General features: G+C 67.1%; 116 protein-coding genes and 2 pseudogenes (1 of these 118 cut by a window edge). 69 read left to right on the top strand and 49 right to left on the bottom strand.

The window, feature by feature from the left end:
- From ASE02_RS01215 to ASE02_RS01200, 4 genes are all read left to right on the top strand, one after another.
- Positions 1–1,318 carry the 3' portion of a TonB-dependent receptor gene (locus tag ASE02_RS01215; RefSeq protein WP_056730345.1) on the top strand. The gene continues 1,103 nt to the left of window position 1, outside the view, so 1,318 of the gene's 2,421 nt are visible here — the last part of the coding sequence; its start codon lies beyond the left edge, outside the window; the stop codon is at positions 1,316–1,318.
- A gap of 4 nt (positions 1,319–1,322) precedes the next feature.
- Complete coding sequence (locus tag ASE02_RS01210; protein WP_056730343.1) at positions 1,323–2,354, top strand: hypothetical protein; 1,032 nt, start codon at positions 1,323–1,325, stop codon at positions 2,352–2,354.
- A 3-nt stretch (positions 2,355–2,357) separates the two neighbouring features.
- The gene (locus ASE02_RS01205) at positions 2,358–3,839 is read left to right on the top strand and encodes a sulfatase-like hydrolase/transferase (RefSeq protein ID WP_056730342.1); all 1,482 of its coding nucleotides are present in this window, start codon (positions 2,358–2,360) and stop codon (positions 3,837–3,839) included.
- Between the two features lie 202 nt (positions 3,840–4,041).
- Complete coding sequence (locus ASE02_RS01200) at positions 4,042–5,277, top strand: hypothetical protein (protein WP_235536555.1); 1,236 nt, start codon at positions 4,042–4,044, stop codon at positions 5,275–5,277.
- Between the two features lie 344 nt (positions 5,278–5,621).
- Here the strand turns inward: ASE02_RS01200 and ASE02_RS01195 are convergent, their stop codons facing one another.
- From ASE02_RS01195 to ASE02_RS01170, 6 genes are all read right to left on the bottom strand, one after another.
- Positions 5,622–6,269: a YoaK family protein gene (locus tag ASE02_RS01195; RefSeq protein ID WP_369818505.1), complete on the bottom strand. Its 648-nt coding sequence runs from the start codon at positions 6,267–6,269 to the stop codon at positions 5,622–5,624.
- Between the two features lie 100 nt (positions 6,270–6,369).
- Entirely contained in the window at positions 6,370–6,582 is a 213-nt protein-coding gene (locus ASE02_RS01190) for an alkylphosphonate utilization protein (protein WP_235536559.1), read from the bottom strand.
- Between the two features lie 228 nt (positions 6,583–6,810).
- Positions 6,811–7,488, bottom strand: coding sequence for a spermidine synthase (locus ASE02_RS01185; RefSeq protein WP_056730334.1), 678 nt, complete (start codon positions 7,486–7,488; stop codon positions 6,811–6,813).
- 57 nt (positions 7,489–7,545) lie between these two features.
- Positions 7,546–8,064, bottom strand: a complete 519-nt coding sequence (locus tag ASE02_RS01180; RefSeq protein WP_056730332.1) for a hypothetical protein — start codon at positions 8,062–8,064, stop codon at positions 7,546–7,548.
- A gap of 188 nt (positions 8,065–8,252) precedes the next feature.
- Positions 8,253–8,504, bottom strand: coding sequence for a DUF3853 family protein (locus tag ASE02_RS01175; RefSeq protein ID WP_056730330.1), 252 nt, complete (start codon positions 8,502–8,504; stop codon positions 8,253–8,255).
- A gap of 31 nt (positions 8,505–8,535) precedes the next feature.
- Positions 8,536–8,943 carry a hypothetical protein gene (locus ASE02_RS01170; RefSeq protein ID WP_056730328.1) on the bottom strand — a complete coding sequence of 136 codons (408 nt, stop codon included), beginning with the start codon at positions 8,941–8,943 and terminating at the stop codon, positions 8,536–8,538.
- A 255-nt stretch (positions 8,944–9,198) separates the two neighbouring features.
- Between ASE02_RS01170 and ASE02_RS01165 the strand changes: the two genes are divergently transcribed.
- The 9 genes from ASE02_RS01165 (at position 9,199) to ASE02_RS01125 (ending at position 16,942) form a co-directional block, all read left to right on the top strand.
- Entirely contained in the window at positions 9,199–9,645 is a 447-nt protein-coding gene (locus tag ASE02_RS01165; protein WP_056730326.1) for a response regulator transcription factor, read from the top strand.
- A 2-nt stretch (positions 9,646–9,647) separates the two neighbouring features.
- Entirely contained in the window at positions 9,648–10,001 is a 354-nt protein-coding gene (locus ASE02_RS01160; protein WP_235536554.1) for a DUF983 domain-containing protein, read from the top strand.
- Between the two features lie 120 nt (positions 10,002–10,121).
- Positions 10,122–10,778, top strand: a complete 657-nt coding sequence (locus tag ASE02_RS01155; protein WP_056730322.1) for a methyltransferase domain-containing protein — start codon at positions 10,122–10,124, stop codon at positions 10,776–10,778.
- Positions 10,775–11,143 carry a DUF983 domain-containing protein gene (locus ASE02_RS01150; RefSeq protein WP_056730320.1) on the top strand — a complete coding sequence of 123 codons (369 nt, stop codon included), beginning with the start codon at positions 10,775–10,777 and terminating at the stop codon, positions 11,141–11,143. Before ASE02_RS01155 ends, ASE02_RS01150 begins: the two co-directional genes overlap by 4 nt.
- 11 nt (positions 11,144–11,154) lie before the next feature.
- Positions 11,155–13,440, top strand: a complete 2,286-nt coding sequence (locus ASE02_RS01145; RefSeq protein ID WP_056730318.1) for an NADP-dependent malic enzyme — start codon at positions 11,155–11,157, stop codon at positions 13,438–13,440.
- Between the two features lie 48 nt (positions 13,441–13,488).
- Complete coding sequence (locus tag ASE02_RS23125) at positions 13,489–13,617, top strand: hypothetical protein (RefSeq protein WP_255354001.1); 129 nt, start codon at positions 13,489–13,491, stop codon at positions 13,615–13,617.
- 476 nt (positions 13,618–14,093) lie between these two features.
- Positions 14,094–15,038, top strand: a complete 945-nt coding sequence (locus ASE02_RS01135; RefSeq protein ID WP_056730315.1) for a CHAD domain-containing protein — start codon at positions 14,094–14,096, stop codon at positions 15,036–15,038.
- 150 nt (positions 15,039–15,188) lie between these two features.
- Entirely contained in the window at positions 15,189–15,632 is a 444-nt protein-coding gene (locus ASE02_RS01130) for a DUF2267 domain-containing protein (protein ID WP_056730464.1), read from the top strand.
- 77 nt (positions 15,633–15,709) lie between these two features.
- Positions 15,710–16,942, top strand: coding sequence for a DUF4010 domain-containing protein (locus tag ASE02_RS01125; RefSeq protein ID WP_200957579.1), 1,233 nt, complete (start codon positions 15,710–15,712; stop codon positions 16,940–16,942).
- A gap of 6 nt (positions 16,943–16,948) precedes the next feature.
- On the opposite strand, the gene ASE02_RS21890 is transcribed toward ASE02_RS01125, so the two are convergent.
- The 3 genes from ASE02_RS21890 to ASE02_RS01110 all read right to left on the bottom strand — a co-directional run bounded on the left by ASE02_RS21890 (position 16,949) and on the right by ASE02_RS01110 (position 18,960).
- Entirely contained in the window at positions 16,949–17,422 is a 474-nt protein-coding gene (locus ASE02_RS21890) for an NUDIX domain-containing protein (protein ID WP_082601791.1), read from the bottom strand.
- Between the two features lie 60 nt (positions 17,423–17,482).
- Positions 17,483–18,250 (bottom strand): SDR family NAD(P)-dependent oxidoreductase, encoded by a 768-nt coding sequence (locus ASE02_RS01115; protein ID WP_056730310.1) that lies wholly within the window; start codon positions 18,248–18,250, stop codon positions 17,483–17,485.
- A gap of 62 nt (positions 18,251–18,312) precedes the next feature.
- The gene (locus ASE02_RS01110) at positions 18,313–18,960 is read right to left on the bottom strand and encodes a BON domain-containing protein (RefSeq protein WP_056730309.1); all 648 of its coding nucleotides are present in this window, start codon (positions 18,958–18,960) and stop codon (positions 18,313–18,315) included.
- Between the two features lie 173 nt (positions 18,961–19,133).
- Between ASE02_RS01110 and ASE02_RS01105 the strand changes: the two genes are divergently transcribed.
- Together ASE02_RS01105 and ASE02_RS01100 are read left to right on the top strand one after the other, a co-directional pair.
- Positions 19,134–19,970: a universal stress protein gene (locus tag ASE02_RS01105; RefSeq protein ID WP_056730307.1), complete on the top strand. Its 837-nt coding sequence runs from the start codon at positions 19,134–19,136 to the stop codon at positions 19,968–19,970.
- A 70-nt stretch (positions 19,971–20,040) separates the two neighbouring features.
- Positions 20,041–20,802: a universal stress protein gene (locus ASE02_RS01100; RefSeq protein WP_156405870.1), complete on the top strand. Its 762-nt coding sequence runs from the start codon at positions 20,041–20,043 to the stop codon at positions 20,800–20,802.
- 9 nt (positions 20,803–20,811) lie between these two features.
- Here the strand turns inward: ASE02_RS01100 and ASE02_RS01095 are convergent, their stop codons facing one another.
- The 6 genes from ASE02_RS01095 to ASE02_RS01070 form a co-directional block, all read right to left on the bottom strand.
- Positions 20,812–21,195 carry a response regulator gene (locus tag ASE02_RS01095; protein WP_056730304.1) on the bottom strand — a complete coding sequence of 128 codons (384 nt, stop codon included), beginning with the start codon at positions 21,193–21,195 and terminating at the stop codon, positions 20,812–20,814.
- A 68-nt stretch (positions 21,196–21,263) separates the two neighbouring features.
- Positions 21,264–21,863, bottom strand: coding sequence for a response regulator FixJ (gene fixJ, locus ASE02_RS01090; protein ID WP_056730302.1), 600 nt, complete (start codon positions 21,861–21,863; stop codon positions 21,264–21,266).
- Positions 21,853–23,337, bottom strand: coding sequence for a PAS domain S-box protein (locus tag ASE02_RS01085; protein ID WP_156405869.1), 1,485 nt, complete (start codon positions 23,335–23,337; stop codon positions 21,853–21,855). Before ASE02_RS01085 ends, fixJ begins: the two co-directional genes overlap by 11 nt.
- A 525-nt stretch (positions 23,338–23,862) precedes the next feature.
- Positions 23,863–24,690, bottom strand: coding sequence for a universal stress protein (locus ASE02_RS01080; protein ID WP_056730298.1), 828 nt, complete (start codon positions 24,688–24,690; stop codon positions 23,863–23,865).
- 31 nt (positions 24,691–24,721) lie between these two features.
- Positions 24,722–25,372, bottom strand: coding sequence for a helix-turn-helix domain-containing protein (locus ASE02_RS01075; RefSeq protein ID WP_056730296.1), 651 nt, complete (start codon positions 25,370–25,372; stop codon positions 24,722–24,724).
- An 83-nt stretch (positions 25,373–25,455) separates the two neighbouring features.
- Positions 25,456–26,073: an NAD(P)H-dependent oxidoreductase gene (locus tag ASE02_RS01070; RefSeq protein ID WP_056730462.1), complete on the bottom strand. Its 618-nt coding sequence runs from the start codon at positions 26,071–26,073 to the stop codon at positions 25,456–25,458.
- Positions 26,074–26,239: 166 nt separating this feature from the next.
- Between ASE02_RS01070 and ASE02_RS01065 the strand changes: the two genes are divergently transcribed.
- The 3 genes from ASE02_RS01065 (at position 26,240) to ASE02_RS01050 (ending at position 29,162) form a co-directional block, all read left to right on the top strand.
- Positions 26,240–26,545, top strand: coding sequence for a hypothetical protein (locus ASE02_RS01065; RefSeq protein WP_056730294.1), 306 nt, complete (start codon positions 26,240–26,242; stop codon positions 26,543–26,545).
- 509 nt (positions 26,546–27,054) lie between these two features.
- The gene (locus tag ASE02_RS23250) at positions 27,055–27,492 is read left to right on the top strand and encodes a host attachment protein (RefSeq protein ID WP_082601790.1); all 438 of its coding nucleotides are present in this window, start codon (positions 27,055–27,057) and stop codon (positions 27,490–27,492) included.
- Positions 27,489–29,162, top strand: coding sequence for an MBL fold metallo-hydrolase RNA specificity domain-containing protein (locus ASE02_RS01050; protein ID WP_369818501.1), 1,674 nt, complete (start codon positions 27,489–27,491; stop codon positions 29,160–29,162). Before ASE02_RS23250 ends, ASE02_RS01050 begins: the two co-directional genes overlap by 4 nt.
- A gap of 131 nt (positions 29,163–29,293) precedes the next feature.
- Here ASE02_RS01050 and ASE02_RS01045 read toward each other — a convergent pair whose 3' ends face one another.
- On the bottom strand, positions 29,294–29,617 hold the full coding sequence (locus ASE02_RS01045; RefSeq protein WP_156405868.1) for a hypothetical protein: 324 nt from the start codon (positions 29,615–29,617) through the stop codon (positions 29,294–29,296).
- A gap of 186 nt (positions 29,618–29,803) precedes the next feature.
- Between ASE02_RS01045 and ASE02_RS01040 the strand changes: the two genes are divergently transcribed.
- Positions 29,804–29,989 (top strand): hypothetical protein, encoded by a 186-nt coding sequence (locus ASE02_RS01040; RefSeq protein WP_056730287.1) that lies wholly within the window; start codon positions 29,804–29,806, stop codon positions 29,987–29,989.
- 58 nt (positions 29,990–30,047) lie between these two features.
- Here ASE02_RS01040 and ASE02_RS01035 read toward each other — a convergent pair whose 3' ends face one another.
- Positions 30,048–30,581 (bottom strand): pyridoxamine 5'-phosphate oxidase family protein, encoded by a 534-nt coding sequence (locus ASE02_RS01035; RefSeq protein ID WP_056730285.1) that lies wholly within the window; start codon positions 30,579–30,581, stop codon positions 30,048–30,050.
- 120 nt (positions 30,582–30,701) lie between these two features.
- The gene (locus tag ASE02_RS01030) at positions 30,702–31,253 is read right to left on the bottom strand and encodes a hypothetical protein (protein ID WP_056730283.1); all 552 of its coding nucleotides are present in this window, start codon (positions 31,251–31,253) and stop codon (positions 30,702–30,704) included.
- A 124-nt stretch (positions 31,254–31,377) separates the two neighbouring features.
- Here ASE02_RS01030 and ASE02_RS01025 point away from each other — a divergent pair, with 124 nt between their 5' ends.
- The gene (locus ASE02_RS01025; RefSeq protein ID WP_156405867.1) at positions 31,378–31,665 is read left to right on the top strand and encodes a hypothetical protein; all 288 of its coding nucleotides are present in this window, start codon (positions 31,378–31,380) and stop codon (positions 31,663–31,665) included.
- Positions 31,666–31,711: 46 nt separating this feature from the next.
- On the opposite strand, the gene ASE02_RS23245 is transcribed toward ASE02_RS01025, so the two are convergent.
- Positions 31,712–32,047 carry a c-type cytochrome gene (locus ASE02_RS23245; protein ID WP_369818504.1) on the bottom strand — a complete coding sequence of 112 codons (336 nt, stop codon included), beginning with the start codon at positions 32,045–32,047 and terminating at the stop codon, positions 31,712–31,714.
- Positions 32,048–32,459: 412 nt separating this feature from the next.
- On the opposite strand from ASE02_RS23245, the gene ASE02_RS01015 reads away from it, so the two are divergent.
- Positions 32,460–33,161 (top strand): VIT family protein, encoded by a 702-nt coding sequence (locus ASE02_RS01015; RefSeq protein WP_056730278.1) that lies wholly within the window; start codon positions 32,460–32,462, stop codon positions 33,159–33,161.
- A 37-nt stretch (positions 33,162–33,198) separates the two neighbouring features.
- Here the strand turns inward: ASE02_RS01015 and ASE02_RS01010 are convergent, their stop codons facing one another.
- A complete protein-coding gene (locus ASE02_RS01010) occupies positions 33,199–33,786 on the bottom strand; it encodes a response regulator transcription factor (protein WP_156405866.1) in 588 nt (195 codons plus the stop codon).
- Between the two features lie 264 nt (positions 33,787–34,050).
- On the opposite strand from ASE02_RS01010, the gene ASE02_RS01005 reads away from it, so the two are divergent.
- Complete coding sequence (locus tag ASE02_RS01005) at positions 34,051–36,087, top strand: PAS domain-containing hybrid sensor histidine kinase/response regulator (protein WP_056730274.1); 2,037 nt, start codon at positions 34,051–34,053, stop codon at positions 36,085–36,087.
- Positions 36,088–36,134: 47 nt separating this feature from the next.
- The gene (locus tag ASE02_RS01000; protein ID WP_056730272.1) at positions 36,135–37,637 is read left to right on the top strand and encodes a globin-coupled sensor protein; all 1,503 of its coding nucleotides are present in this window, start codon (positions 36,135–36,137) and stop codon (positions 37,635–37,637) included.
- Between the two features lie 11 nt (positions 37,638–37,648).
- Here the strand turns inward: ASE02_RS01000 and ASE02_RS00995 are convergent, their stop codons facing one another.
- A complete protein-coding gene (locus ASE02_RS00995) occupies positions 37,649–37,861 on the bottom strand; it encodes a hypothetical protein (protein WP_056730270.1) in 213 nt (70 codons plus the stop codon).
- Positions 37,862–38,141: 280 nt separating this feature from the next.
- Between ASE02_RS00995 and ccoN the strand changes: the two genes are divergently transcribed.
- From ccoN to hemN, 9 genes are all read left to right on the top strand, one after another.
- Positions 38,142–39,662: a cytochrome-c oxidase, cbb3-type subunit I gene (gene ccoN, locus ASE02_RS00990; protein WP_369818503.1), complete on the top strand. Its 1,521-nt coding sequence runs from the start codon at positions 38,142–38,144 to the stop codon at positions 39,660–39,662.
- Between the two features lie 16 nt (positions 39,663–39,678).
- A complete protein-coding gene (ccoO, locus tag ASE02_RS00985) occupies positions 39,679–40,413 on the top strand; it encodes a cytochrome-c oxidase, cbb3-type subunit II (RefSeq protein WP_056730267.1) in 735 nt (244 codons plus the stop codon).
- On the top strand, positions 40,410–40,589 hold the full coding sequence (locus ASE02_RS00980) for a cbb3-type cytochrome c oxidase subunit 3 (RefSeq protein ID WP_056730265.1): 180 nt from the start codon (positions 40,410–40,412) through the stop codon (positions 40,587–40,589). The genes ccoO and ASE02_RS00980 overlap by 4 nt, the downstream gene beginning before the upstream one ends.
- Positions 40,576–41,442, top strand: coding sequence for a cytochrome-c oxidase, cbb3-type subunit III (gene ccoP / locus ASE02_RS00975; RefSeq protein ID WP_056730264.1), 867 nt, complete (start codon positions 40,576–40,578; stop codon positions 41,440–41,442). Before ASE02_RS00980 ends, ccoP begins: the two co-directional genes overlap by 14 nt.
- A 6-nt stretch (positions 41,443–41,448) precedes the next feature.
- Positions 41,449–42,957 carry a cytochrome c oxidase accessory protein CcoG gene (ccoG, locus tag ASE02_RS00970; RefSeq protein ID WP_056730263.1) on the top strand — a complete coding sequence of 503 codons (1,509 nt, stop codon included), beginning with the start codon at positions 41,449–41,451 and terminating at the stop codon, positions 42,955–42,957.
- Positions 42,954–43,439 (top strand): FixH family protein, encoded by a 486-nt coding sequence (locus ASE02_RS00965; RefSeq protein ID WP_056730261.1) that lies wholly within the window; start codon positions 42,954–42,956, stop codon positions 43,437–43,439. Before ccoG ends, ASE02_RS00965 begins: the two co-directional genes overlap by 4 nt.
- Positions 43,436–45,610: a heavy metal translocating P-type ATPase gene (locus tag ASE02_RS00960; protein WP_056730460.1), complete on the top strand. Its 2,175-nt coding sequence runs from the start codon at positions 43,436–43,438 to the stop codon at positions 45,608–45,610. Before ASE02_RS00965 ends, ASE02_RS00960 begins: the two co-directional genes overlap by 4 nt.
- Positions 45,607–45,765, top strand: coding sequence for a cbb3-type cytochrome oxidase assembly protein CcoS (gene ccoS / locus ASE02_RS00955; RefSeq protein ID WP_056730259.1), 159 nt, complete (start codon positions 45,607–45,609; stop codon positions 45,763–45,765). Before ASE02_RS00960 ends, ccoS begins: the two co-directional genes overlap by 4 nt.
- Before the next feature lie 65 nt (positions 45,766–45,830).
- Positions 45,831–47,213, top strand: coding sequence for an oxygen-independent coproporphyrinogen III oxidase (gene hemN, locus ASE02_RS00950; protein ID WP_056730257.1), 1,383 nt, complete (start codon positions 45,831–45,833; stop codon positions 47,211–47,213).
- An 18-nt stretch (positions 47,214–47,231) separates the two neighbouring features.
- Here hemN and ASE02_RS00945 read toward each other — a convergent pair whose 3' ends face one another.
- Positions 47,232–47,801, bottom strand: coding sequence for a helix-turn-helix domain-containing protein (locus ASE02_RS00945; RefSeq protein ID WP_162257119.1), 570 nt, complete (start codon positions 47,799–47,801; stop codon positions 47,232–47,234).
- A 261-nt stretch (positions 47,802–48,062) separates the two neighbouring features.
- Between ASE02_RS00945 and ASE02_RS22765 the strand changes: the two are divergent.
- Positions 48,063–48,146: pseudogene (locus ASE02_RS22765) on the top strand (hypothetical protein); the annotation flags it as partial.
- A 471-nt stretch (positions 48,147–48,617) separates the two neighbouring features.
- On the opposite strand, the gene ASE02_RS00940 reads toward ASE02_RS22765, so the two are convergent.
- Both ASE02_RS00940 and ASE02_RS00935 read right to left on the bottom strand, forming a co-directional pair.
- The gene (locus tag ASE02_RS00940) at positions 48,618–49,448 is read right to left on the bottom strand and encodes an enoyl-CoA hydratase/isomerase family protein (protein WP_056730253.1); all 831 of its coding nucleotides are present in this window, start codon (positions 49,446–49,448) and stop codon (positions 48,618–48,620) included.
- A gap of 362 nt (positions 49,449–49,810) precedes the next feature.
- Positions 49,811–50,032, bottom strand: a complete 222-nt coding sequence (locus ASE02_RS00935) for a hypothetical protein (RefSeq protein WP_156405864.1) — start codon at positions 50,030–50,032, stop codon at positions 49,811–49,813.
- Positions 50,033–50,257: 225 nt separating this feature from the next.
- Here ASE02_RS00935 and ASE02_RS00930 point away from each other — a divergent pair, with 225 nt between their 5' ends.
- The 7 genes from ASE02_RS00930 to ASE02_RS00900 all read left to right on the top strand — a co-directional run bounded on the left by ASE02_RS00930 (position 50,258) and on the right by ASE02_RS00900 (position 58,959).
- Positions 50,258–51,946 (top strand): class I adenylate-forming enzyme family protein, encoded by a 1,689-nt coding sequence (locus ASE02_RS00930; protein WP_056730250.1) that lies wholly within the window; start codon positions 50,258–50,260, stop codon positions 51,944–51,946.
- A 101-nt stretch (positions 51,947–52,047) separates the two neighbouring features.
- Positions 52,048–52,995 (top strand): helix-turn-helix domain-containing protein, encoded by a 948-nt coding sequence (locus ASE02_RS00925; protein ID WP_056730248.1) that lies wholly within the window; start codon positions 52,048–52,050, stop codon positions 52,993–52,995.
- Positions 52,996–53,069: 74 nt separating this feature from the next.
- Positions 53,070–54,134: a hypothetical protein gene (locus ASE02_RS00920; protein WP_056730246.1), complete on the top strand. Its 1,065-nt coding sequence runs from the start codon at positions 53,070–53,072 to the stop codon at positions 54,132–54,134.
- A 69-nt stretch (positions 54,135–54,203) separates the two neighbouring features.
- Positions 54,204–55,124 carry an SDR family NAD(P)-dependent oxidoreductase gene (locus ASE02_RS00915; RefSeq protein ID WP_056730244.1) on the top strand — a complete coding sequence of 307 codons (921 nt, stop codon included), beginning with the start codon at positions 54,204–54,206 and terminating at the stop codon, positions 55,122–55,124.
- Between the two features lie 24 nt (positions 55,125–55,148).
- Complete coding sequence (locus ASE02_RS00910) at positions 55,149–56,948, top strand: AMP-binding protein (RefSeq protein ID WP_056730242.1); 1,800 nt, start codon at positions 55,149–55,151, stop codon at positions 56,946–56,948.
- Positions 56,949–57,049: 101 nt separating this feature from the next.
- Positions 57,050–57,859 (top strand): DUF1295 domain-containing protein, encoded by an 810-nt coding sequence (locus ASE02_RS00905; RefSeq protein WP_056730240.1) that lies wholly within the window; start codon positions 57,050–57,052, stop codon positions 57,857–57,859.
- Positions 57,860–57,987: 128 nt separating this feature from the next.
- Entirely contained in the window at positions 57,988–58,959 is a 972-nt protein-coding gene (locus ASE02_RS00900; protein ID WP_056730238.1) for a helix-turn-helix domain-containing protein, read from the top strand.
- A 1-nt stretch (position 58,960) separates the two neighbouring features.
- On the opposite strand, the gene ASE02_RS00895 is transcribed toward ASE02_RS00900, so the two are convergent.
- The 3 genes from ASE02_RS00895 to ASE02_RS00885 are packed head-to-tail and all read right to left on the bottom strand — an operon-like array spanning position 58,961 to position 62,238.
- Positions 58,961–59,470, bottom strand: a complete 510-nt coding sequence (locus ASE02_RS00895; RefSeq protein ID WP_056730236.1) for a nuclear transport factor 2 family protein — start codon at positions 59,468–59,470, stop codon at positions 58,961–58,963.
- A gap of 11 nt (positions 59,471–59,481) precedes the next feature.
- Positions 59,482–59,913, bottom strand: coding sequence for a limonene-1,2-epoxide hydrolase family protein (locus ASE02_RS00890; protein WP_056730234.1), 432 nt, complete (start codon positions 59,911–59,913; stop codon positions 59,482–59,484).
- Positions 59,914–59,970: 57 nt separating this feature from the next.
- Positions 59,971–62,238: a TonB-dependent receptor gene (locus tag ASE02_RS00885; protein ID WP_235536551.1), complete on the bottom strand. Its 2,268-nt coding sequence runs from the start codon at positions 62,236–62,238 to the stop codon at positions 59,971–59,973.
- 454 nt (positions 62,239–62,692) lie between these two features.
- On the opposite strand from ASE02_RS00885, the gene ASE02_RS00880 reads away from it, so the two are divergent.
- Positions 62,693–63,109: a limonene-1,2-epoxide hydrolase family protein gene (locus ASE02_RS00880; RefSeq protein WP_056730232.1), complete on the top strand. Its 417-nt coding sequence runs from the start codon at positions 62,693–62,695 to the stop codon at positions 63,107–63,109.
- 44 nt (positions 63,110–63,153) lie between these two features.
- Here the strand turns inward: ASE02_RS00880 and ASE02_RS00875 are convergent, their stop codons facing one another.
- Positions 63,154–63,540, bottom strand: coding sequence for a nuclear transport factor 2 family protein (locus ASE02_RS00875; RefSeq protein WP_056730231.1), 387 nt, complete (start codon positions 63,538–63,540; stop codon positions 63,154–63,156).
- 12 nt (positions 63,541–63,552) lie between these two features.
- Positions 63,553–65,034, bottom strand: coding sequence for a carotenoid oxygenase family protein (locus tag ASE02_RS00870; protein WP_056730229.1), 1,482 nt, complete (start codon positions 65,032–65,034; stop codon positions 63,553–63,555).
- A gap of 163 nt (positions 65,035–65,197) precedes the next feature.
- Between ASE02_RS00870 and ASE02_RS00865 the strand changes: the two genes are divergently transcribed.
- Entirely contained in the window at positions 65,198–65,680 is a 483-nt protein-coding gene (locus ASE02_RS00865; RefSeq protein WP_082601787.1) for a nuclear transport factor 2 family protein, read from the top strand.
- Between the two features lie 124 nt (positions 65,681–65,804).
- Positions 65,805–66,497, top strand: a complete 693-nt coding sequence (locus ASE02_RS00860; protein ID WP_200957578.1) for a hypothetical protein — start codon at positions 65,805–65,807, stop codon at positions 66,495–66,497.
- Between the two features lie 7 nt (positions 66,498–66,504).
- On the opposite strand, the gene ASE02_RS00855 is transcribed toward ASE02_RS00860, so the two are convergent.
- Complete coding sequence (locus ASE02_RS00855; RefSeq protein ID WP_056730225.1) at positions 66,505–67,356, bottom strand: lipopolysaccharide assembly protein LapB; 852 nt, start codon at positions 67,354–67,356, stop codon at positions 66,505–66,507.
- Positions 67,357–67,621: 265 nt separating this feature from the next.
- Here ASE02_RS00855 and ASE02_RS00850 point away from each other — a divergent pair, with 265 nt between their 5' ends.
- Both ASE02_RS00850 and ASE02_RS00845 read left to right on the top strand, forming a co-directional pair.
- On the top strand, positions 67,622–68,092 hold the full coding sequence (locus ASE02_RS00850; protein WP_056730222.1) for a hypothetical protein: 471 nt from the start codon (positions 67,622–67,624) through the stop codon (positions 68,090–68,092).
- A 45-nt stretch (positions 68,093–68,137) separates the two neighbouring features.
- Positions 68,138–68,956, top strand: a complete 819-nt coding sequence (locus ASE02_RS00845) for an acyl-CoA thioesterase II (RefSeq protein WP_056730221.1) — start codon at positions 68,138–68,140, stop codon at positions 68,954–68,956.
- On the opposite strand, the gene ASE02_RS00840 is transcribed toward ASE02_RS00845, so the two are convergent.
- Positions 68,953–69,423, bottom strand: coding sequence for a hypothetical protein (locus ASE02_RS00840; RefSeq protein WP_056730219.1), 471 nt, complete (start codon positions 69,421–69,423; stop codon positions 68,953–68,955). The genes ASE02_RS00845 and ASE02_RS00840 overlap by 4 nt on opposite strands.
- Before the next feature lie 95 nt (positions 69,424–69,518).
- On the opposite strand from ASE02_RS00840, the gene ASE02_RS00835 reads away from it, so the two are divergent.
- Positions 69,519–71,576: a carbon starvation CstA family protein gene (locus tag ASE02_RS00835; protein WP_056730217.1), complete on the top strand. Its 2,058-nt coding sequence runs from the start codon at positions 69,519–69,521 to the stop codon at positions 71,574–71,576.
- Positions 71,577–71,581: 5 nt separating this feature from the next.
- Positions 71,582–71,788: a YbdD/YjiX family protein gene (locus ASE02_RS00830; protein WP_056730215.1), complete on the top strand. Its 207-nt coding sequence runs from the start codon at positions 71,582–71,584 to the stop codon at positions 71,786–71,788.
- A gap of 61 nt (positions 71,789–71,849) precedes the next feature.
- Here the strand turns inward: ASE02_RS00830 and ASE02_RS00825 are convergent, their stop codons facing one another.
- Positions 71,850–72,125, bottom strand: a complete 276-nt coding sequence (locus ASE02_RS00825) for a hypothetical protein (protein WP_056730212.1) — start codon at positions 72,123–72,125, stop codon at positions 71,850–71,852.
- A gap of 336 nt (positions 72,126–72,461) precedes the next feature.
- Here ASE02_RS00825 and ASE02_RS00820 point away from each other — a divergent pair, with 336 nt between their 5' ends.
- Together ASE02_RS00820 and ASE02_RS00815 are read left to right on the top strand one after the other, a co-directional pair.
- Complete coding sequence (locus ASE02_RS00820) at positions 72,462–72,731, top strand: hypothetical protein (protein ID WP_056730211.1); 270 nt, start codon at positions 72,462–72,464, stop codon at positions 72,729–72,731.
- A 70-nt stretch (positions 72,732–72,801) separates the two neighbouring features.
- Positions 72,802–73,782: an aldo/keto reductase gene (locus ASE02_RS00815; protein WP_056730209.1), complete on the top strand. Its 981-nt coding sequence runs from the start codon at positions 72,802–72,804 to the stop codon at positions 73,780–73,782.
- Between the two features lie 2 nt (positions 73,783–73,784).
- On the opposite strand, the gene ASE02_RS00810 is transcribed toward ASE02_RS00815, so the two are convergent.
- The 3 genes from ASE02_RS00810 to ASE02_RS00800 all read right to left on the bottom strand — a co-directional run bounded on the left by ASE02_RS00810 (position 73,785) and on the right by ASE02_RS00800 (position 76,204).
- Entirely contained in the window at positions 73,785–73,994 is a 210-nt protein-coding gene (locus ASE02_RS00810; protein ID WP_056730207.1) for a hypothetical protein, read from the bottom strand.
- 101 nt (positions 73,995–74,095) lie between these two features.
- The gene (locus ASE02_RS00805; RefSeq protein ID WP_056730205.1) at positions 74,096–74,911 is read right to left on the bottom strand and encodes an arylamine N-acetyltransferase; all 816 of its coding nucleotides are present in this window, start codon (positions 74,909–74,911) and stop codon (positions 74,096–74,098) included.
- A gap of 72 nt (positions 74,912–74,983) precedes the next feature.
- On the bottom strand, positions 74,984–76,204 hold the full coding sequence (locus tag ASE02_RS00800; protein WP_056730204.1) for an LLM class flavin-dependent oxidoreductase: 1,221 nt from the start codon (positions 76,202–76,204) through the stop codon (positions 74,984–74,986).
- 228 nt (positions 76,205–76,432) lie between these two features.
- Between ASE02_RS00800 and rlmJ the strand changes: the two genes are divergently transcribed.
- The 5 genes from rlmJ (at position 76,433) to ASE02_RS00775 (ending at position 79,621) form a co-directional block, all read left to right on the top strand.
- Entirely contained in the window at positions 76,433–77,257 is an 825-nt protein-coding gene (gene rlmJ, locus ASE02_RS00795) for a 23S rRNA (adenine(2030)-N(6))-methyltransferase RlmJ (protein ID WP_056730201.1), read from the top strand.
- Between the two features lie 78 nt (positions 77,258–77,335).
- Positions 77,336–77,749 (top strand): hypothetical protein, encoded by a 414-nt coding sequence (locus ASE02_RS00790; RefSeq protein WP_056730199.1) that lies wholly within the window; start codon positions 77,336–77,338, stop codon positions 77,747–77,749.
- 70 nt (positions 77,750–77,819) lie between these two features.
- Positions 77,820–78,380 (top strand): sugar transferase, encoded by a 561-nt coding sequence (locus ASE02_RS00785; RefSeq protein WP_056730453.1) that lies wholly within the window; start codon positions 77,820–77,822, stop codon positions 78,378–78,380.
- 94 nt (positions 78,381–78,474) lie between these two features.
- Complete coding sequence (locus ASE02_RS00780; protein ID WP_056730197.1) at positions 78,475–78,945, top strand: cytochrome c; 471 nt, start codon at positions 78,475–78,477, stop codon at positions 78,943–78,945.
- Position 78,946: 1 nt separating this feature from the next.
- Positions 78,947–79,621, top strand: coding sequence for a cytochrome b/b6 domain-containing protein (locus tag ASE02_RS00775; RefSeq protein WP_056730195.1), 675 nt, complete (start codon positions 78,947–78,949; stop codon positions 79,619–79,621).
- Between the two features lie 7 nt (positions 79,622–79,628).
- Here the strand turns inward: ASE02_RS00775 and ASE02_RS00770 are convergent, their stop codons facing one another.
- The 5 genes from ASE02_RS00770 to ASE02_RS00750 form a co-directional block, all read right to left on the bottom strand.
- Positions 79,629–80,312, bottom strand: coding sequence for a DsbA family protein (locus ASE02_RS00770; protein WP_056730193.1), 684 nt, complete (start codon positions 80,310–80,312; stop codon positions 79,629–79,631).
- Complete coding sequence (locus ASE02_RS22185) at positions 80,309–80,641, bottom strand: hypothetical protein (RefSeq protein ID WP_056730191.1); 333 nt, start codon at positions 80,639–80,641, stop codon at positions 80,309–80,311. Before ASE02_RS22185 ends, ASE02_RS00770 begins: the two co-directional genes overlap by 4 nt.
- A gap of 101 nt (positions 80,642–80,742) precedes the next feature.
- Positions 80,743–82,173, bottom strand: coding sequence for an amidase (locus ASE02_RS00760; RefSeq protein WP_056730189.1), 1,431 nt, complete (start codon positions 82,171–82,173; stop codon positions 80,743–80,745).
- 7 nt (positions 82,174–82,180) lie between these two features.
- On the bottom strand, positions 82,181–83,458 hold the full coding sequence (locus ASE02_RS00755; protein WP_056730187.1) for an aminotransferase class III-fold pyridoxal phosphate-dependent enzyme: 1,278 nt from the start codon (positions 83,456–83,458) through the stop codon (positions 82,181–82,183).
- Positions 83,459–83,539: 81 nt separating this feature from the next.
- Positions 83,540–84,163, bottom strand: coding sequence for an exopolysaccharide biosynthesis protein (locus ASE02_RS00750; RefSeq protein WP_056730185.1), 624 nt, complete (start codon positions 84,161–84,163; stop codon positions 83,540–83,542).
- 112 nt (positions 84,164–84,275) lie between these two features.
- Here ASE02_RS00750 and ASE02_RS00745 point away from each other — a divergent pair, with 112 nt between their 5' ends.
- The 4 genes from ASE02_RS00745 (at position 84,276) to ASE02_RS00730 (ending at position 88,032) form a co-directional block, all read left to right on the top strand.
- Positions 84,276–85,436, top strand: a complete 1,161-nt coding sequence (locus tag ASE02_RS00745) for an MFS transporter (RefSeq protein WP_056730184.1) — start codon at positions 84,276–84,278, stop codon at positions 85,434–85,436.
- 78 nt (positions 85,437–85,514) lie between these two features.
- Entirely contained in the window at positions 85,515–86,531 is a 1,017-nt protein-coding gene (locus ASE02_RS00740; protein WP_056730182.1) for an NAD(P)-dependent alcohol dehydrogenase, read from the top strand.
- A gap of 111 nt (positions 86,532–86,642) precedes the next feature.
- The gene (locus tag ASE02_RS00735; protein WP_056730180.1) at positions 86,643–87,287 is read left to right on the top strand and encodes a carboxymuconolactone decarboxylase family protein; all 645 of its coding nucleotides are present in this window, start codon (positions 86,643–86,645) and stop codon (positions 87,285–87,287) included.
- Positions 87,288–87,366: 79 nt separating this feature from the next.
- Positions 87,367–88,032, top strand: a complete 666-nt coding sequence (locus ASE02_RS00730) for a glutathione S-transferase family protein (RefSeq protein WP_056730178.1) — start codon at positions 87,367–87,369, stop codon at positions 88,030–88,032.
- Here the strand turns inward: ASE02_RS00730 and ASE02_RS00725 are convergent.
- Positions 88,029–89,579, bottom strand: coding sequence for a DUF389 domain-containing protein (locus tag ASE02_RS00725; protein WP_156405863.1), 1,551 nt, complete (start codon positions 89,577–89,579; stop codon positions 88,029–88,031). The genes ASE02_RS00730 and ASE02_RS00725 overlap by 4 nt on opposite strands.
- A 221-nt stretch (positions 89,580–89,800) precedes the next feature.
- Between ASE02_RS00725 and gdhA the strand changes: the two genes are divergently transcribed.
- Positions 89,801–91,144: an NADP-specific glutamate dehydrogenase gene (gene gdhA, locus ASE02_RS00720; protein ID WP_056730175.1), complete on the top strand. Its 1,344-nt coding sequence runs from the start codon at positions 89,801–89,803 to the stop codon at positions 91,142–91,144.
- 38 nt (positions 91,145–91,182) lie between these two features.
- On the opposite strand, the gene cysN is transcribed toward gdhA, so the two are convergent.
- Together cysN and cysD are read right to left on the bottom strand one after the other, a co-directional pair.
- Entirely contained in the window at positions 91,183–93,087 is a 1,905-nt protein-coding gene (gene cysN / locus ASE02_RS00715) for a sulfate adenylyltransferase subunit CysN (RefSeq protein WP_056730173.1), read from the bottom strand.
- Positions 93,087–94,016 carry a sulfate adenylyltransferase subunit CysD gene (gene cysD, locus ASE02_RS00710; RefSeq protein WP_056730172.1) on the bottom strand — a complete coding sequence of 310 codons (930 nt, stop codon included), beginning with the start codon at positions 94,014–94,016 and terminating at the stop codon, positions 93,087–93,089. Before cysD ends, cysN begins: the two co-directional genes overlap by 1 nt.
- Before the next feature lie 288 nt (positions 94,017–94,304).
- Here cysD and ASE02_RS00705 point away from each other — a divergent pair, with 288 nt between their 5' ends.
- From ASE02_RS00705 to ASE02_RS00680, 6 genes are all read left to right on the top strand, one after another.
- Entirely contained in the window at positions 94,305–95,801 is a 1,497-nt protein-coding gene (locus tag ASE02_RS00705; protein ID WP_056730170.1) for an AlkA N-terminal domain-containing protein, read from the top strand.
- The gene (locus ASE02_RS00700) at positions 95,785–96,315 is read left to right on the top strand and encodes a methylated-DNA--[protein]-cysteine S-methyltransferase (RefSeq protein ID WP_056730168.1); all 531 of its coding nucleotides are present in this window, start codon (positions 95,785–95,787) and stop codon (positions 96,313–96,315) included. Before ASE02_RS00705 ends, ASE02_RS00700 begins: the two co-directional genes overlap by 17 nt.
- Positions 96,316–96,439: 124 nt before the next feature.
- Positions 96,440–96,691, top strand: coding sequence for a hypothetical protein (locus ASE02_RS00695; RefSeq protein ID WP_056730167.1), 252 nt, complete (start codon positions 96,440–96,442; stop codon positions 96,689–96,691).
- 164 nt (positions 96,692–96,855) lie between these two features.
- Positions 96,856–99,456 carry a methyl-accepting chemotaxis protein gene (locus ASE02_RS00690; RefSeq protein ID WP_056730165.1) on the top strand — a complete coding sequence of 867 codons (2,601 nt, stop codon included), beginning with the start codon at positions 96,856–96,858 and terminating at the stop codon, positions 99,454–99,456.
- Positions 99,453–100,436 carry an N-acetyl-D-Glu racemase DgcA gene (dgcA, locus tag ASE02_RS00685; RefSeq protein ID WP_056730163.1) on the top strand — a complete coding sequence of 328 codons (984 nt, stop codon included), beginning with the start codon at positions 99,453–99,455 and terminating at the stop codon, positions 100,434–100,436. Before ASE02_RS00690 ends, dgcA begins: the two co-directional genes overlap by 4 nt.
- Before the next feature lie 36 nt (positions 100,437–100,472).
- Positions 100,473–100,892 carry a DUF4112 domain-containing protein gene (locus ASE02_RS00680; RefSeq protein WP_056730161.1) on the top strand — a complete coding sequence of 140 codons (420 nt, stop codon included), beginning with the start codon at positions 100,473–100,475 and terminating at the stop codon, positions 100,890–100,892.
- Here the strand turns inward: ASE02_RS00680 and ASE02_RS00675 are convergent.
- The 3 genes from ASE02_RS00675 to ASE02_RS00665 are packed head-to-tail and all read right to left on the bottom strand — an operon-like array spanning position 100,889 to position 102,369.
- Positions 100,889–101,539 carry a glutathione S-transferase family protein gene (locus tag ASE02_RS00675; RefSeq protein ID WP_056730159.1) on the bottom strand — a complete coding sequence of 217 codons (651 nt, stop codon included), beginning with the start codon at positions 101,537–101,539 and terminating at the stop codon, positions 100,889–100,891. The genes ASE02_RS00680 and ASE02_RS00675 overlap by 4 nt on opposite strands.
- A 33-nt stretch (positions 101,540–101,572) precedes the next feature.
- On the bottom strand, positions 101,573–102,046 hold the full coding sequence (locus tag ASE02_RS00670; protein WP_056730157.1) for an SRPBCC family protein: 474 nt from the start codon (positions 102,044–102,046) through the stop codon (positions 101,573–101,575).
- Positions 102,046–102,369, bottom strand: a complete 324-nt coding sequence (locus ASE02_RS00665; protein ID WP_056730155.1) for a helix-turn-helix transcriptional regulator — start codon at positions 102,367–102,369, stop codon at positions 102,046–102,048. The genes ASE02_RS00670 and ASE02_RS00665 overlap by 1 nt, the downstream gene beginning before the upstream one ends.
- Positions 102,370–102,514: 145 nt before the next feature.
- On the opposite strand from ASE02_RS00665, the gene ASE02_RS00660 reads away from it, so the two are divergent.
- A complete protein-coding gene (locus tag ASE02_RS00660) occupies positions 102,515–102,883 on the top strand; it encodes a VOC family protein (RefSeq protein ID WP_056730153.1) in 369 nt (122 codons plus the stop codon).
- Between the two features lie 4 nt (positions 102,884–102,887).
- On the opposite strand, the gene scpA is transcribed toward ASE02_RS00660, so the two are convergent.
- Positions 102,888–105,044 (bottom strand): methylmalonyl-CoA mutase, encoded by a 2,157-nt coding sequence (scpA, locus tag ASE02_RS00655; protein ID WP_056730151.1) that lies wholly within the window; start codon positions 105,042–105,044, stop codon positions 102,888–102,890.
- Positions 105,041–106,471, bottom strand: coding sequence for a methylmalonyl-CoA mutase family protein (locus tag ASE02_RS00650; protein ID WP_056730149.1), 1,431 nt, complete (start codon positions 106,469–106,471; stop codon positions 105,041–105,043). Before ASE02_RS00650 ends, scpA begins: the two co-directional genes overlap by 4 nt.
- Before the next feature lie 134 nt (positions 106,472–106,605).
- Here ASE02_RS00650 and ASE02_RS00645 point away from each other — a divergent pair, with 134 nt between their 5' ends.
- The 3 genes from ASE02_RS00645 (at position 106,606) to ASE02_RS00635 (ending at position 109,309) form a co-directional block, all read left to right on the top strand.
- Entirely contained in the window at positions 106,606–107,613 is a 1,008-nt protein-coding gene (locus tag ASE02_RS00645; RefSeq protein WP_056730147.1) for a nitronate monooxygenase family protein, read from the top strand.
- A gap of 75 nt (positions 107,614–107,688) precedes the next feature.
- Positions 107,689–108,708 (top strand): alpha/beta hydrolase, encoded by a 1,020-nt coding sequence (locus ASE02_RS00640; protein WP_056730145.1) that lies wholly within the window; start codon positions 107,689–107,691, stop codon positions 108,706–108,708.
- Between the two features lie 178 nt (positions 108,709–108,886).
- Positions 108,887–109,309, top strand: coding sequence for a hypothetical protein (locus ASE02_RS00635; protein ID WP_235536549.1), 423 nt, complete (start codon positions 108,887–108,889; stop codon positions 109,307–109,309).
- A gap of 77 nt (positions 109,310–109,386) precedes the next feature.
- Here ASE02_RS00635 and ASE02_RS22180 read toward each other — a convergent pair.
- Positions 109,387–109,480: pseudogene (locus ASE02_RS22180) on the bottom strand (flagellin); the annotation flags it as partial.

The following is a 109,480-nucleotide window of genomic DNA, read 5'->3' as shown; positions in this document are numbered from 1 at the left end:
CGGTGGACCGCTGACCTGGCTGATCGGCGCTGAATACCTCGCCAGCGACAACGAGATCACGGTCGATCCCTATCTGTGCCCGACCTATACGGGCGCGGCGCAACCCGTGACCGCGGGCTGTTTCGTCGGGCAGGCCGGGACGCTGACCGGCGCGGCGCAAAGCGTGCGCGCGGCGGCCCGGCTGGGCCTCAACCACGACGCCTTCACCGAAGAACTCCGCTCGCCGTCGCTGTTCGGCAGCCTAGAATACAAGATCACCGACAAGACCACGATCGGCGTCGAGGCGCGGATCCAGCGCGACACCAAGAACTTCACCTTCGAGCGCTACTCTAAGGACCCGTTGTCGTTCTTCGGCGCCGGCCCGCTGCCGCCCGGGATGATGGCGGTCACGACGTCGGACCCCGACGGCGCGGGCCCGTTGCCCGCCGGCCCGGTGATCTTCTGCCCGCCGAGCCTGGCGGCGCCCGCCTGCGCGCCGGGCAACGAGGCCGTGCAAGCCGACGCTCGTCGTCAGTGGACGTTCTTCACGCCGACCGTGACCTTGCGCCATCGCTTCGACAACGGCGCCAACGTCTATGGCCGCTTCGCCACCGGCTATCGCCCCGGCGGCTTCAACACCAACCTGCCGCCGACGACGGTGCGCTCGCAGATCAGCCAGCAGCTGCTCTATGATCCGGAATACGCCTACTCTTACGAGGTGGGGGCCAAGGGGCGCTGGATGGGCGTCCAGCTCGCGGGCGCGCTCTATTACACCTGGACCAACAACGTTCAGGTGGTCAGCGCGCCCTCGTCGCTGTCGCGCGGCTTCATCCTGCAAAACGCGGGCGACGCCCACGTCGCCGGCTACGAACTGGAAGCGCGCAAGGTGTTCCGCTTCGGCGAATCCGACCTGTCCGTCACCGCCGCCCTGAGCGGTCAGATGGGCGAGTTCGAGAGCGGCGCCAGGGCCAAGCTCGACATCAACGGCGACGGTCTGCCCGACGACGCTGACCTGGGCGGCCGCGAAGTGCCGCGTCTGCGCGACTATCAGGTGAGCGTCAACGCGACCTACAACTTCCCGATCAACGGGTCGCTGCGCGGGTTCGTGTCGGGCGGGTTGCAGACGGCGGACGGCGGGTTCGAGAACCCCGACAACGTGCGTCCCTATGCCGGCTACACCCAGCTCGACGCCCGGGTGGGGATCCGCAACGACCGGATGCGCCTGTCAGTCTATGGCCGCAACCTGACCGACAAGACCTATGTCACCAACCTGGTGAACACCAACGAGTTCTATAGCGACCCACGCGTGGTCGGGGTGGAACTGGGCCTGGAGTTCTAAGGGCATGGCGAATGTCAGACCCATCGCGGCTCTGCTGATCGCGGCGGGTCTGACACTTTCGAGCGCCGGTGCGGCCGGAGCCGGCGGCGCGCCGCCGGTTCCAGTCGCCGCCGTCGACAGCGTGGTCTACGGCGACTGGATCGATCCAGCGCGCGAAGGCCGCAAAGTTCCCTACAAGCTCTACCTGCCGCAGGGCGCCGGGCCGTTCCCGGTGATCGTCCATTCCCACGGGTTGGGCGGATCGCGGGAGGGTTCGAGCTATATCCTCGACGCCGTGGCCAAGGCGGGGTTCGTGGTGGTGGCCGTGCAACATGGCGGCTCCGACACCTCGATCCTCAGCGGCCCCGAACGGGGGCGGGAGGGGCTGCTGCTCGGCAAGATGGGGCCGGACGCGGCGGTGAAGCGCTTCGGCGATGTTCCCTTCACGCTGGATCAGCTGGCCGTCATGAACGCGCCGGGCGCGAGCCTGGCCGGCAAACTGGATCTGAGCCGTGTCGGCATGTCCGGTCACTCGTTCGGGGCGCTGACCACGCTGGCGGCCGTGGGCCAGGTCTTGCCGGGCGCGCCGGCCGAAGCCTTCCGCGAGCCGCGTATCAAGGCCGCTGTCGTCTATAGCCCCAACAAGGCTCGTCAGGGCGGTTCGGAGACCGCTTTCTCGGCCATTCGAACGCCGATGCTGCACTTCACCGGCACCGAAGACAGCACGCCGCTCGATCTGGAGGAAACGCCCTGGGAACGGACCATTCCGTTCCAGCGTATCGACGGCGCAGATCAGTTCCTGATCGTCCTGCACGGTGGCGACCACAGCATTTTCGCCGGGCGGCGACAGACGGCGGGCATGCCCAGGCCAAACGATGCGAAGCTGACGCCGCTGATCGTCGATGAGACCGTGATCTTCTGGCGCGCCTATCTCGGCGGCGACGCACAGGCGGCGAGGGCGCTGTGCCGGATTCCCGTCGCTGTCCAGCCGCTCGCCGACGGCTATACAAAGGCCGCGCGCTGCGGCCATCCCACCCCGATCAAGCCTGCGGAGTAGAACATGAAACGCTGGATCGCCGCCGTCGCCACCGGCTTCCTCGGTGTCGCCTGCATGGGGTTCGCAGCCCCGGCCAAGCGAACCGACACCCGGCCCAATGTCATCGTCATTCTGGCGGACGACCTGGGCTACGGAGACTTGGGCGCCTATGGCGGCAAGGTCATTCCGACGCCGAACATCGATGCTCTGGCGCGATCGGGTGTCCGCTATACCGACGCCTACGCGACCGCCGCCGTCTGCGCGCCGTCTCGCGCCGGCCTGTTGACCGGGCGTCATCAGTCGCGGTTCGGCTTTGAGTTCAATCCGGTCGGACGCGATGAGCAGACCGGCGTGCCGGTCAACGAAACCAGCATCGCCCAGGTCATGAAGTCCGCGGGCTACACCACCAGCATGATCGGCAAGTGGCACACCGGACAGGCGCCGGGCTTCCATCCGCTGGATCGCGGCTTCGACAGTTTCTTCGGCTTCCTCGGCGGCGCGGCCAGCTACTACGCCGACCCGGCCGAGAGCGCGATGCAGGCGGACACCGGCGCCGACGGGGCCATGAACCGTACGCGCTTCCCGGTCATTCGCGATCACCAGATCATCGACCAGAAGGGCTATTTGACCGACGTGTTCACCGATGAGGCGGGCAAGTTCATCGCCGCCAATCGCGACAAGCCCTTCTTCCTCTACCTGGCCTACAACGCGCCGCACACGCCGCTGCAGGCGCCCAAGGCCTACACCGATCGCTTCGCCAACATCGCCTCGCCGCACCAGCGGCTCTACGCCGCCATGGTCTCGTCGCTCGACGACAACATCGGCCGCCTGCGCCAGACCCTGCGCGACGAGGGGCTGGAGCGCGACACGGTGGTCATTCTGCTCAGCGACAACGGCTGCCCCAACTACATTCGGGGCGCTTGCTCGAACGCCCCGCTGGCGGGCTACAAGGCCTTTCCGTGGGAGGGCGGCGTGCGGGTGCCGTTCATGATCTCCGCGCCTGGACGTCTGCCGGCCGGGGTGGTCAGCAACCGCGAGGTTTCGACCCTGGACATCATGCCGACCCTGGCGCGGTTGTCCGACGCCCCCAAGCCGGTCGGCGCCGAAGGCCAGGATCTGTTGGGCAAGCCTGCGCCGAAGGGCAAGGCGGCCGAACGCGCGCTGTTCTGGCGCATGGGCCCCAACTACGCCGTGCGCGACGGTCGCTGGAAGCTGCTGGTGGTGAACAAATCCGACACCGTCCAGGACATGGACAACATCCTTGGCGCGCCGGTGCCGGACGGGATCAAGGCCGAGGTCTCGCCGCTGGGGCAGTGGGTGCTGTTGTTCGATGTCGCTGCCGACCCCGGCGAGAAGCACGACCTGGCCGCGCGCCACCCTAAGGTCGTGGCGCGGTTGTCGAAGGCGTTCTCGACCTGGGACAAGGCCAATATCGATCCGATGTTCACCAGCCGCCGGCAGTTCCGCTCCGAGGTCGATGGACGCAAGGTTCAGCTCTTCAACTGATCCGGCTTGGGCGCGCGGCGGCTCCGTCCGCTCGCGCCCTATCGGACGTGTCCGGCGCGGTCTGGGCGTGGGCCGCGCTCCGGCGTCGATTTCGGCCGAGCAGTTAGCGGCGCGCGGCTTGTACGATCACATCCATGATGGAGCGCCCTCGATGCGTCCAACCCGCCGCACGCTATTGGCAGCGCCTTTTGCGTCGTCCGTGATGACGACGAACGCCGCCGCCGCGCCGCCGCCTGGAGAGCATCAGGCGGCCGCCGATGCTCTGGGCTACTTTGTCGGCCAGGGGTCGAAGGCGTCCGGCGGTCCTGGCGACATCGCGGTCGGCCAGTGGATGGAGGCGGGCCTGCGCGCGGCGGGCTTCCGCACCGAACGGCAGGTGTTCGAGGCCCCTTATTTCGATGTGGCCGAAGCTACTCTCGTCACAGGCTCGATGACGACATGGGTGATCCCGCAGGCCATCGTCACGCCGACAGCTTCCGAAGGCGTCGCTGGGCCTTTGCGACTGCGATCGGTGCTGAACGCCGCTGAGCCCGCAGACGGCGCCATCGTCGTTCTGCAACTGCCCTACGCACGCTGGTCGAGCGCGGCGAGCGAAGCGGTGCGCAACCCCGTCAACGCGGCGATCGCCGCCGGGGCGCAGGCGGTGGTGCTGGTGACGACCGGGCCGACGGGCGAGGCCTTGGCGCTCAATGCGGACGGCGACAAGCCGATGTTCGCCAAGCCGGTGGCGATTGTTGGTTCGCGCGAGGGCGGCGCGCTATTGCGCGCCGCAACGGCCGGGACTGAGGCTCGGCTGACACTCACCGGGGCGGGCGGCCGGCGCGAGGCCTTCAATGTGATCGGCCGGCTGGATCGCGGTCACCGGCGCTGGCTGGTGGTCTCCACGCCGCGCTCGGGATGGTTCACCTGCGCGGGCGAGCGCGGTCCGGGCGTTGCGGTCTGGACGCTGCTGGCGCGCTGGGCGGCCAAGGCCGAGCTGCCGGTCAATGTCGTCTTCGTCTGCAACAGCGGCCATGAGTACGAAAATTTCGGCGCGGCCCGGCTCCTTGACGGCGCGGCGCCGGCCCCATCCGACACCGCGTTCTGGCTGCACCTGGGCGCAAACGTCGCGGCCCGCGATTGGCATGAGGCCGGCTCGCAGCTGTCGCCGTTGCCCAGCGCCGATCCCCAGCGGTTCCTGCTGACCACGCAGGGCCTTCTGCCTGCCGCCCGGCAGGCCTTTAGCGGCCTGCCGGGCCTGGAGACGCCTTATCCGCTCAGTGACGGCGCGGCCGGTGAACTGACCCACATCGCCGCAGCCGGCTATCCTCGCTTGGCCGGGATTTTCGGCGCGCACCGCTTCCATCATGCGCGAGCTGACGACGCGCGCTGTGTCTCGGCTGATCTGATCCTGCCCGCGGCGCAAGCCTGCCGCGCGCTGATCCTGGCGGCCATCTAGCTGGCGAGCTCGCACGGCGCCGAGGCCAGGGCCGGCTCCCAATCATGGCCGGGCCGCGGTAGGGAATGACGCGGCGAGGTCCCTGCTGCTGACAGAGTGACACTCTAGCGGCGTGTCTGGACTGCGGACGGGCGCGCCTGCATCGTCTCGAACTGGGCGGGCAAACGTCGAAGTCCTGTCAGGATCGGCTTCTTCACCTGCGTGGCGTTGAAGTCCAGGAAGCGGCGATGCAGGTCGCGGCTCGTTCCCGTCGCTCGCCCTGCCTTTCATCGAGGCCACATTCGAGGGCGTCGAGCAGTCGTCGCTGGGCCAAGGGGATCGGTCGAGCTGTAGCGCGCGCGGGCTCAAACCTCTTCTCGCGCCGCCTGCAAATCGTGCGCTGGGGCGAAGCTGGCGGGCAGCTTTGCTGCGGTCAAGGCCAGCAAGGCCATGGCGCCGGCAGCCCCCCAGAGGGCCCTCGGCCCGACATGCAGGTAAGCCGTAGCTCCGAGCGCAGCTCCGCCGACCAGCCCGAGCCATAGAAGGAAGTAGGGAACCCAGCCGAAACGGTCCCCGCCGAGTAGGGCCGCGGTGATATGCTTGCCCAACTTGACCAGCGTGCCGGTCATGTAGGTCAGACCGATCCGGACCTCGCCATCTTGCGCAAAGACCGTGTTCTCGGCGCCCATGGCCAGGGCCAGCATCAGAATCGCCGGCCGGTCTGCGCCGAGCGAGGCCAGCGTGGCCGCCGCTGTGAGCAGTAGCGACACGAGGATGAGCACGGCGACGCCGCGGTGCGTCTTCGCCGTGCGGCCGACAAACGCGCCAACCGAAACACCGGCTACGAAGGCGCAGATCAGGCTCAAGGCCAGGGCGGCGTAGGCGGCCTCGTGGACCAGGCCCACGGCGAGCCGGGTGGAGTTACCGCTCATGAACGACACGAAGAAGCCGCCGGTCATCATGAAGCCGACCGCGTCGACATAGCCTGCGGTCATGGAGAGGGCCGAGGCCAGAAGCCTGACCCGGCGATCATAGCGTCTCAGCTCATGTCCTCCTCAACCGCCTCGCCGAACTGGGGTCGGCTGACCGCTCTTAAGTCCTGGTGGAGGAACCCTAGAGCTTCCTCACAAACTCAGCGCGTAAGACCAGGCCCTTGATGGCCTCAAAGCGGCAGTCGATCTCCTGGTCGTCTCCAGTCAGCCGGATCGATTTGATCACCGTGCCGCGTTTCAGCGTCTGGCCGGCCCCCTTGACCTTCAGGTCCTTGACGAGCGAGACGCTGTCGCCGTCGGCAAGCAGGTTTCCGACGGCGTCTCGCACCTCGATTTTGCCCGCGTCGGCGGCTTTCGCCGCCAGTTCACCCGCGCTGATCCACTCGCCGGTAGCCTCGTCGTAGACGAACTCAGAATCTGCTTGGTCGCTCATTTCACTCTCAAGGATGCGCCGCGTTCGGGGCGGACTGGGGGGCCGTAGGGGGCGCCGACTATGGCTGCAGTTCCATAGGTATTGATATCCTAAGCATCAATGAGCAATTTGAAAGCGTCATGAGTGAAGCTAGGTCTTCCCGTTGACGGAGGGCTGGCGAGCGGCGCCGACGCCAGGATCTGTCTGCTGGGCCAGGTGACAGATCACCACCGTGTTGCTCCATTCGTCGTCCGCTGTCTGGATGAGGTGCGGGACGAGGCCGATCTGTCTCATCGCGCGCGCCACCCGAGCCACCGTCCAGGAGGCTGGGCCGTCAGCGACATTCCAGGCGATGACGCCTCCAGGCTCAAGGGCGCGAAGCAGCGACGCGCCAAATTCCGGCGTCATGAATTGATCGGGGATCTCGACGCCGCGAAACACGTCGACGGCGATGCCGCTCCACCGGCGCGTCGTGGCCCCCAGATAGGCCAGAGCGTCGGCGTGAACGCACTCAACCTGGTCCGGGAGCTGGAACCAACGCCGGGCGGCGACGAAGGCCCAGGCCAGGTCATCGACGGCCGTCACCTCTGTTCCTCGACGACTTAACGCCGTCGCCAGCGCGCCGCCGGCCGTTCCCAGCAGCAGCACCTTGGGGGCGTTCGCAAGAGCGCCCTGCATGGTCTCGACATAGGCCAGGAGATTCTCGCCGGCTCCTGTGACGTGAGTGTAGAGCGCGTCGCCTTCGATATAGGCGCGGGACCCGTCGTCCTGGAGCTCGACGATGCGAAAGCGGCGGTCACCTTCACGGTGAAGAGCAAGCAAGATCATAGGCCGGTTACGCCAAGGGGGAGGGGGTGGTGCAGGTTGGCGGCGCGCGCCGCCAACCTAGGCGCGGCCAGCCGATGTGAGGAACACGCCCAAAGCCCTGATCCTGGTCGCAAGTCCGTCGCGGATCTCCCGCAAGGCGGGCAGGGCCGGCCGGTGCGTTGCAGGCTCGAGGTCGGAGACCTCCCAGGAGAGGGCCGTTTGGCTACGGTTCACGCCGAGCTTATGGACGCCCAGCGAGACCACGATCTCGAACGTCTCCAGCTTGAGATCGCGGACCGCCGTCGAGGGGATTTGACTAATGTCGATATCGACCTCCGCCATGGCCGTGATCGCCCGCGGATCGACGGCGCCAGGCGTCAGGCCGGCGCTCTCGACGCAGATGTCGAGACCACTATAGGCCGCGTGGGCCAGTCCCGCGGCCATCGGCGCCAGGGCGGTATGCGTGCGGCAGACAAAGAGAAGATTGATCTTGGCGGCGGGACGAAACGCCTGGTCCCAATCCGTCGTCTGGAACGGAGCCGTCTCGCAGGGCTGAAGACCAGGAACGGCGCGGCCAAACGACAGCGCCGTCCTCATGTCGCCCTGGTCAGATCGTCGGCCGCGGCCGGCGAATATCAACCGGGCCTCACCACGTCCCATGGTCGATGCCGGTTGCACAATTTCAGGGTTCCGCATGTCACGCTCATATCACGGCGAACACATGCGAGTCGACATGTTGCATAGCGACCATGATGTTCTAAACATCATGGTCGCGTTCTGAGGCGCTATTTTCGTTCGAGCAGTCTCACGCCGCGGCCGGCGCCCTCGCTGCGGGCCCCGCTTGCGATCAGTTCGACGCCCGCCTCATTGAGGGCGTTGACCACTTTTTCCAGGCTATCTACAACCGCCCGAACAATCCCGTCGCTGGCTTCCATCCGTTGGACGGTCGGCAACGAGACGCCAGACAGGCGCGCCAGTTCCTTCTGGTCGATGCCAAGAAGCGCCCGAGCGGCTTTCATCTGCGATCCCGTGATCATTTGGCTATCTATAATGATGTCTTGAGCATCATCAAGGCGTGATCGTTGATAGCGTGCGTCGACCTTCGCAGGCGGCGCCGGCGGTTTCACGCGCCAGGTCGAGTTCCGCAGCCGCCCAGCGGGAATCTTGCCGCAGCAGGTTCAGGGCGGCCCCCAGCGCGGCTTGATTGTCGAAGGCGAGTTGCATGCGGTCATACCACGTTGAAAGCGCCAGGCAGGTTGGGGAACGGCGTTCGACATAGTCGATCTTGAAGATCGGGAAGGCCGAAAGCCCTTCCCTGGGATCGACGAAAATGAAGCGCCAGTTGCTGACCAGCACCAAGCCGCAGACGCGCTCGTCGCCGCGCGCACGTTCGGCGGCCCATCCCTCGATCATGACCTCGCCCTCGAGCGGACGGACGGCTTGCCGTAACACGGCCAGATTTTCGGTCACGCCCATTGGGGTCTCCCTTGGATCATCCCGCCGCCGCGCGGGAAAACATCACTGGTCATGTGCTGAACATCCCAGCCCACGCGGCGATCGCGGCCTGGTTTACCCTGGGCCGACGGCCTTCTGGCCCAGCCGCGCGCCATGCGGCTCATCGACCTCAAGCTAATCTAAACCAACCTAATGACTTTCATTATGGGCTTTCTGATGCTTTATACATCAATTGACCCATCTGGAAATGATCGACTACGCCTTGGTTGCGCCCAATTGACCCATGTCGCCGATATCCCGACCGTTTTTCTCGTGGAGCATGACCTCGACCTTCGCGGTGTCGTGGCTGAGGGGCTGCGTGTCGACGGGATGAACATCGTCGAGTTTCACCGGAGCGCTCAGGCCCTCGCGGCGATCGCCGAGGGCGCGCGCCCCGCGGTTCTGGTGATTGCGCCGGAAGGCGACGGCCTGATCACGTGCAAGCATATAGTCCAGGCCAAGGCCATGTCGCCGCGAACCCAGATCGTCCTTGTGCTCGAGCCTGGCGGCGATCCCGAGATCCCCCCGGGCTCCCATGTGCTGGTCAAGCCGTTCAAGCCCAGCAAGCTCTCGCGCTTCATTCGCCTCGCCGTCGCCAAGCCCGCGCTGCGAAGCACGCTGCAGGCGTCTTACCGGCGCGCGCATTCAGCGCCGGCCGGCGCCACACCTGGCGCCAACCTATGAACATGACCCACGCCATCCTCGCGGGTCTCCGCTGCCGCTGCCCAAACTGCGGAGAGGCGCCGTTGTTCGCGGGATACCTGAAGGTGCGAGCGATGTGCGAGCGCTGTGGCGCGGACCTTTCGCGAGCCGATTCCGGCGACGGGCCGGTGGTGTTCATCCTGCTGATCGTGGGAGCCATTGGCTGCTTTGGAATGTTGTTCGCCGAGATGCGCTTCCATCCGCCGATCTGGCTGCAACTGCTGATCTGGTTGCCTGGAATGGGATTGCTGACCTTGGCGCTGCTTCGTCCCTTCAAGGCGATCCTGATCGCCCTGCAATTTCACAATCGAGCGTCGGAGGCGCGCCATGACGACTAGCTTGCCTGCGCAAGCGACGCCGCTGGCCGGTGCAGCCTCCCCAAGGATTGCGGGCGGAGCGAGGAAACTCGCGGCGGGGCTGCAGGCCGTTGCGACGCTCAGAGCCGCGGATCAGATGTCGTGATCAAGCTCCTGGACGCTCCGACTTCGACCGGCGAGGTCTCTGTGACGATGCGGCGGTCCGACGGCGCCGTGGGCTATCTCAAGGGCGAGGTTCTTCAGACCATGGTCGATGCGCGCGGCCGAAACCTCGCTGCGCATGTGGACGCCGCGGTCGACGTCCTGCTCCAGGAAGCCGCAAGCAGGATCTTGGTGCTGGGGTTTGGCGGCGGGGCGGCCTCGACCCTGCTGCACCAGGCCGGGGCGAGCGTGGTCTCTGTCGATCGCGACCCCTGCGCAAAGCCGCTGGCCGAGCTTTTCTTTCGCGCGCCCCCCTGCCTGGAGGTCGTCGTCAGCGACGCAGCGGCCTATGTGGCGCGGGCGATGGCGGCCTCGTTCGACGGGATGTTCATCGACTTCCAGGAGTCCAGCGCGACGCCGGAGGCCTATCTCTCGGCGTCCTTCTGGCGCGCCGTCAGCCGGGTGTTGAAGCCGGGTTGCATGATGGTCGTCAACCTGACCGACTGGCTCTATGAGGGCCGCGACTGGGCGGACTTTCGACGGGCGCTGGGCCAGGGCGGCTTCGACGCCGTCGCGCTGAGCCACGAATATGGCGACGGCAACCGGATCTTGGTGTCGTCGACCTTGTCGCAATCGGTCAGCGAACTGGTGTCATGAGCTCGACCAAGGCGCGTTCTGCGTGGCTTGGTCTGAAGCGCGGGGCGCGGGGGCGTTGTCCCAACTGCGGCGAGGGAAGCCTCTTTCGCGCCTACCTGAAGATCCGCCCGTTCTGCGACATCTGTCGGCATGAGAACGGGCGCTATCCGGCCGACGACGCGCCGCCTTATTTCACCATCCTCATCGTCGGCCACCTCGTCGTCGCGCCGCTGCTGGCCTTCCGGGTGATCTGGACCCTGCCGACAGGACTGCTCTTGGCGATCCTGCTCCCGGCGCTGACCGCCCTCATCTTGCTCTTCCTGCCCATCGTCAAGGGCGCGGTGGTGGGCGTGCTTTGGGCGCTTGGCGCCCAACCAACATCCTGAGGACTTTGGCCATGCCCCTCCAAGATCGGCGCGCGCGCGACGAGCAGGAAGCCCTGGATTTCCACCGCTATCCGCAACCCGGCAAGATCGCGATCGCGGCGACCAAGCCCATGGCGACGCAACGTGATCTCAGTCTCGCCTATTCGCCGGGCGTCGCCGCGCCGGTGCGCAAGATCGCCGATAACCCGGACGCCGCCTACGACTACACCTCCAAGGGCAACCTGGTCGGCGTGATCTCCAACGGCACGGCGATCTTGGGTCTCGGCAACCTGGGCTCCCTGGCCTCGAAGCCGGTCATGGAGGGCAAGTCCGTTCTCTTCAAACGGTTCGCCGACCTCGACTCCTTCGACATCGAGGTCGCCACCAGCGACGCCGACGCGTTCATCGAGGTCGTGCGCCACATCGGCGCGACGTTCGGCGGCGTCAATCTCGAAGACATCTCGAGCCCAGACTGCTTCCGGATCGAGGCGGCGCTGCAGGACCTGCTCGACGTTCCAGTCTTCCACGACGACCAGCACGGGACCGCCATCATCTGCTCGGCCGGCTTGATCAACGCCTGCGAGGTCACCGGCCGCAAGATCGAGGATGTGCGTCTGGTTCTGTGCGGCGCGGGCGCGGCGGGCTTGGGGTCCATCACGCTGATGAAGGCGCTCGGCGTCCGAGCCGAGAACACCATCCTCGTCGACATCGATGGCGTCGTTTATCGCGGCCGACCGGTGGGAATGGACCAGTGGAAGGCGGTCCATGCGACCGACACGCCGCATCGAACCTTGGCGCAGGCGCTGGTGAACGCCGACGTCTTCATCGGCGTGTCGGCCAGGGGCGTGCTGACGAAGGACATGGTGGCGACGATGGCGCCCAATCCCATCATTTTCGCCATGGCCAATCCGGATCCGGAAATTACGCCCGAAGAGGTTCTGGAGGTGCGCCAGGACGCCATCATCGCCACCGGGCGGTCGGACTATCCGAACCAGGTGAACAACATCCTGGGGTTCCCCTACATCTTCCGCGGCGCGCTGGATGTTCAGGCCAGGTCGATCAATCACGAGATGAAGGTCGCCGCGGCCCAGGCGCTGGCCATGCTGGCCCGCGAAGATGTGCCCGACGAGGTGGCGATCGCCTGCCAGGGGCGTCAGCTCAAGTTTGGGCGCGACTACATCATTCCCTCGCCGTTCGATCCGCGCCTGATCTGGTTCGTTCCGCCGTTTGTGGCCGAAGCGGCGATGCGCAGCGGCGTGGCGCGTCGTCCGATCGCCGATATGAACGCCTATCGGGCTCAGCTTCGCCGCCGCCTCGACCCATCGGCGGGCTTCCTGCAGACCATCACGGACGCTGTCCGCTCAGCGCCAGGCAAGCGCGTCGTTTTCGCCGAGGGCGAGGAGCCGTCGGTCATTCGCGCAGCCTACGCTTTCGGCAGCCAGGGCCTTGGCGTTCCTGTCCTGCTCGGTCGTGAAAACCTGGTCCGGGCCAATGCGGAGGAGGCGGGGCTGGATGTCTCGGAGTTCGGGATCGAGATCGTCAACGCCCGGCTGTCGGATCGCAACGGCGCCTATGTGGATCACCTCTATGGGCGTCTCCAACGCAAGGGCTATCTCAAGCGCGACATCCAACGCCTGATCAATCTTGATCGAAACAGCTTCGCTGGCGCCATGGTCGCCTTGGGCGACGCTGATGCGATGGTCACCGGCGTCACCCGCAATTTTGACCAATGCCTCGAAGAGGTGTCGCGCGTCATGGACCCTGTTCGCGGCGGGCGGGTCTTGGGCCTTTCGGTGTTGCTGGCCAGGGGGCGAACCATCTTCGTCGCCGACACCTCCGTCAGTGAAACCCCCAGCGCCGAGGACCTGGTCGAAATCGCCTGCGAGGCGGCCGCGGCGGTGCGCAGGTTGGGGCACACGCCGCGGGTCGCATTTCTATCAAACGCCAGCTTCGGTCATCCCCATGGCGAGCAGCCGCAGAGTGCGCGAAGGGCGGTCGCACTTCTGGACGAACGCGGCGCGGACTTTGAATATGAGGGCGAAATGCCGCCGGACGTCGCGCTCGATCGGGCGCTATGGGAGAGCTATCGGTTTCAGCGTCTCAGTGAGCCGGCCAATGTGCTGATCATGCCCGCTGTCCACTCCGCCGCCGTTTCGACAAAGCTGGTTCAGGCGCTGGGCGAGGTTGCGGTTGTGGGGCCGATCCTCGTGGGGCTCTGCTGCCCCGTGCAGATCTGCGGGCTGGGAGACTCCGTTTCGCGCATCCTCACCATGGCGACCCTCGCGGCGTTCGAAGCCCAGTTCGTTGGCGCGCCGTAGGCACGCAGACAAATTTCGAACGCCCCCTTGCTGATGAACGATAGGTCGATGCGTATCTTCAAGCGCCGCTCATGGCGTCGCCGGCGATTGAACATGCTGACGATCCGCGGTTGGGTGGTCGTTGCAGCCATGTGCGGTCTGGCCGCCGCCGCTTTTCTGAGGCTGGGCGTACTGTAAATGGCCGCCCAGCAGGAGTGCGGGATGCTGCGGGGGGCCATCTTGCCGCTCGCTGGCACGCGGTTCAGGGGCTGGGAGCCGCGCATGCTTGGGCGTCTTGGCCGAGTGGTGTCGACGTCGCCGAGCTATGCGAACGTGACTGGTAGCCTCAGAAATATGAGGCCGGACGCTGTGGGCTCCGGCAAAGCGCCGCTACGTCGGCCTGGGCGCCCAACCGCCATGCCGCCCGTGCTCCAGGAGCGGGACGAGGGCGTGAAGCCGCCCATCCAAGGTCTCGGACACCGCCGGCTCACCGGTCGCTAGGCCTCGAGCGGTCTGTTGTCTTGCGCCGTCATTCTGATCGTTCCTTTGAAGGCCTCTCAGACAAACGCGGTCAAGGGCGGAGGGACTTGATCAATGTCATGACCGAGCAGCGTCTCGCGCCTCACTCTGCTCGACGAGACGAAGGCTCCGTCTTCTGGGCGGAGCCATGAGCGATGGAGATCTGCGTCATGACGTCAACAAGCCAGGCCTCGCACGCGCCCCGCCCGAGTGAGGCTCGGGCAATCCTGCTTCAGCTCAGCGGTCAGGTCCGGCACGCCCGCGAGGCGTTTTTCGCCTCGGCGACTCCAGAGACTGTCCATGCGTTGCGCGGGGCCTTGCGGCGCGCCGCCGACGGTGTCTGGCTTCTGCAGGCCGTGCTTCCTGCGCCGGATGTCGCCTGGCTTCGTCGCGAGCTGCGCTGGCAAGCGCGACGTCTCGGGAAGGTTCGTGATCTCGACGTCCTCTCGGAACGCCTCGTGGCCAAGCACCCCTATACGGGTGAGTTTCGGCCAGCCGACCTGTTGATCGCCAGCGCCCGGACGAGGCGCGATGCGACGGTCGAAATGGCGAAGGCCGAGCTCCTGTCGGCGAGAGCCGCGACGCTTGCTGACGGCCTCGAGCATGTGCTGCTGCGGGCGCTTGAGGCCGGGGAGGGGCGCCTCCCCTTCGACACTGTGATTGCGAACTGGTTGAGCCGGGCCGACGCGGCAATACGGGTTGGTGAGAAGCAGGTCATGGCGCTGGGGCGGCGAGGGCGTCACAAGCTGCGCGGCCACGTCAGAACGCTGCGATACAATTGCGAGGTCTGCAGCAGGGGCTCGCCCGCTGAGACCCAATACATCGCCGCGGTGATCGCGCTCCAAACCGCCCTGGGCGAGATGAATGACGACGCGGTCTGCGCCGGGCTCCGTAAGAACCTCACCCATTGTGGGGATCTGGACAAGGTTCCCGGCTTGCAGCCAAGCCTGCATCGGATTCATCGCCGCGAACTGAAGAGGGCTTGGCGCGCCCTTGACGCGCTGGCGCTTCCCGATTTCGCGCAAGCGCAACCTTCTGAGCCGCCGGGTAGTTCGCCGGCCTTGGTATCGGCAGCCCAGGCCTTGGCGTCAGAGCCCTGAAGTCGGCGGACTTGAGATCGAGCAGGACGCCCCGGTAAACGGCTTGCGGCGGCAGGGAGCGAGCCCCGGATTCGTCCGGAGGTGTTGATCTGCATCAAGACCGTCTGGTTCGCGAGCGCGCAGTCTTCTTGGCAGCATGGGAGCACGCTGATGAGCACCGGCCTCGCTGTCTTTGACACGACCGTCCAGGAGACCAACACCTGGCTGAAACTCATCGAACAGCGCTTGCCGCCCTGCGATCGAGGCGACGCCTATTCGGCCCTTCGGGGCGTGCTGCACGTGCTTCGCGATCACCTTCCGCAAGAGGCCGTTCTTAGCCTTTCGGCGCAGCTTCCAATGTTGGTGCGGGGTTTCGTCTTGGAAGGCTGGCGGCCCGCCGACAACGCACCCCGCATCCGCGACCCTGAAGCATTCATCGAGGCCGTTGGGCGGAAACTGCCCGATAGGTTCCCCCGCGAACCGATGGGGGCGGTCGAGGCGGTTTTTCAGGTGCTCGCTGAGCAGGTGGACCGTGACGAGGTCGACAAGATCGCCGGCCATCTGCCAGCGCCGCTTCGAACCTTGTGGCCTGCCCCCGGCGCGGCGAGCGCCTAGTCTGTTAGGCTCCGAGGCTCGCCTCGAGCGAGGATCATTGGAAGGGCCGTCAAATTCTCAGCGAGTCGATCCTAAGTTTGGCTGTCGCCCTGGGCGTAGGGCTCCTGATCGGCGCTGAGCGCGAGCGGCGCAAGCAGGGGAGGCCCTCGCCGACGGCTGCGGGCATTCGCACCTTCACTGTCGCGACCTTGGCCGGGGCGGTCGGTTTCATGACCGGCGGGGTCACCCTGCTGGCGATTGCGACGGCCGCCGTCGCGCTCCTTGCGACGCTAAGTTATTGGCGGACTCGAGGTGACGGAGACCCTGGCGTGACCACCGAGATCGCGCTGGTCTTGGCGGTGCTGGTCGGGGGCCTAGCCATCGCCCAGCCGATGGTGGCCGCCGCTGTGGGCGTGGTCGTCGCGGTCTTGCTGGCCGCGCGCACGCCTCTGCATCACTTCGTGAGCAACACGCTAACCGACGGTGAAGTTCGTGACGGGCTCATCCTCGCCGGCGCGAGCCTGGTGGTTCTGCCCTTGCTGCCGGATCGGGCCATGGGGCCCTATGATGCTTTGAACCCGCGCGCGATATGGCTGGTCGTTATTCTACTGCTTGGGATCAGCGCCGCTGGTCATGTGGCTATACGCACATTGGGGGTCCGCTTCGGTCTGCCGGTCGCAGGCTTGGCGGCCGGCTTCGTGTCGAGCAGCGCAGCCATAGGCGCCATGTCGGCGCGAGCCGCCAAGACACCAGGCGTTCTGCCGGGCGCCGTCGCCGGCGCTGTGCTCTCCACCATCGCGTCGATCGCGCTGATGGGGGTGGTGATCGCCGCCATCAGTATTCCCACGCTCCACGCTATGGCCTTGCCCCTGGTTTGCGCGGGACTTGCAGCCTTGGCCTACGGCGCGGCCTTCACAATTTTTGCGCTGCGTCAGCCACCTTCGGAGGAAAGCGTGGAGGCCGGGGAGGCCTTCAGCATCTCAAGCGCGCTGTTCTTCGCGCTACTCTTGTCGGGCATTCTGGTCGCGTCAGCGGCTCTGGCCGCGCTATTCGGCGAGGCGGGCGTCGTTGCTGGAGCGGCTGCAGCGGGCCTTGTCGACACCCATGCCGCGGCGGTCTCGATCGCTTCACTCGCGGCGTCGGGTCACCTTGAGCCGCGCAATGCGGTCATGCCAATCCTCGCGGGGCTCACCACCAACACCCTGACCAAGATCATCCTTGCGCTATCTGGCGGCCAGGCGGCGTTCGTTTGGCGGGTCGTTCCGGGTCTCGTGCTGGTCGTCGCCGCCGCCTGGCTTGGCGCGCTTCTTCAGGCCGCGACGGGAGGATAGGCGCCGCTAGGCCGGTCCTGACCAGCCAAGGCGATGCAGAGCTTCTCCGAGGACCGGGCGCAGGCTCGTATGTATGCGTTTCAACGCGAGTGCAGGCGCACTGTACGCAAAGGTGTCGATCTCAGGGAACGCCCTGCTCTTGTTGCTACGGCCTTTCAGCTCGAAGCTGTTGCTGTGCGCCGCCCCCAGGTCGAGATCGGCCTCCACCAGCCAGCAAAAGACGTGGCCGCGCCCTGGACGCTTGACGGGGGTGAGTTCGATCAGGTCGCCTTTGACCGAGAGGCCTGTCTCCTCTTGGAACTCACGTCTGGCGGCGGCCAAGGGCGCTTCGCCCGCTTCGATCCGCCCCTTGGGAAACGACCAAGCCTGCTCGTCCTTGCCACGCCAAAACGGGCCGCCAGGATGGACGAGCAGGAGTTCAAGGCCAGCGCCGCGGCGTCGGAAGACCAGAAGCCCGGCGCTGTCGGATGACGCGGTCATGATCGAGCCTTGCCTGCGCCGATCCTCATGTCCGCCCTCTGGGTGAGAGCGTGGCTGGGGTCAACGGGCGGTATAGCCGCCGTCGATCACCAGCTCCGAACCGGTTACGAACCTCGCCTCGTCCGACGCTAGGTATACGGCGCCCCAGGCGATGTCGTCCGGCTCGCCCATCCTGCCGAGCGGATGCAGAGCCGCGGTCGCCGCCCTGGCCGCGGCGAGGTCCCCTTGTGCGGCGAGGTGATGCTCGACCATCGGGGTCCAGATGAAGCCGGGATGAATCGAGTTCACGCGGATCTGGTCGGGGGCGTAGATGAGCGCGTCCGTCTTGGTCATCAAGCGCACAGCGCCCTTCGAGGCGTGATAGGGCGGTACATCCGGCGCGCTGACCAGTCCATAGATCGACGACAGATTGATGATGGCGCCGCCGCCCGCTCGGCGCAGGTGCGCGATGGCGTGTTTCGTCCCGAAGAAGACCCCCTTCACATTGATCGCCTGCACCCAGTCCCATTCGGCCTCGGTGATTTCATGGGTGGGTTTGTTGGCGCCGGCGACGCCGGCGTTGTTCACGACGATATCGACCCGGCCGAACGTCGCGGCGACCTCGGCCATGACCTTCTCGACCTCCCGCTCGACGGAGACGTCGCATCGCCAGTACGCCGCCCTCTGGTCGCCACCTGCCAGTTCGTTGGCGAGCGCGGCGCCCTCGCTGTCCAGAAGGTCGAGCAGCGCGATCTTCGCGCCTTCTTGGACCATTCTCCGGCAGATCGCTTGTCCGATCCCCAGCGCCGCGCCTGTGACGACAGCCACCTTGTCCGCAAGTCGTGGCATGATGTTCTCCGGTGATGTTGACGCCGTAGGCGCCGCAGGTCGGCGGGGCCTACGAACGAGAGCTAGAGGCCGATCGCGATGTGATCGTCGACCTTGGCCACTCCAGGAGCAGCCCAGGCTGCATGTTCAATGACGTCGCGCTCGAACCAGGCGCGGACCTTTCCGTCGAGCCTGACTGTGTCCCCCACCACGGTGACGACGATCTGGTTGGCTTCGATATCGGCTCGGCGCTCCAACGCCGCTTGGATCCGCTGCTTGATGTCGGAGGCTTGGGCATGAGGCTTCACCTGGATTTCGTTGAGCACGCCGCGAACGCCCTGTTGCGGACGCACGGCATGCTCGGCGGCGGCTCTTTGGAACTGCCAGTCGACCTTGCCCAGAAGGGTCACAAACCCGTTCTCGACCTTCACCTTGACCTGATCGGCGGGCACCTCGACGGTCCAGTCGAGGATGCTCGCCAGCCGGCTGGCGACGGCGTCGTCGCTATGAGCCGAAGGCGTAGGCTGCACCTGCAGATGCTCCACGAAGCCCCGCACGCCCTTCACCCGCTTGACCGCAGCCTCGGCGGCGACCTTCTGAGCGTAGTTTGGAACGTGGCCATTTAGCCCCACGATCCCGTCCTCGACGGTTATTCCGATGTCCGCGGCGTCGACGCTCGGCTCCCACTCGAGTTCGGCCTCGACCCGCGCCTTGAGTGCTTTGTCGTCCATGGCTTTCTCCAGAATGGGCGTGACAATCACGCCAAGGCGACCGTCTCAGACTTCGCGGTGGTCGGCTTTGACCCGGGTCAATTAGCGCTGGCCTGCCCACGCGATGGGTTGATTACGATCAAGGCCGCCCTGCCTGGAACGAGCAGACTGCCGACCGATCGAAGGAGTGTTTCATGAGCTTTCGCGACATCATCCTGGCGGTCGACGAGACCGATGCGTCGCGTGGGCGCTGCGCCTTGGCCGTCGATCTGGCGACGCGGTGGGAGTCGACCCTGACCGGCGTCTTCCTGCGTTCGCACTTCACCTATGATCTGTTCGCCGCCGAGGGGCTGGCCTATCTGCCTCGGCATGAAATCGAGGCGGTCATGACCGAGAGCGCCGCGGCGGTGAAGTTGGCGGCCGATGTCGCCGAGGAAACGCTGCGGCGCGCCGCTGAGCGGGCCGGGGCCTCATTCGAATGGCGGGTGATCGACGGCGACAGCGACGCAGCCCTTATCGCGGCGGCTCGCCGGGCTGATCTCTGCATCCTCCCGCCGCGCGTCGAGACCAGCCGGGGAGGGCGCAGCGTTTCGGCGGCCACACTCGGCTTGGCCAGCGGCGGGCCGACGCTGATTGTACCTGAGGAAGGCGAATGGCGCGGGATGCCCAAACGGGTGTTGATCGCTTGGAAGAACACGCGCGAGTCGGCCCGCGCCCTTCATGACGCCTGGCCGTTCTTGGATGCGGCCGAAGAGGTGACCGTGATGGTCGTTTCGCCCTCGGGCATGCACGGCGCGGACGGCTTCCTGGAGCGCCATATGGAGCGGCACGGCTGCAAGACCCAGGTCATTGTCGATCACAGCGATGATGTGTCGGTCGGCAAGGTGTTGCGTCGGCAGATCAAGGCGCTGAACGCCGATCTCCTGGTCATGGGCCTCTATGGACGATCCAGACTACGCGAAATGGTTCTGGGCGGGGTGAGCCGCGAGATGCTGGGCGAGCCGCCCGTTCCCCTGCTGACATCCCATTAGCGTCATGGCTGTTCGAGATATCTTGGTGGTGGTGGGCGGCGAACCGGCCTCAATGCGGCGGGTCCACCAGGTGATCGACCTGGCGGGCCGCCTGGGCGCTGGTGTTACAGGCGCTTTCCTGCGTCCGATGTTCCCGCTTTCGGATTACGGGGCGGGTGGCGCCTGGATGTCCCAGGGGCTGCTGCAGGAAGCCGTCGAGGCTCATGCGCTGGTGGTGGATCGCACCGAGGCCCGAGCCCAACGGGCGTTTCTGGCTGCGGCCGAGCTACAACATCTCGCCGCCGATTGGATCGTGTTGGACACCGTCCAACAGTTGGTCGAGCGCGCACGTCTCAGCGATCTGGTGGTCGTCCCGCCCGGCCCCTTGCCAGAGGGCGGGGAGGTGACGATCTCGGCAGGTCAACTTGGCCTAGCCTGCGGTGGGCCGCTCCTTGTCATACCCGACCACCTGGGCGAGATGAGCATCGGGCGCCGGGTCCTGGCCTGTTGGAATGGAAGCCGCGAGAGCGCGCGAGCCTGGCGCGACGCCTGGCCGTTCATCTTGGCGGCCGACCATGTCGCGGTGGCCGCGGTTCGATCGCGCCCGGATTTCGACGATGACGCGGCCCTGCGATTTCGGTTGTCGCGATGGGATCGCGAGGTTGAGGTGCTCTCTGAGCCCGCGCCCGGCGACCTGGCCTCCGACGTGCTGCGGCGCAAGGCGCGCGGTTGGGGCAGTGACCTGTTGGTCATGGGCCTCTATGGCCGCCCGCGGATATCCGAAACGGTCCTTGGCGGCGTCAGCCACGAGTTCCTGGCCGATCCGCCCTGCCCGCTGTTGATCTCACATTAGCGTTTAGGCCTAGGCCTGGCCGATTAAAGACCTGACCGTCGCAAAAAGGGTGTCGGACAGCAGGGGCTTCTCCACGACGGGAACGGCCATGGCCGCAGCTTGGGCCTGCAAGGCTGGCGATAGGTACGTGGTGATCAACACGGCCGGCGTCGTGATGTCCCGTCGGCGCAGCCGGGTGATCAGTTCCAGGCCTGTCTCGTCCGGCAGGCCCTGATCGACGATCAGACACGCTGCGCCGGAGTCTCCTGCTGCGTGCGCCAGGGCGCCGGCCGTGCTGAAAATTTGGACGTCGTAGCCTTCGATCTCGAGCGCAAAGCGCAGCGCGTTGAGAACGTCGCCGTCATCCTCAACAATGAGGAGGGGGCCAGTGATCGGCCTTGCAGGCATGAACATCCTCAATCGCCCAGAAGATGCCTACCTTTCGCGAGAAGCCGGACTGGCGCCTTGATCTGCCGCAAAAGTCAGAGGCCGGCCGCCAAGGCGATCCGCATCAGTTCGGAGAAGTTTCGCGCGCCGGTCTTTGACATGAGGTTGGCGCGATAGATCTCGACGGTGCGCGGACTGATCTCCAGGTCATGGGCGATGACCTTGTTCACCTTGCCCGCCACCACCCCCGCCAGGACGTCTCGTTCGCGCGGGGACAGGTTTTCCAGGCGTCGTTCAGCGTCCAGATGGGCGTCGCGTGGCTGACCGCGGCTCTGCAGGGCTTCGCCGATAGCGGCGATCAAAATCTCGTTGGCGAAGGGCTTTTCGATGAAATCTATGACGCCCGCCTTCATCGCCTCGACGGCCAAGGCGATGTCGCCATGCCCTGTCATGATGATCACTGGCGAGGTCACGCCGTCGGCCTTGAGCCTACGAACCAGATCGAGACCGGTCATGTCGGGCATCCGCACATCGGTGACAATGCAGTCCGCCGCACGGTCACCGATCGACGCCAGGAATGCGCCTGCAGACTCGTGCAGGCACGGCTCGAACCCTTGAACATCCAGCAGGAAGGCCAGGGAGTCCCTCATGGCCTCATCGTCATCGATGACGTGAATGATCGGTCTAGCGACCATCGGTCATCTCCAGGTCGGCGAGGGGAAGGGTGAAATGAAACGTGGCGCCGTCGTCGCGATTACGCTCGCCCCAGATCCGGCCACCATGCGCTTCTATGATGGTTCGGCAGATTGATAGTCCCACGCCCATGCCCTTCAGCTTGGTGCTGACGAACGGCTGAAACAGCCGATCCAGGATCTCGGGGGCGACGCCGGTCCCAGTATCGGCGACCGACACCAATATGAAGCCCTTTTCGCTCTCATCTGCGGCGACGGAGATCGCCAGTTCACGCCTCGGCCGCCCCTCCATGGCGTCGATCGCATTGCGGATCAAGTTGAGCGCCACCTGCTGCACTTGGATCTTGTCGACGATGACGGGCCCAACGTCGCGAGAGAAGCGAAGCGCCACCCGCACCCCTTGTTCCCGAGCTCCGACCAGGGCCAGCGCGCTGGCTTCCTCCATCAATCGAGCTGGGTTCTCCAGCGTGTGTTCGGTCTCGCCCTTGGCGACGAACTCACGCAACCGCTTGATGATGTCGCCGGCGCGCAGGGCCTGTTCGTACGCACGTTCGAGCGCGTCCCTCAACCGCGCCGCGTCCACATCAGCGGCGTCCAGCAACGTGACCGATCCCTTCATGTAGTTGGCGATGGCCGAGAGCGGTTGATTGAGTTCGTGAGCCAATGAGGACGCCATTTCGCCCATGGCCGTCAGCCGCGAGACGTGAACGAGCTCCGACTGCAGTTCCTGCATGCGACGTTCCTGGGCGCGGCGCTCGGTCAGGTCGCGGACGAAGCCGGTGAAAAAGCGGTCTTGGCCCACCCGCGCCTCGCCGACCGTCAGTTCCATCGGGAAGGTGGACCCGTCCTTGCGTTCACCCACGACGATGCGCCCGATGCCGATGATCCGGCGCTCGCCAGTGGTCTCATAGCGATGAAGATAGTCGTCGTGCTCCTCCCGGAACGGGGGCGGCATGAGCATGTTCACATTTCGCCCTACCGCTTCGGACGGCTCCCAACCGAACAACCGCACGGCCGCCGCGCTGAATGAGCGAATGAGGCCGCGATCATTGATGACGACCATGGCCTCGGGGACGGTGTCGAGAATGGACTGCAAATGGACCTCGCGAGTCCGCGCGTCCTGGCCTTGACGGCGCAGGCGATCGCCCACGAGGCCGATGATCGGCCCAAGCACCACGAAGATGGCCAGATCGATGGCGTTGTCCGGATTCCAGATGTCCTGGCTTAGGAAAGCGCCGCTGATCCCAAGGCAAAGCAGGGTGGCCAGCATGGCCGGCCGGGCGCCGCCGACCAACGCCGCGGCCAGGACCGCCGGCACATAGATGATCACCAGCGCGCGGTGCTCGAAATACGGCTCGAGGAGCAGCCTGACGACCAGGGCGATGGTCGCCCCGCCCAAGGCCGCAAGATATCCGAGCCTGACTGACCCGTCGCCGGTTTGTGGGCGCCATCGCGAGATCTGACGCCCAACCGGCACAGCAAAGCCTCTCTGTTTTTACAGTCGATTTGCGACCAGGGCGACGCGCCGATAGTGACGCAGCCGGAATGCAAAGAGAACTGTCGAATGTCGCCGTAGAAGACACCTGGCTGTCTCCTCTCGGCACCACCAGGATGAACGAACGGGACCTGGGTCGGTGTGAAGCCGCGCTGGTGCGGGCGAAGAGCGCCTCAAGGTCGGGGCGTCCCTGGATCGGCTATCGGGCCTGACGCAAGGCCTGCGAGCCGCGACCGGTCCGGCGGCTCGGCCTCTGCGGGTTTGGAGCCGCCGTGCACCTGCTCGCGCAATTGGCGATCGCCGAGGGGCAGGAGGTGTTCGCCTTCCCGCGCCCGGGCGATCGATCAGCTCAAGATCCGGCGCGGGGGGGCGGGATGCGTATGGGCCGGGAATTCCGGCGACCTTCGCCGGTCCCTCTGGACGGCGCGATGGGGGAGGGGACAGGAGGCGGACCGCCTTCAGCGTGTTGGGGCGCCGATCTTCATGACCGACGCCCATGGCGGCCTGTCAGTGGCTCAGCAGAATAAAGTAGCGCTCCTGCTCAAGAAGACTGCGCGTCACCCCGCCGAACGCCCACTCGCCGAGCCGGGTGTGGCCATAGCCCCCAGCCACGATGAGCTCGGCCCCGAGTTGGCCAGCCCGCGTCATGATCGCCTCATCGGCGCGGCCGGACGACTCCAGAACCTCGCCGCGGGCTCGCACGCCATGGCGGGCGAGGGCGGCCGCCACCTCCTCGATCCGGGCGGCCGCGGGGCTGGTGTCGGCGTCCTGCGAGACCTCTACGATGAGAACATCTTCCGAGCGCTGCAACAGGGGCAGGGCGTCGGTGATCGCGCGGCGGGATTCGCGACTGTCCTTCCACGCCACCAGGACCGGGCCCTTGCCGAGGTAGTCGTGGCCGGGCGGGCAAATCAGCACCGGACGTCCGGCGCTGACGACGAGTTGGCCGACCTCGACATCGCTATAGGGGATGGGGCGACCAGGGCCGCCGTGCCGCACGATGATCAGGTCCGCGCTACGCGCCGCCTGGGCCAAGGCCGGCGTGGGCTCCAGCCATTGGGTGCGCCATTCGTGGCTCCGTGCGCCTATCGCCTCCTCGAAGACTTTTTGGGAGCCGGCGAGGTTCAATCTGATCTGCTCGCCCATCAGGGCCAGCCATTCTCCGTCGAGGCCGGCATAGGCCCCTCCCGCGCTGACGGCGAGGGGCGGGATCGCCGCGGCGCCCAGGCCAATGACCATGGCGTTCAGATCGTCGGAAAGGCTCGCAGCGCACCGGACGTGTTCGGCGTGATCGGCATCGGGCTGCACGTGGCAGAGCAGGCTCTTGTAGGTCATGATTGACCTCCATCTTGAGGAAGACGTGTCCCTAGGCGGTGACCAGACGAGCCAGACCCGAGGGCTGAATCACGCGGAAGGACCGGCAGCCGACGAACTCCACGATGCCGCCGGACTGGAGTTGGCTGAGCATGCGGGAGACGGTTTCGATGGTCAGGCCGAGATAGTCGGCCATGTCCTGGCGGCTCATGACCAGGGTGGTGAGGTCGCCCCGGACCCGTTCAGCGGCGAGCATCAGGAAGCTGGCCACCTTTTCGCAGGCGCTCTTACGCCCAAGCATGAAGAGGTGCTCTTGAGTGCGTGCGAGTTCGTGCGTTGTCGCCGCCCAGATGAGCTTCTCAAGCCGCTCGCGTTCGTCGCCGCAGTGACGGACGGCCGAGCGCTTGGCCACGAGGATCGTGCAGTCGCTGAGCGCCTCCGCCGAGAAGCGATGTTCGTCGCCGGCTTCCATCCCGAACAGCTCCTCGGGGTAATAGAAGTCGCCGATCTGGCGGCGACCGTCGCTCAGCAGCCGGCTGGTGCGCACCGAACCTTCGATCACCTGGTAGATGAGGTCGGCCTCTTCTTCCTGGGCGTAGATCTCTTCCCCGGCGGCGAACTGCATGCGCACGCCGATCGCACCGAACGCACCTGTCGGGTTCATCCGAGACGCGGTGGTCTCACTGAGGACTTGGGCGGTCATCGGTCGTCTCCTGTCGATGACCGGAAGTGTTAAGCAGCGTTAGCGACCGCCGATATTCGTGATCGGTGCTTAAGGCGGTTTACTTAAGTAGGTTTACGGAGGCCGGGCCGCATGTTGGCGAAAGCATGGGTGAGCGTCGCCTCGACCTGGCTCAGCATGTCGGCGCCAGCTTCTTCAGTCAGGTTGGAGAGGATCGACCCGAAATGTCGGTGGCCCTGAACCGAGAGGCCGCAGACTCCTGCCAGATGGAGATCGAAGACCGCCATCAACGCCTTCAAGGCGCCGGTCGAGTTGACCCAGTGTTCCGGCGCGCCCGAGGTGGAGAAGCTGGTCAGGCGCTTGCCCACGAGGAGGGGCTCAGTTCCGCCAAAGGCCGGCCCATACCCGAACCCCATGCCGAAGACCCGATCGACATAGCCTTTCAAGATCGCTGGCGGGGCGTTGAACCAAAATGGGTAGACGAAGATGAAGCTGTCGATGTCGGCCAGGAGCGCGCGTTCGGCGACGACATCCGGCTCGGGGGCGAAGCCAAGATCGTTCGGCAGTTCACCAGCCTTCAGGCAGGGATCGAACCCCAGCTCATAGAGATTTCGCAGGAGGACCTGATCACCCAGCGAGGTGAGATTTTCGACGCAGGTCTTGGCTATGGAAGCGCAGAAACTCGCCGGCTTGGGATGAGCCAGAATGACAGCGTGTCTCATGATGAGCACCTTGAGTTTGCCGAGGTTCGGGGCTCACAAGGCTAGGCGTAGGCGCGGCGGCCCGCTTTGACGTGGATCATCGCCGCCGGGGTGTGAGAATTGATCGGGGTCAAGATGACCGCTCGTTGATCGTGGTTCTTGGATCGTGAATTCACGGAGCAGTCAGATGCGCAAAGCCATCACCCAGCAAATCTCCCATGACGCTGAAGACATCTATGAGGACGTCGCGCGGGGCCTGAAGAGAATGGCCGAGCATCTGTCACAGGATCCAGGCGACGCCTTGTCCGCGAGTGCGATCGCGCTTGTCCACTCGGCGAGCGATCTGGCTGACCAGGCAAGGACGCGGTCGCGGCGCCTGGCGGGGAAGGCCGGCGAGGAAATCAAGGATCACCCCGCCGCCGTCGCCGCGATCATCGCAGCCGCGGTCGCGCTCATTGGCTTTGGGCTCGCCCGGCGCACCGGCCAATCCTAGTTCGCGAGCGCGTTGCGCTCTCGAAAGGCGTTTCCAATGCGGAAAGCTCCCTATCCAATCGCCGTTCCCTACTGGCCGTTCGCCCCTGTGTGGTGGACGGATCACTGCGCGCGCGACAGGGCGGCGTTCTGGAGCAGCGTGGCGATCGCCAGCGATCCGATGGAGGTCGCGCAGGCGCAGCGCGGACTAGCCCGCGATCTGCGGCGCCATAGCCTGACGATATGGGCCGAGTTCGCCCTGGCCCCCATGCGGGTCTGGGGCCAGGTGGCCGATGACCAATCTACAAGGAGCTCGTCATGAAAATGCGTGCGAGGCGCGTGGCGCTGGGGGCGGTTGGCGTTGCGGTTCTTGCCGCCATCCTCTTGGCGGGAGCTAGCGGATGTCAGGCGCCGGGCTGGCTGAAACCCCCCTTCCATGAGCCGTCCATGGCGCCGCCCTAGCCTAGATCAACGTCAGGACGCGGCGTGACTGCGCAGGACAAATTCCTCTTAAGTCAGGAGGTTGGGGCCATGAATGAAGTCACTTGGATTGTCACGGCCGATGGTCGCCAAGCCCATGTTCACGAAGAGCGGCGGCGGGGCGGGCCCCTGCAGCGCCTCGGTGAGCGAGGGCTTCAAGCTGAAGACAGCGAGCAACCCAACAACCGTCAGCGCGCCACTGTCCACAATCGGTTCGGGTTCGGTCGTCATGGCGCTGGTGATGAAGATGTCGCCGAGCTCGCAGAAGCGCGGTTCCTTGAACGCGTCTCGGAGGCGCTGGAGCTCTGGGCCAAGGCCGGACTCTTCGATCGGCTGGTCGTCATGGCGCCGCCGCGCGCCTTGGGCCTGTTGCGCGGCGCGTTGAAGTCGCCCGCAGTCGAATGTCTTGAACTGACCGAAAATCATGATCGCGTGACGCTCGAAGGTGAAGCTCTGCGCCGTCATCTGCGGACCCTTCGCGGTCAATGACGCAGCAACAAACCTACGACGATGGAGAGAGCTGGATGGGGCCCAAGCTGACCTTTCATGGCGCGGCCGGCTGCGTAACGGGATTCTGCGCCCGGCTCGACACCGGCTCGGCGAGCCTGCTGATCGATTGCGGAATGTTCCAAGGTTCCAAGACGCTGAAGGCCTTGAACTACGATCCGCTCCCCTTCGAAGCCGCCGACATCGACGCCGTGCTCCTGACCCATGCGCATATCGACCACTCGGGCCTGCTGCCAAAGCTGATGAAGGCCGGGTACGAGGGGCCGATCTATGCGACCGCGGGCACGCGCGACCTCTGCGCGGTGATGCTGCCGGACGCGGGCGGCATCCAGGAAAGCGAGGTGCGCCATCTCAACCGGCGCAATCAACGGCGTGGCCGGCCCCCGGTCGAACCGATCTATACGGCCCGAGACGCGGTCCGGACCCTCGAGCTCTTCGAACGGGTCAAGCTGTCGGAGCCTACCCCGATCGTTCCGGGCGTCAGCGCGACCTACTGGGAGGCCGGACACATCCTGGGTTCGGCCTCCATCGAGCTACGGGTCGAGACCCCCGAAGGGCCGGTCACCCTGCTGTTCTCAGGCGACCTTGGTCCCGGCGGGCGCGACTATTCCCCAGATCCTGAGGGTCCGCAGGGCGTCGATCACCTCATCGTTGAGTCGACCTATGGGGATCGCCGACGTCCGATGATCGAGCCGGTCACCCGGCGGCGGATCCTCGCCGAGGAGATGACCGCAGCGCACGCCGCCGGTGGTCCGCTGCTTATCCCGGCTTTCGCGGTGGAGCGTTCCCAGGAATTGCTCGCCGACATCCTCACCATCATGGCCGACGGTCAGGCCCCGGAGGCCGACATCTTCCTGGACTCGCCTCTGGCGATCGAGGCGACGGAGGTCTTTCGCCATCGCGGCTGGAATCGGGCGACCGGGGTCAATCCTTTCGAAGGCCTGTACGCTCGAGATCGGCTCAAATTTCTCCGCGCTCCGGGAGAAAGCGACGCGCTGGAACGCCTCTCTGGGTGGCATATCATCCTGGCGGGAAGCGGCATGTGCGACGCCGGCCGGGTGCGCAAACATCTGAAGCGGCTTTTGTGGCGCAAGCAGGCCACCGTGCTGCTGGCCGGGTATCAGGCGGTCGGGACGCTCGGGCGGTTCCTGCAGGACGGCGCGGCGCGCGTCCGTATTCAGGGTGACGACGTCCGGGTCCAGGCCCGAATCCGTTCGCTGGACGTCTACTCCGGACACGCTGACGCAGACGGGCTGGTCGACTGGGTCAAGGCGCGCCAGCCGGTGCGCGGGGGCACCTTCCTCGCCCATGGCGAGCCGGAAGCGTTGCAAGGCCTCCAGGAGCGTCTGGTCGCCGCGGGCCTAGATGCGGCGAGCCTCAACATACCTGCGCTCGACCAGGCCTTTGAACTACGCGGAACTGCGATCAGTCGCGACGCGAACGTCGCCCCGCGCCTCCCGGCGCAGGCCGTGGCCTCGCTCGACTGGCACAATGAACGCGCAGCGCTCCTGCTCGAGCTCGATACCCTGCTGGAAGGCGCCCGGTCTGACGCCGCCCGCACCGCGATCCTCAAACGCGCGCGCACCGCGATGGAGGAGATCGAGGCGAGGCACCATCCCGCCCGCCGGCTACGCCGCTCCGGCTCGCGGTGAGGGCGGCCGCAAACGGCCGACTTGAGCCTGATCAAGGCGAGGACGACGCCTGAGGTCATGATTTGGGCGTCGGCCCACCCTCGGCGGGTCGTTCTCTGGAGGCGTCGAGCATGCCACGGGTTCGCAAGCTGCTATTCCTGATCACCTCCAAAGGCCGCGCGCGCCTCGTTCAATACCGCGCCGGCGAAGACCGGTTCGTGACGACGTGGCGGTGCGGGGAGCGCGCAAACGGACGCAACGCCCCCCACGTCCAGAATGACCTCGTCCACGAAATCATCCGCCAAGCAGACAGGGAGATCGCCGACGATGATCTCGAAGGCCTCTTCATTATTGCGCCGGCCAGCGAGATTGAGGAGCTTCGTGAGCATCTGGAACGCGGCCTGATCGTGGTCGGCGGCGTTGCCGATGATCGCATCGATCCATCCGACGGCGAGCTTGGTGATATCCTTGTTCAAGCCCTTCAAGCGCCAACGCCCGAACGATGATTGCGGCGGACACCGCCTGAGATCTCCTCAGAACCACCCGGCCGAATCGAGGTCATGCCCATGAAGGCCAAGTCAAACGCCAGCGTTCGCACCAAGCCCGGCCCGCGACATCCATCGCCCCGGCGGGCTTCAGCCCTTCGGGCGTGGTCGGGGGCGATGATGGTGATCGCCGGATCTGCGGCGATCTGCGGCCTGGTGTGGATCGGCGACAGCCATGATCGGCTCGCGCAGCGCTTGATGTTCGATCTGGGGCTCGCGGTGACAGGGCTGATCTCTGCAGGCGCGCAGGTGATCATTCTGATTGGGGCTTGGTTGATGTGGCGGTCCTGGCACCCGCGGTGATCGGCAAGCCAATCGGTCGGGCGAACCACCGCGCGACGAGCCGGCTTAGGGGGTTCGATCAAGATTGAATGGGCTGGACGTGTTCGATCCGCCAATCCTCGACGGCCCGCACCAGGTCGCGCCGACCAGGTGGGACGGCGTAGTCGATGACGGAGATGAGCGATGGCCGCACTTCCATCACCGCGACCAGCACTGAACTCGGGTGAGGTCGAAAGCCCGCCACTTTCGACAGGCGGAAGATCGCCTGATTGATCTCCTTGATATGGGCGGGATCGCTGACCTCAATGGCCCGCGCCGCCATGGACAATCCGCGCACGCCTCCGTCCGCGCCTAACCCGCCGCCAAGCGCTACTGAGACCCGCGAGTCCTGAGTGATGTTGGCGAATTTCTGGCTTTCGCGCGCGACGATGAAATAGAGCGCCCGGCCAAGGCGAAGGTAGTTGACCAGTGTCGCGTGCGGCCACCCGTCGCTTCGGACGGTGGCGACGCACATGACGTGGTTCTCATCAATGATCTCAAGAATGAGGTCGCGTAGGCCCGCCTCGTCAAGTGGGGCGGCGCTGGCGGGATGCTCTCGCTTCGTCGTGGGCATTCCATTCTCCATCAGACAGGCCGGCTGATCCTTTGGGCCATAACCCCCACCGACTTGGCCTACTTATCAACGACTGACGGGCGCCGACGGTTCGCCGACGCCGCGGATTCGATCGACGTGCTACTTCTTCTCGGCCTGTTGTTTCGTCGGTTTTGCTTCGAGCGCGGCGAGGGCCCGTTTAGCGGCGGCGGCGGCATCTTGAGCGGCGGTTCGAGTCGCTTGCAGCGCCTTCTGGGTGGCGGCGCGGTCGTTCGCCGCCGCGGCTGCGGCGGCCTCGCCGGCGTCTCGCGCGGCTGCTCGGGCGGCCTCGGCGGAGCGTTCAAACAGCGCGCGGTTTTCCGACGACGCCTCGCGAAAAGCGATTTGGACGTCCCCTGCCGCAGTCCTCGCCGCCTCGGAGGCGTGTTGCGCCGCTTCACGGGAGGTCTCGGCGGTCTTGCGTGAGCGGTCACGTAACGCCGCCTCGGCCTTCGCAACGGCTGCATCGGCGGCGCGCACGGAGGCGCGTGCGCTTTCAAGCGCGCGCGCGCCCTGCGCTCGGGCTTGATCATCCAGAGAGAACGCGTTGCCCGCAGCGTGATCGGCAGGCTTGGTCGGCGGAACTTCAGCCGCAGCTGTCGTCGCTATCGCGAAGGTTAGGGCTGAGCTTATCAGGACCTGGCGCAGGGTCATCGGTCGTCTCCCTTGGGATTGAGCCGCCATCTTCGAAGACGTTGGGCGGCCCGCCTTGCGCGCGATCAAATTCAATCGGCGGGCGAGCCATCGGCGCAGCTCACATTCCGTGCGGGATGGCCGCATGGAGCAAGCGCCGGACAGGGCCTTGATGGCGATCCAGATCGACCGCGTCGCCTATCGCGCAGGATCATACGGCAAGATCTTGGTTCGAAGCCGTGGCGACGAAACGCGCGGCTTGACGGTCGAGATCGCCGATGACCGACCTGGCCTGCCGCCTGGATTCGATCCTGAAGGCGAGGGCGGACTGCGATTGCGGTTGATGCGGGCGCTGAGCCAGCAACTTGGAGCCCGACTGGAAAGAAATCCTGGCGCGCTCATTCGGCTGACGCTTCGGCTGGGAATGGCGTAGGGCGTCCAAACAGATGGCCGAGCCGCATTGCAGGACGCGCAAAAACTCAGGGCGCCAGGGACGGGGCTTGGCTTCTCGTCGCCGCCGCATTTGACGTGCGGGCGACCGGGGCGAGTTGGCCGGGCAGTCGGGCCTGTCTCGGCGGTCCGCGGCCATCAACCCCGTGCCAGATCTGGGCGCGAATGGCGCTCGGCGTGGGGCCATAGATCCAGACTTCGTCGGTCAGATCGGGAACGCCAAGCCTGGGGGCCCCTTCGCCGCCCATCCCATGACAGCTGGCGCATTGCTGCGAGAAAAGGGGAATGGCGCGTATGACGGCGGCCTCATCGGTTTCACGCCTTGAGAGCGCCAGGACATACTGGGTGAGGTCCTCGATTTGCATCGAGTTCAGAACCTGCGCATCTCCGAAGTTCGGCATTCGGGCGGGCCAAGACCATGAACTGCGCGCCCCGACGAGGGCGGCCGAAGCGCCGTAGGCGAAGGCGCCGGACAGGAGCCCTATCATCAGGCCAAAGAAGATACGTCTCAGGGCCAGCCTCCCAGGTATTTTTCAACCTGCCACGACATTCATCATCTGCATTGATCGGCATCAAGGCGAGCGCTGAAGTTCAGGCTATCGCTGCAGTTGGACGCGTTCCGGCTCGCGATGATAGGGCTGTTTTCCGGGGGGGCCTGGATCACAACCGCGTCCAGGGCGCGGTTGTCGCCTTCGGAGCCGTCGCGCGCGATCTTGAGGGCCTGAAGATGGGCCCTGCGCGTGCAGTGGCGGGGGGAACTATGGCAGGAACGATCGTATGAGCCGCCTGGGCCGACATACTGAACGCCATCTCGTTTCGCGTATCGGCTGGCTGAGGGCCGCGGTGCTTGGCGCCAATGACGGTTTGGTCTCGACCGCCAGCTTGATCGTCGGTGTGGCGGCGGCGGCGGCGAAGCCGAGCGACATCCTGGTGGCCGGCGTTGCGGGGTTGGTGGCCGGCGCCATGTCCATGGCGGCGGGCGAGTATGTCTCCGTCAGCTCACAGGCGGACACAGAGCAGGCCGATCTCGCGCGCGAGACCGCCGAGTTGCAGGCAGATGACCGAGCCGAACACCGCGAGCTCGCGGGCATCTATGTTCAACGCGGGGTCGACGCCGAGACGGCCGCCAAGGTGGCGACCCAGCTCATGATCAAGGACGCGCTAGGCGCCCATGCCCGCGACGAACTTGGCATTTCGACGACCACCGCGGCCCGGCCGATCCAGGCCGCGCTGACCTCAGCGCTGACCTTCACCACGGGAGCGGTCATGCCCCTGGCGGTGGCGGCGATCACGCCCTCTCGATGGACGGTCCCAGCTGTCGCGGCGGCCTCGCTGATCTTCCTCGCGAGTCTTGGTCTCATAGGCGCCAAGGCCGGCGGCGCCGGCGTCTGGCGCGCCGCGGCGCGGGTGACGTTCTGGGGGGCGTTGGCCATGGTCGTAACCGCCGGGATCGGCCGTCTCGTCGGCGTGGCGGTCTAGGTTCGAGCTGAGGCCTGCCCGGTCCTCGCGGGCGCCGCTAAAGGCGGGACTGGCCCAGACGGCTGACGACTTCGGTGCGGTTGCGCGCGCCAGTGGCGCTGAGGATCGCTTGCACGTGGAGTTTCACCGTGGCGATGGAGATACCGAGCATCTTGGCTATCTCCTTGTTTGTTTGCCCCTGAGTCAGGTGGCTCAGAACCTCCCGTTGTCGCTGGGAGAGTTGGCGGAACAGGATTGGTGCGCCCTCCGCCGAAGCCTCCTCAAAACAGGGGAAATACTCGCCGCCCGCCAAGACGAGTTTCAGGATCGCGATCATCAGCGGTCGCTCGGACGTTTCGGGCAATAGGCCGTTGAAGCCGGCGGCATAGGCCAGGCGAGCCAAGCTCAGGTCACGCTCGGGAACCACCAGGACGCGGTGGCGCGCTTTCGGAGCCCCGTCGATCCAGGTCTTGGGATTTTCCGACGGCGGCAAATCAAGCAGCAGCAAGTCCGGCGTCTGGGCGGCGAGCTCGGGGATACTGGAGGCGACGTCGATGGTGTCCGCTTGCAGTTCCTCCGCCACCAGGGCGGCCAGGGCGGCCCTGTTGAGGGGCTGCCGACAGACAATCGCGACACGCAAAGGCAAGGGGTCCCCACTCAACCGTTAAAGGCCGCATGGCTCGTAGGGTCTTTCGGTCGCTCCGTCATCTAGCCAACCGGCTAACTGACTACCGAAGTTATCCAGAAAGGTCCTGCCAGGCCGATGGCCGGATGGCTCAGCGAGCAGGGCGTTATCTAGCCATCAGTACGATTTTAATCGCCGCCGCCGGCCCCAAGCTCCTTGGGAGGAATGATTCGGGGAGCCGCAATGAAAGAACAGTCTCGTTCGGGCGAAGCGGCCGCTGCATTGTTGGCGCAGCTGCTGGCCGACGCTCCGGCCGGCGACCTCTTGGGACTAAGCTTCTCGTTGCTGGTTCTCGACTTCGACGCCGACCTGCGTTGCGTTTCCTGGGGAGGCGTCGCGCGGGAGGGTCGCGGTGCAAACACATACGAGCATGCCCGGCCTCATCTTCTGGACCTCTTCAGCCGGGCCGACCGGGAAGTCGTTCGACCGCTTGTCGATGACGCGCTCGCCGGGCGTCCGGGCATGATCAAGCTGGAGGCTGCGAACGCACGGCTGGTCCGGATTTCGCTGCTGCCCAGATGGATCGGGGCGGGTCGGGTCGGGGTCGTCCTGACATTGCAGGACGTCACCACCCGGCGCGACGGGTTAGAGCGCCTCAGGACGCTGGAAGATCGCCTGCGGGCCATTCTGGCTCACGCTGCCGACGCCATCATCGTAATCGACGTCGAAGGCGTCATGGAAGGCGCGAACGCGGCCGCCGAGAGCCTGACCGGGTGGACGGAGGCCGAGTTGGTCGGACGCCCGATCCAGACCCTGATGGACGAGCCGTATCGCAGCTCTCACCAGGGACAGATCGAGCGCTATCTGAGCCACGGCGTGAGCGGCATCCTCAACGTGGGACCGCGCCCGCTGCCGCTGCTGCACCGGGATGGGGGGACGGTGCCCATCGAGCTCTCGGTGGGCGAGGCGGTCATCGCCGGCGAACGGAAATTCATCGGCGTATGTCGCGATATCTCGGTGCGGCTTCAGAAAGACGAGGCCTTGCGCGCCGCCAACGCCGAGCTGCGAGGCAAGATCGCCGAACTCGAGGCGCTCCACGATGGACTGGAGCGGCAAGCGCAGGCGCTCCAGGACCTGGCCCTCGTCGCTCAGAGCGCACGGGCGATCGCCGAGACGGCCAATCTCGCCAAGTCCCGATTCCTGGCCACCATGAGCCATGAATTGCGGACGCCGCTGAACGGCGTGCTCGCGGTGGCCGACGCGTTGTCACGGCGCAATCTCGCCGACGACAATCTGGAGCTGGTGAAAATCATTCAGTCATCCGGCCAGGGCCTGCTCTCGATCCTGAACGAGGTGCTGGATCTGGCCAGAGTGGAGGCTGGCGCGCTGTTACTGGATCCACGCCCGTTCTCACCCGCCCAGACCGCGGCCGACGTCGCCGATGTCTGGCGCTTTGCGGCGCAAGCCAAGGGGGTGCGCCTCAAGGTGCGGGTCTCGCGCCTCCCGACCGCCCTGGTCGGCGACGCCCAGCGGTTGCGGCAAATCCTGTCGAACCTTCTGAGCAACGCTCTCAAGTTCACCGATCAAGGGGCGGTCGCGCTCACCCTGCGGTGGAAGCCTACGAGCGGAGAACTTAGGTTCGAGGTGATCGACAGCGGTCCGGGCATTGACGAGGCGTTGCGGGAGCGGCTGTTCGATCCGTTCGTCCAGGCTGATGTTGGAACGACGCGGCGGTACGGCGGAACTGGGCTTGGCCTGACGATCTGCCGCGAACTGGTCACGCTGATGGGCGGCCGTATCTGGGTGGAGAACGCCAAGCCTGGCGGAGCCCAGATCGTCTGCGAGCTGCCGTTCGAGATCGCAGACGTCGATGGCCTGCAGTCTCCGGCGAGCGCAACTGAAATGCCGCCTCGCCACGAGGGGGCACCGCTCATCCTGGTGGCCGAGGATCATCCGCTCAACCGAACGGTGGCCGCGATCGTGCTGGATGAAGCTGGATTGGCCCATGAGTTCGCCGAGGACGGGGAGGCGGCTCTGGAAGCCGTGCGGACCGGACGTTTCGATCTGGTCCTAATGGATGTCCACATGCCGAAGATGGACGGCCTGGCGGCCTCTCGTGCGATTCGGGCGCTGCCCGGACGGGCGGGCGCGGTGGCGATCATCGCCGTCACAGCCAACGCCGCGGCCGAAGAGATCACCGCCTGCCGGGCGGCCGGCATGGACGATTTCGTGCCCAAGCCGATCCGCGCCTCAGAGCTGCTGCAAAAGATAGCTCAGCACTTGGAGCTGGGAGCACCGCCTTCGGGGGAAGCCGCCGCCTGAAGCGGCGACAGCTCCGGTGCGGACTTAAATCGGGAGAGAAGAGTTCGATGTCCGACCATCAGTTGGAAGAACGCCTGGCCTTTATGGGCATGGACGACGAGGCGCGCGCCGCGCTCCGTTCGTTGGAGGGGTTCCTCGCCGCGGAACTCCCGAATGCGCTGGACGGGCTTTATGTTCGTATCCGTGAGACGCCGGAAACCCAGCGTCAGTTCACTAGCGAGCGTCAGATCGGCGCCGCCCACGCCGCGCAGATTAGGCACTGGCGGCTGATCGCCACCGCCGACTACGACCATGACTATGTCCAGGCGGTCCGTCTGGTCGGTGAAACCCACGCTCGGATCGGACTGGCGCCGCGGTGGTACATCGGCGGCTACGCCCTGGTCGCTGAGAGCTTGGTGCGCGCCCTGTTGCGCCGCGCCTGGCCGGCCGGATTTCTGCAACGACGGTCCGGCGACGGAGGCCAGGCGGCCGACGAATTGGCGGCGCTGATCAAGGCCATCATGCTCGACATGGACTACGCCATCTCAGTCTATCTCGAGGCGGCCGAGCGCGAGCGTAAACGCGCCGAAATCGAAGCGGTGGCCCAACAGCAGGCCCTCGTCCGGGACTCCTTTGGCAAGGCCCTGAAGCGGCTGGCCGAGGGCGATTTCGTCTACCGGCTCCAGGCCGAGCTGCCGCCTGAGTACGAGGGGCTGAGGTCAGACTTCAACACCGCGGTCGAGGCGCTGGCTGGCGCGTTCCGGACCCTGACCGAGGTGTCCCAGGTCATTGACAGCAGCTCCTCGGAGATCAGCGCGGCGGCCGATGACCTGTCGCGCCGAACCGAGCAGCAGGCTGCGAGCTTGGAAGAGACCGCCGCGACCCTGGACGAGATCACCGCCACCGTGCGTCAGACCGCGGAGGGGGCGAAGCGGCTGAACACCCTGGTCGGCGACGCCCGCGCCGAGGCCGAGCGGGGCGGAGTGGTGGTGGCCAAGGCGGTGGCGGCCATGGAGAAGATCACCCAGTCTTCGGATGAGGTCGGTCAGATCATCAGCGTGATCGACGAGATCGCCTTCCAGACCAACCTGCTGGCGCTGAACGCCGGGGTGGAGGCGGCGCGGGCCGGCGAGGCGGGCCGGGGGTTCGCCGTGGTCGCCTCGGAGGTCCGGGGGTTGGCGTTGCGCTCGGCTGAAGCGGCCAAGGAGATCAAGGTGTTGATCGGGGCCTCGGCTCAACAGGTCCAGGAGGGCGTCGCCCTGGTCGGGCGTACGGGGGAGGCGCTGCAATCCATCGGCGGGCAGGTGGCTGAAATGAACACGCTGTTTGGTCACGTCGCGGCATCGGCGCAGGAGCAGTCGGTCGGGCTCGCCCAGGTCAACGCCGCGGTCAACCAGATGGATCAGGTCACTCAGCAGAACGCCGCGATGGTCGAGCAATCGACGGCCGCCAGCCACGCCCTGGCCGGCGAGGCCAGAAGGCTCGGGCAGGCGGTCGCGCGTTTTCGCATCGAGGACCCGTCGCGCGCGGTCGCCAGGAGGCCCATCCGCGCGACGGCCGCCCACTCATGAGGAGGCGCAGCCTAGGCGTCGGCCGGCCGCCGCTGCACGAGCAACGACAGGCCGGTCGCCGCGGCGACCAGGCCGACGGCGCACCACGCACAATGGGGCGAGGCGCCTTGGCCGCAAATCGCTCCCATGGCCTCGACGGCCTTCTGGTGGGCGAGGGCCTGGGCGGCGCTCCCCGCGGCGACGGCCAGGGCGACGCCAGCGCCCCAGGCGCGTAAGGGTTGCATGCGATGCACGGCGGGCTCCTGGTCGGCTCTGGTTCTGCGGCACGATCCGACGCCGGCATGGGCGCCGCATTGATCGAAATCAAGGCGCGCGCACACCATCCGCGCGAAGTGGCCCCGGGCGTTTCAACGGCTGGCGGGGACCATGTCTACTCAATCGGCAACATCAAAGGCGGCGCCCCTCGACGCGGTGCTGCTCTTCGTGACCACGGGGCTGCTCGCCTTCGGCGCCCTGCTGGCCACCGCCCTGTCGGACGACAGGCTCTTCCGGTTCCAGGGCTGGATGTTCCTGGGCGCGTTCGTGATCGCGCTCTTGGTCATGACCGTCGCCATCACCTCGGGCCGTCTCCGGTCCCCGGAAAATGCGTATGCCGACGGCGTCGTCCGGGCCGGCGTGATCGCCACGATGTTCTGGGCGATCGTGGGCCTGCTGGCCGGGGTGGTGATCGCCGCCCAGCTGTCCTGGCCTGCGGTGTTCTATTTTCCTGAGCACGGCTGGCTGAACTTCGGCCGGCTGCGGCCGTTGCACACCTCGGGCGTGGTCTTCGCCTTTGGCGGCAACGCTCTGATCGCGACGTCCTTCTATGTCGTCCAGCGCACCTGCAGGGCCCGGCTCGCGGGCGGCGTCTGGCCCTGGTTCGTGTTCTGGGGCTACCAACTCTTCATCGTGCTCGCGGCCACGGGTTACCTGGCCGGCATCACCCAATCGCGCGAGTACGCCGAGCCCGAGTGGGTTGTCGATCTGTGGCTGACGGCCGTCTGGGTCGCCTATCTGTTCATCTTCCTGGGCACGCTTTGGAAGCGCAAGGAGCCGCACATCTATGTGGCGAACTGGTTCTACCTCGCCTTCATCGTCACCATCGCCCTGCTGCACATCGTCAACAATCTGGCGGTTCCGATCAACGGCCTCAGCAGCCGCAGCGTCTCGCTGTTCGCGGGGGTTCAGGACGCCCTGATCCAGTGGTGGTACGGCCACAACGCCGTGGGCTTCCTGCTGACCGCCGGCTTCCTGGCGATGATGTACTACTTCGTGCCCAAGCGCGCGGAGCGGCCGGTCTATTCGTACCGCCTGTCCATCGTCCACTTCTGGTCGCTGATCTTCATCTACATCTGGGCGGGCCCGCACCATCTGCACTACACGGCCCTGCCGCAGTGGGCGCAGACCCTGGGCATGACCTTCTCGATCATGCTGTGGATGCCGTCCTGGGGCGGGATGATCAACGGCCTGATGACCCTGTCGGGCGCCTGGGACAAGCTGCGCACCGATCCGGTGATCCGGATGATGGCGGTGTCTATCGCCTTCTACGGCATGTCGACCTTCGAAGGTCCGCTGATGTCGATCCGCGAGGTCAATTCGCTCAGCCACTACACCGACTGGACCATCGGCCACGTGCATTCCGGGGCGCTGGGCTGGGTCGGCTTCATCTCCTTCGGGGCGATGTACTGCCTGGTTCCGTGGCTGTGGAAGAAGGAAAAGCTCTACTCCAACCGCTTGGCCGAGTGGCACTTCTGGATCGCGACGCTGGGGATCCTTCTCTACATCTGCGCGATGTGGGTCTCGGGCGTCATGGAAGGCCTGATGTGGCGCGAATACACGCCCCAAGGCTTCCTCGCGAACTCCTTCGTCGAGACCGTCGCCGCCAAGCACATCGAGAACGTCATCCGCACCATCGGGGGGCTCATGTACCTCTCCGGCGCGGTGATCATGTCCTACAACCTGTGGCGCACCGTCCGCATGCCCAGCTCCGCGCCTAGCGCGCAGAGTCTGACCGCGCCCGCGCCCGCGCTCATCGCGGCCGAGTAGGGGCCTTAAGCAGATCATGTGGAAGCATCACACCAAGCTGGAGCGGCACTCGTTGCCGCTCGTCATCGCCATCCTGATCGTCGTCTCGATCGGCGGCATCGTGGAAATCGCGCCGCTCTTCTATCTGGAGAGCACCATCGAGAAGGTGGAGGGCGTGCGGCCCTACACCCCGCTCGAACTCGAAGGCCGCGACATCTACATCCGCGAGGGCTGCTACACCTGCCACTCGCAGATGATCCGTCCGCTGCGCGACGAGGTCGAACGCTACGGCCACTACAGCCTGGCGGCCGAGAGCATGTACGACCATCCGTTCCAGTGGGGGTCGAAGCGCACCGGGCCAGACCTGGCGCGCGTCGGGGGCAAGTACTCCGACAGTTGGCACACCGACCACCTGATCGATCCGCGCTCGGTGGTGCCGGAATCGGTCATGCCGCCCTACGCCTTCCTGGCCAAGAAGACGCTCGACTACGGGGCGATCGAAGACAAGATCCGCGCCATGACCCGGGTGGGCGTGCCCTACACCCAGGACATGATCGACAACGCCAAGGAAGATCTGGAGACCCAGGCCGATCCCTTCGCGGCCCCGACCAAGCTCCAGAACCGCTATGGCGGCAAGGTCCTGCAACGCGACTTCGACGGCGATCCAGATCGCCTGACCGAGATGGACGCCCTGGTCGCCTATCTCCAGATGCTCGGCGGCCTGGTCGATTTCTCGACCTACCAGGCCGAGGCGCCGGAGAACCGGCGATGAGCGAGCTAACCTACGAAACCGTGGCCCGGTTCGCCCAACAGGGCGGGCTGATCTACTTCAGCGCGATCTTCGCCTGCGGCGTCGCCTACGCCCTGTGGCCCCGCAATCGCGCGGCGTTCAAGCGCCTCGCCAGCCTTCCCCTGCAAGACCATGAGGCCCCCGATGTCGAAGCGTGAGACCGACGAGGTCACGGGCGTCGAGACCACGGGTCACGAGTGGGACGGCATCCGTGAATTGGATAATCCGCTGCCGCGCTGGTGGCTCTACGTCTTCTATGCCGGCATCGCGGTGGCGGCCGTCTATTGGGTGCTGATGCCAGCCTGGCCGGGCGTTAGCGGCTACACCAAGGGCATGCTCGGCCAATCAGACCGCGCCGACGTGGTGCGCGAACTGCAGGGCCTGAAGCAGCTGCGCGGCGCCCAGGCCGCCAAGCTGCAGAAGGCGTCGCTCGAGGAGATCGAGGCCGATCCGGAACTCCAAGCCTACGCCCAGGCGATCGGCCAGTCGGTGTTCGGCGACAACTGCGCGACCTGCCATGGCACCGGCGGCGTGGGGACCAAGGGCTACGCCAACCTGCGCGACGACGTCTGGCTGTGGGGCGGCTCGCTGAGCGACATCCACCGGACCATCGAGGTGGGCATCCGCTCGGACCATCCGCAGACGCGGTTCTCGCAGATGCCGGCGTTCGGCCGCGACCAGATGCTGACCTCGGCGCAGATCTCGGACCTGACCGAGTACGTGGTGATGCTCTCACGGCGTAAGGCCGACGCCGCGGCGGTCGCGCGCGCCGCGCCGACCTACGCCGAGCAGTGCGCCGCGTGCCACGGCGTTGAGGGGCTTGGCGACCAGACCAAGGGCGCGCCGAACCTGACCGACCAGGAGTGGCTCTACGGCTCTTCGCGCGACGACATCCGCGGCCAAATCTGGGCTGGCAAGGGCGGGGTCATGCCGTCCTGGAAGACCCGCTTTGATCCTGAAACCCTTAAGGCGCTGGCCGTCTACATCCACGCCAACGCCGGGGGGCAATAGAGCGCCATGACGGTCGTCATAGACCGGACCCAGCCCCCCAAGCCGGCCCCCGCCGGCAAGGGTCCTGTCTCGGCCGCCGCTCGGGTCCGCGCCGCCGGCGGGCCGGGCGGTGGCTTGTACAAGCCGCGCACGCCGATCTATCCGAAGTTGGTTCATGGCCGGTGGCGGGCGATCAAGTGGGCGGTGCTGATCGCCACCTTGGTGATCTATTACGTGACGCCGTGGATCCGCTGGTCGCGGCCGGGGAACCTACCCGACCAAGCGGTGCTGGTCGATTTCGCCGGCCGGCGGTTCTACGTCTTCGACATCCAGCTCTGGCCGCAGGAGGTGCACTTCATCACCGGCCTGCTGGTGATCGCCGCGCTGGCCCTATTCCTGGTCACGGCGCTGTTTGGCCGGCTGTGGTGCGGTTATTCCTGCCCGCAGACAGTCTGGACCGACCTCTTCATCTATGTCGAGCGGCTGTTCGAGGGCGATCGCAACGCCCGCATGCGGCTCGACACGGCGCCGTGGTCGCTTAGCAAGGCGTGGCGGAAGGTCGGCAAGCACGCGGTGTGGCTGGGAATCGCCTTCGCCACCGGCGGCGCCTGGATCTTCTACTTCCACGACGCTCCGAGCCTGCTGCGCGACTTCTGGAGCGGGCAGGGGCCGACCACCGGCTACGTCTTCTGCGCCCTCCTGACTTTCACGACCTATGTCTTCGCCGGCATGATGCGCGAGCAGGTCTGCGTCTACATGTGCCCCTGGCCGCGCATCCAGGGCGCGATGCTCGACACCCACTCTTTGCAGGTCACCTATCGCCATGATCGCGGCGAGCCGCGCGGGGCGCACAAGAAGGGCGCGGACTGGGCTGGTCGCGGCGACTGCGTCGACTGCAACCAGTGTGTCACCGCTTGCCCTATGGGCATCGACATCCGCGACGGCTCACAGCTCGAGTGCATCAACTGCGGTCTCTGTATCGACGCTTGCGACGAGGTGATGATCAAGGTCGGCCGCCCGGCGGGGCTCATCGCCTATGACACCGACGCCGCGGTCGAGGCGAGGGCGGCGGGACGCCCAGCGCTCTATCGCTTGGTGCGGCCGCGGACGGTGTTCTATGCGCTCGCTCTGGGGGCGGTGTCGGCGTTGATGATCTGGGGCCTGTCCACCCGGACGACGCTGGACCTGCACGTGACGCGCGACCGCAACCCGGTGTTCGTGCGGCTGCACGATGGCGCGGTCCGCAACGGCTACACCCTGAAGGTCGCCAACCGCAGCTTCCAGTCCGAGCAGATGACGATCGCCCTGAAGGGCCAGCCTGCCGCGGTGCTGAAAATGCCCGGATCGTCGGAGACCGCCAAGGCGATCACCGTTGAGGTTCCGGCCAACGAGGTGCGCGCCGTCCGGGTGTTCGTCACCCTGCCGCCGCAGGTGTTGAGCGCCCCGAACCTGCCCGCGACCTTCGTCGTGCGCTCGTCCCGGGAGGAGGCGCGGACCGCCACAACCTTCCTGTCTGGAGCTGCGAACAGCCAATGACCCCCACACCCGAACAGCCGGGCTTCCGGATCGAAGGACGTCACGTCCTGTTCACCGTCATCGCCTTTTTTGGGGTGATCATCGCGGTGAATGGATACTTCCTGACCGCCGCCTATCGCTCCTTCCCAGGACAGGTGTCGGAGACGCCTTATGAGGACGGGGTGGGGTTCAACCGCACCGTGGCCCAGCGGCGGGCGCAGGCCGAACTCGGTTGGCGCGCGAGCGCCGCGGCCGCCGGCCCGGGGGTCGAGATCGACATGCGCGATCGCGCCTACCAGCCGCTGCGGGGGCTGAGAATCGAGGGTGTATTGCGGCGCCCGGCCACTCAGGCCGGGCAGATCAGCTTGAAATTCACCGAGGCTTCGCCGGGACGCTATCTCGCCAAGGTGGGGCCCGGATCCGGCGCCTGGGATCTGCACTTCGCGGCTGCGGGCTCTGGCGCGGAGGTCTTTGAAGGGGAGCGTCGACTGATATGGCCATGACCTCGCACGTCCTGGAGCATCAGGACTTCTCAGCCTTCCTGCGGGACGGCGAGGATGGGCGCCCGTCGATCGACCTGCTGGTCAAGGGCGCGCGCTGCACGGCGTGCCTCTCCAAGATCGAGCGCGAGATCAGCGCCATGCCGACGGTGACTTCGGCGCGGCTGAACCTGACGACCGGCAAGCTATCGGTGGCCTTCGAGCGCGGACGAGACGACGCCGGGGCGGTGCTGGAACGGCTCGAGGGTCTGGGCTATCCGGCCACGCCGTTCGACCCGGCCAAGGCGATGGCCGCTCATGACGCCGAGGGACGGCGTCTGAGCATGGCGCTGGGCGTGGCCGCCTTCGGGGCTGGCAACGCGATGATGTTCTCAGTGCCCATCTGGGCCGGGCTGTTTGGCCAGGAGCTGGGGCCGGCGACGCGGACCCTGATGCAGTGGATGAGCGCCGTGATTGCGGCGCCCTGCGCGGTCTATGCAGGCATGCCGTTCTTCACCTCGGCTTGGCGCTCGCTGCGCAAGAGGCGGGCCAATATGGACGTGCCGATCTCCATCGGCGTGATCTTGACCCTGGTCATCAGTTTCGTGGAGACGGTGCTTGGCGGGGCCGACACCTATTTCGACGCCGCCATCTCGCTGCTCTTCCTGCTGCTGATCGGCCGTTGGCTGGATCATCAGTTGCGAGCTAGCGCCCGCAGCGCTGCGGGCGACCTGCTGGCCATGCAGGCGTCGGCCGCCGTGGTGGTCGGGGAGGGGGGCGTGGAACATCGCACGCCGCTCGACGATATCCGCGCCGGCGACCTGCTGCTGGTGCGTCCGGGCGAACGCATCCCGGTCGATGGCGTGGTCGAAGGCGGCGCATCGGACCTCGACAACGCCCTGCTGACTGGCGAGACGGCCCCGGTTCGTGTCGGGACGAACGATATCTGCCGCGCCGGCGCGCTGAATCTGACCGGCACGATGCGGCTGCGCGCGACAGCGCGCTCAGAGGACTCGGCCGTCGCGGCCATCGCACGACTGGTCGAGGCCGGGGCGCAATCGCGCTCGCTCTATGTGCGCCTGGCCGACAAGGCCGCCGCCCTCTACGTGCCGGTGGTCCATAGCGCCGCGATGATCACGTTCCTGGGCGGCTTGGCGCTGGGGCTCGGGCCGCGCGAGGCGCTGCTGCGGGCGGTGGCGGTGTTGATCATCACCTGTCCCTGCGCGCTGGGCTTGGCGGTCCCGGCGGTGCAGATCACCGCCTCTGCGCGGCTGTTCCGGCGCGGCGTGCTGGTCAAGTCCGGTGCGGCGCTGGAGCGGTTGGCTGAGGTCGACCACGTGGTGTTCGACAAGACCGGGGTCCTGACCGAGGGGCGTCCGCGCCTGCTCGATCCGGTCCCCGCCGCCATCGCCATGGCCGCCCCCCTGGCGCGGGCCTCGGCGCATCCTCTGTCTAAGGCGTTATCGGCCCAGACGGGCGTGTCGTCGCTGGCCGAGGATGTGGTCGAAACGCCCGGCCAGGGTGTCGAAGGCTGGATCGGTGGACGACACGCTCGGCTCGGACGGGCGGCCTTCGTCGGCGTACCGGGCGCGGCGCCCAGCGAGACCGAGCTGTGGTTCGGCTTCGACGGCGACACCAAGATACGTTTCGCCTTCGCCGACGCCATCCGGCCTGACGCCGTGGAGACTATCGCCGCCCTGCGCAAACGCGGCCTGACTATCGAAATCCTCTCGGGCGACCTCGCCGCGCCAGTCGCCAAGGCCGCGCAGGCGTTGGGGATCGAGACCTGGCGCGCCGGGCTGACGCCGGCCGAGAAGTCCGAGGCCGTCGCCGCGCGGGGCCGGGAAGGTCGCCGGGTGTTGATGGTCGGCGACGGCCTCAACGACGCGCCGGCGCTCGCCAACGCCCATGCCGCGATGGCCCCCGGCTCAGCGCTGGACGCCAGCCAGAACGCCGCCGACCTGGTGTTCTCGGGCGAGGGGTTGGAGGCGGTGGTGGCGGCGCTAGATGTCGCGCGTTCGGCGCGTCGCCGGGCGCTGGAGAACTTCGCCTTCGCCGCGCTCTACAACCTGATCGCCGCGCCGGCGGCGATGTTCGGGTTCATCAACCCGCTGGTCGCCGCCTTGGCCATGTCGGGGTCGTCGCTGACCGTGACGCTCAACGCCCTGCGGACCGGCGTGAAGGCGCGCAGATGAGCATCCTGATCTTCCTGGCGACGGTCTCGATCCTGCTGGCGCTCACCGGACTGGCGGCCTTCTGGTGGACGGTGCGGAGCGGCCAGTACGACGACCCGCTCGGCGACGCCTCGCGCATACTGCTCGAAGATCCAGTCGATCGGCCGCTGGATTGACCGATGTCACGGCGCGCTATTACGGGCCAGGCAAGGTGAAGGCGTCGCCTTCTGGAGCTTGCCCCGTGACCGCCGCCGCCGCCTTTGTCCCGCCGCCCTCGCACGCCTCGCTGGTCTCAAAGTACGATGGGCGGGCGCCCCGCTACACCAGCTACCCGACGGCCGTTCAGTTCACGCCAGCCGTCAATGCGGCGACCTATCGGCGCTGGCTGGGCGACCTGCCAATTGATGAGGCCGTGTCGGTCTATGTCCATGTGCCTTTCTGCGCGCGGCTTTGCTGGTACTGCGGGTGCAACACGCGGGTCGTGAACACCCACGGGCCGGTGGCCGACTATGTCGCCTACCTTCAGGACGAGCTGAGTTTGCTGGGGGCCGCCTTGCCGGGACGCCTGCCGGTCAGCGCCGTGCATCTTGGCGGCGGCACCCCGAACATGCTCAAGGCGGGCGAGCTCGACGTGCTGTTCAGGGCGTTGAGCGACGTCTTCCGGCTCGACTCCGGCCTCGAGGTGGCCGCGGAGATCGATCCGCTCGGATTGACCCAGGACTGGGTCCGGGCCGCGGCGCGCCACGGCCTCAGCCGCGCCAGCCTCGGCGTTCAGAATCTGTCGCCCCAGGTGCAAGAGGCGGTCAATCGTCGGGAAGGCGTCGAAGACGTCGCTCGCTGCGTCGGCTGGCTTCGTGAGGCTGGCGTGGGGTCGATCAATCTTGACCTGATGTACGGGCTCCCGCATCAGACGGTGGGCAACACGCTGGCCACCATCGACCAGGTGCTGCCGCTGCGCCCCGAACGGTTGGCGCTGTTCGGTTACGCTCACGTGCCGTGGATGAAGGCCCATCAACAGCTGATCCACGAGGCCGCGCTGCCCGGCGCCGCCGAGCGCCTCGAGCAGAGCGAGGTCGCCGCCGAACACCTGATCGCGGAAGGGTATGTTCGCATCGGCCTGGATCACTTCGCCCTGCCGAGCGACGACTTGGCGGTGGCTCAGGCGCAGGGACGCCTGCGCCGGAACTTCCAGGGCTATACGACCGACTCCGCCCGCGCCCTGATCGGCGTCGGAGCCTCGGCGATCGGCAGCCTGCCCCAGGGCTTTGTCCAGAACGCTTCACAGGAATTGGCCTGGCGGAACGCTCTGGCGGCGGGGGATTTGCCCATCGCCAGGGGCGTGGCGGTCACTAACGCCGATCGCCTGCGCGGCGAGATCATCGAGCGGCTGATGTGCGATCTCTATGTCGACCTTTACAGCGTCTGTTGCGATCACGGCCGCGACCTGGGTGAGTTCAGCCGGGAACTTGCGCAGATGGCGAGCTTTGAGCGAGACGGCCTCGTGACCTGTGACGGCGGCCGAATCACGGTGACCGAGGCCGGTCGTCTGGTGGTCCGCTCCATCTGCGCCGTCTTCGACACCTACTTCGCCGCCCAGGAGGGGCGCCATTCGAGGACGCTGTAGGCAGGCAGGGCGGCGAGATCAGCCGGCGGCGATGTTCGCGAGCGCTCTGCGGTCGCAAACCAGGAAGTGTCGGCAGTTCCGGAACTCGACGAGGCTGCTGTTCTGCAGGTCGGTGATCATCCGCGACACCGTCTCGATGGTCAGGCCCAGATAGTCAGCCATGTCCTGGCGGCCCATGGCCAGTTCGATCATCGGGTCAGAACTGCGCTCGGCCAGGCTGAGCAGGAAGCCGGACACCCGTTGGCGGGCGGTCTTGCCGACTAGCAGCATCAGGTGTTCGCGGGTGTTTTGCAGGTCGCGGACCATGGTGTCGCGCAGCATGGCCTGGAGCGCCTGTTCGCCGCCCGCGGCGACCAAGGCCGAACGGCTGGCGACCAGGAGCAGGGAGTCGCTTAGCGCCTCGGCCGACAGGGTATGTTCGCTTTCCGCCTCAAGGCCGAAGATGTCGCCGGGATAATAGAAGTCGTTGATGGGGCGCCGACCGTCACTCAGGAACCGTGAGGTGCGCACGGCGCCGGTCGCCACCAGATAGACGAGGTTGGCGGCCTCGCCCTGTCCATAGATCTCCTCGTCCTTCGCAAAAGCCATACGTACGCCAATGCGGTTCAGGAGACCGTCCGGGCGGGAGACGGCGGGCGCTCGGGGATGGGCGAGAGACTGGGCAAGCATGTGGATGGACCTCCTCGACGCCCTATGGCTAGGGGCGGAGGGGGGCGTGCGAAATTCGGGAGCCTTCCTTAAGTAGTCTTACGGAGATGGCCGTCGCCTTGGCGTGAACGCTCCGGGGCGACTTGCAGGTCGATGACGTCGCCGCTCGACGAGGTGCGTGCAGCGGGTGCTGGCGGCCAGCTGGTCGACCACGGCATCTACGTGCAGCCGATCAACTACCCGACCGGGCCGAGCGGCGCCGAGCGCCTGCGCTTTGCGCCGTCGCGGCCTGACGCGCCGATCTTTGCCGACTGACAGGCGTTGGAGGAACAGCCCGCACCCTGATCAGGCTGGGGGCTTCGGCGACCTGCAGTCTGCCGCAAGGCTTTGTCCAGAGTGCTTCGCAGGAGATGGCCTGACCGCGCTTTCGGCGGGGGAACTGCTCGTCGCCAGAGAGCTGCTCCTCGCGCTGATCGTCTACGCGGTGAGATCATCGCGCGACGGATGCGCGATGTAGATTCGAGCCCGGCTCCGGACCTCAGTGAGGATGTGGCGCCGCCCTTGGTCCAAACACGGCTCAAGGGCGTGAAGCCGACCGCCGTCGAACACCAGGCCCCAGGCGGCGCGCGCGTTCCGCCGTCTCTGGTCTCTGGTCCAGCGTTATGGAGGCGCCTCGCTCGTCCGGTCGCAGATCGCCGCCCAGAATTCCTGGCTGGCGACGCCCTAGATGAATTACAGCGAGGCACCTGATCGCGCTCAGCGTCCCTGGAAGTCGGCGGGACGCTTCTCCAGGAACGAGGTCATGCCTTCCTTGAAGTCTTGGGTGCGGATGAGCTGCAGGAACTGCAGATAGACGTGATGGACGTGGTCGTTGAAGGTCTCCGTCAGGCCCATGCGCATCAGCCGCTTGGCCGACTGCACGGCCAGCGGGGCGTTGGCGGCCATCTCCAGGGCGATCTCGCGGGTCTTCGCCGCCAGCTCGGCGTCAGGCACGACGTGGTTGACCAGGCCAAGCTCCAGACTCTCGCGGGCTGACAGCGTACGGCCGGTGAAGATCAACTCCGCCGCCTTCGCCCAGCCCAGCAGGCGCGGAAGGATCCAGGTGCCGCCGGATTCCGGAACCACGCCGCGTTTGACGAAGGCGGCGGCCATCTTGGCGCTCTCGCCGGCGATGCGGATATCGCAGCCCATGGCGGTGTCCATCCCGTAGCCGGCGGCCGAGCCGTTCAGCGCGCAGATGGTCGGCTTGTCGGAGGCGAAGAGCACGGTCGGCGGGGTGTTGCGCAGGTCGAGATTGACCGAGATCGTTGAGACCTGCTTGTCCGATCCGATGCCGGAGCCTTGCGTCGCGTCAACCAGGTCGAGGCCGGCGCAGAAGGCGCGGCCGGTTCCCGTAAGGACGATGACGCGGACGGCGGGGTCTTCGTTGGCCTTGATCAGCAGCTGGGTCAGCCGGGCCAACATCGGGCCCGAAATCGTGTTGAGCCGTTCGGGCCGGTTCAGGGTGAGGGTCGCGATGGCGTCGGACACCTCGTACAGCACTTCCTCGGAGCGATCCTGCGTCGGCGCTTCCTTGGCTTCGATCATCGGGTGTCACTTTCTTTCGTTTATGATGTAAATTATGTGACGATAGGCGTTCGGCCCAGAGGGTGCAAACCGTCTCTTCACCGGCCCTATTTGACGAGCCGTTCCATGTTGCTCCGGGCGGCGTCGATCACCGCAGAGCACATCTCGACCATCGGGCGGCCGGCGCCGTCGCGGAGCCGTTCCTTGGCCGCCCCGAAGGAGACGAGCCTTTGCGCGTCGAGCCCGGATTTCCTAATGAGGCGCGCGGGCTATCCAACCTCGTTCGACATAGTCATTGCCGATCCTATCGCAGTGACCGTTGTAGCCAGAGGCTGCCGGCCCTTCCGTCTTGCAGATCAAATCCGTGGAAGCTGCGCTGGATACTATCCATGGCGCGTCACCACGTACCGGCCTGGCCAAAGGATATCGAAGTAGCCGCTTACCAGCCAACCCATCAGCGCGTTTTGCTCCGAGTAGTTTCGGACCCGCCAGTGAGGCGGATAGTCGTCCGGCAGGAAGATGTCGTGGACATGGACAATCACGCCGGGCTTTAGCCGCCGAACCATCCGATTGAACTGAATGTCGACCTCCATTCCAGGCAGCATGATCGATTTCCGGCGTTGCGAGATGGGCTTCGGCGTTCGCCAGAGCGCGACTTGGCCGACGGCCCACGCCGTGGTCACGAGGACTATGCGGCGGGTTAGCAGGAGGGCAGGGCTGTCCGTCCAGGGTGTCGAGCGGTCCGCTCGCTTGCATTACAATACTGACTGTGCATGCTCTGAGCGGCGGCGATGTGCGTCGCCTGATCCCTTCTCGAGCAGGAGACGAGCTTGCGTCCCAGTCCGCCCGAACGCGTCGCCGAATACCGCCGCAGAGGCTGGTGGAAGGGGCAGACCGTCGATGCTCTGTTCCGCGCCGCCGTGGCCGCCCGTCCGAACGAGGAGGCGTTGGTCGACGCCCCGAACCGCCAGGCCCTGGTGGGGAGCGCGCAGCAGCGACTAACCTTCGCGCAGGTTGACGCTCGGGTGGACGCCATGGCTCACGCCTTCGCGGCGCTGGGCGTGGGCCGCGGCGACGTGGTGGCGACGCAGTTGCCGAACCTGGTGGAGGGCGTCGTGGCGTTTCTCGCCTGCGCTCGCATGGGGGCGATCCTCAGCCCGGTGGCCATGGCCTATCGCGGCCACGAGCTGCGGCAAATCCTGCCGACCGTGGAGCCCAAGGTCTATCTGACGACCGGCGCGTTCCATGGCTGCGATCACGCCGCCATGTTGCTGGATCTGAAGGCGGCTGGGGAGACGAACGTCCAAGTCGTGAGCCTGGGCGATGAAGCGCCAGACGGCGCCCATGTCCTGCATCAGCTGACGGCCAAGGCGCCCGCCGGGGCCTTCCCGACGCCCGCCGATCTCGATGCGGCCGAGGCGCTCACGGTCTGCTGGACCTCGGGCACCGAGGCGCGGCCGAAGGGCGTGCCGCGGCACCACGATCATTGGGTGATCAATGGCGAGGCCCTGGTCGAGGCGGCGGGTCTTCAGCCGGGCGACACCATCCTGAACCCGTTCCCGTTGATCAATATCGCCGCCATCGGCGGCATGGTGATGACCTGGCTGGTCTGCCAGGGGCGGCTGGTGCAGCACCATCCCTTCGACCTGCCGATCTTCCTCTCGCAGATGCAGGACGAGGGCGTGGCCTATACGGTCGCGCCGCCGCCGGTGCTGAACATGCTGCTGCAGAACGAGGCCCTGCTGGCGGCCACGGACCTGTCCAAGCTGCGATGCCTGGGTTCGGGTTCCGCGCCCCTGGCCCCTTGGATGGTCAAGGGCTGGCAGGAGCGTCACGGCGTGACGGTCATGAATGTCTTCGGCTCGAACGAGGGAACCTCGCTGTTCTCGACCGGCGAGGCGATTCCGGATCCCGAGCAGCGAGCGAGGTTCTTTCCGCGGTTCGGCGCCGAGGGCGTGGATTGGCCGGCGGCCTTCCCAGCCAAGATCCGCACGCGGCTGGTCGCGCCCGAGACCGGAGAGGAGATCACCGAGCCGGGGATCGAAGGCGAGCTACGCATCGCCGGCGCCATGACCTTCGACGGTTATTGGAAGGCGCCGGAGCTGTCGCGCCAGGCTTTCGACGACGACGGGTTCTTCCGCACCGGCGATCTGTTCGAGATCACGCCGGAGGCGGGCGGGCGCTACTACCGGTTCGTCGGCCGCTGTAAGGAGATCATCATCCGGGGTGGGCTGAACATCTCGCCGGCCGAGCTGGACGTGATGATCGAGAGCCATCCCAAGGTCCGCGAGGCGAGCTGCGCGGCCTATCCGGACGAGCGGCTGGGTGAGCGGGTCTGCGCGGTCGTGGCGCTTCGGCCAGAGCAGGAACTCACCCTGGAGGAGCTGAACGCCCACCTGCGCGCCCAGGACATCGCGGCCTTCAAGCTGCCGGAGAAACTGCGGATCGTCGATGCGCTACCACGCAATCCTCTGGGCAAGGTGCTGCGGCGCGAGTTGGCCGGCGTGGCCGCGAGTTGAACGAACTGGGGACGGGTTGAATGAATGCGACTTGCATAGACAGACCCGTTCCGCGATTCTTGGTCGCCCGATATTTCCGGGCCTTGAAGAGCGCCTGATTCATGACCTCGCCGAAATTCATCCGCACCTGCTCGATCTGGCGGGCGTTGGAGGTGGTGGGAGACACCTCGGTGCTGCTCATTCTCGAGGCCGCCTGGATCGGGGCGCGGCGGTTCGATGAATTCCGCATCCGCACCGGGCTGTTGCAGACCCCGCTCAGCGATCGGCTGAAACGGCTGGTGGCGGCCGATGTGCTGGAGAAGGTGCTCTACAGCTCGGCGCCGCCGCGGTTCGAGTACCGGATGACCCAAAAGGGCTACGATCTCTATTGGCCATCCCTGATGATGCTGCGCTGGGAACGTCGCTGGAGCCCGCCGGAGGGCAAGCTGCAACTGAAGTTGAAGCACCGCACCTGCGGCCATGTCTTCGAGCCGGTCCCGACCTGCCTCAGCTGCGGCGACGAGATCAGCGCCCGCGACGTGGACTGGACCGAGGGGCCGGGCGTCGGATGGATGGCCGCGCGCTACAGCCGCCGCCGCCAGCAGCGCCACGCCACCGAGGGCGCTTCAAGCCTGATGGAGGACGTGGCCCAGATCACCGGGGATCGTTGGGCCAGCCTGGTGCTGCGCTCGATCTTCACCGGGTTGCGCCGGTTTGACGAGATCCACCGCGACACGGCCATGGCCACCAACATCCTGTCGGAGCGGCTGTCCTGGCTGACGGCGCGGGGCGTGATCCGAGCGCACGAAATTGGCGGCAAGCGATCGGAGTACCGGCTGACCGAGAAGGGGATCGACTATTATCCGGTCCTGCTGATGCTCCTGCAGTGGGGCGACAAGTATTATGTCTCGCCCGAAGGCCCGCCGCTGCTGCTGCGGCACAAGGCCGACGGACACGATCTGCAGCCCGCCGTGACTTGCTCGTGCTGCAGCCAGCCGGTGATGCCGCACGATGTCACCTTCGAGGTGACCGAGGCCGATGCGCCACGGGTGCTGGAGGGCGCGGACTGACTAGATTTCGCCAGGTCAGTCACTTTCATAACGATACTTAATCGGCTAGGGTTTCCTCAAATCTGGGAGGAGCCATGAAACACCGTGTCATCCAATGGGCCACGGGCGCCATGGGTAAGACCTGCTTGAGGGCGGTCATCGATCATCCGGCGATGGAGCTGGCAGGCCTGTTCGTCTACGGCGAGAACAAGGCTGGGCGAGACGCCGGCGATATCGCCAAGCGACCGCCGACCGGGGTCATCGCCACCCGCGACATGGACGAGATTTTGGCGCTCGACGCCGACGTGGTGATCCACTGCGCACGCCTGGCGCCGCCCTACGGCTCCCACGACGCCGAGATCCTGCAACTGCTGGCCGCGGGCAAGAACGTCATCAGCATCAACGGCTATAGCCGGCCCCAGCATTGGGGCGGCGCGCGGCTGGCGGCGCTGGAGGCGGCCTGCGCGGCGGGCGGGACAACCCTGATGGCGGCGGGCTTGAACCCGGGCTTCGCCGCCGAGCAACTCGCGGTGGTGGCGACCGGCGTCTGTTCACAGCTCGACCATGTCGAGGTGGTGGAGAGCGTCGATTGCCGGGCGGTCCGCAACCCCGACTATGTGTTCAAGATCCTGGGATTTGGGGCGGACCCCCAGGCCGTGGACGCCAACGATCCGAATTGGGGGCCGGCCTCGTCGCTCAACGGCATGTACGCCGAGGTGCTCTCGACCATGGCCGAGCACATGGGGCTGGAGCTTGAGCGGGTCGACACCGACCATCGGGTGTTCCCGGCGACCGAGGATCTCAGCGTGGCGGCCGGGCCGATCGCGCGTGGTGGGATCAGCCACGTGAACTGGCGCTGGCGCGGCATTGTCGGCGGCGCGCCGAAGCTCACCATGTCGATCCACTGGTACATGGAGGCCGCCCATCTGGAAGACCCGCATCCGCCGCTGTGGCGCATCCATGTGGAGGGGCAGCCGGGCGTGCGTCTTTCGGTGGATCTGGAGAAACGGGCGGGGGATGCGACCGCCACCTCGGCCGAGCAACTGGGCGTGGCCGGGACGGTGATCAATGCGATTCCGCTGGTCTGCGCCGCGGCTCCCGGACTGATGACGCGGCCGCTGGCGACGCCCTTCCGGGGGGATGCGACAACTATCGGATAGCCTCCGCCATCTGTTGCTTGCATAACGAGATGATCGGTGGATGATTGGCGTCGGGAGGACGTCCGTCACATGCCAGAGAGCATTCGAGAGACCGCCGGAGCCACGCAGGGCATGCGCGATCGGGTGGTGATCGTCACAGGAGCCGGCAAGGGCCTGGGGCGAGCCTACGCCCTGGACCTCGCCGCGCAGGGGGCGAGCGTGGTGGTCAACAACCGCTGGAGCGACCGCGGCCAGCCGTCCAGCGCCGAAGCGGTCGCGGCGGAGATCCGCGGCACGGGCGGGCGGGCGGTGGCCAACCTGGAGTCCGCGGAAGATCCCGACGCCGGGGAGGCGATGGTGGCCCAGGCCCTGGCCGAGTTCGGCCGCCTGGACGCGGTGGTCTCCAACGCCGGCGTGCCCGAAACGCTTCGGCTGCATCGGCAGACCCGCGAGGGCTTCCAGAAGATCTTCGACATCAATTTCTTCGGCGCATTCCACCTGATCCAGGCGGCCTGGCCGGCCCTGTCGGCGTCGAAGGCCGGGCGGATCGTGGTCAGCGCCTCGTCGGCCGGTCTGCACGGCGGCGACGGCATGGCGGCCTATGCGTCATCCAAGGCGGCGCTGATCGGCCTGGTCCGCGGACTGGCGGTCGAGGGCGCGCCGCGCGGCCTGAAGATCAACGCCATCGCACCCTATGCGGTGACCGCGATGACCGAGCAGCATCTGGCCCCGGGCATGGCCGAGCGGATGGATCCGGCGGCCGTGGCGCCGCTGGTCTCCTGGCTGGTCAGCGAGGCCTGCGAGGTCACCGGCCAAACCCTGGTCTCGGGCGGCGGCCGGCTGCGCGCCGCGTTCGCCGTCGAGGGACCGCCGGTAAACCTGGAGGCGGGCCAGATCGGCCCTGCGGTCCTGGCGGCGCTGACGGCCGAGCCGCGTGAAACCTATGGCGACGCGCACCAGGCCTTCGCCGCCTTCATGGACGGCCGAGAGGCCTTCGTTCCGAAGCAATGAGACTGACAGTTTTGAGGTCCGAGCATGGCTGACGCCGCCGATATCGCTGAAGCCGCTCCGCCGGCCCCGTTCCGTGAAGCCCACCTGCTGCCGGTGGACCTGGACGTTGAGCGCCGCGCCGACGGCGTGATCCTGATCACCTCGCGGGTTCCGCTTCGCCCCTACGACGCCAACATCCCCGCGGCCTTCGCGCGGCGCGCGGCGGCTTCGGGCGACAAGCCCGCCCTGGCCCGGCGAGGCGCGGACGGCGAGTGGGCGTTCACCTCCTTCGCCCAGCTCAAGCAAGACATGGACGCCGCCACCCAGTGGCTGATGGATGAGGCGCCGGCCGGGCCGGTGCTGATCCTGGCCGGCAACACGCCGGCCTTTGCGGTGATGAGCTTCGCCGCCCAGGCCGCGGGCCGCGCCGCCTGTCCGGTCAGCACCACCTATGCGGCGCTCGGCGGCGACTATGGCCGCCTGGCCCATGTGATCGCCAAGGTGAAGCCCGCCGTGGTCTTCGCCGAGGACACCGCCATGGCCGCCGGCGCTCTGGAGGCGCTGGACCTGGGCGGGGCGAGGATCATCACCACCGATCCCTCGCGTCTGTCCAAGCCGGCGGTGGCCTACGCCGATCTGCTGGCCACGGTCCCGACGCCGGCGGTCGCCACGTCCATCGCCGGTCTGAAGGCCCAGGACCGCGCCGCCCTGATGCTGACCTCGGGCTCGACCGGGCTGCCCAAGGTCGTGCCGATCACCTTCGACAATCTGGCGGCCAACAGCGCCCAGTGCCAGCAGACCATCGGCGAGGCCGCCGGCTGGCACGAGGTGATGCTGGACTGGCTGCCCTGGCACCACGCCGCCGGCGCCTTCGTGCTGCGGACTACGCTGCTGGAAGGCGGCACGCTCTATATCGACGACGGCAAGCCGGCGCCGGGCCTGTTCGAGACCTCGATCCGCAATCTGCGGGAGATCTCGGTCAGCTACTTCAACAACGTCCCCCTGGGCTACGCCATGCTGGTGGAGGCGTTGGAGAAGGACCCCGTGCTGCGGGCGACCTTCTTCAAGAAGATGCGCCTGATGCTCTACGGCGGGGCCGGGCTGTCGCAGACGGTGCATGACCGCTTGCAGGCCTGCGCCGTGGCCGAGACCGGCCACCGGATCATGATGACCAGCGGCTATGGCATGACCGAGACCGTCTCGGCGTTCATGGTCATCCACTTCGAGACCGACAAGGTGGGCATCGGCCTGCCGGCGCCGGGCACGACCTTGAAATTGGCGCCGGTGGGCGAGCGCTACGAGGTGCGGGCGAGGGGGCCGAACGTCACCGAGGGCTATCTCGACGAGCCGGAGAAGACGGCGGACGCCTTCGACGAAGAAGGCTTCTACCGCACCGGCGACCTGGCGGTGTTCCACGATCCGGCCGACCCGACCCAGGGCCTGGCCTTCGCCGGCCGGGCGGCGGAGGAGTTCAAGCTCTCCAGCGGAACCTGGGTCTATGGCGGATCGCTGCGCGACGGCCTGCTCAAGGCGCTGTCGCCGCTGGTGATGGACCTGGTGCTTTGCGACGACGGCCGGCCCTATCTGGGGGTGATGCTGTGGCCGGTGGTCGGCGCCGATCCAGCAGAGGTCGCCCGGCGGCTTGCGGCTTTCAACCTGGACCAGCGCGGCGGCGCGGCGCGAGTGAAGCGGGCGCTGCTGCTGGCCGAGCCCCCTAGCGCGAACGCCCACGAGATTTCCGACAAGGGCACCATCAATCGCCGGGCCGTCATCGATCGCCGCGCCGATCAGGTCGAGCGGCTGTTCGCCGAGACGCACGATGCGGGCGTGCTGGCGCTTGGATAGCGGGGGCTCCCTTGTGCGCCTCGCCCCACGGGGCTAGGTTGCTTGCATAGAAAGACTGTTGGCGCGCCCTGACAAAAATGGGCGCCGGTAGGGGGAAGAGCATGCCGGACTATGTTGCGGTGTTGGCGATCAACGCCGGGGTCATCCTGGCCTTGTTTGTCGTGGCCTGGGCGGTCTGCGTGACCATGCGTGACTGCACGCCGGTCGACAGTCTCTGGGGACTGGGCATGGGCCTGGTGGCCATATCGACCTTCATCCAGACCGGCGGCGGCACGCCTCGGCGCGTGGTGCTGACGGCGATCTGCGTCGCCTGGGCGCTGCGGCTTGGCGGCTACATGCTGTGGCGCTGGCGCGACCATGGACCCGACGGCCGCTACGTGCGGATGTTGGACAAGGCCAAGGCCGAGCGGGGATGGGGCTACGGCTATGCGGCCTTCCGCCTGATCTTCATGCTGCAGATGCCGATGCTCTGGCTGGTCTGCCTGCCGGTCCAGCTGGGCCAGATCTCGCCTGAGCCCGCCGAACTGGGCGTGGTCGGCCTGATCGGCGCGGCGCTCGCGGTCTTCGGCCTGATCTTCGAAAGCCTCGGCGACTGGCAACTGGTGCGGTTCAGGAAGAACCCCGCGAACGCCGGCGAGGTGATGGACAAGGGCCTGTGGCGCTACACCCGTCATCCCAACTACTTCGGCGACGCCTGCGTCTGGTGGGGCCTGTGGCTGGTGGCGTCGGAGACGACCCTGGGCCTGTTCGCCGTCGTCGGCCCGGCCTACCTGCTGTTCACGCTCACCCGCTGGAGCGGCGTGCCGACGGTCGAGGGACGGATGCGCCGCCGCAAGCCGGGCTACGAGGACTACATGCGTCGGACGTCGGGCTTCTTCCCCTGGCCGCCCAAACCGCCGGAAACGGTCTGACGCTTGGTTGGTGATCGGGTCGCGAGCGTGCATGAGGCCGGGCGGATGAACTGAGGGCGAGGTTCGTCCGGCCTTGACATGGCCTGCGATGGACAGATGGTTCGCGCGCTCCCGAAACCAGAGGCGATATGGCCGAATCCAGTCCCATCAGCACCCCGGAACCCACACCGCCGACCCAATTGGTCCCAGCGAATTCGGCCACCCGGGCGCTCAATGTCCTGGGTGACCGCTGGATTTTGATGATCCTCTATCTGGCGTTCCAACGGGTCCGCCGGTTTGATGAGTTCCAGGCGAGGATCGGTCTGGCGCGCAGTCTGCTGATCGATCGCCTGCGGCGTCTTCAGACGGCAGGCATTCTCCACAAGGTGCTCTACCAGGAGCGGCCGAAGCGCGAGGAGTACCATCTGACCGAGATGGGGCTGGACCTCTACAGCCTGGCCCTGATGATCATCCGCTGGGAGAAGCGGTGGTTCTACGACCCCGCCAATCCCGCCCATCGTCTCAAGCATAAGTGCGGCATGGACTTCACGCCGGAGTTTCGGTGCGGCCATTGCGGCGAGCTGGTCAGTCCGGGCGACGTCTATGTCGAGGATGGCCCTGGCGCGGGGTTCGAACCCTCGCAGCCGCCGCGCGCCCAGCGACGTTCGACCGTGCCGGCCGGCGCGCTCAATCAGGGCAATCCGATGCTGGATCGCGCCTTCCAGGTGCTGGGCGACCGTTGGACGTCGCATGTGATCGCCGCGGCCTTCCTGGGGCTGCGGCGTTTCAACGAGTTTCAGGAGAGGCTGGGCGTGGCCCCCAACATCCTGTCGGATCGCCTGACGCGGTTGGTGGAGATCGGGGTGCTGCGGCGCGAGCTCTATCAACAGCGGCCCGAGCGCTGGGAGTATCGCCTGACGGACACGGGGCGAGACCTCTATCCGCTGATCGCCGAGCTGATCCGCTGGGGCGATCGCTGGCTGGCCGATGGCAAGGGGCCGCCGCTGATCACTTACCACCGCACCTGCGGCCACAGGCTGGACGCCAAGATCACCTGCGATCAGTGCGGGGAGGTCGCCGACGTCTTCAATGTGACGCCGGCCGAGCCTGGGGCGGACTAGGCTATTTGACCACCGGCCGGGAAATCATCTCGCGAACTTCGTCGGTCATTGGCGCGCCGGCCTTCATGGCCGCATTGATCCGGCCATCGTAATATTCCCGCCATTCGTGGACCAGCAGGCCCCGGAACTCCAGGACGCCGCAGTAGGGAATGGCGATGTGCTCGCCGGTCGTCAGCCAGAATTCGTCGACCCCCTCCATGAACAGCCGGTCGCCGGTTTCGGCGTAGTCGAAGATCCGCCAGTTGTTGGTCTTGATCGCCGGGGCCATGGCCTGCAGCGCAGTGCGCATGGCGCCCTTGCCACGGATCGGCGGGGCGAAGCCGGAGGTGTTGCGCCAGACGATGTCGTCGGTGACGTGGGTCAGGACCGCCTCGACATCCTGTTTGCGCCAAGCGGCGATGATCGCCTCGAGAACGGGAAATAGGCGGGGCATGGCGGACTCCTGGGACAGGGCGGGCGTGGCGATCAGCGCGCTGGCGGCGGCGATCAGGGTGCGGCGGTCTAGGGACATGGGCGCGGCGCTCACTCGGCCAGGGGGCGGTCGAGCAGGCTCTCGACCTGGGTGCTAAGCGGTTCGCCCGCCTTTTGCTGGGCCATCACGCCAAGATCGACATAGTCGCGCCAGCCGACGATCAGGTCGCCGCGGAACTCCAGCACGCCGGCATAGGGGGCGGCGACCCGGTTTCCGTCGCTGGTGCGGTAGTCGTCGACGCCCTCGATGAACAGCCGGTCGCCGGCTTCGGCATGGGCGAAGATCCGCCACTGGATGGCGTGCATGTCGCCGTGGAAGCGGTCCAGAAGCTTGCGGGCGCCAGCCTTGCCGCGGACCGGGGGCAGGGCGGGGGCGGCGTAGTGCCAGACGATGTCGTCGGCCATGTGCGACAGGACGCCGTCGATGTCCTTGGCCTGCCAGGCCTCGATGACCTGGCGGAGGATGGCGTAGCAGCGACCCATGGGGACTCTCTGGAAAGTGTGGCCGGGCGGTGGGCCGCCCGGCCAGGCAGGCTGGCCTTAGAAGGCCGCGGAGAGTTCCATGCCGAAGGTGCGCGGCGCGCCGAACGACGACATCTCCTCCTGGAAGAAGGCGATGATGTTCGTCCGATAGAGTTCGTCGGTGATGTTCTTGCCGTACACCGAGACGCTCCAGTTCTTGTCAGGCGAGGTCAGCGTCACCCGGCCGTCGAGGGTGCCGTAGGCCTTTTCCCAGGTGGTGTTTTCCGGGGCCCAGGGCATCTTGCCCTGCCACTTGTAGCTCAGCCGCGCCGAGAGCGCGTCTTCCCAGCTGCCGACGCTGGTGGTGACCTCGGCGCCGATGGAGCCCTGCCATTCGGGCGTGCGTTGCATCTTGTTGCCGGAGTTGTTGATGCCGGCGAAGACGAACTCGTCGTACCGGCCGTGCACGTAGCTGCCGCTCGCCCAGCCGCGGAACCAGGTGGTCGGGGCGTATTGCAGGTCGCTCTCGAAGCCCTTGATCGTCGCGCCGGGGGCGTTGCTGATCACGTTGCAGAGGCAGGAGGCCAGGGTCTGCTGAACCTGCAGGTCCTTGTATTCCATGTAGAAGACGGCCGAGTTCCAACGCACCGTGCGGTCGAAGAGCTCGGTCTTGTAGCCGGCCTCGTAGTTGGTGACGGTTTCGGGATTGTAGGGCTGGGCCGCCGCGAAGCCGTTGGAGGCGTTGTTCTGGAAGCCGCCGCCCTTGAAGCCGACGGACACGGTGCCGTAGACCATCGTGGTGTCGTTAGGCGTCCAGCGCAGGGTCGCCTGGGGCGTCAGCTTGGACCAGTCGGCGCTGTAGGGCGTGGAGAAATTCACGGTCAGCGGGGTCAGCGGCGCGGTGTCCAGCGGATGGAGCCGGTCGCCGGTGGCGATGATCATGCCGGTCTGGTGGCCGCCCTTCTTGTCCTTGGTGTAGCGCGCGCCGATCTCGGCTTTCAATGTGTCGGTGATGTCGTAGCCAATCTGGGCGAAGACGGCCATGTCCTCGTTGTGGCCCTTATCGTCCCAATGGGATTCGCCCGAGAGGGTCGGGAGCACCGTGGATTCGCCCCAGAAGCGGTTGAACTGGTGGACCCGGCTCTTCTGGTAGTAGGCGCCGACGATCCAGTCGAGGCGGCTGTCGGTGTCGGTCGAGGTCAGCCGAACCTCTTCCGAAAACTGCTCGACGTTCTCGATGAAGTTCACCGGCTCGGCGAACAGCAGCGGCCCGGCGACGTTGTAGCCGTTGGCCGGGCCAAGGCCGGTCTGGTCGTAGAGGGTGAAGGAGCGGTTGTTGCGATAGCCGGTGATGCTGGAGAACCGGATGTTCGGCGTGACGTCCTTCTCGACCTTCGCGATGATGTTGTAGGTCTCGTGCCGGGCTTCCTGAGGCGTCGGCGCGGCGTCGCCCTTGAACAGCGGCCAGATCGGCAGGCTTTCACGGACGGAGAGCGAACCGCGGATCGCTCTGATCATGTCGCGGGTGCTTGACCACGGGGTGAAGCTGGTTGGCAGGGTCGTGCTCTTCAGCCCGACGCGGTTGACGCCGTCGTTGCTGTCCTTGGCGTAGTCGACGACCAGGTTGGCGCGGAGGTCCGACTCCTTGGGCGCATAGGCGAGTTGAACGCGCCCCTGCACCGACTCCAGGTTCTCGACATCGACATTATGCAGAATGTCCCGGGCGTAGCCCGAGTGGTAAATCGTCTGGAATGAAACACGGGCGGCGAGGTCGTCGGTCAGTGCGCCGGTCAGGAAGCCCTGGGTCTGACGCAGGTCGTAGTTGCCGAGCGACAGCGTGAACTTGCCGGAGCGATCGAAGCTCGGCGCATTGCTGATGATGTTCACCGCGCCGCCGGCGACATTCTTGCCGAGCAGCACGCCCTGGGGACCGCGCACGACCTCGACCCGGGCGACGTCATAGAAGGCCGAGTTCATGTTGCCCGCGCGGCTGACATAGACGTCGTCCACGAAGGTCGACACCGATTGGTCGGCGGTGGGCGAACTCAGGCGGGTGTTCACCACGCCGCGGATGTTGATCTCATTGGACTGCGGCGAGTTGGAGGTGAAGGAGATCCCGGTCTGGTTGTGAGCGAGATCTTCCAGGGACAGCACCCGGTCCTTCGCCAGGGTGGCGCCGGTGACCGCGGTGATCGAGAGCGGCGTCGTCTGGACGTTTTCTTCGCGCTTTTGCGCGGTGACGACCAGTTCCTCCAATAGGCTGTCAGGGCCGGCGGCCATGGCCGGCAAGGCGATCGCCATGCCGGCGAGCAGGGCGATGGCGGATGTTGTGTGGTGCAGCTTCACTGGCTTTTCCCCCGGGGCCGCGCCGATTTTCAATCGCCGTCAGTCCCTGTTGCATTTCCGCCGAGGCGGAAAATCCTAATGTGTCGAAGGGGGTAGGGCGTCCCAGGCAAACCCGTCCTGGCCGGCGCGATCAACTGATCGATGATTACTTGCATAACCGTAGCGATGTAAGGTTGTGCTGTATCAGGTGCGCAGGCGCTGTTGACTGCAATCTGTCCTGGTGACGACGTTCCCCCTTATAGTTTTTGGCGTGTCGACATCTATGAGAGTAGGTTTGTTTTTATGGTCTCGTCAAGCAAGTCACTTGCGACGCGAGTCTGGGCGGATCTTTTCGAACCGACCGATCTGGCCTCTTGGGCGGCCCAATCGGTGGCCGCCAGAAAAGGCTTGCCAATTTCGAGTACGATTATGCAAGTGAAATTCCGGCAGGCGCCGGCAGGGGAGGATCAAGACCATGTCTGTGACGCTATCGGACGAACAGAAGATCGCTCTGGGCCGGGAGATGGCCGAGGCCTGGCGGGTCATGGACTGGCGCAAGGTCGCCGACATGTTCACCCTCGACGGGGTGCTTCACTCGATGATGGTGGAGCCGGTCGTCGGCCGCGAGGCGGTCTACAAGCGGGTGGCCGGCCTGGGCGACGGCCTTGAATCGATCACGCTCAAGATTCGCCACATGGGGGTGGTCGACGGGGTGCTGTTCATGGAGCGCGTCGATGAGTTCGTGATCCGCGGCAAGCCGGGCTCGGCCCCGGTGGTCGGGGTGCTGGAATTCGAGGGGCCGCTGATCAAGGTCTGGCGCGAATACTACGACCGCGCCCATCTGCTGAAGGCCATGGGCGTGGTCGAGGACTTCGATCAGAAGACCCGTTAGGGCTTGCGCACGGGCGACGTGCGGCACGTCGCCCGTGACCAGGGTTAGCGGCCGAAGTTCCGCAGCGCGCCGGCCTGGGCGGAATCCAGGTACTCGTCGAGGCGGGTGATGACGCCGTTCTCGATCCGCACCACGACGCAGGCGTCCATCGCCCATTTCGTGCCGTCGGGCAGGGTGGCTTCCAGCACGTGCTGCTGCAGGAAACCGTCCGATAGGGCTTCGCGCCGCACGACCCGGTAGTTGCGGTCGGGCAGGACGCGGATGAACCAGCCCAGCACCTTCATGTTCTGATCGACGGTCTGCTCGATCCCGTCGGTGTTGTGCCAAAGCTTGGCGTCCGGCGCATAGCAGGCGCGCACGGTGTCGGTGTCGCCGCTTTGAATGGCGCCGACGAAGCGCTCGGCGAAGTCCAGGTACTGTTGAGGGGTCATCGAAGCTCTCGGTTAGCGGTTGGCGATGAAGCCGTTGCGGATCAGTTCTCGGTCGGCCCAGACGGCGTGGGTGCCGCTGGAAAGCTTGTGGGGCAGGGCGATGCGCACCACCGGCCCATCGGCGAAACGCTTGCAGTCGATCAGGACGCACTCCGACGTTTGGGTGTTCTCGTCGATGATGAAGCTGACCAGATAGCCGTCGTCCTCGTCCTTGGCGTCGATGCGCGGGACGAACGGGGCTTCGCTGGCGTAGCGGCCGTCCGGCAGGCTGACTTGCCAGGACTCCCCGGTCTCCAGGTCGTGCTTGACGAAGCCGGTGAACAGGAACCAGCCAGGCTTGCTGGTGGTGCTGTAGGCGTAGCGATAGGGCTTGCCGGCATAGCGCTGGTTGATCATCCCGAATTCCAGGACGCGCTCGTCCATATGATGTTCGCGCGTCTCGCCGGTCTTCAGATTGAACCGCCAACGGTGCAGCTTCGGCAGGAACGAGTGTTCGTCCAGGAAGCCCATCATGTGCCCATGGCCGTCGGGCGCGCCGGCCAGCGGACCTGGCGTCGGGTTTTCCTGGAAGTAGCCGTCCATCACGATCTCATCGCCGTCCTCGTAGGCGTTGAGGAAGTGCAGGATGTAGGTCGGATCGGCCTCGAACCAGGCGACGTCCTGCGCCGCGCCGTAACGCGGGATGACCCCGAACCGTGACGGCAGGCCGTCGTGGGCGCGCACCGCATGGATGTCGCGCTTCAGCAGTTCCTCGTCCCAGAAAACCGGCAGGTCGTTGAGGATCGAGTAGTTGGTGGTGAAGGCCATGTCGTGCGGCAGCCGCGGACCGGGCAGCGGCACCGGCGTGTAGTGGACCAGCTTTCCGTGCCGGTCGACGACGCCGTAATGCATGTAGGGCGCGTGCTTGGAGTAGTTGAAGAACAGCAGCTCGCCGGTCGCCTCGTCGACCTTGGTGTGCGCCGAGACGCCGTCCAACGGACCCCAGCTGGCGACCCCGCCCTGTTCGAGGGTTTCGGGATCGAGCCAGTAGGCCTCGCCGCATTGGTAGAAGGTCGAAACGATCTTGCCGCCATGCACCACCACGTCGGTGGAGGAGGAGTCCTTCAGGCCGCCATGGGCGCCAAAGCCCGGCCGGAGCGAGACGCCCGGGCCGTCCATCAGCCCGCCCCAGAGGGATTGGCCGGCTTCCTGCTCCGTCTCGAAGCCGCGGGTGCGCACGAAGCGGTTGCGATAGTCGGCGCGGCCGTTCCGGAAGCTGATCATGTGCAGCATCCCGTCGCCGTCGAAGGGATGGTAGCGGCCCAGCGGCTGCTGCGCCGGATTCTCGGTATTGCGCAGATAGACCCCGTCGATGTCGTCGGGGATGGCGCCCTCGATGACGTCCAGGTCGGTGGCGTCGACTTCCTCGTGCTGGGGAGTCCAGGCCCCCGACAGATAGGGGTGGTTGCTGGACCGCAGGGTGGTCTTCACCGGCGGCAGGCGCTCCATCTTCATCGAGAGCTCTCTTCACATGTCATGTCGGCGGGCCGAAAGAACCGCCCTTGACTCAGCCTAGCACCATAGTCTTGTTGTGCAAGTGACTGGTGGCGACGACGCGAATTCTTGCGTCCGGGTCGTCGCCGCAATGGTCCCGTGAGTGGACCCGGAGGATTTGACGATGCGGATTTTCAGCCTGCTGGCGATGGTTCTGGCCCTCTCGACCGCAGCGGCCCCGGCGGCGCGCGCCGCCGACAGCGACGCCAGCAAGATCGCCGTCACCCACGAGATGATCGCCGCCTGGAAGGCCGCCGACTGGCGCAAGGTCGCCGACCTGTTCGCCGAGGACGGCGTGCTGCACTCGATGATGGTCGAGCCGGTCGTCGGCCGTCCGGCGATCTACGAGCGGATCGCGGCCCTGGGGAAGGGCGCGCCGGGCGGCGTGGTCCTCGACGTCGCGCATATGGGGGTGATCGACGGCCTGGTCTTCATCGAGCGCACCGACCGCTATGTCTATAACGGCCACGCCGGAGCCACCCCGGTCGTCGGGGTGCTGGATATTCGCGACGGCAAGGTGCGGGAGTGGCGCGAATATTATGACCGCGCGGCCCTGCTGCGCGACATGGGCGTGACCACCGAAGCCGACCCCGTCGCCAAGAAGTAATCGCCCAAACTCCATGCGGGCTGGCTGCACATCTAAAGATGTGCAGATACATCTACCGCGTGCGCTTTAGCTTGAGCGTGCGCGGTAGAGGCCAGCAGGTGTGATGCCCCAAGACAGCCAGTCCATGACGCTGACGTTCCGGTGTCCGAGAGAGCTCGAGGGGTTGCTGGCGCCGCCGATCCCGGCGGTGCAGGGCCTGCCGGCCTGGTTGAAGGCCATGCCCAACCAGGCGTTCAGCACGGCCGTTTTCACCGACGACGACACGGTCAAGCGCTGTCCGCCGTTCGTCGACGCCATGACCAGCGGCTTTCTGATCCCGCTGATCTGCGACGTCAGGGTCGAAAACGGCGAGTTCACCTGGGAGAACGATCTGCCGCCGGGAGGCGGCGTCGGCTTTCCGCGATCACCAATTGGATTTCACGACGCCAGCCAGGTCACCGGCACGCCGCTGTTCGACGCCGACCGCTTCTTGATCAAGTTCCATAATCTTTGGACGATAGAGGCGCCGCCCGGCTACTCGCTGCTGTTCACCCACCCGGTCAACCGGCCCGATCTGCCCTTCACCACCCTGACCGGGCTGGTGGATAGCGACACCTTCCACGACGCCTGGGTCCACTTTCCGGCCCACTGGCACGATGAGGGTTTTAGCGGCGTGCTGCCGAAGGGCACGCCGGTCGCGCAGTGCTTTCCGGTCAAACGGGAAAGCTGGAGCGTACGCACAGCGGTCTTCACCGAAGAAGAGACGCAGCAGGCCCACGAGGTGCTGGAGGCCATGGGCCGCGAGCGCGGCGTCTATCGGCGGCGGTTCCGCGCCTAGGGCGCCTTCAGGTCGCTTCGGCGTTCAGGAATTTCAAAGCCGCGCTGGGCCGCAGAAAGAAACGGCCGCGTGATGTCGCGGCCAGCGCGGTGATCGCCGGTCCGGCCAACTGCGCGGCCTCGTGCGTCGCCGCGCGGATCGCTGCTTCCCCGGCTTCGCGCTCGCCCATTTCCAGCAAGCACTTCCCAAGACTGAGCCGGGTGGCGGCGTCGCCTGGCTGTAAGACGAGGGCGCGTCGATAGAGATCGGCGGCCTGGGCGTACTCGCCGTCGAGGACCATCACCTTGGCCAGCCCGACCATGGCGTCCTGCCGTTGCGGCGCGGCCGTGCGGACCTGCTGGAACAGGCGGCGAGCTCGGCCGCGATCGTTCCGCTTGAGGTGCAGATATCCCAGCGCGATGCGCAGGCCGTCGGCCTTGGGGATGAGCGCCAGACCGGTTTCCAGAACCGCGACGGCCTCGTCGAACCGTCCGTCGGCGCCGAGACCCTCTCCCAGATCGAGAAACGCCAACGGGTAGGGAGGACGCCGTTCGCTCGCCCGGCGTAGTTGATCGAGGGCCTCGTCGGGTCGCCCGGCGGCGGTCAAGGCCTTGGCCAGCAGGGTTTCGATTGCCGGGTCGGTGGCGCGTAGAGCCGTTTTCTGCAACGCCTCGACGGCGTCCTCGGCGCGGTTCTGGGACAGGAGCGCGGTCCCGAGCACCTGAGTGGCGACGACATTGTCGCGCTCGCCCTTCAGCACCGATGCGGCGAGACGCTCGGCTTCGTCGGGGCGCTGCATCCGCAGGGCCAGGACCGCCTTTTCAAGCGTCTGGCTGGCCTTATCCTGTCGCGGGCGTGACGCTGGCGGTGGTTTCGACATCACTCTCGACTACAGGACGACCTGGCGTTTGCGCGGCGCCCGCGCGGCCCAAGATGCGCACAGTCAGGTTGAATAGTGCAATGGGTGGTTGGCCATCGATTGGCGACGGCGGGCGGCCTCGTCGACCCCAATTGCCTGATGATCGGCAAGCTGGCGGCGAAACCATGGGAACGTTTTCGTTTCCGGACCGCAATCGCTTTCGCTCCGGGTAGACTTGGGCGGCCTGCGGGATTCGCAGGCGCGTTCTGCGGTCTGGAGGCCCTTGATGATCATCGCTGGATGGATTCTCGCGATCCTGGGCCTGGCCCAGGTGGTGTTCGCGGGCACGATCGAGGTCTCGCAGCTGACCGAAGGCAACCGGCTGATCGGGCTGGCGCCCAGCGTGATCGCCAACGCCGACCTGGTCGCGCAGCGGGCGATGATCCATCAGGGCGGGTGCGCCACCTTCCTGGCCGGGGTGATCTTCATCGGCGCGGCCTATCTGAAGCCGGCCCCTCCCGGCCAACAGTCGAAAGCCTGGACCGGCATCGCCGCGATCGCGGCCATGGTCATGACGGTCGGCGCGGTCGCCGGCTTCGGCGCCTTCCTCTACGCCCTGCACGAACAGAACGCCGACCAGCGGCTGGTCGACGAGATCCGTGTCCGCGAGGCGCGCAATCAGTCCACCGACGCGCTGATGAAAGAGGCGGACCGGCGCCTGCGCAACGAGGCCGAGGCGGCTGCGGCCTCCCGTTAGGGAAACTGGCTTGCACTGAAGCTCGGCTCTTTGCATGAGAGCGAGATGAGCGAGCCCCTCTTCTTCGATCTGCGTGCGACGCACAATCCGCACCGCTGGTACCTGCCCCTGACCCCCGCCGTCTGCGTGGGCTCGCGGGATAACCTGTTCATGTTCGGCGGCGTCGGGATGGCCTCGGCCATCGTCGCGCTGGAGCGGACCTGCGCGCGGCCGGTGATCTGGGCGACGGCGCAGTATCTGTCCTATGCGCGGCCGCCGAGCGTCGTGGACCTGGACGTCTGGGTTCCGGCGGCGGGCAAGTACAATAGCCAGGCCCGGGTGATCAGCCATGTGGGCGACAAGGAGATCCTGACCGTCAACGCCGCCCTGGGCGCACGGCCGAGCGAGATTTCCAAGCAATGGCTGGTCATGCCCGACACCGCACGGCCGGAAGACTGTGAGCCGGCGGCCCACTGGCGCGGCGGTGGCGAGGATCTCCACAGTCGCATCGAGGTTCGGGTCGCCAAGGGCAACTACGGCGGCACCCAAGCCAGCGCCGACGGCGCCGACGATGGCCGGCTGCTGTTGTGGATCCGGTCGCGCGAAGGCCTGCCGGTTGATTCCAGCCTGCTGGCGATCATGGCTGACTTCATTCCGGGCGCGATCGGCAATGCGCTGGGGCTGAACGCCGGCGGCAACAGCCTGGACAACACCATCCGCTATCGTCGGATCGTGCCGACCGAATGGGTGCTGTGCGACATCCGCATCACCGGGGTTCACGGCGGCTTCGGCCACGGGGCCATGCACCTGTTCGCCGAGGACGGCGAGCTGATGGCGACGGCCAGCCAGTCGCTGATCGTGCGGGTCCGCGAGGACCTCGGCTAGATCAGCGCCTCCAGCGCGGGCAGCCGCGCCAAGTCTTTCGGACGGCCGAAGCGGCGGCAGATCTGCGCCTGTTCGGCGGGCGTCGGGATGAAGAGCGTCCCGCCGGGGCGCTCGACAGCCTGCCGTGTGCTCGGCCAGACCGGCGACCAGCCGTGAGGCTCGCGGACCTCGAAGCCGGCCATGATCTCGACGGGCAGGGGGCCGATGTCGGCCTTGGCGAATATCTTTGAGCGAAAGAGCGGCGAGGCACCGCCGGTCTCTAGTTGAGCGTTCCAAAGCGCGATGAGCTGGGCCGCGTCCCGCTCGCTGACGATCAGGTCCACGTCCGGCGGGGAGAGGCCTGGCGCCCCCGCCAACGCCATGCCGGCGCCGCCGAACACCCACCAGTCGTCGCGCAGCCCCGCGCAACCTGCGGCCACCAGGTCGAGGGTGGCGGCCAGATCGGCGTTGATCGCTGATTTCACCATGGCTTGCCTCCTAGAGAGGTTCCCGTGCGGGCTCAATCAGATGTAACGAGGTAGCGGGCCGCCGGGTGGGCGGGCCTGAGTTGGGGAGTGGCGGAATGACGTGGGTTCGCAAACACGGTCCTTGGGCGGTGCTCGCCCTGATCGGCGCCGTGGCGCTGTCGGTCGTGGCCACCGCGCGGGGCGAGAACGTCAACGCCCTGTGGATCCTGGCGGCGGCGCTGTCGGTCTATCTGGTCGCCTACCGCTACTACAGCCTCTACATCTCCAAGAACGTCATGCGGTTGGACGGTTCGCGGCCGACGCCGGCGGTCACCCGCAATGACGGTCTGGACTATGTCCCGACCAACAAGAACGTCCTGTTCGGGCACCACTTCGCCGCCATCGCCGGAGCAGGACCGCTGGTCGGTCCGGTGCTGGCCGCGCAGATGGGCTACCTGCCCGGGGTGCTGTGGATCCTGGCCGGCGTCGTGCTGGCCGGGGCGGTGCAGGACTTCCTGGTCCTGGTCATCTCCATGCGCCGGGACGGCAAGTCGCTGGGCGAACTGATCCGCGAGGAGCTTGGCCCGATCCCCGGCGTGATCGCCCTGTTCGGCGCCTTCATGATCATGGTCATCATCCTGGCGGTGCTGGCCCTGATCGTGGTCAAGGCCCTGACCGGCAGTCCGTGGGGCACCTTCACCGTCGCCGCCACCGTGCCCATCGCCATCCTGATGGGCGTCTATATGCGCTACATCCGGCCGGGCCAGATCGCCGAGGTCTCGGTCGTCGGCTTCGCCCTGCTGATCGGGGCCATCGTGCTGGGCCAGCACGTCGCGGCCTCGCCGGCCCTGGCGCCGATGTTCACCCTGACCGGCATTCAGCTGTGCTGGATCCTGATCGGCTATGGCGCGGTCGCGGCCGTGCTGCCGGTCTGGCTGCTGCTGGCGCCGCGCGACTACCTATCGACCTTCCTGAAGATCGGCGCGATCCTGGCCCTGGCTATCGGCATCGTGATCATGCGGCCCAATCTGCAGATGCCGGCCCTGACGCCGTTCATCCATGGCGGCGGGCCGGTGTGGTCCGGCACGCTGTTCCCGTTCCTGTTCATCACCATCGCCTGCGGCGCGGTCTCCGGCTTCCACGCCCTGATCGCCTCGGGCACCACGCCCAAGCTGATCGACAACGAGGTCAACGCCCGTTTCATCGGCTACGGCGGCATGTTGATGGAAAGCTTCGTGGCGATCATGGCGCTGATCGCCGCCTCGATCCTCGATCCAGGCATCTACTTCGCCATGAACAGTCCCGCCGCGGTGGTGGGCGTGACGGCGGAAAGCGCCTCGGCGGCGGTCGCGGCCATGGGCCATCCGGTGTCGCCCGAGGTGCTCCTGCAGACCGCCAAGGACGTGGGCGAGACCACCATCATCTCGCGCGCCGGCGGCGCGCCGACCCTGGCGGTCGGCATGGCGCACATCTTCTCCCATGTGCTGGGCGGCAAGGCGATGATGGCCTTCTGGTACCACTTCGCCATCCTATTCGAGGCGCTGTTCATCCTGACGGCCGTGGACGCCGGCACGCGGGCCGGGCGCTTCATGCTGCAGGACCTGTTGGGGACCTTCGCGCCGGCCTTCAAGAACACCGCGTCCTGGCCGGCCAACATCACCGCCACGGCCTTGTGCGTAGCCGCCTGGGGCTACTTCCTGCACCAGGGGGTGACCGATCCGTTGGGCGGCGTGAACACGCTGTGGCCGCTGTTTGGCATCTCCAACCAGATGCTGGCGGCGATCGCCCTGATCCTGGCGAGCGTGGTGATCTTCAAGATGAAGCGCGAGCGCTACGCCTGGGTGACCATCCTGCCGGCGACCTGGCTGTGCATCTGCACCCTGACGGCGGGCGCGCAGAAGGTGTTCTCGCCTGACCCCGCCATCGGCTTCCTGGCCCACGCCAAGCGCTACGGCGATGCCCTGGCGGCGGGGCAGGTGCTGGCCCCGGCCAAGGACGCCGGCCAGATGGCCAAGATCGTTTGGAACGACCGCATCGACGCCGCGCTCTGCGTGCTGTTCATCGCGGTGGTGCTGAGCATGATCTGGTTCGGGATCCGGGCCTGCCTCAAGGCCTACCGCGCCGACGGCTGGACGGCCCGTGAGGCCGAGCCCGGCATGATCGCGGCGGAGTAGGGGGGATGGCCCAGCCCAACCCCTTCGCCGACTTCGCCCGCTGCGTCTGCGACGGCGCGCGGCTGATGGTCGGCGTCCCGAACTACGACACCTATGTCGAGCATGTGACCCGCACCCACCCAGACCAGGCGCCGATGACCCGCAAGGCGTTCTTCAGGAACCGGGTGGACGCCCGATACGGCGGCGGGAGCGGCGGCTTCCGCTGCTGCTGAGGTCCAGACAAGCGAAAGGCCGGCGTCGCCGCCGGCCTTTGCCAAAGCGTACTGGGATGTCTTAGTTCGCGGCCAGGGTCGAGTTCGACGGAACCTGGGCGGTCGCGAAGGTGTCGAGCGCCACCTTGGTGGTCGCCTTCACGCAACGCGCATAGGCGTCGAGCGACAGCGTCTCGTTGCGGGTCTCGCGGAAGCAGACGGTGCGGGCGGCCTTGGTGACCTCGGCCTCGACCTGGGCGGTCGACTTGCCAGCGAGGGCGACGCGGACGCCGGCGGCTTGAGCCGGGGCGGTGAAGGCCAGAGCGGCCACGGCGGTCAGAACAACAGTGCGGATCATAATATGTATTCCCGGAAAGGGGGTTGAGACCAACCACCTCCCGGCGTTTCCCTCTGGACGGCGGTTCAAATCTAGACGCGACCGCTTCGCCCGACTGTCTTCCTGCCCTCGGCGGAACCGGGATTCAAGCCAAGATTTCGCAACGCAGCATGCGCACGTTGCATTGCAACCTAGATGGGCGTCGCCGCCCGAATTCGCGGCGCCTGGGCTTGGCGAGGCGGCGTCCCGGCGGCGGGCACGACGATTGCGGTGGACAAGGTCGTCGGCCCCGAAATGAAACACTTGCCTTCAGGCGGCCTTCACCCTTGAGTAACCTTTGTTAACAGCTGAGGCCCCATGTTCCTGACCGTTCTCGCCGCCACCGCCGCCCTCTCGAGTTCGTACGCCTCGCCCGCCCCGCAGATGCCCGTCGCCGCCGCCGTCTCCACGGCCGTGCTCGTCGACTGCCAGGTCAGCGGCGCGAACCTGACGGACTGCAAGGCGGTCGACGCCGACGGGACCCAGGCCGCCGAGGCGGTGAAGATGGCCGCCCAGGTCGAGGTGCCCGAGGCCTTCGCCCTGGCCAATCCGGGCCGGATCCTGATCAAGATGAACGTGAACCCGTAAGAGGGCTCTTGACCGCACCCCGTTCGGTGACGCTTTTCCCAAGCGTCATTGTAGGAATGGAGTGCGGCGCATGGACCAGCGGCAGCTAGGCCCTTTCAAGGTTTCGGCCATCGGACTGGGCTGCATGAGCCTGTCCCACGCCTATGGATCGCCGCCGCCGCGCGAACAGGCCGAGCGCGTGCTGTTGGGCGCGCTCGACGCCGGATACACCTTCTTCGACACCGCCGCGGTCTATGGCGTCGGCCATAACGAGACCCTGGTCGGTGAGGTGCTGAAGCATCGCCGCAACGAGTTCGTGCTGGCGTCGAAGTGCGGCCTGACCAATGGCGATCAGCGGGAGCTGAACGGTAGTCCAGCGGTGTTGAAGGCGACCTGCGAGGGCAGCCTGAAGCGTCTGCAGACCGACGTCATCGACCTCTATTACCTGCACCGCTGGGACAAGCGCGTGCCGATCGAGGACAGTGTGGGCGCGCTGTCGGAGCTGGTGGCCGAGGGCAAGATCAAGACGATCGGGCTTTCGGAAGTCTCGGCGGCCACCCTGCGACGTGCGCATGCCGTCCATCCGATCACCGCCCTGCAGACCGAATACTCGCCTTGGACCCGCAATCCCGAGATCGCGGTGCTTGAGGCCTGCCATGAGCTGGGCGTGACCTTCGTGGCGTTCAGCCCGGTCGGCCGGGGCTTCCTGGCCGGCGGGGTGACGGACGTGACCAAGCTGGAGGACGGCGATTTCCGCAAGGGGATGCCGCGGTTCCAAGGCGAGGCCTTCGAGGCCAATCTGAAGATGTTCGGCGGCTTTGCTGATCTGGCGCGGGAGGTCGGCTGCACGCCGGCGCAGCTCTGCCTCGCCTGGTTGCTGCAGAAAGACGGGGCCCAGGTTCCGATCCCAGGCACCACCAATCCGGACCACATGCTCGAGAACGCCAAGGCCGCGGAGATCCGGCTGTCGCCCGAGGCCATGGCCAGGGTCGAGGCCTTGGTGAACCCGCAGACGGTCACGGGGTCGCGCTACGCGCCCGCCATGCAGGCCTCCATCGACACCGAGGACTAGGGTCAGGCCGCGTCGAGGCTCTCGGCGGCGCTGCGAAGCGCCTCGCGAGCCAGGCGCATGGCGCGCCCGGCGACCTCTTCAGCGGGAAGGTCGTGCAGGCCGCGCGGGCGCGGCAGGCTGACCTGGACGGTTACGCCGTCGTCGGTGAGCACGGATACGCCGACGACGGTCGGGCTGACGGTGACGGACGGGGGCAGGGACAGATCGGTCATCTCGGTCTCTCCAGAACCCCCACCACCGCGATGTGCGGCGCCGAGGTCCTGAAGTCCAGGCACGCTTTTATGACGACGGGAGGTGGGAACCCGCCGGGGAGTCAGGCGCTTGCGGGGGCCGCGAACAGTTCGTCATGCTTGGCGCAGATAGCTGGCCACAGGGCGGCGACCTCCGGCACGTCGAGACCGAATTCGCGTTTCAGCACGGAGACAAAATGGTCTGCTGAATCAATGGACTCCGTCGTCTTTTCGCCGGGCCGGACGCGGCGGATCGTGCGGCCGAGCAGGGCGACGATCCCGTCGGGCGTGTGCCGGAAGCCCAGCGCCGTCTGGGCGAAGATCGAGTCCGGCGAGGTGGCGAGCCATTGGCATGTGGCGTTGAGCTGCTCGGGGTCGGCCGGGCGCAGCTGGAAGTCGAAATAGGGCGGGCCGCCGAGCGCGTGATTGTGAAAGCGCAGCCAATCGTCCTCGAGGTGTTCCAGGCGAAAGTCGTAGCCGGCGCAGTGGTGCGGTCCGAACGCCAGGGGGATCGGCTCCAGGATCCCGTCTCCAAAGCCGACATCGGCGATGTAGGGGCGGTCGAGGTCGACGCGCAGGACCAGGTGGTTGCCGAGCGTGACATCGCCCCGCTCGGCTCGCATCACCGCGCCGGCCATGCGGGTCACGGAGAAGCCGATCTCCTCGAGCATGGCGCCCAGCAGGCCGTTCATTTCGTAGCACCAGCCGCCGCGCCGCGCGGTGACCAGCTTTTCGAAGGCGGCTTCCGGCGCCAGGCTGACCGGGCGGCCGAGCAGGACATCCAGATTTTCGTAGGGAATGGCGCGCAGGTGCAGGCGGTGCAGGGCGGTCAGGGTCGCGAGGTCGGGCCGCGCGGTCCCGGTGAAGCCGATCCGGTCGAAATAGGCCTGGACGTCCATGAGCGATCCTCAAGCGCGGCGGCGCACGAAAACATAGGGACGCGGTGGCGGCTAGGCGACCGCGCAGGATTCCTATTTGGCGGGGTCCTTGGGCGCCGCGCCCTGGATCAGGGCGACGATCTCGGGCCGGATCTGGTCGGTTCCCTTTTCCATCATGTGCGAGACGATGCGGGCGCCGACCGCCGCGCGAGTCTGGGCGGTGAACTCGGTCTTGTTCTGGCGGACCCACTCCATCGAGGCCTGGCGGTTCACATTGAGCTGCTGGAAATGCGGGACCACGTAGCGGGCGATCATCTCGTAGGAGCGCTTGGTGTTCTCCCAATTGGCCCAGTTGTGAGCCATCATCAGGTAACAGCCGAAGCCGCCGCTTTCCTCGACCAGCTGTTCGATGCGCTCGATCGCCTCGTCGGGCGTGCCGACCACCGCCTGGCCAAGCGACAGATAGGCCTCGACCGGATCGCCGGCGAAGTCGTCGGGCACCATCGGCAGGTTGGCGATCTCGCGGAAGTAATAGATCCACTTTTCCAGGCCGAAGCGGATCTGCTCGATGGCCTTGTCCTTGGTCTCGGCGATGTGCATCTGCCCGACCAGCCGCCAGGCGTTGCGGTCCATGGTCTTGCCGTTTTCCTTGGCGATGTCCTCGGCGATGCCCCAGTTGGCGGCCAGCGAGTTGAAGCCCGCGCTGGTGGTGGCGCCCAGCGACAGCAGGCCGATCCCGTGCTTGCCCGCCGCACGCGAGCCGGTTGGAGAAACCTGGCTGGCGACGGCGATCTCCACCGACGGGCGCGAATAGGGCGTCATCTGCAGGCGGGCGTTGACCAGCTGGAACCAGTCGCTGTCGTGGCTGACCTCCTCGCCGCGCAGCAGCCGCACCAGCACGTCGAGCGCCTCGTCCATCCGGTCGCGCTGTTTGGCCACCGGAATGCCCATCATGAAGGCGTCGGAGGACAGCGCGCCGGGACCCGCGCCGAACATCACCCGGCCGCGGGTCATGTGGTCGAGCTGGTTGATGCGGTCGGCCAGCATCATCGGGTGGTGGTAGGGCAGGGAGGAGACGCCGGTGCCCAGGCGGATGTGCTTGGTGCGCTCGGCGGCGGCGGCGATGAACACCTCGGGCGAGGCGATCAGTTCATAGGCGGCCGAATGGTGCTCGCCGATCCAGGCCTCTTCGTAACCAAGCTGATCCATCAGCTGGACGAGCTCCAGGTCGCGCTGGATCGCCAGGGTGGGGTTTTCGTCCAGCGGATGGAACGGCGCGATGAAGGCGCCGAAGCGCAGTTTGTTCCCGAGCATTCCGCCCTCCCATTGGTCTTTTGCGAGAGCTAACGCCGATTTCGGAGACCTGGCTAGGGTGACGTACCGTAGCTTCGAAGGCTTACGTCGCGGACTCCAGGACGGCTTCCAGGGTTTTCGGCGCCCGGCGGCCGGCTTTGGAAATGGCGCGAGACGTGGCAGGAACGCCCTCTTGCCGGCCAAGGGTCGGATCGGCGCGGATTTGGCGCCGGACAGGGGATTTCGAGTTTGAACTACCGCCACGCCTTTCACGCCGGAAACTTCGCCGATCTGGTGAAGCACGCGGCCTTGCTGGACCTGCTGTCGAAGATGCAGGCGCAGCCAGGGCCGCTGCACGTCATCGACACCCACGCCGGGCGCGGGCTCTACGATCTGGCCGGCGACGAGGCGCAGCGCTCGGGCGAGGCGGAGGCCGGGATCGGCCAACTGATGAAGGCCGATGATCTGCCGGACGCTTTCCAGCCGCTGCGGACCGCGGTGTCGGCGTTGAACGAGGGCGGCGCGACCCGGTTCTACCCCGGCTCGCCGCTGCTGATCGCGAACGCCTTGCGGCCGGGCGACAGCTACCTGGCCTGCGAACTGCGGCCCGAGGAACATGGCGAACTGAAGGATGCGCTCAAGGGCAAGGCCGGAGTGCGGACCGCCTGCGCTGATGGGTTCGAGGCGGCGGTGACCCGGGCGCGGAGCTCAGGCTCGCTGCTGATCCTCATCGATCCGCCGTTCGAGAAGTCCGACGACTATCGCCGGATCGTCACCACGCTGAACGGTGTGGTGGCCCGGAACCCGCAAGCGGTGTTCCTGATCTGGATGCCGCTGAAGGATCTGGAGACCTTCGACGCCTTCCTGCGTGACGCCGAGGATAGCTATTCGGGATCGCTGCTGGTGGCCGAGGCGCGGATGCGGCCGCTGACCGATCCCATGAAAATGAACGGCTGCGCGCTGGTCTTGGCCAATGCGCCCGCGGAATTCGCAGAGCCCCTGACGGCGATCTGCGACTGGACCGTCAGCCGCCTGGGCGACAAGGGGCAGGCGAAGGTCTGGACTGCCGCTTAACCTTCATTTTGCATATGCGAAATGTTGGGCTACGGTTTTGTTGCATCGCACAAACCGTAGCTGTTTGGAGGCGTTATCATGGCTCTCACCCAACTCGACGGGGGCATGTCCCTCGAACCTCAAAAGGCGTTCTATTTTCCTGTGGGGGCGGCTTCGCCGCTCTGGTTCATGTTCGCCGGCGCCGCGTCCGCCGGCGTGGCCTATTGGTGGATGACGCGCTGGGCCGAGCGTACCAATCTGGAGGCGGTGTTCGGCGCCGCCTCGCCGGCCGAACCGGTCGAGCTTCCGGCGCCTGCGGCCGAAGTCGTTGAAGTCGCCGCCATATCGCCCGAGCAGGTGATCGAGCCCGTGGCGGCGGCGCTCGAAGACGTGGTGGCCGCGGCGCCGGAACCCGAGGCGATCATCGAGAGCGCGCCGGAGCCGGTGGTGGACGAGGCGCCAAAGCCCAAGACCAAGCCACGCGCGGCGAGCGACACGCCGCCGACCGCCTAGGCTTGGCGCGGAGCGCCTTGACGGTCTATGCCTTGCCGCGCCGGCTTGCGGCGAGGATGAGGGCAGCGTGATCAAGCGGGCGTTCGACATGACGGCGGCTCTGGGCGGATTGATCGTCCTGTCGCCGGTGCTGGCGCTGATCGCCCTGGCCGTCCGGCTGGACAGCCCGGGGGCCGCGATCCATTGGTCGCGGCGGGTGGGGCGGTTCAACCGCATCTTCCTGATGCCGAAGTTCCGGACCATGCGGACCGATGCGCCCGACGTCGCCACCCACCTACTGGCCGATCCCCAAGCCTGGATCACGCCGCTCGGGCGGTTCTTGCGCCGCGCCAGCCTGGATGAGCTGCCGCAACTGTGGAGCGTGCTGATCGGCGATATGAGCCTGGTCGGGCCGCGTCCGGCGCTGTTCAACCAAGACGATCTGGTCGCGTTGCGGACCGCCGCCGGCGTCGAGACGTTGCGGCCCGGCGTGACCGGCTGGGCCCAGGTCAACGGCCGCGACGACCTGCCGATCGAGGACAAGGCCCGCCTGGACGCCGACTACCTGACCCTGCAAGGGTTCGGCTTCGACCTGAAGGTCATCTTCACCACCCTGCGGGCGGCGATCTCCGGGCAGGGCGTCCGGCATTAGTCCGCGCGCGGCCGGGACATGGTCGATTGACGTCCAGTTGGAGCCACCCCAAGGTTGCGGCTATCCATTGTCGGGTTCCCAGGAGAGATCGTTGATGTCCGAACGCCATGCCAAGACGAGCCGGGTCGCGATCGCGCTGGTGCTCGCATTGACCGCGACCGGCGCGCTCGCCGCCTCGGCGGTCGAGACCGCGATCGCCACCCGCCAGGCTGGCTACAAGAAGATGGGCGCGGCGTTCAAGGCCATCAACGAGGAGCTCAAGAAGGGTTCGCCGGACGTGAAGCTGATCGCCGCCAATTCGGTGATCGTGAACGCCCAGTCCAAGCAGATTCCGAACTGGTTCCCGAAGGGCTCGGGCGCCGAGGCCGGCTTCAAGACCAAGGCCAAGCCGGGGATCTGGGCCGAGCCGGCCAAGTTCGCCGCCGCCGGCGTGAAGCTTCAGACCGAGGCGGGCAAGCTGCAGACCATCGCCGCGGCCGGTAACCTCGACGCCATCCAGGCGCAGGTGAAGGCGACGGGCGGCGCCTGCAAGGCTTGCCACGAACCCTATCGCGCCGAGGACTAGGGTGGCGGAGAGTTCTGGGACCCCGGCGACGGGCGTCGCGCTGTGGGACGGACCCACGCGCATCTTCCACTGGGCGCTGGTGGTCCTGCTGTTGGTGTCCTGGCTCACGGCCGGCGAGAACATGCAGGTCCATCGCTGGTCGGGCTATGGGGTGATCGGCCTGTTGGTGTTCCGCCTGTGGTGGGGCGTGGCCGGCGGGTCGACCGCACGGTTCGCGACGTTCCTGAAGGGGCCGCAGGCCACCTTGGCCTATCTGGGGACGTTGCGGTCGCGGACGCCGGGCGAGACGCCGGGTCACAATCCGCTGGGCGCCTGGAGCGTGGTGGCGATGCTGGCCGCCCTGTTGGTGCAGGTTGGCCTGGGGCTGTTCGCCAGCGACATCGACGGACTGGAATCGGGCCCGCTGTCGCATCTGGTTGATTTCGACGCTAGCCGCGTCGCGGCCGAGCTGCACGAGACGACGTTCCGGGTGGTGCAGGGGCTGGTCGTGCTGCACCTGGCGGCCATCGCCTATTACTGGCTGTGGAAGCGGCAGAACCTGATCCGTGGGATGATCACCGGCAAGAGCGCGTTCCCGAGCCAGGCCTTGCAGCCCGCTTCGGTGGTGCGGCTTGTGATCGGGATCGCCCTGGCGGTCGCGGTCGCCTGGGTCATCGCCAAGGGCGCGCGGTTCTAACGCCGGGCTAGGGCGCCGGCGGGCCGGCCTTGCGGGCGCGGCTGACCGCCTGGGCGAGGCGGCCGTCGTTCAAGCCGCCTTCGATCAGATAGGGCCCGACCAGATATGAGGGCGTGCCGCGCAGGCCCAGCGAGAACGCCTGGCTCCCGTGGCGGGCCAGCTGAGTCTCGATCTCGGCGGCGTAGGTCGCCTGGTCGGCCAGGAGCTGGTCCCAATCGACGCCGGCCGCTATGGCGATCCGCTGAATTTGCTCGGCGTCCAGTTTCGTTCGCGCAGCCATCAGCGCGCGGTGGAAGGCCAGGTACTTGCCCTGGCGGTCCGATGCGAGGGCGGCGCGTGCGGCGAGGGTCGAGGCCTCGCCCAGCACCGGCCAGTCCTTGAAGATCACCCGCACCTTGTCGTCGGCGGCCAGCAGCCGCTCGAGGGCCGGGTCCGTCGCCTTGCAGACCGAGCACTGATAGTCGGTGAAGACGACGATCGTCACATCGGGGGCGGCGGCCCCGGCGCTCGGCGAGCCGCGGTCGTTCAGAACCGTCTCCACGACAGGCGTCAGGGCGAGTTTTCGCCCTTGCCCTGGAAGGTTCTGGAAAATGGCGGTCGCGGCCAATCCAACGAGGACCGCGACCAACAGGGTCAGTTTTGGGCGGCGTTCGACCAGCGAGAGCAGGCCGCGCCCAGGTTCGTCGCTCACCCGCCGTTGGCGGCGTCGCGCAGGCAGGTGAGCCAGGCGTCCTCGCGGGCCTTTTCGGCCTTGCGCAGGATGTCCTCGGCGTCGCGGACGCCGGCGTCGTGCTTGCGCCATTCCAGCACCGCGCCTTCGCGGGCGGCGCGGGCGGCTTCCATGGTCTCGAAGCGGGCGAGCACGGCGCGGACGCTGTAGTTCACCGGCGGACCGACGGTTTCGCGATCCGGGTAGAAGCCGGTGATCGAGTCGGCCGTTTCGCTCTCGATATGGAAGACGTCAGCCCAGCCCGCGTGGTGGCGCATCAGGGCCCAGGGCCGTTCGGTCCGCTCGCTCATAGATCACTCCTAGAATCTGGTCGCAAACTAGCGCGTGGCGTCAGCCGGGCCAACGGCTCAGGTGACGTTCTCCCGATAGCGCTTGAGATCGGCGCCGGTTGCTAGCCCCAGATCGCCGGTTTGCGCGCTTTCCACGGGGCTTCCTTCTCCAACTGGGCGGCCAGGCGGAAGAGGGTGGCCTCGTCGGCGAAGCGGGCGGTGAACATCATGCCGATGGGCAGGCCGTTGGCCGACATCTCCAGCGGCAGAGAGAGCGACGGCTGGCCCGAGAAATTGAACGGCGGGGTGTAGGGGAAGGCCTCGCCCTGGCGACGGTTCACCTCGCGCGGCTCCAGCGCCACCGGATCGATCAGCCCGACCTCTGGGACCGGCGTGCCCAGCACCGGGCAGAGATAGACGTCCCAGTCCTCGAAGAAGGCCAGGGTCTTGCGATTGAGCACCCGCAGGTCCTGCCAGCCCCGGAAGGCCTGCTCGCCGGTGACCTTGCGGCCGCCCTTGAGAGAGGCCCAGGTCAGGGGTTCCAGTTCGTCCGGCTCGGGCTCGCGGCCGACCTGCTCGATCAGCCGGGCCATGTCGGCGGCGAAGTTGGCGCCCGAGACCGGCGTGCGGGCGGCGTAGAGCGCGCGGTAGTCGATGCCCAGGCCTTGCTCGACGACCTCATGCCCCAGGCCCTTCAGCAGGGCGGCGGTGCGTTCCAGAGCCGCTTGGATCTCAGGGTGGATCGGGCGGCCGGACGGGGTCTCCGACGACCAGGCGATGCGCAGCTTGCCGGGGCTGCGCTCGATCTCTTCGGTGTAGGGCCGGTCCTTGGGCGGCGCGGCGAATGGCGCGTCGGCTCGGGGGCGTCCGGTCGCATCGAGCATCGCGGCGGAATCGCGCACCGTGCGGGTGACCACATGGTCGACGGTGAAGCCCATGGCGTAGGCGGTGTCCTGCTGCCCGTTCGGATTGCGGTCGCGGGTGACCTTCAGCCCGACCAGGCCGCAGCACGCAGCGGGGATGCGGATTGAACCCAGGCCGTCGCTGGCGTGGGCCAGGGGGACAATGCCCGCCGCCACGGCCGAGGCCGCCCCGCCCGACGAGCCGCCGGAGATGTGGTCAGGGTTCCAGGGGTTGCGGCAGGCGCCCAGGTGCGCGCCCTCGGTCGTGCCGGTGATGCCGTATTCCGGGGTGTTGGTCTTGCCGAGTGGGATGACGCCCGCCTGGCGGTAGCGACTGGTGAGATCGCCGTCCTCGGCGTCGACCACGCCGCGGGCGAACTTGCTGCCATAGCTGCGCGGCCAGCCGGCCACGGGCATGCCCAGGTCCTTGATCAGGAACGGCACACCCTTGAACGGGCCGTCGGGCAGCGGCCCCCCAGCTTGGGCGCGGGCCTCGTCATAGGCCTTGTAGACCACGGCGTTGAGAGCGGGGTTGTGGCGCTCGATCCGCGCGATGGCGGCGTCCACCAGTTCCAGCGGCGTCACCTCGCCCTTGGCGACCAGGGACGCGAGCGAGAGGCCGTCGTGTTCGGAATAGTCGTCGATCGCCATGTCGCCCTTACCTTTGACCGCCAGAGAGGAATGCGAGTTTCTCGACCGGGGCGAGCCCCGGGGCTTCGCGCTTCAGCGCCGTGAAGGCGCCGTCGGCGGCGTCCAGCGCCTGGTCGATGTCGGCGTCGCTCATCGCCGCGCAGAGGAACATGTTGTGCCAGGGGTGCATGTAGACGCCGCGCGCCAGCATCGCCGAGGTCCAGCAGAAGCCCTTCCGCAGATCGGGATCGTCGTCGAACAGATAGAGCGGCATCTGGGTTGGACCCGAGCAGCGCAGGCCAAAGCCCGCCGCCGCGGCCCGCTCGACCAGTCCCGTGGCCAAGCGGTCGCCAAGGGTCTCGATGCGCTCCAGATAGTCGGTGTCGCGGACCAGGCGCAGGGTCTCCAGCGCCGCGGCCATCGGCGCGGCCTGGAACCAGAACGAGCCGGTCACATAGATCGAGGCGGCGGCGGCGCGGGCCTTCTCCGAACCCAGCAGGGCCGAGATCGGGTGGCCGTTGGCGATGCACTTGCCCCAGGTCGAGAGGTCCGGCTCGATCCCCAGCAAGGCCCAGGAGCAGTCGCGGGCCATCCGCAGTCCGGCGCGGACGTCGTCGACGATCAGCAGGGCGCCGGTCTGGTCGCACAGTTCGCGGGCGCGGCGGGCATAGGCCGGATTTGGCGGCGCCTGGTCGATGAAGGCGTCGTGCTTGAAGGGCGCGGCGAAGATGGCCGCCAGGTCGGCGCCGGCCTTGGCGACGGCGGCCTCCAGGCTGGCCACGTCATTGTAGTCGCAGAACACGTGGTGGGCGCGGTCGCTGTCGATGACGCCGCTCGGCCGCGGCGTGCACCAGGGGGCTGCGCCATGATAGGCCCCCTTGGCGCGAATAATGGTCTTGCGCCGAGTGTGGGCGCGGGCGGTCATCAGCGCCATGGTCGTGGCGTCCGTGCCGTTCTTGCAGAACATCGCCCAGGAGGCGTGGGTGACCAGGGCGGTCAGCTCCTCGGCCAGCCGCACCATCAGTTCGGTGGGCCCGGTCAGGGTGTCGCCGAGACCAAGCTGGCGCACATAGGCCGCGTCGATCTGCGGGTTCGCATAGCCGAACAGGTTCGGGCCGTAGGCGCACATCAGGTCGAGATAGCGATTGCCGTCGACGTCCCAGATGTGGGCGCCCTCGGCCTTGGCGAAATACTGCGGATAGTCGTCGGGGAGTAGGCCGACCGCCTGATGGCCATACATGCCGCCAGGGATCACCGCATCGGCGCGGGCGCGCAGGGCGCGGTCCAGACTGTTCTGACGGTCCATGGTGTTCTCCATCGACGAAGGCCGGGTCGCGACCTTACGCTGAGATGGAGGCGCAGCAACCGCCAGTCGCAAGGACGGCGGCTAGAACATCCCGAGCAGGGTGGCGAAGAAGGCCAGCACCGCGGCGACGATCGCCTTGGACAGCACCGCCAGCACGACGATCGACAGGATGGCCGCGATCCAGCCGATGATCGCGGCGAGGCCGTCACGCTCCGCGCCGCCGATGGCGAAGGCGGCGATGGCGAAGGAGGGCAGCATGTTGCCGAACGGGATCGGCAGGAAGACGATCAGCGAGAGGATGAAGCACAGCGCGCCCACCAGCCGGTCGCCCAGCGGGTTGTACATGAAGGTCAGGCGCGGGCGCAGGCGGCGCTCCAGCCGTTCCAGGTGCGGCTTCAGCTTGGCGGTCAGGGACCGGAAGTCCGTCATGCTCATGGTGCGCGACAAGAGCGCCTTGGGCAGCCAGAGCGTCTTGCGGCCCATGGTCCACTGGGCGGTGATGAAGATCAGCGGCGCGCCCAGCAAGGCCGAAACCCCGGGCGGCATCGGCAGCACCAGCGGGGCGGCGAACACGAACATCAGGGCGCCGAAGGCGCGATCGCCGAAGGTGTCCAGCAGGTCGCCGACCGACACCTTCCGACCGGAACGCGTCCCGATCAGATCCAGGAGTTCGGAGACGCTGGCGGCTTTGGAGTGTTCGGACATTTCAAGCTTGGCGCTAACACGGTAAGGCGCCCCAGCGGAAGTTAAAGCGCGGCAACAAACATGAGAACCGGCGGGAAAATCGCAGCCGACTCGCACTAGGCAAGTTTCGATCATGTCTCAGCCCGTGCGCCTTGGTCTCTTCTATGCGGCCCTGTTCGTCGGGACGGGGGCGAGTTCTCCCTACATCCCTGTCTGGTTCGCCTCGCGCGGCCTCTCGGGCGCCGAGATCGGGCTGATCCTGTCGGCGCCGATGTTCGCGCGCGCGGTCACCGCGCCGGGCATCGCCATGTGGGCCGACAGCTTCCGGCTGCGCCGCACGCCCCTGATCCTGATGGGGCTGGCCACGGCCCTGGCCTATGGCCTGCTCGCCGCGCCGTTCGGTTTCGCCTGGTGGTTCGGGATCTGGTTCATCGCCAACACCATCCTGTCGACCATGATCCCGCTGACCGACGTGATCGTCTTCGGCCGCGCCCGGCGAGACGGCTTCAACTTCGGCTGGCCGCGCGGCATCGGCTCGGTGGCGTTCATCATCGCCAATGTCACGGTCGGGGCCTTGCTGGCCAAGTTCTCGCCCGAACTGGTGCTGGTGTGGATCACCGCCGCCGCGATGCTGGCGGCCGGCTGCGCGCGGGGGCTGCTGCCGCCCGATCCAGTGCGCGAGGGCGGGGCGGGGAGCCGGCTCTCCGAGCGACTGGCCGGCCTCGGCGACCTGCTGCGCGACAAGCATTTCATGCTGGCGGTGGTGTCGGTCGGTCTGATCCAGTCGGCCCACGCCTTCTACTATTCGTTCTCGACGCTCTCCTGGAAACAGCAGGGCCTGCACGAGAGCACGACCGGGCTGCTGTGGGGGTTGGCGGTGGCGGTCGAGGTGGCCTTCATGTGGTTCATGGAGCCGTGGCGGCGGCGGATCGGGCCGCGCAACCTGCTGATGATCGGCGGCGCGGCGGCCCTGGTCCGCTGGACGGTGCTGGCGTTCTCGCCGCCGCTCTGGCTGGTGCTGCCGATGCAGGCGCTGCACACCTTCACCTATGCGGCGACCTTCCTGGCCTCGTTGCAACTGGTCGAGCGGCTCTCGACCCCGGCCAACGCCTCGGCGGCCCAGACGGTCAACTCGGCGCTGTCGGGCGGCCTGCTGATGGGGGTGGCGACGATCGGCTCGGGATGGCTGTTCGACGCCGTCGGGACCAAGGGCTATTTCGCCATGGCGGCGATGTCGGCGCTGGGCCTGATCGGGGCGCTGCGCCTCTACGGCGTAAAGCGGTTGGACGCCTAAGGCCTTCCCCCACGACAGCCTTGCGGCAGGCCAGGATCGGGCGACTATTGCGCCAACAAGATCTTGGGGAGTGACGGCATGCGGGCCTTGGAAATCGCTGCGCCCTGGGGCGTGGATGAGTTGAAAGTCGTGGACGCTCCGGATCCGACGCCGGGACACGGCGAAGTCCTGGTGCGGATGCGCGCCGTCTCGCTCAACTATCGCGACCTGCTGATGGTGAACGGCCTCTACAGTCGCGGTTCGGCGGTGGGCGGAACCATCACGCCCTTCTCCGACGGCTGCGGCGTGATCGAGGCGGTGGGACCAGGCGTGACGCGGGTGGCGGTCGGCGACCGGGTCGCGACGCTGTTCTTCCAGAACTGGACCGCTGGCCGGCCGACCCTGGAGAAGCTGGGCTCGGCGCTCGGCTTCCCGATCCCAGGCGCTGGCCGCGAACTTGCGACCTTCAGCCAGGAAGGGGTCTCCAAGGTCCCCGATTTCCTCACCGACCAGCAGGTGGCGACCTTGCCCTGCGCGGCCCTGACCGCGTGGCGCGGGCTGTTCGAGGATGCGCGGCTGGAGCCTGGCGACACGGTGGTGCTGCAAGGCACCGGCGGGGTCTCGATCTTTGGATTGCAGTTCGCCAAGGCGGCCGGCTACCGGACGGTGATCACCTCCTCGTCCGACGAGAAGCTGGCGCGGGCCAAAGCCCTGGGGGCCGACACGCTCGTCAATTATCGAACCACCCCGGACTGGTCCAAGGCGGTGCGCGAGGCGACGCACGGCGTCGGCGCGGACTTCATCATGGAGGTCGGCGGGGCGGGCACCATTCAGCAGAGCCTGAAGGCCATCCGGATCGGCGGCCACATCGCCATGATCGGCGTGGTGGCTGGAGCGGGCGAGGGGCTCAATCCCGCCGTGTTGATCAGCAACAGCGCCCGGCTGCAGGGGCTGTCGGTGGGATCGCGCGAGATGTTCGAGGCCATGTGCCGGGCGATCGAGCTGCATCGCATCGCGCCAGTGGTCGACAAGGTGTTCCCGTGGACGCAGGCGCAAGCGGCGTTGGCGGCCATGCAGGGCGGCGAGCATTTCGGGAAGATCGTTCTCCAGTTCTGAAAGCGGCCAATTCTGAAAGAGGAGCGGGCGATGCGGACGACGGGTATCAACCATCTGGCGCTGGTCTGCCGGGGCGCGCCGCCCCGCGCGAATTCGGTGGAGGCTTAAGGCATGCCGCGTCTGCGCCAGGTCTCCCGCGCCGAGGCCGAGTCCAAGGTCGTCCTCAAGACCTACGACCTCCTGTTCGGCGACCGTGATCCGGTGACCGAGCCGGGCACCACCACCGGCACGTCGGGCGACTGGTGGACGGTCTTCGCCCTGGCGCCTGACGTGTTGGAGCACGCCAATCGCGGTTTCGCCCTCTATCGCAGTCCCGAACGAAAGCTGGACCCGGTGCTGCGCGAACTGGCCCAGACGCGGGTCGGGTGGGCCAAGGGCAGCCAGTTCGTGTTCTCCCAGCATTGCAAGTCGCTGCGGGGGCTGGGCGTCTCGGAGGAGCGGATCGCCTCGATCCCGCAGTGGCAGGTGGCCGACTGCTACGATGCGCATGAGCGGGCGGTGCTGGCCTATGCCGACTGCCTGGCGCTGCAGGGCGGGCGCACGCCCGAGGCGGTGTTCACGGCGCTGAAGAGCTTTCTCTCCGACGAAGAGATCCTCGAACTGACCTACATCACCTGCCTCTACGACATGCATGCGGTGATGAGCCGGGCTCTGCGGACTGAGTGGGACGACCGCGACGACCCTGTCGTCGAGATCGCCGCGCCGGGGGATTTCAGCGGCCAGGACTTCCTGGATATCGGCGGACGGCCAAGTTAGTTTAGCGTGAGCTAAAGTGTTCTTGCGGCCAGCGGGCGGGGTTGATAGTTAAGCGACAACTTCATCAACGGAGCGCGCCATGACGCTGAAGCTGCATCTCCACCCCTTCGCCTCCTACTGCCAGAAGGTGATCATCGCCTTCTACGAGAACGGGACGCCGTTCGAGGCGTGCTTCGTGGACCTGGGCGAGGAGGTGTCCCGTTCGGCGTTCCTGGCGCTGTGGCCTATCGGAAAGATGCCGGTGCTGCAGGACGAGGCGCGGGGCGAGACGATCCCCGAGACCAGCATCATCATCGAGTATCTGGAACTGCACTATCCGGGCGCCGCGCGGCTCATTCCGACCGATCCGGACATGGCTTGGCGGACCCGGCTGAGGGACCGGATGTTCGACCTCTACGTCCAGGGGCCGATGCAGGCGATCGTCGCCGACCGTATCCGTCCCGACGGCGGGAGCGATCCGGCTAGCGTCGTCGCGGCGCGGGCTCAACTGCGCACGGTCTATGGCGTGCTGGAGAAGGACCTGGCCGGCAAGACCTGGGCGATGGGAGAGGCCTTCACCCTGGCCGACTGCGCGGCGGCGCCGGCGCTGTTCTATTCCGACCGGCTGGAGCCGTTCGGCGACGATCACCCGATCCTGGCCGGCTATTTCAAGCGATTGATGGCGCGGCCGTCGGTCGCCCGGACGGTGGAGGAGGCGCGGCCCTATCGCCACCTGTTCCCAGGTCCGGAACTCCTGGACGACTAGCGCGCGGCCAGCATGGTCACTTGCGCCGCCAGATAGCGCGCCTCATCGCCGGTGAGGGTCTCGGGGACGTCGGTCGTCAGGGTGATGTCCTTGATCCCTTGCGTGCGCAGCCGGTCGGCCACCACCGAGGCCCTGGCTTGCGCAAGGCGGATATCGGCCGGCCGGCGGCCGCGCGGATTGGGACTGGCGGCGCCCTCGACCTTGGCCGCGGACGCGCCCCAGCGGGTGAGAGCCCAGGCGACCGCGTCGACGGTCGCGGCGGCCTCCGGGGAGAGCGAGGTCGAGCCGTAGGCGAACCGCACCTCAGGCAAGGGCGCAAGCGGCGGGATCAGCTCGACAGGCGTCTGCGGCATGAAGCGCTGGGCGGCTTGTTCCACCGCGCGATATTCCGCCAACCCGCCCGGCGTGTTCATCGCGAAGGTGACGGCGAGGCCTGGGCCGCGCCTCTCGATAGCCTGAACCTCGCCGATGGGGGAGAGCATGGCGCGCAGGCGCTGCTCGGGGCTGGCGGTGGGAGGCGCCGGCGTGGCGGTAAGCCGGCCGGCAAGAGCGCCCGCGCCGAGATCAGCGGCGCCTTTCGCGGTCAGGATCTGTTCGATCTCAACCTTGGCGCCGGAATTGAGCTGGCCTGCGACCTGTGCGTCAGCGCCTGGGATATACTTGCGGGTGATCACCACGGCCTGGACAAAGGTCGCGCCATTGTCCTGCGCCTGAACCTTGAGCTCGGCGATGTGCGGGGAGGCGTCGGCGAAAACCTGGTTGATCGCGCCGCGAGCCCAGTTGGTTTCCCGCGCCTCGACGACAATGCCTTGAAGGGACAGGGCGAGCGGGATGCACAACGCCACCATGACGGCGACGAGGGCCGGTGTTTCCCAGGTCGCGCCCTGGCGCTCGATGGATCGGAAGCCGTAGCGGCGGGCGACGCCGAAGACCGAGACCAGAATGGCCACGACATTGGTCAGGAACAGCAGCAGGGCGCCGCCGGCGATGTCCCAGGCGGCGGTCGCCAGCCCATAGCCGACGACGGCCAGCGGCGGCATCAGCGAGGTGGCGATGGCGACGCCAGCGATGGCGCCGCCCTTGCGGTTGATCGAGAGATAGGCCCCGACGAACCCCGACAGCAGGGCGACGACCAGGTCCAGCAGGGTCGGCCGGGTGCGGGCCAGGATCTCGGGGGTCACGTCCTTGAGCGGCGAGGCCCAGACGATGAGGGTGGAGGCCAGCACCGACAGCAGCGCGCCAATGACCAGGGCGAGGGCGGCGGTCCTGAACCGTCGCGGATCGACCCGCGCCAGCGCCACGCCCATGGAGACGATCGGCCCCATCAGCGGCGAGATCAGCATCGCCCCGATGATCACCGGCGCGGAGGATTGCAGCAGGCCGAGCGCGGCGATCCCGCAGGCGCTGAACAGCATGAAGCTGTAGGCGTTGGTCAGGCGTCCGGCGTCGTGGACCTCCGCCTCGATAACGCTGCGGTCGCCGTCGCTGAGCAGTCGGGCCGGGGATTTCAGCGCCGACGTCACGACGTCCCGCATGGTCTTGAGCATCAATGTCACCTCGGCGGCGCGGGCCTTGAGACTAGCGCCACTGTCGCCGATCACGCCAGGGATGCGCCGGCTTTCGTCTCAACTCAGTGGAGCCTGTTTTCCCGCCACACAAATGCGCGTGACTGCTCATTTATTGCGCAGACTCTGGGTTGTGTGGCCCGGCGGTTGCCCGTAAAGCGCCCTCAAACCCTTTTGTAACAACGCTTTGGTGAGGTCGCCCGATGAAATTTCAAAGCTTGGACGACTGCCTAAATAGCGTCGCGGCCCAGAACGAAGGCCAGCCGGAATTCCTGCAGGCGGTCACCGAGGTGATGACCAGCATCTGGCCGTTCATCGAGCGTAACCCCGTCTATGGCGAGCACGGATTGATCCATCGCCTGGTGGAGCCGGAGCGGACGATCATCTTCCGCGTGCCGTGGGTGGACGACAAAGGCCAGGTGCAGGTCAATCGCGGGTTCCGCATCCAGCACAGCTCGGCGATCGGCCCGTTCAAGGGCGGGATCCGCTTCCACCCGACGGTCAATCTGTCGGTCCTGAAGTTCCTGGCCTTCGAGCAGACCTTCAAGAACGCCCTGACGACCCTGCCGATGGGCGGCGGCAAGGGCGGGTCGAACTTCGATCCGAAGGGCCGCAGCCCCGGCGAGATGATGCGCTTCTGCCAGGCCTTCATCATTGAGCTTCATCGCCATATCGGCGCCGACACCGACGTGCCGGCCGGCGACATCGGGGTGGGCGGCCGCGAGGTCGGCTATATGGCCGGCATGATGAAGAAGCTGACCAACCGCGCCGACAGCGTCTTCACCGGCAAGGGCCTGAGCTTTGGCGGTTCGTTGATCCGGCCCGAGGCGACCGGCTACGGCACGGTCTATTTCGCCGAGGAGATGCTGAACCACGGCGGCCGCTCCATCGAGGGCCAGCGGGTCTGCGTATCCGGTTCGGGCAACGTCGCCCAGTACGCGGTGGAGAAGGCCATGCAGATGGGCGCCAAGGTGGTGACCGTCTCGGACTCCAGCGGCACGGTGATCGACGAGGACGGCTTCACGCCCGAGAAGCTGGCCGAGTTGATGGAGGTCAAGAACCACTACTTCGGCCGGGTCTCCGACTACGCCGCCAAGCTGGGCCTGCGGTTTGAGGCCGGCGTGCGGCCCTGGCACGTGCCCTGCGACGTGGCGCTGCCCTGCGCGACGCAGAACGAACTGGACGGCCATGATGCTGAAAAGCTGGTGGCCAACGGCGTGATCTGCGTGGCCGAGGGCGCCAACATGCCCTCGACCGCCGAGGCGGTGAAGGTTTTCGAGGAGGCCGGCGTGCTGTTTGGTCCCGGCAAGGCGAGCAACGCCGGCGGGGTGGCGACCTCGGGCCTGGAGATGAGCCAGAACGCCATGCGGTTGTCGTGGCCGCGCGAAGAGGTCGATCAACGCCTGCTGGAGATCATGCGCGGCATCCACGCCTCGTGCCTGCAGTACGGCAAGCGGCCGGACGGCACCGTGAGCTATGTCGACGGCGCCAACATCGCCGGCTTCGTGAAGGTCGCCGACGCCATGCGGGCGCAGGGCGTCATCTGATCGGGAGCGGACGGGGCTTGGGCCCCGTCCGCCATCCCTCAGATCGAGTAGTCGAGTTCGCCTTCCAGCCAGGCGACGATGCGCTCGGCCGCTTCCGTCGCCGACATGGCGGTGGTGTCGACGGTGATCTCGGCGTGCTCAGGCGGCTCGTAAGGGCTGTCGATGCCGGTGAAGTTCTTCAACTCGCCAGCGCGGGCCTTCTTGTAGAGGCCCTTGACGTCGCGCTGCTCGGCGACCGCCAGCGGCGTGTTCACATAGACCTCGACGAAGTCGCCCTCGGCCTGGAGATCGCGGGCCAGGCGGCGCTCGGCGCGGAACGGCGAGATGAACGAGACCAGCACGATCAGGCCGGCGTCGACCATCAGCTTGGAGACCTCGGCCACGCGGCGGATGTTCTCGACGCGATCCTCGTCGGTGAAGCCCAGGTCCTTGTTCAGGCCGTGGCGGACATTGTCGCCGTCCAGCAGGTAGGTGTGGCGACCGTCGGCGTGCAGGCGCTTCTCGACCAAGTTGGCGATGGTCGACTTGCCCGAGCCCGACAGGCCGGTCAGCCAGACGACCCGGCCGCGTTGACCCTTCAGCGCCGCGCGGCTGTTCTTGTCGACGTCCAGGGCCTGCCAGTGGATGTTCTGGCTGCGGCGCAGGGCGAAGTGCAGCATGCCCGCGCCGACCGTGCGGTTGGAAATCCGGTCGACCAGGATGAAGCCGCCCAGATCGTGGTTGTCGGTGTAGGCGTCAAACGCGATCGGCGCGTCCAGCGACAGGTTGCAGACACCGATCTCGTTGAGCTCCAGCCGTTTGGCGGCCAGGTGCTCCAGGGTGTTCACATTGATCTTGTACTTGGGCTCGGTGATCTGGGCCGAGACGGTGCGGGTTCCGAGCTTCAGCAGATAGGGACGGCCAGGCAGCATGGCCTCGTCGTCCATCCACACCACCGTCGCCTCGAACTGATCGGCGACTGGAGGCGGGGAGCCGGCTTCGGAGAGCACGTCGCCGCGCGAGATGTCGATCTCGTCGGTCAGGGTCAGGGTCACCGACTGACCGGCGACCGCCACGTCCAGATCGTCACGGAAGGTGACGATGCGCTCGACCGTGCTTTCGCGGCCCGATGGCAGGGCCTTGATCTTGTCGCCCGGACGGATCGTGCCCGACGAGATCAGGCCCGAGAAGCCGCGGAAGTCGAGGTTGGGGCGGTTGACCCACTGGACCGGCATGCGGAACGGCTTGTCCCGCAGGTCATCGTCGACCGGCAGGGTTTCCAGCAGCGGCAGCAGAGCCGGGCCGTCGTACCAGGGGGCGGCGTGGCTATGGGCGGTGATATTGTCGCCCTTCAGCGCCGACATCGGGATGGCGGTGAACTGCTTGATGCCGATCTGGTCGGCGAAGTCGCGGTACTCGGCCAGGATGGTGTCGAACACCTCCTGGCTCCAGCCGACCAGGTCCATCTTGTTGATGGCCAGGACGACGTGGCGGATGCCCAGCAGGCTGACGAGGTAGGAGTGGCGGCGCGTCTGGGTCAGCACGCCCTTGCGCGCGTCGATCAGAATGATGGCGGCGTCGGCGGTCGAGGCGCCGGTCACCATGTTGCGGGTGTACTGCTCGTGGCCGGGGGTGTCGGCGACGATGAACTTGCGCTTGTCGGTCGAGAAGAACCGGTAGGCGACGTCGATGGTGATGCCTTGCTCGCGCTCGGCGGCCAGGCCGTCGACCAGCAGGGCGAAGTCGATCTCGCCGCCCTGGGTGCCGACCTTTTTGGAGTCAGCTTCAAGGGCCGCGAGTTGGTCCTCGAAGATCATCTTTGAGTCGTAGAGCAGGCGGCCGATCAGGGTCGACTTGCCGTCGTCCACCGAGCCGCAGGTCAGGAACCGCAGCAGGCTCTTGTGCTCGTGGGCCTTGAGATAGGCCTCGATGTCTTCAGCGATGAGGTCGGATTGGTGGGCCATCAGAAATAGCCCTCCTGCTTCTTCTTCTCCATCGAGGCGGCCTGGTCGTGGTCGATCATGCGGCCCTGACGCTCGCTGGTGGTGGTGAGAAGCATCTCCTGGATGATCTCGGGCAGGGTGGCGGCGGTGCTTTCGACCGCGCCGGTCAGCGGGTAGCAGCCGAGCGTGCGGAAGCGGACCGACTTCATCTGCGGCGTTTCGCCGGGACGCAGCGGCATCCGATCGTCATCGACCATGATCAGCGCGCCGTCGCGCTCCACCACCGGCCGGACCTGCGAGAAGTACAGCGGCACGATCGGGATGTTTTCCAGGTGGATGTATTGCCAGATGTCCAACTCGGTCCAGTTGGAGATCGGGAACACCCGGACGCTTTCGCCGGGGTTCTTGCGCGCGTTGTAGAGATGCCAGAGCTCGGGGCGCTGGTTCTTCGGGTCCCAGCGATGCTGGGCCGAGCGGAACGAGAAGATGCGCTCCTTGGCGCGGGACTTCTCCTCGTCGCGACGGGCGCCGCCGAAGGCCGCGTCGAAGCCGTACTTGTCGAGCGCCTGCTTCAGGCCCTCGGTCTTCCACAGGTCGGTGTGCAGGGCCGAGCCGTGATCGAAGGGATTGATGTCCCGCTCAACCGCTTCCGGGTTCTTGTGGACCAGCAGCTCGAAGCCGAGCTCCTTGGCCATGCGCTCGCGCATTTCGTACATGGCCCGGAACTTCCAGGTCGTGTCGACGTGCAGCAGCGGGAACGGCGGCTTGGACGGATAGAAGGCCTTGGCCGCGAGATGCAGCATCACGGCCGAGTCCTTGCCGATCGAGTAGAGCATCACCGGACGCTCGGCCTCGGCCGCCACTTCGCGCATGATGTGGATGCTCTCGGCTTCCAGGCGCTGAAGATGGGTCAGGGTTTCGGGGGCGATCGCGGGCGCTGTGGCCTGCATCAGGGCTGTACCTTGCACATGAACCTCGGGGGCCGAACCCTGCTTGTAAACTAATGACGAAAAAATCCGCTCGCCCGTGTTTGGCGGCTTGCGGATTGGCCCTGAGCGACGGCTTACGGGACCCGACCGTCGATGACGATAGAGTTTTACTGACAGGGCGACGAGGAAATTGGAGCCGGCCTCGCGCAAGCCTCTGGTTTGCAGCCATGTCCGAAAACCGCGAACTGATGACGGGTCGCGTCCGAAAACCGCGAGACATGGGCGGCGCGGGGGCAGATCATCACCCGCATGGATATGGATGACGACGCCTGCTACCGCGCCTTTCAGATGCGTGACGCCCGGTTCGACGGGCGGATCTTCTGCGGCGTGAAGAGCACCGGGATCTATTGCCGGCCGATCTGCCCGGCCCGCACGCCCAAGCGCGAGAACATGACGTTCCACCGCTCCGCGGCGGCGGCCCAGGAGGCCGGGTTCAGGCCCTGCCTGAGATGCCGGCCGGAAACCTCGCCGGACCTCGGCTCCTGGCGCGGGACGTCCAACACTGTTTCGCGCGCCATGACCCTGATCGAGGCTGGGGCGATGGACACCGGCGACGTGGACGCCCTGGCCAACCGGCTGGGGGTCGGCGAACGCCAGCTTCGGCGGCTGTTCCAGCAGCATGTCGGCGCCTCGCCGGTGGCCGTGGCGCAGACTCGGCGGGTGCTGCTGGCCAAGCAACTGCTGCACGAGACGCGGATGCCGATGGCCGAGGTGGCCCTGGCCGCCGGCTTCGGCAGCGTGCGGCGGTTCAACGAGACCTTCCAGCAACTGTTTGACCGGCCGCCGGCCAAGCTGCGCCGGCTGGGCGGGGCCGAGATCGCCGCCGGCGACGGCGGGGCGGCGAGCATCCGGCTGCCCTATCGCGCGCCCTACGACTGGGACGCGATGCTGGCCTTCCTGACCGCGCGGGCCATTCCGGGCGTCGAGAGCGTCCGTGACGGCCGCTACGCGCGGACCCTGGCGTTCGGCGAAGCTCGGGGCGTGATCATGATCGAGCCGGGGGAGGGCGCCTATCTGCGCGCCACCCTGCGGTTCCCGAAGGTCCAGGTCTGGCCGGCGGTGATCGCCCGCGTGCGGCGGGTCTTTGACCTGGCGGCCGACCCGGCGGTGATCGCCGCGCACCTTTCGGAAGATCCCGATCTAGCGCCGTTGGTGGCGGCGCGTCCGGGCCTGCGGGCGCCGGGGGCGTGGGATGGTTTCGAGCTGTCGGTGCGCGCGGTGCTGGGCCAGCAGATCACCGTCCAGGCCGCGCGGGTGCTGGCAGGCAAGATTACGGCGGCCCACGGCTCGCCGCTGGAGGACGAGGCGGCGGGCAAGCTCGGCCTGACCCACTTCTTCCCGACGCCGGAACAGCTGTCGCTGATCGACGTCGAGACCCTGCCGATGCCCAGGGCACGGGGGCGGGCCCTGGTCGGCCTGGCCAACGCCGCCGCCGCCGATCCCGACCTGTTCGGAACCCGGCGCAGCCTGGATGAGGCGGTCGCGGCCTTGCGCGCCCTGCCGGGGATCGGCGAATGGACGGCGCAGTACATCGCCATGCGGGCGCTGCGCGAACCCGACGCCTTCCCCAGCGCCGACATCGGCCTGATGCGGGCGCTGGAAGGTCCTGACGGCGTGCGGCCGACCCCGGCCGAACTGCTGGCCCGCGCCGAGCGCTGGCGTCCGTGGCGGGCCTACGCCGCTTCACACCTGTGGTCCGCGGACCCCAAGAACCCCTCCGAGACCAAACATGCCAAAGCCGCCTGAAGCGCTCTATCTCGACCGCATCGCCACGCCGGTGGGCGAGGGCCTGCTGGTCACTGACGCCGAGGGATTCCTGCGGGCGTTCGACTGGACCACGCACGAGGACCGGATGCACCTGCTGCTGCGTCGGCAGAACCCGCCGACCAGCCTGAGGGCCGGGCGAGCGCCGAACGCGATCCGCGGGGCTCTCGAGACCTATTTCGCCGGCGATCTCGGCGCGCTGTCGAAGATCCGCTGGCGGACCGGCGGCACCGACTTCCAGCGCGCGGTGTGGACGGCGCTCTGCACCATCCCGGTCGGCGAGACCGTCAGTTACAAGGGGTTGGCCCGCCGGATCGGCAAGCCCAGCGCCATGCGGGCGGTGGGTCTGGCCAATGGCGCGAACCCCATCGGGATCGTCGTGCCCTGCCATCGGGTGATCGGCTCGGACGGCAGTCTCACCGGCTACGGCGGCGGCATGGACCGCAAGCAATGGCTGCTGACCCACGAGGGTGCGGCGTTCCGACGTGCGGCCTGAGCCGGATCGCAATGGGACCGGTGTTACATGACTGAAATTTCATGTTGAGGCGCGTCGCCGAAACGCGAAGGCCGTCGTATAACGTCGCTCGCTGGAATCGTATCGGACGTACGGGAGAGTTCCGATGCAGACTTTGACCGAGATCGTAGCCGCGGTGGTGGTGTCGTCGTCCGCCGCAGCCTACTCGCATTTCGGCGTCACGCTGGACGCCCAACAGGTCGACAAGCCGGTCCCCGCCGAGCGCACGGTCGCGCGGACGGTCAACCGCAGGCTGCCGACCCAGGTCTCGTCGAAGGTGGTCATCAAGGCCGCTAAGCCCGGCAAGTTGGTCCGCGAGCCCTGTCCCGAAGGCCGCGCCTCGATGCTCAAGGCCTAGCGCGGTTTCCCGTCGGCGTGGCCGACGGCGAAGATTCCCATCGATGGTGCTTTGCGTCGCCGACGTTCGTCGGTAATCCTTCGCCTTGGGCGCGAAGGCGGGGATGAGATGCGTTGTTACGCTCATTCACGCTCGCAGGATGGGAAGGCCGGCTTAGACGGGCCATGAAGATCAAAAAGCGGCACCAACCGGTTGATTTCCAATCCCTTGACGGCGAGGGCGCGGGGATCACGAACGCCGAGGCTCAGGCCGCGGCCCAGGAGGCTGACGAGGCCTTCGCCATTGCTCCGCCGCCTACGGGCGAACTGGCGGCCCCGCCGCAGTCGGCGCCTCCGCGCGCCGCCGCTTCATCGCCTGGCAAGCTCGCGGCGGCGACGTCGACGAACACGTTGGCGCATCGTCCCGAAGTCCTGCGGCCGGGGAACGACGCCGTGCCGCCAGGCTGGCCGATCTATCTGGTCGCCTTCGTCGTCTCGGTGCTGTGGGCCTGCGCCCCCATCGCCTTCGCCTGGGGGTATCGCCGGTCGGTGGCCCCGTTCGATTTCGAGCCCTTCGCGGCCTTGGTCTTCATCCTGTTGGCGATCGGTCCGGCGGCGCTGATTTGGCTGTCGGCCTATGTGGTTCGTCAGGGTCAGAAGCTTGGCGTCGAGACCAAGCGCGCCAAGGCCCTGGCCGACGAGATGGTGACCCCGGCCATGGCCGCGGGCGCTCAAACCGCCGATGTGATCCAGGCCGTGCGCGACGAGATCGTCCGCGCCGGCTCAGCCGCCCAGGAGGCGCGCGAGACCATCCTCGCCCTGCGCCAGGCCCTGGCCGCCGAAAGCGAGAAGCTGGTCGATGTGGCCGCCAATGCGGTGCGGACCGCGAGCGGCCTGACCGAAAGCCTGGGACGCGAGCGCACCGAGTTGGGCGGACTGGCCCAGGCCCTGGACAGCCAGGCGGCGGCGGTGACCGACGCCATCACCCAGCAGGCCAAGATGGTCGCCGAGGCCTCGGACCTCGCCGAGACCCAATTGCGTGAAGCCGAAGCCTCGCTGGCGGCGCGCGCCGCCGACCTGGCGGCGGCGGCCGGCGAAACCAGCGACGTGGCGCGCACCGCCGCCGACGACCTGACCCGGCATATCGCCCGCCTGGAGACCGCCGGGCTAGGCGTCACCGACCAGATCAGGGTGGTTGAGGCCGGCCTGACCGAGCAACGCGCGGGACTGGTCAGCGTGGCGCACGCGCTGCGCGCCGATCACGAGAGCTTCGCGGCCCAGGCCGAAACCCATACCGCCCAGCTTTCCGAGTTCATCGGCCAGGCCCGGCTGTCGGCCGCCGAGATGGGCGACCGCGCGGTGAAGGGCGGCGAGGCTCTGCGCCAGTTGATGAGCGAGGCCAGCGAACAGTTCCGGGAGCTGGCGGATTCCGCCAAGGCCGAACGCGACGAATTCGGGCAGTCGACCCTGCACTCGATGGAGGCGGTCTCGCAGGCCGCCGCCACTGAGCGGGCCCGGCTGGAGGAACAGACCCAGACGACGATCGCGGCCCTTACCGGCGCCGCCGAGCAGACCCGGCAGGCCGCCGAGCGGCACGCCGAGACCGCGCGCAACCAGGTCGACCAACTGTCCGAGGCCGCCTTTACCGCCGGCCAGCAGGCCAACAAGGTGTTCGAGGCCCGCCTGGATGAAGCTCGCGCCCTGATCGAGCAGTCGGCCAGGATGGTCGATGAGGCCGGTGCGACGACGATCCGCAAGCTGGACGAGGGCGCCCGCGCCGCGCGCGCCACCCTGGACGAACTGGCCGCCATGCTGGGCGCCATCGAGGACCGCGCCGTCAAGCTGCCGGCCGCGGCCCGTGGTCAGGCCGAAGAGGTTCGTCAGGCGGTTTCCGACAGCATCGACGACCTGATGGATCATGCCCGGCGCACCGCCGACGAGACCCAGGCCATCGACGAGGCGTTCCAGGATCGGGTGCGCCGCAACTACGAGATGCTCAGCGAAGCCGTCCGGCTGATGGGAACGGTCGCGAGCTCGGCCCATCTGACGCCGCCAGTTCCGCGCGAGCGTCCGGCGCGCAACACCCGACCCGCGCCGGAGCGGATCGCCGAAGCGCCGCCTGAACCGGTCTTCGTACCGCAGGCCAAGAGCGACCCGCTGCTGGACGAACTGCTGGACGCCGATGTCGAGCTCGAACTGAACGAGCCGATCCCGCCGCCGCCGACCAAGGATGCGCGCGATGCGTCCCGCCCGCGCCTGCGGCTCACCCCCACGGCGACCGACGCCGAGTTCTCGACGGTCTTCGAGCAGGCCGGCGGACGCAGCGAGGAGCCGAGCAGCGAGGGTTGGACCTGGAAGGATCTGCTGTCCTCCATCGATGAGGCCGAAGAGCCGGAACCGGCGCCGGAGCCGGAACCTGAAGTCCAGCACGCGCCGCTGGAGGAGGTCCTGGCCGCCGAGATCGGCGCGATGGGCATCGACCCGACCGCGCTGTTGCCGCGTACCCGGCTGCATGAGATCGCCGCGATTCTGCAGGCCCAGGACGCCGAAGGCGGACGCGAGGTGGTGCGCAAGCTGGCGCCGGCCGCCACCCGTCGTCTGGCGCGCCGGCTGTTCACCGACGAGGCGTTGAAGCGTCAGGTCGTGCAGTATCTCGGCCGCTATCACGGTCTGCTGGAAGACGCCGCCGAGCGCGATCAAGGGGGCATTCTGGTGGAGACCTTGCTGAACTCCGAAGCCGGACGGACCTACCTGCTGTTCGACGCGGCGGCCGGCGATCTGACTTGACGGCGAGCCTCACCGTCCGTGACGAGCACTGGCCGCTGGCTAGCGCTTTCGTCATCGCGCGGGGGGCGAAGACCGAGGCCCATGTCCTCGTGGTCGAGATCAGCCAGGACGGCGCGATCGGGCGCGGCGAGGCGGTCCCCTATGGGCGCTACGGCCAGACCATGGACGGCGAGGTGGCGCGGGTCGAGGCGCTGAGGGGCGCCATTGAGGGCGGTCTCTCGCGGCAGGCCTTGCAGGACCTGGCCCCGGCCGGCGCCGCGCGCAACGCCGTCGACTGCGCGCTCTGGGACCTGGAGGCCAAGCTCTCCGGCGTTCCAGCCTGGAAGCACGCAGGCCGGCCGCGGCTCGACCCGGTGAAGACCTGCTACACCATCAGCCTGGATACGCCCGAAGCCATGGCCCAGGCCGCACGGATGGCGGCGCGGCGTCCATTCTTGAAGCTGAAGATCGGCGGGGCTGACGATCTTGACCGCGTGATCGCGGTGCGGGCCGCCGCGCCCAAGGCCCGGCTGGTGGTCGACGCCAACGAGGGGCTGGAGTTCGAGGATCTGAAGCGCCTGGCGGGCGACTTCGCGCGGCTCGACGTGAAGATGATCGAGCAGCCTTTGAAGGCCGAGGAGGACGGGGCGCTGGAGGGCTACGAGAGCCCGGTGGTGCTGTGCGCCGACGAGAGCCTGCACACCCGCGCCGATCTGGCGGTCTGCGCGCGCCGCTACGGCGCGGTGAACGTGAAGCTCGACAAGGCCGGGGGGCTGACCGAGGCGCTGATGGTCGTGGCGCAGGCGCGGGCGCTGGGCTTGCAGGTGATGGCCGGCTGCATGGTGGCGACCTCGCTGTCCATGGCGCCGGCGATGATCATCGCCCAGGGCGCCGACGTGGTCGATCTGGACGGGCCGTTGCTGCTGGCCAGGGATCGTAAGCCTGGACTGGTCTTTGACGGCGCGCTGATTCACCCGACGCCGGTCGAGCTTTGGGGCTAGGGTGGAGCCTTCCTCCGGCGGCGGCGTTTGGGCGTGATGGCGGACGACAAGGACAAGGCGCATAGCGCGTGGCGCGCGGCCGAACGCATCAAGCTGCTTTCGGACCGCTTGATCGGCGTGGGACCGATCGGCATCGGCCTGGACGGCGTGCTGTCCTGGGTGCCGGTGGCCGGCACGGTCTACAGCGTCGGGGCCGGCGGATTGCTGCTGGCGCACGGGATTTCCGCCGGCGCCTCGCTGGCGACCCTGGCGCGGATGGCCGCCTATATCGCCCTCGACTCGGCGGCCTCGGTGCCGCCGGTCGTGGGGTGGGCGATCGACACACTGTTCCCCGGCCACCTGATGGCGGCCAAGGCGCTCCAGAAGGACATCGAGGCCCGGCACGGGCCTTCGGAACTTCCGCCCCACTGGCGACGCATGACCAAGGCCAAGAAGAGCGCGCGGGTCCGCGTCTAGGCCGCTGAGCGGAACACTTCCGGCGGCAAGGTGGCGCGCATGCTGGGGCGTTCCGCCATTCTCGCTAACCACGCTCCTAGCGCCGTGCCGCCCAGCAGGTCCTGGCCCTCCGGCGTTTGGGCCAGATAGTCGAGTTGTGGCGCGATCATCAGGTCGGCGAGCGACAGGGAGTCCCCGGCCAGGAAGATCTGATCGTCCAGCAGGCGGTCCAACTCGGCGATGCAGGTGCGGGCCTTCGGCATGGCCTGCGCGATAGCCGCCTCGTCCGGCGTCAGCCCCATCAGGACCGGGCCGATGATCCGTTGGAAGACGATGGCGGCCGAGACGTCTGGAAAGAGGTACCAGTCGTTGACGCCCATGATCTGGTCCATGCGTCCGGCGGCGCGCGGGTCGACCGGTTGCAGGTGCGCGCCGGGCACGACGGCGTCGATGTAGCGCAAGATCGCCTGGGTCTCGTAGAGCCGGAAATCGCCGTGGTCGATCACCGGGATGCGGGCGAAGGGATGGCGCTGACGATGCGCATCGCTCTGGTGCTCGCCCATCTCCAGGCTGTGGATCCGGTAGGGCGCGTTCTTCTCCTCCAGGGCCAGCATGACGCTGCGGCCATAGGGACTGCCGGGGACGGTGTAGACGACGAACTCGGACATGGCGGTTTCCTCCTTCTGAGACCTCTGGGCTGATCAGGCGTTGGCGGCGTCGGCGAAGAGTTCGAGCACGCGGCCCCAACCGTTCGGCGAGCCGACGGAGTCGGCGACCTTCTGGGCGTCCTCGCCGTAGCGTTCCAACAGGCGATGCTCGAGCTCGACGCGGGTGCGACCATCGTCCTGCGGGGTGAAGAGGACTTCGACCTCGGTGACGAGGGTGGGATCGAACCTGTGCTGAGCGTCGAGCTGCCAGGCGAGGAGCAGGCGCGATGGCGGCTCCCAGGCGAGGACGTGGCCCCAGTCGGCCTCCGAGCCGTCCTCGCCGATTTCATACCAGCGGCCGCCTTGTCGGGGTTCAAGTACGTTGGCCTTGTAGGGCGCGGCGCCGATGTGGTGGGTCGATGGCCACCATCGGCCGATGTCGCTGGTGAAGATGCGGAAGGCGCGCTCTTGGGAGGCCTTGACCGTCACGGCGCGGCGGATAGGGGCGGGCTTGATCTGAACCGTCATCACTCGTCGTCCTGTTCGTTGGATTGGCGTTCGACCTCGGCGGCGTAGGCGTCGAGCGCCACGGCCCAGAACTGATCGAGCCAGGCGCGCAGCGCGCCGAGCCCCTTGGGGTCGATCTGATAGACCCGGCGCGTCCCCTCGGCCCGGTCGTTCACGAGACCTGCCTCCTTGAGCACCTTCAGATGCTGCGACACCGCCGGCCGGCTGACGGGCAGCCCGCGGGCCAACTCGCCGACCGGCGCGGGCCCCGCCGACAGCCGCTCGAACACCTGGCGGCGGGTCGGATCGGCGAGGGCGGCGAAGGCTGCTGCATGGTAAGTCATGACTAACGATAAGTCATGACTTACGGATGAGTCAAGGAGCGCCTCGACGACTGTCCATTGATGATCGATGCTCGGCCTTGCGCGTTCCACTGGTTGGAGACGGCCGGCCCCGACAGCGCCGCGCGCTCGGCACAGGAGGGATGAGATGTTCAAGCACGTGAAGTTCTCGGGCCTGCCGGTCAGCGATCAAGACCGGGCCGTGGCCTTTTATCGCGACCTGATGGGCCTGACTCTGGCGACCGACCAGCAGTATGGCAGCGGCTGGCGCTGGATCGAGCTGGAGATCCCCGGCTCGCCGACCCGCATCCTGTTTGAACGCCGCCTAGATGAGGCGCCGGGCGAGCAGCCGAGCCTGAACATCGTGGTCGAGAACGTGGACACGGCCTACGCGGCCCTGCTCGCCAAGGGCGTGGTCTTCGACCAGGATCCGATCGACGCGCCCTGGGCGCCGGGCGAGCGTTACGCGCTGCTGCGCGACAGCGAGGGCAACCTGATCCTGATCGGATCAGGTTGAGCCGCTAGGCCTTCTCCAGCTGGGCGTAGCCCATCTGTTCGTTCAGGCGTTCCATGACCTCGATGGCGGCCTCTGAAACCACCGTGCCCGGCGTGAAGATGGCGGCGACGCCGGCGTCCTTCAGGGCCTGGAAGTCCTCAGGCGGGATCACCCCGCCGACCACCACCAGGATGTCGGAGCGGCCGAGCTTGGCCAGTTCGTCCTTCAGTTCCGGCACCAGGGTCAGGTGACCGGCCGCCAGGGAGCTGGCGCCGACCACGTGGACGCCCTCCTTCACGGCCTGGGCCGCAGCCTCGGCCGGGGTCTGGAAGAGGTTGCCGATATCGACCTGGAAGCCGAGGTCGGCGAAGCCGGAGGCGATCACCTTCTGGCCGCGGTCGTGGCCGTCCTGGCCCATCTTGGCGACCAGCACGCGGGGCTTGCGGCCGTCGGCCTGCAGGAAGGCCCCGGTCATCGCCTTGGCGCGTTCGGCCTGGGGCGTGGTTCCAGCTTCGCGCAGATAGACGCCGGTGACCGCGAAGGCCTCGGCGGCGTGGCGGTTGAAGACCTTTTCCAGGGCCAGGCTGATTTCGCCGACCGTGGCCTTGGCGCGGGCGGCGTTGACCGACAGCTCCAGCAGATTGCCGTTTCCACGCGCGCCGTTGGTCAGGGCGGTGAGGGCGGACTCGACCTCTTGGGGGTTCCGCTCGGCGCGCAGGCGGGCGAGCTTTTCGAGCTGGCGTTCGCGCACAGCGCTGTTGTCCACCTTCAGCATCGGGATTTCGTCGGCGCCTTCGGGGCGATAGCGGTTCACCCCGATCAGGCTCTGACGGCCGGCGTCGATGCGCGCCTGGGTGCGGGCCGAGGCTTCCTCGATCCGGCGCTTGGGCAGGCCTTCCTCGATGGCCTTGGTCATGCCGCCCAGGGCCTCGACCTCGGCGATGTGCTCCAGGGCGCGGGCGGCGAGGTCGGCGGTCAGGCGCTCGACATAGTAGGAGCCGCCCCAGGGATCGATGACCCGGGTCTGGCCGCTCTCGAGCTGCAGGAACAGCTGGGTGTTGCGGGCGATGCGGGCCGAGAAGTCGGTGGGAAGAGCCAGGGCTTCGTCAAGCGAGTTGGTGTGCAGGCTCTGGGTCTGGCCGCCGGTCGCCGCGATCGCTTCGACCAGGGTGCGGGGCACGTTGTTGTAGACGTCGTGGGCCGCGAGGCTCCAGCCGCTGGTCTGGGTGTGGGCGCGCAGGGACAGGGAGCGGGAGTCCTTCGGGTCGAACTCGTCCTTCATGAGCTTGGCCCAGAGCAGGCGGCCGGCGCGCTGCTTGGCGATCTCCATGAAGGCGTTCATGCCCGCGTTCCAGAAGAACGACAGGCGCGGGGCGAACTGGTCGACGGTCATGCCGGCGGCGACGCCGGCGCGGACATATTCGATGCCGTCGGCCAGGGTGTAGGCGAGCTCCAGGTCCAGCGTCGCGCCGGCTTCCTGGATGTGATAGCCGCTGATCGAGATCGAGTTGAACTTCGGCATTTCGCGCGAAGTATATGAAAAGATGTCGGAAATGATCCGCATCGAGGGCGCAGGCGGATAGATGTAGGTGTTCCGGACCAGGAACTCCTTGAGGATGTCGTTCTGGATCGTGCCCGACAGCTTGTCGTGGCTGACGCCCTGTTCCTCGGCCGCGACGATGTAGAGCGCCAGGATCGGCAGCACCGCGCCGTTCATGGTCATCGACACGCTCATCTTGTCGAGCGGGATGCCGTCGAACAGCGTGCGCATGTCGAAGATGGAGTCGATGGCCACGCCGGCCATGCCGACATCGCCCTTAACGCGCGGGTGGTCGCTGTCATAGCCGCGGTGGGTGGCCAGGTCGAAGGCGACCGACAGCCCCATCTGGCCGGCGGCGAGGTTGCGCCGATAGAAGGCGTTGGAATCCTCGGCCGTGGAGAAGCCCGCATACTGGCGGATCGTCCACGGATTGGTCAGGTACATGGTCGGGTAGGGCCCGCGCAGGAACGGCGCGAGGCCCGGATAGCCCGAGGCCAGGCCCTCGACGTCGGCCGGACCATAGGAGGGCTTCACCGCCACGCCTTCCGGCGTGTCCCACAGGTCGCCCGAGGCGACGGCGCGAACGCCGGCGGTGGCGTCGGTGTCGAAGGGCAGGGTCGCGAAGTCGGGGAACTTGCTCATCGGGCGGCCTCGTGGGGCTCGGCGAGACGCACGGGCGTCAGCGGCAGGCAATGGCCGTCGGGGCCCGGCAGTCGGGTGGATGGCGCGTCGACCGTTCTCGGCGCGGGCTGCTGCACCTCGACGGGGGCGTCCTGGGTCGGGGGGAAGGCGGTGACGCCGACGATCTTCGGCGGGCCGGCGGCGTCACGCGCGGCGACGACGACGGCGACCTGGGCGGCGACGTGGCCCGAGGCGAGGGTGGCGATCAGGCCGCCGGCCGTTTCGATGGCCTGGAACTGCGCCCAGGCGGCGCGGGCCATCTCGTCGGTCAGGGCCTCGACATAGCCGGAGCCGGCGGCGGGATCGGAGACGCGGCCCAGATGGGCTTCCTCCATCAACACCAACTGGGCGTTGCGGCTCTGACGGCGAGCGAACTCGGTGGGCAGGCCCAGGGCGTCGGTGAAGGCGCCCAGCACCACCGCGTCGGCGCCCCCGACCGCGGCGCCGAACGCCGCCGAGGTCAGGCGCAGCATGTTGGTCCAGGGATCCTGGGCGGCCAGCATCCGATGCGAGGAGCGGGCCTCGATGCGAGCGGGCGCCTCGACGCCGCAGGCGGTGACGAGGCGCGTCCAGAGCAGGCGCGCGGCGCGGTGCTTGGCCAGGGTCGCGAAATAGTCGGCGTCGGCGGAAAGCCCGAGATGGATGGCGGCGAACGCCTCGGCCATCGGCAGGCCGGCGCGGACCAGGGCCTTGGCGTAGGTTAGGGCGCTGGCCAGCATGAAGGCCAGTTCGCCGGCCTCGCCGCCGCCGGCCTCGTGCACGACCCGGCCCGAGGCCAGGAACAGGCCCGCCTTCGGATAGGTGGCGATCAGCCGCGCGCCGACCGTGGCGGCGGACACCACGTGGCTCTCGATCGGCCCCGGGCTGGCGCCGGCGCGGGCGAAGGCGCTCAAGGGATCGAGGTGGAAAGAGAGCAGGGCGGTTGGCGAGTTCTTGGCCGCGGCCGCCAGCCAGTCGGCGGCCTTGGGGCCGAGGAAGCCGGCGTCCAGGGCCACCGGGGCGAATTCCAGCATCACGCCGTCGAGCGCGCGGCTCAGCTCCTCGGCCGAACCGATGGCGACGCCTTGTTCGCCGGTCGGATCGATGACCAGGAGGGCCGAGGCGGCCCCGCCCTCCAGGTCGGCCAACAGCTCGACATTGGCGCGGGCGAGATCGGGATGGGCGACGATTGTGCGGATGTCCCATGGCCGCTCAGCGTCGTGGGGCCTGGGGACGAAGCTCGGGGCGGCGGTTTCCCCGTCATAGAGCGGGGCGATCGGCAGCCCTTCCAGCGTGGTGCGCTGGAGGCTCTCGAAGGGCGCGCCCTTGAGGGTCTTTTCCACCAGGGCGCGCCATTCGGTCACGGTGGCGGAGGGGAAGTCGCTGAGGGTCTTTGAGATGTCGCTCATTGAGCGTCATTGGGCCGTCTCCGCGCGGCCCGTCAAGTTCACGCGAGGTCACGACCGAGGGGTGCTTGCATGGCCGATTGGTTTGTGTGTACGCTGTAAAGATTAGATCGACGCCATTCAAAGGACGACCATCCATGGCCCTGCCTCCCGTTCTCGCCGAGCGCCTGCGTATTCCGGTCATCGGTTCGCCGCTCTTCATCATCTCCGGTCCCGAGCTGGTGATCGCGCAGTGCAAGGCAGGCGTGGTGGGCTCGTTCCCGGCGCTGAACGCGCGGCCGGTGAGCCAACTGGACGAATGGCTGGCGCAGATCACCGAGGAACTGGCCGCCTGGGACGCCAAGAACCCCGACCGCCTGTCGGCGCCGTTCGCGATGAACCAGATCGTTCACAAGACCAACGACCGCCTGGAGCAGGATGTCGAGATGGCGGTGAAGTACAAGGTTCCGATCACCATCACCTCGCTGGGCGCGCGCGAAGATGTGAACCAGGCGATCCATTCCTATGGCGGCATCGTGCTGCACGACGTTATCAATGACCGCTTCGCCCGCAAGGCGGTGGAGAAGGGCGCTGACGGCCTAATCCCAGTGGCGGCCGGCGCCGGCGGTCACGCCGGGCATCTGTCGCCCTTCGCCCTGGTGCAGGAGCTGCGCGAGTGGTTCGAAGGCCCGATCGCGCTGTCGGGCTCCATCGCCAACGGCGCCGCGGTGCTGGGCGCCCAGGCCATGGGCGCGGACCTGGCCTATATCGGCTCGGCCTTCATCGCCACGCAGGAAGCCCGCGCCATGGAGGGCTACAAGGAGATGATCGTGGCCTCGCGCGGCGACGACATCGTCTATTCGAACCTCTTCACCGGCGTGCACGGCAACTATCTGCGTCCGTCCATCGAGGCGGCGGGCCTGGATCCCGACAACCTGCCGGAAGCTGATCCGTCGAAGATGAACTTCGGCTCGGGCGGCAACCAGAAGGCCAAGGCCTGGAAGGACATCTGGGGCTGCGGCCAAGGCATCGGCGCGGTGAAGGAAATCCCCACCGCCGGCCAGTTGGTCGACCGTCTGGCGGCCGAGTACGAAGCGGCCAAGGCGGCCCTGGCGGCCAAGACCTCGCTGACCCGCGGCAGCGCCCTGGCGATGGCGGCGGAGTAACCTTACCCGCCGGGATTCGGCTTGCGGTTGGTCGTGAGGGGCCTGCACTCTGCCTTACCTTAGGTGGAGGAGCCCATGTCGCGACTGCGCGTCCACTTTGCGACCAACCGCAACCACCTGTCCGACAACAAGTTCGAGATCTTCGGCAAGGCCTTCAACCCCGACGGGGTGGCGGCGCTGAGGTACGGCTACGCCGATTTCGACGACGGCCCGCGCCCGACGGCCGTCGAGGTCTACCCGGAGGAAGCCGACGAGAACGGCTTCAAGGTCAAGGGTAGCGACCGCTTCCTACGCGACCTGCACCAGTGCATGGCGGGCGACCACTCCGACACCCTGGTCTTCATCCACGGTTTTAATGTCAGCTTCATCGGCGCCCTCGCGGCCGGCGCGGACCTGGCGAGGGAGGTGCGGATCGACGGGCGGGCGCTGAACGTGGTGGTGTTCAGCTGGCCCTCGGACGGGGCGATGATCCCGCTGATGTCTTACTACAGCGACCGTGAGGACGCGCGCGCCTCGGGGGCGGCGCTGGCTCGCGCATATCTCCGGCTCAAAACCTTCGTCACCGAGGAACTGGGGCCGAACGATTACTGCCAGCGGCAACTGCACCTGCTGGCCCACAGCATGGGCGTCTACGTGCTGCGCAACGGGCTGCAGGCGGTGGTGTCCAAGGAGCCGCGCAGCCTGGTGCGGCTGTTCGATCAGATCCTGCTGGCTGCGCCCGACGAGGACGACGACTGCTTCGAGAAGGACGATAAGCTCAAGCTGCTGCCCTATATGGGCCGTCAGGTGACGGTCTATTTCAACCCGCGCGACCGGGCGCTGCTGATCTCCGACAAGACCAAGGCCAATCCCGACCGCCTGGGCTCGGACGGGCCGCGGCTGGTGGACCTGCTGCCCAAGAAGGTGGTGCTGGTGGACTGTCGCAACATCGCCTCGGGGGCCGACGAGCTTTCGCAGCACAGCTACTACATCAACAGCCGTGCGGTTTCGCAGGACATCGCCGCGGTGATGCTGGGGCTCGAGCCGGACATGATCCTCAACCGTGAGTTCCTGTTGGCCAAGCGGGCCTGGCGGCTGGTCGGGGAACTGACCTAGCCGCCGAGCGCCGAGGTTTGGCGCATCCAACCGGCGGCTCGAGACTTAATGCAGGGTGGCGGGCGCCGTCCGTCGTCGCGGAGAGCCTGCCTTGCTGAGAAACTTGGTCGTCGCGGGATCTGCGGCTTTGGCGCTGTGCGCGTGTGACAAACCTGAGGACTTCCTGCCGAAACAGTCCGTGGCCGCCGGCGTGAGGGCGCCCTCGAGCCTCGACACCTTGGCGCTGCGGGCGGCGCTTCAGCCTTGCGAAAGGGCGATGGAGGCGGGGAGCGAAGAGATCGCCGCGATAGCCGTGAACAAGCCGGCCTTGGCGGAGCGTCCGTTGATCCTGAATGTTCGGGAGGTCTGCGCGAGCGCGGCGCAAAAGGTCGCCGGCCTGCGGATATGGGGGCGGCTGAAGGACCCGTGCGTGCGTGCGGTCACCGCGCGGGAGATCGTGGCCGTCGGGGCGCTGGACATCATGGATGCGAAGGCGGGCGCGCTGGGCGTCGAGGCCCTGCGCAACAAGATCGCCGATCAGGCCGCCGCGTCGCGGGCCTGCGCGGGCGAGATCCTGGTCGCCGAGGCGGGCGAGGCGCCGCCCGTGGCCGCGGCGAACTGAGGCCGCAAACGAAAACGGCGGGAAGGTTTCCCTTCCCGCCGCCGCCGCTGAGCGCGCGAGGCGCGCCCGAGGTCGTCTTAGCGGAACAGTCCCATGATGATGCTCGAGGACTGGTTGGCGATGGATAGGGCCTGAACGCCAAGCTGTTGCTTGGTTTGCAGGGCCTGCAGC

Source organism: Phenylobacterium sp. Root700, from assembly GCF_001429025.1.
GTDB lineage: Bacteria > Pseudomonadota > Alphaproteobacteria > Caulobacterales > Caulobacteraceae > Phenylobacterium.
This window is presented reverse-complemented; position numbering and strand designations above follow the sequence as displayed.

Bases quoted from the DNA above. Each gene is read 5' to 3' on its own strand.
- ASE02_RS01210 (WP_056730343.1), top strand. From the start codon at position 1,323: ATGGCGAATGTCAGACCCATCGCGGCTCTGCTGATCGCGGCGGGTCTG.
- ASE02_RS01205 (WP_056730342.1), top strand. From the start codon at position 2,358: ATGAAACGCTGGATCGCCGCCGTCGCCACCGGCTTCCTCGGTGTCGCC.
- ASE02_RS01200 (WP_235536555.1), top strand. From the start codon at position 4,042: ATGACGACGAACGCCGCCGCCGCGCCGCCGCCTGGAGAGCATCAGGCG.
- ASE02_RS01185 (WP_056730334.1), bottom strand. From the start codon at position 7,488: ATGATCTTGCTTGCTCTTCACCGTGAAGGTGACCGCCGCTTTCGCATC.
- ASE02_RS01180 (WP_056730332.1), bottom strand. From the start codon at position 8,064: ATGAGGACGGCGCTGTCGTTTGGCCGCGCCGTTCCTGGTCTTCAGCCC.
- ASE02_RS01175 (WP_056730330.1), bottom strand. From the start codon at position 8,504: ATGATCACGGGATCGCAGATGAAAGCCGCTCGGGCGCTTCTTGGCATC.
- ASE02_RS01170 (WP_056730328.1), bottom strand. From the start codon at position 8,943: ATGGGCGTGACCGAAAATCTGGCCGTGTTACGGCAAGCCGTCCGTCCG.
- ASE02_RS01160 (WP_235536554.1), top strand. From the start codon at position 9,648: ATGACCCACGCCATCCTCGCGGGTCTCCGCTGCCGCTGCCCAAACTGC.
- ASE02_RS01150 (WP_056730320.1), top strand. From the start codon at position 10,775: ATGAGCTCGACCAAGGCGCGTTCTGCGTGGCTTGGTCTGAAGCGCGGG.
- ASE02_RS01145 (WP_056730318.1), top strand. From the start codon at position 11,155: ATGCCCCTCCAAGATCGGCGCGCGCGCGACGAGCAGGAAGCCCTGGAT.
- ASE02_RS23125 (WP_255354001.1), top strand. From the start codon at position 13,489: ATGCGTATCTTCAAGCGCCGCTCATGGCGTCGCCGGCGATTGAACATG.
- ASE02_RS01135 (WP_056730315.1), top strand. From the start codon at position 14,094: ATGGAGATCTGCGTCATGACGTCAACAAGCCAGGCCTCGCACGCGCCC.
- ASE02_RS01130 (WP_056730464.1), top strand. From the start codon at position 15,189: ATGAGCACCGGCCTCGCTGTCTTTGACACGACCGTCCAGGAGACCAAC.
- ASE02_RS21890 (WP_082601791.1), bottom strand. From the start codon at position 17,422: ATGACCGCGTCATCCGACAGCGCCGGGCTTCTGGTCTTCCGACGCCGC.
- ASE02_RS01115 (WP_056730310.1), bottom strand. From the start codon at position 18,250: ATGCCACGACTTGCGGACAAGGTGGCTGTCGTCACAGGCGCGGCGCTG.
- ASE02_RS01110 (WP_056730309.1), bottom strand. From the start codon at position 18,960: ATGGACGACAAAGCACTCAAGGCGCGGGTCGAGGCCGAACTCGAGTGG.
- ASE02_RS01105 (WP_056730307.1), top strand. From the start codon at position 19,134: ATGAGCTTTCGCGACATCATCCTGGCGGTCGACGAGACCGATGCGTCG.
- ASE02_RS01095 (WP_056730304.1), bottom strand. From the start codon at position 21,195: ATGTTCATGCCTGCAAGGCCGATCACTGGCCCCCTCCTCATTGTTGAG.
- fixJ (WP_056730302.1), bottom strand. From the start codon at position 21,863: ATGGTCGCTAGACCGATCATTCACGTCATCGATGACGATGAGGCCATG.
- ASE02_RS01080 (WP_056730298.1), bottom strand. From the start codon at position 24,690: ATGACCTACAAGAGCCTGCTCTGCCACGTGCAGCCCGATGCCGATCAC.
- ASE02_RS01075 (WP_056730296.1), bottom strand. From the start codon at position 25,372: ATGACCGCCCAAGTCCTCAGTGAGACCACCGCGTCTCGGATGAACCCG.
- ASE02_RS01070 (WP_056730462.1), bottom strand. From the start codon at position 26,073: ATGAGACACGCTGTCATTCTGGCTCATCCCAAGCCGGCGAGTTTCTGC.
- ASE02_RS01065 (WP_056730294.1), top strand. From the start codon at position 26,240: ATGCGCAAAGCCATCACCCAGCAAATCTCCCATGACGCTGAAGACATC.
- ASE02_RS23250 (WP_082601790.1), top strand. From the start codon at position 27,055: ATGAATGAAGTCACTTGGATTGTCACGGCCGATGGTCGCCAAGCCCAT.
- ASE02_RS01050 (WP_369818501.1), top strand. From the start codon at position 27,489: ATGACGCAGCAACAAACCTACGACGATGGAGAGAGCTGGATGGGGCCC.
- ASE02_RS01040 (WP_056730287.1), top strand. From the start codon at position 29,804: ATGATGGTGATCGCCGGATCTGCGGCGATCTGCGGCCTGGTGTGGATC.
- ASE02_RS01035 (WP_056730285.1), bottom strand. From the start codon at position 30,581: ATGCCCACGACGAAGCGAGAGCATCCCGCCAGCGCCGCCCCACTTGAC.
- ASE02_RS01030 (WP_056730283.1), bottom strand. From the start codon at position 31,253: ATGACCCTGCGCCAGGTCCTGATAAGCTCAGCCCTAACCTTCGCGATA.
- ASE02_RS01025 (WP_156405867.1), top strand. From the start codon at position 31,378: ATGGAGCAAGCGCCGGACAGGGCCTTGATGGCGATCCAGATCGACCGC.
- ASE02_RS23245 (WP_369818504.1), bottom strand. From the start codon at position 32,047: ATGCAAATCGAGGACCTCACCCAGTATGTCCTGGCGCTCTCAAGGCGT.
- ASE02_RS01015 (WP_056730278.1), top strand. From the start codon at position 32,460: ATGAGCCGCCTGGGCCGACATACTGAACGCCATCTCGTTTCGCGTATC.
- ASE02_RS01000 (WP_056730272.1), top strand. From the start codon at position 36,135: ATGTCCGACCATCAGTTGGAAGAACGCCTGGCCTTTATGGGCATGGAC.
- ASE02_RS00995 (WP_056730270.1), bottom strand. From the start codon at position 37,861: ATGCAACCCTTACGCGCCTGGGGCGCTGGCGTCGCCCTGGCCGTCGCC.
- ccoN (WP_369818503.1), top strand. From the start codon at position 38,142: ATGTTCCTGGGCGCGTTCGTGATCGCGCTCTTGGTCATGACCGTCGCC.
- ccoO (WP_056730267.1), top strand. From the start codon at position 39,679: ATGTGGAAGCATCACACCAAGCTGGAGCGGCACTCGTTGCCGCTCGTC.
- ASE02_RS00980 (WP_056730265.1), top strand. From the start codon at position 40,410: ATGAGCGAGCTAACCTACGAAACCGTGGCCCGGTTCGCCCAACAGGGC.
- ccoP (WP_056730264.1), top strand. From the start codon at position 40,576: ATGTCGAAGCGTGAGACCGACGAGGTCACGGGCGTCGAGACCACGGGT.
- ccoG (WP_056730263.1), top strand. From the start codon at position 41,449: ATGACGGTCGTCATAGACCGGACCCAGCCCCCCAAGCCGGCCCCCGCC.
- ASE02_RS00965 (WP_056730261.1), top strand. From the start codon at position 42,954: ATGACCCCCACACCCGAACAGCCGGGCTTCCGGATCGAAGGACGTCAC.
- ASE02_RS00960 (WP_056730460.1), top strand. From the start codon at position 43,436: ATGACCTCGCACGTCCTGGAGCATCAGGACTTCTCAGCCTTCCTGCGG.
- ccoS (WP_056730259.1), top strand. From the start codon at position 45,607: ATGAGCATCCTGATCTTCCTGGCGACGGTCTCGATCCTGCTGGCGCTC.
- ASE02_RS00945 (WP_162257119.1), bottom strand. From the start codon at position 47,801: ATGGCTTTTGCGAAGGACGAGGAGATCTATGGACAGGGCGAGGCCGCC.
- ASE02_RS00940 (WP_056730253.1), bottom strand. From the start codon at position 49,448: ATGATCGAAGCCAAGGAAGCGCCGACGCAGGATCGCTCCGAGGAAGTG.
- ASE02_RS00935 (WP_156405864.1), bottom strand. From the start codon at position 50,032: ATGCTGCCTGGAATGGAGGTCGACATTCAGTTCAATCGGATGGTTCGG.
- ASE02_RS00925 (WP_056730248.1), top strand. From the start codon at position 52,048: ATGACCTCGCCGAAATTCATCCGCACCTGCTCGATCTGGCGGGCGTTG.
- ASE02_RS00920 (WP_056730246.1), top strand. From the start codon at position 53,070: ATGAAACACCGTGTCATCCAATGGGCCACGGGCGCCATGGGTAAGACC.
- ASE02_RS00915 (WP_056730244.1), top strand. From the start codon at position 54,204: ATGCCAGAGAGCATTCGAGAGACCGCCGGAGCCACGCAGGGCATGCGC.
- ASE02_RS00910 (WP_056730242.1), top strand. From the start codon at position 55,149: ATGGCTGACGCCGCCGATATCGCTGAAGCCGCTCCGCCGGCCCCGTTC.
- ASE02_RS00905 (WP_056730240.1), top strand. From the start codon at position 57,050: ATGCCGGACTATGTTGCGGTGTTGGCGATCAACGCCGGGGTCATCCTG.
- ASE02_RS00900 (WP_056730238.1), top strand. From the start codon at position 57,988: ATGGCCGAATCCAGTCCCATCAGCACCCCGGAACCCACACCGCCGACC.
- ASE02_RS00895 (WP_056730236.1), bottom strand. From the start codon at position 59,470: ATGTCCCTAGACCGCCGCACCCTGATCGCCGCCGCCAGCGCGCTGATC.
- ASE02_RS00890 (WP_056730234.1), bottom strand. From the start codon at position 59,913: ATGGGTCGCTGCTACGCCATCCTCCGCCAGGTCATCGAGGCCTGGCAG.
- ASE02_RS00880 (WP_056730232.1), top strand. From the start codon at position 62,693: ATGTCTGTGACGCTATCGGACGAACAGAAGATCGCTCTGGGCCGGGAG.
- ASE02_RS00875 (WP_056730231.1), bottom strand. From the start codon at position 63,540: ATGACCCCTCAACAGTACCTGGACTTCGCCGAGCGCTTCGTCGGCGCC.
- ASE02_RS00870 (WP_056730229.1), bottom strand. From the start codon at position 65,034: ATGAAGATGGAGCGCCTGCCGCCGGTGAAGACCACCCTGCGGTCCAGC.
- ASE02_RS00865 (WP_082601787.1), top strand. From the start codon at position 65,198: ATGCGGATTTTCAGCCTGCTGGCGATGGTTCTGGCCCTCTCGACCGCA.
- ASE02_RS00860 (WP_200957578.1), top strand. From the start codon at position 65,805: ATGACGCTGACGTTCCGGTGTCCGAGAGAGCTCGAGGGGTTGCTGGCG.
- ASE02_RS00855 (WP_056730225.1), bottom strand. From the start codon at position 67,356: ATGTCGAAACCACCGCCAGCGTCACGCCCGCGACAGGATAAGGCCAGC.
- ASE02_RS00850 (WP_056730222.1), top strand. From the start codon at position 67,622: ATGATCATCGCTGGATGGATTCTCGCGATCCTGGGCCTGGCCCAGGTG.
- ASE02_RS00845 (WP_056730221.1), top strand. From the start codon at position 68,138: ATGAGCGAGCCCCTCTTCTTCGATCTGCGTGCGACGCACAATCCGCAC.
- ASE02_RS00840 (WP_056730219.1), bottom strand. From the start codon at position 69,423: ATGGTGAAATCAGCGATCAACGCCGATCTGGCCGCCACCCTCGACCTG.
- ASE02_RS00835 (WP_056730217.1), top strand. From the start codon at position 69,519: ATGACGTGGGTTCGCAAACACGGTCCTTGGGCGGTGCTCGCCCTGATC.
- ASE02_RS00830 (WP_056730215.1), top strand. From the start codon at position 71,582: ATGGCCCAGCCCAACCCCTTCGCCGACTTCGCCCGCTGCGTCTGCGAC.
- ASE02_RS00825 (WP_056730212.1), bottom strand. From the start codon at position 72,125: ATGATCCGCACTGTTGTTCTGACCGCCGTGGCCGCTCTGGCCTTCACC.
- ASE02_RS00820 (WP_056730211.1), top strand. From the start codon at position 72,462: ATGTTCCTGACCGTTCTCGCCGCCACCGCCGCCCTCTCGAGTTCGTAC.
- ASE02_RS00815 (WP_056730209.1), top strand. From the start codon at position 72,802: ATGGACCAGCGGCAGCTAGGCCCTTTCAAGGTTTCGGCCATCGGACTG.
- ASE02_RS00810 (WP_056730207.1), bottom strand. From the start codon at position 73,994: ATGACCGATCTGTCCCTGCCCCCGTCCGTCACCGTCAGCCCGACCGTC.
- ASE02_RS00805 (WP_056730205.1), bottom strand. From the start codon at position 74,911: ATGGACGTCCAGGCCTATTTCGACCGGATCGGCTTCACCGGGACCGCG.
- ASE02_RS00800 (WP_056730204.1), bottom strand. From the start codon at position 76,204: ATGCTCGGGAACAAACTGCGCTTCGGCGCCTTCATCGCGCCGTTCCAT.
- ASE02_RS00790 (WP_056730199.1), top strand. From the start codon at position 77,336: ATGGCTCTCACCCAACTCGACGGGGGCATGTCCCTCGAACCTCAAAAG.
- ASE02_RS00780 (WP_056730197.1), top strand. From the start codon at position 78,475: ATGTCCGAACGCCATGCCAAGACGAGCCGGGTCGCGATCGCGCTGGTG.
- ASE02_RS22185 (WP_056730191.1), bottom strand. From the start codon at position 80,641: ATGAGCGAGCGGACCGAACGGCCCTGGGCCCTGATGCGCCACCACGCG.
- ASE02_RS00760 (WP_056730189.1), bottom strand. From the start codon at position 82,173: ATGGCGATCGACGACTATTCCGAACACGACGGCCTCTCGCTCGCGTCC.
- ASE02_RS00755 (WP_056730187.1), bottom strand. From the start codon at position 83,458: ATGGACCGTCAGAACAGTCTGGACCGCGCCCTGCGCGCCCGCGCCGAT.
- ASE02_RS00750 (WP_056730185.1), bottom strand. From the start codon at position 84,163: ATGTCCGAACACTCCAAAGCCGCCAGCGTCTCCGAACTCCTGGATCTG.
- ASE02_RS00745 (WP_056730184.1), top strand. From the start codon at position 84,276: ATGTCTCAGCCCGTGCGCCTTGGTCTCTTCTATGCGGCCCTGTTCGTC.
- ASE02_RS00740 (WP_056730182.1), top strand. From the start codon at position 85,515: ATGCGGGCCTTGGAAATCGCTGCGCCCTGGGGCGTGGATGAGTTGAAA.
- ASE02_RS00735 (WP_056730180.1), top strand. From the start codon at position 86,643: ATGCCGCGTCTGCGCCAGGTCTCCCGCGCCGAGGCCGAGTCCAAGGTC.
- ASE02_RS00730 (WP_056730178.1), top strand. From the start codon at position 87,367: ATGACGCTGAAGCTGCATCTCCACCCCTTCGCCTCCTACTGCCAGAAG.
- ASE02_RS00725 (WP_156405863.1), bottom strand. From the start codon at position 89,579: ATGCTCAAGACCATGCGGGACGTCGTGACGTCGGCGCTGAAATCCCCG.
- gdhA (WP_056730175.1), top strand. From the start codon at position 89,801: ATGAAATTTCAAAGCTTGGACGACTGCCTAAATAGCGTCGCGGCCCAG.
- cysN (WP_056730173.1), bottom strand. From the start codon at position 93,087: ATGGCCCACCAATCCGACCTCATCGCTGAAGACATCGAGGCCTATCTC.
- cysD (WP_056730172.1), bottom strand. From the start codon at position 94,016: ATGCAGGCCACAGCGCCCGCGATCGCCCCCGAAACCCTGACCCATCTT.
- ASE02_RS00705 (WP_056730170.1), top strand. From the start codon at position 94,305: ATGGATATGGATGACGACGCCTGCTACCGCGCCTTTCAGATGCGTGAC.
- ASE02_RS00700 (WP_056730168.1), top strand. From the start codon at position 95,785: ATGCCAAAGCCGCCTGAAGCGCTCTATCTCGACCGCATCGCCACGCCG.
- ASE02_RS00695 (WP_056730167.1), top strand. From the start codon at position 96,440: ATGCAGACTTTGACCGAGATCGTAGCCGCGGTGGTGGTGTCGTCGTCC.
- ASE02_RS00690 (WP_056730165.1), top strand. From the start codon at position 96,856: ATGAAGATCAAAAAGCGGCACCAACCGGTTGATTTCCAATCCCTTGAC.
- ASE02_RS00680 (WP_056730161.1), top strand. From the start codon at position 100,473: ATGGCGGACGACAAGGACAAGGCGCATAGCGCGTGGCGCGCGGCCGAA.
- ASE02_RS00675 (WP_056730159.1), bottom strand. From the start codon at position 101,539: ATGTCCGAGTTCGTCGTCTACACCGTCCCCGGCAGTCCCTATGGCCGC.
- ASE02_RS00670 (WP_056730157.1), bottom strand. From the start codon at position 102,046: ATGACGGTTCAGATCAAGCCCGCCCCTATCCGCCGCGCCGTGACGGTC.
- ASE02_RS00665 (WP_056730155.1), bottom strand. From the start codon at position 102,369: ATGACTTACCATGCAGCAGCCTTCGCCGCCCTCGCCGATCCGACCCGC.
- ASE02_RS00660 (WP_056730153.1), top strand. From the start codon at position 102,515: ATGTTCAAGCACGTGAAGTTCTCGGGCCTGCCGGTCAGCGATCAAGAC.
- scpA (WP_056730151.1), bottom strand. From the start codon at position 105,044: ATGAGCAAGTTCCCCGACTTCGCGACCCTGCCCTTCGACACCGACGCC.
- ASE02_RS00650 (WP_056730149.1), bottom strand. From the start codon at position 106,471: ATGAGCGACATCTCAAAGACCCTCAGCGACTTCCCCTCCGCCACCGTG.
- ASE02_RS00645 (WP_056730147.1), top strand. From the start codon at position 106,606: ATGGCCCTGCCTCCCGTTCTCGCCGAGCGCCTGCGTATTCCGGTCATC.
- ASE02_RS00640 (WP_056730145.1), top strand. From the start codon at position 107,689: ATGTCGCGACTGCGCGTCCACTTTGCGACCAACCGCAACCACCTGTCC.